The following is a 111,775-nucleotide window of genomic DNA, read 5'->3' as shown; positions in this document are numbered from 1 at the left end:
GCAACTTCATCATGGATTACCTGAAGACCCGCGCGCCGTTCTGGAAGAAGGAAGACACCGCCGACGGCCCGCGCTGGGTCGAAGGCCGCTGCAGCGATCAGGCCGCCGCCGAGCGCTGGAAGTAGGCAGCCGGCGCTACAGCAGCTGCAGGGTCAGGTAGATCTTCAGCACCGCGGGAACCAGGATCAGCACCGCTCCCGCGCCCATCAGGCGTACCCCCCATTCATGCTCGCGGCGTTCGAAGCCGATGCCGAGCAGCAGAAAACCCACGACCAGCAACAGCAACGTGGTGTGCACCAAATCCATGTGGCATCTCCGTTTGCAAAGGTCTTGCTTGCAGCCTAGCCGTTGGTCGCCTGAGTGCGCTGACCTGGATCAAGGCGTGGCCGATCAACGCGCGCTGTACGTGTGTTGACGGTGTGTACGAATAAGTCCAGGATGGACATATAAGTACAAGACGCGGCCCGCCATGATCACGTTGCCCCTGCATCCGCCCAGCCGTTCCGCCTTCCAGCCAGCTCTGGCTGTTCGTTTCTGCCATGCCCATTCCTCGCCCTCCGTACCCGTCCGCCGTGCACCGCCAGCGGACGTTCATTCGCACTCGGGAGTTGCACCATGAAGAAACTCGCACTGCTCGGTAGTCTCGCCCTCGGCCTGTTGGCTGCCACCCTGTCCTACGCTGACGAGCAGCCGCTGCGCATCGGCATCGAGGCAGCCTATCCGCCGTTCGCCTACAAGACCCCGAATGGCATCGAGGGCTTCGACTACGACATCGGCAACGCGCTGTGCGAGCAGATGCAGCGCAAGTGCCAGTGGGTCGAGCAGGAATACGACGGCCTGATTCCATCGCTGAAGGTGCGCAAGATCGACGCCGCGCTGTCGTCGATCACCATCACCGAGGAGCGCAAGCGCTCGGTGGACTTCACCCACAAGTACTACTTCACCCCGGGCCGCCTGGTGATGAAGCAGGGCGCGCAGCTCGACGAGCAGTTCAGCCAGCTGAAGGGCAAGAACATCGGTGTGCAGCGCGGCTCCACCGCCGACCGCTTCGCCAGCGAAGTGCTGGCCAAGGCCGGCGCGACCATCGTGCGCTACACCAGTCAGGACGAGATCTACCTGGACTTGATCGCCGGGCGCCTGGACGGCACCTTCGCCGACTCGATTCCGCTGCAATTCGGCTTCCTCGACACCCCGCGTGGCCAGGGCTTCGCCTTCGTCGGTCCGGAATTCAAGGACCCGCAGTACTTCGGCGAGGGTGCCGGCATCGCGGTGCGCAAGGGCAACGGCGAGCTGGTCAGCAGCCTCAACGCGGCGATCGACGCGATCCGCGCCAATGGCAAGTACCAGGCGATCCAGAGCAAGTACTTCAAGAACGACATCTACGGCGACTGACGGTCCCGCCCATGAAAAAGCCGCGCACTGCGCGGCTTTTTTATTGCCTTCGGCCCGGCGCTAGACCTCGGCCTTGAGCTCCTTGAGGTGCTTGTACACCGTGGCGCGGCCCATGTTCAGCACGTTGGCCACATAGTTGGCGGCACTCTTGCCCTTGAACGCACCCTCGGCGTGCAGCGCCAGAACCAGTTCGCGCTTGTGCTCGCGGGTCAGCAGGTTGAGGCCCAGCTGGCGCTGGCGCAGCCAGCTGTGCAGGAAGGTGTTGATGCGTTCCTGCCAGTCGTCGCGGAACAGTGCGTCGGGCTGGGGAATCAGCTTGCTGGAGGAGAGGAACAGGTCGAGGGCCTGCTTGGCGGTCTCGAACAGCGAGATGTTCAGGTTGATGCACAGCACCGCGACCGGCGTGCCCTGCGCGTTGCGCAGCACCGTGCTCATCGAGCGGATCTTCTGGCCGTCCCAGTTGAGCTTCTCGTAGGGGCCGATGTTGCGCTCGCTGACCTCCTCGCTGAGCAGGTCTTCCAGCGCCGCGTCGTCGCCGACCGCGCGCTTGGACAGGTTGTTGGCGATGTGATCGATCTTCTGCGTGCGCAGGTCGTGCAGCACCACCTCGGCATGCGGGAAGAACAGCGTGGCGATCGCGTCGGCGACGGCACGGAAGTTATCCAGGTCGGCGGCGGGGGATGGCTTCATCGGCAAGGCTCCAGACAACGGTGGCGCCCCGCGAATGGGGCGCAGCGAGTGTGCCGCATGACGGCCGCTGGCGTCATCCCAGGCGTGCGGGGGAGAGCAGCGCGGCGCTCAGGCCGAATGCGCTCAGGTGCTCGGGCAGCGGCTGGCGGCGGATCAGCGCGGCGCAGGCCTGGCCCATCGCCGCGGAGGTCTGGATGCCGTAGCCGCCTTGCCCGGCGACCCAGAAGAAGCCCTCGACCTGGGTGTCGTAGCCACCGACCAGGTCGCCGTCGGCGACGAACGAGCGCAGTCCGGCCCAGCTGTGCTGCGGGCGGCGGATGTGCAAGTGGGTGTGTTCCTCGATCTGGTAAATGCCGGTGGCGATGTCCAGTTCTTCGGGCTGCACGTCGTGCGGCGCCACCGGATCGGCGTTGGCCGGCGAGCCGAGCAGCAGGCCGGCGTCCGGCTTGAAGTAGAACGACTCGTCGAGGCTGACCACGCAGGGCCAGGCGTGACTGTCCACGCCGTCCGGCGCGGCGAAGGTGAAGGCCGCGCGGCGCTTGGGCTGCAGGCCGATCGGTGCGACCCCGGCGAGCGCGGCGAGCTGGTCGGCCCAGCCGCCGGCGGCGTTGATCAGCACCGGCGCGCAGTACAGCTGTTCGCCGCAGCGCACCTGCCAGCCATCGGCGGTCCTGGCGATGCTGAGCACCTCGCGGGCGCAGTGGATTTCCCCGCCGTGTTGGCGGATGCCGCGCAGGTAGCCCTGGTGCAGCGCATCGGTGTCGATGTCGGCGGCGCTGGGGTCGTACATCGCGCCGTGGATCAGCTCCTGGCGCAGCACCGGGACCAGGGCACAGGCTTCGGCGGCGTCGAGCAGGCGCATCTCCGGCACGCTGGCGCGGCCGCTGTCGAACTGGCGCTGCAGCTCCGCCGGATCACCGGCGAAGTCGACCACCAGCTCGCCGCGCGGGCTGAGCAGCTGGTGTTCGCTGAAGCTGGTCGGCGGCGTGTCGTAGAAGGCGCGGCTGGCGGCGGTCAGGGCGCGCACCTGCGGCGTGCCGTAGGCCACGGTGTACAGCGCGGCGGAGCGCCCGGTGGAGTGGTAGCCCGGCTGGCTCTCGCGCTCCACGGCGATGACCTTGCCGTGCGGGGCGAGGAAGTAGCCGGTGGAAGCGCCGGCAATGCCGGCGCCGATGATCAGGAAGTCTGCGTGCTGGATGCTCATGGCGCTCACTCACTGGTTCGCCTGGTGGAGCTGGTACAGGGCATGGGCCAGGGCCATGTCCTCCAGACCGAGGCCGATCGAGCGGAAGAACACCGGGCGCTGGTAGTCCGGTTTGGCTGCGCGGCCGCTGACCAGTTCCGGCAGGTCGCCGCGAATGGCGTCACGGCTCCAGCCCTGTTCGGCGGCGAACAGCATCTCGCCGGCCGAGCCGGGGGTGGTTGCTCGGTAGTCGCAGTAGACGTCCATGCCGGCCAGGCTGGCCGGCGGCACTTCATGGGCGCGCGGCGCGTTGGTGCTGATCGAGGTGACCAGCACGGCGCGGCCGAGGCTGAGTGGATCGAGCACCGGCTGGGCCGAGGAGGTGCACAGCAGGATCACCTCGGCGTCGGCCACCGCCTGCTCGAGGCTGGCGCTGAACGCCAGGCGCGGGTCGGCGGCGTGCCAGGCGTCGCGCTCGGCGGCGCCCAGGCTGGCCAGGCTCGGCGAATACAGCTGAATGCTCTGCCAGTCGCGCAGGCCGCGTACGTGCTGCAGGTGGGCGCGCGCCACCGCGCCGCTGCCGATGATCGCCAGGCGCTTGGCGCTGGCCGGCGCCAGTTCGTCGACCGCCAGCGCGGTGGTCGCCGCGGTGCGCGCGGTGGTCAGGCGGTGGGCGTCGCAGAGCAGCAGCGGCTGGCCACTGTCCATCGACATCAGCAGGGTCCAGGCGGTGACCAGCGCGCCTTGCGGACGCGGCAGGTAGGGCGAGGTCTTCACCCCGTAGACGCGCTCGGTGGCCAGCACGCCGAGGTAGTTGATGAAGTCGCCGCCGCCGGGGAACTCGACCAGCTGCTGCGCCGGCTGAACGGCCTGGCCGCTGGCCAGGGCCTGGAACATCTGACGCATTGCCGCCAGCACGTCGACCTGGGCGAGCAGGCGCTCGATCTCGGCGTGCTGGAGTACATAGGGAAGGGAGCTGGACATGGAGGCCTCCGGGGTGCGGGATAAACTAATTTGTCCATACTGGACTTTAAAGTTTATTCCGGCAACCCGCGGCGGCCGAGCTGTACGCGAATGACGCCTGGGTATAAGTGTCAGCGTTGCAAGGCCGGCAGGTAGCGCAGCAGGCTGTCCGGCAGCTGCTGGCGCAGGCGTTGGGTGAGCGCGTCGCGGCGTTTCTGGTAGGCCAGGCCGAGGCCGATCACCGCCAGGCCGATCAGGGTCAGCACGATGGGGAACAGCAGCGAGTCGCGGAACACCTCGTAGGACAGGTAGCCGAGGTAGCCGGCCACGCCGAGGGCGCCGAACACCATGAACACCGGGCGGCGCAGCGCCACCGCGCAACCCATCAGGCCGAGGTTGATCAGGCAGTACAGCGCCTTGCCCAGTTGGCTGCCGCTGTCCATCAGACTCAGCCCGCCCCAGAACGCCAGCAGCCCGGCCAGGTAGCCCCAGAAGGCGAAGTCGCGCTTGCTGCGGCCGTCGACCAGCAGGCTGACGAGCAGCAGCGCCAGGCCGAACCACAGCGACACCCAGCGCCGCGTGTCCCAGTTGAGGATGCCGCCGAACACCAGTTCGGTGAGGTCCATGGACATGAACCACAGCGCCACGGCGATCGGCATGACGATGAACGGGAACGGCAGCAGGCGCAGCACCAGCAGGCCGACCAGCACCGTCGCGGCCTCCATCGCCAGCCAGCCGCCGCGCACGTAGACGTAGTAGTCGTGGTAGTCGCTCTGCCCGTCGTCCAGCGGCCACAGGCCGGTCAGCCGTTGTGCGGCGAACACCGCCAGCGGCGTCAGGCTCACCGCCACCGCACCGAGCAGGCCGCCGGGAATCTGCTGACCGCGCTGCCACAGGCTGCGCCCGGCGAGCAGGAACAGGCCCATGTAGGCCAGCGCGATCACCAGCAGCGCGAAGTCGCCGATCTGCATCCACGCCTCGGTGAGCAGCCAACCGAGCGCCGCCATGATCAGCAGCGCGCCGAAGTAGTAGGCGATGTGGGCGAGCTGGAAGCTGGCGCGGGTTTCCGGTTGCTGGCGCAGGAACTCCAGCAGGCGCTGGTCCTGGCCGGGCTGCAGCACGCCGGCGCTGACCGCGCGGGCAAGGTCGTCGGCGTCGAGTTTGAACGTCATGGGGGATCTCCATTTCCCGGGTGAGCGTAGCAGGCGGCGGTGCGCTGGATTGCCGCCGCCACGGGGATACCGTACAGCTGGCGAACTTACCCCCCGTCATTCCCGCGCAGGCGAGAATCCAGGCGGTTCTGGCGCAAGGCCAGCCGGGCGGCGTCGGGTGAGCGGACACAAAAAAGGCGAAGCTCGCGCTTCGCCTTCTGTCCGCTGACGGTCGATCAGTGCTTGCGTGGCACCGATTTGAGCAGCTCGGCCGGCGGGTACTCGCAGTTGATCTTGCGACCCAGCAGCTCCTCGATCGGCGGTAGGGCGAAGGCATCGTCCTCGCCGGCGAAGCTGATCGAGGTGCCGCTGGCCCCGGCGCGGCCGGTGCGGCCGATGCGGTGCACGTAGTCGTCCGGCACTTCCGGCAGGGTGAAGTTGATCACGTGGCTGATGCCATCGATGTGGATGCCGCGCCCGGCCACGTCGGTGGCCACCAACACACGGATATGCCCGGCGCGGAAGCCTTCGAGGGTCTTGATGCGCTTGTGTTGCGGCACGTCGCCGGACATCTGCGCGGCGCTGACGCCATCCCGCACCAGACGCTCCTCGATGCGCCGCACTTCATCCTTGCGGTTGGCGAAGACCATCACGCGGGTCCAGTCGTTCTGCATGATCAGGTTGTACAGCAGCTTGTACTTGTCGCTGCCGGCCACCGCGTAGACGTGCTGTTCGACGGTCTCGCTGGCGACATTCTCCGGCTCGATCTCGACGATCGCCGGGTTGGTGGTCCACTGCTTGGCGAGGTTCATCACGTCGTCGGTGAAGGTCGCGGAGAACAGCAGGGTCTGCCGTTCGGACTTCGGCGGAGTCTGCCGGATGATCTGGCGGACCTGCGGGATGAAGCCCATGTCGAGCATGCGGTCGGCTTCGTCGAGGACCATCACCTCGACCATGTCCAGGTGCACTTCGCCGCGCTGGTTGAAGTCCAGCAGGCGGCCCGGGGTGGCCACCAGGATGTCGCAGAAGCGCGATTCGAGTTGCTTGAGCTGCTTGTCGAAGTCCATGCCTCCGACGAAGCTCATCACGTTGAGACCGGTGTACTTGGTCAGCGCCTGGGCGTCCTTGGCGATCTGTACCACCAGTTCGCGGGTCGGGGCGATCACCAGCGCGCGCGGCTCACCCATGTAGCGTTCCTGCGGCGGACGGGTCTGCAGCAGCTGGGTGATGATCGAGATGAGGAACGCGGCGGTCTTGCCGGTACCGGTCTGTGCCCGACCGATGGCGTCCTGGCCCTTGAGGGTAAAGCCCAGTACGCCGGCCTGGATCGGGGTGCAGTAGGGGAAACCGAGGTCCTGCAGCGCGTGCATCAGCTCGGGCGCCAGGGGGAAATCGTGGAAGCGGGACTTGCCTTCCTGCGGCTCGACCACGAAGTCTTCCAGCTTCCAGGTGCTCACCGGCGGCTTGGCCGGGCGCTCGCGGCGCGGTTTGTCGGTCTTCGGTTTGTCGGCGGGAGCCTTGTCGGCGCGCGGTTTGCTCTCCGCGTCGGCTTGCTCTGCACGCGGCTTGCTCGGGCGGGCAGGCTTGTCGGTTTTCGGCGCGGGGCTGCGGGTTTCGCGTGCAACGGCGGGCGCTTCACCCGGCGTCGTTGGCACGGACTCGTCGCCAGGGCCCTTGCCGAACATCTTCTTGAGTGCTTTGAGCACGGGAATCTCTTCAGGTTGGTTAAGGAATGAACGGGCGCCAGTGTAAAGCAAGATGCCAGTGCGGCGAAATGTTGCGCACCCCGCCGTGCGAGCGGGGTGCTGCGGCGCCCGCTCAGCGCTCCGGCAGATTGGCCAGCAGCAGGCGCTGGACGTTGCCGCCCATGATCGCGGCGATGTCCGTTTCGCTGAAGCCGGCTTGTTGCAGGCCTTCGGTCAGGCGCGCCAGGCCGGTGGTGTCGAACGGGGCGTGGATGGTGCCGTCGAAGTCCGAGCCCAGGGCGACGTGCTCGACGCCGATCTTGTCGGCGGTGTAGCGGATCGCCTTGACGATCGCCGCCACCGAGGTCTCGCACACCGCGGCGTCCCAGTAGCCGATGCCGATCACCCCGCCGGTCGCGGCGATGCGCTGGATGTGCCGGTCGCTGAGGTTGCGCGGTCCGGGGCAGGTGCCCTCGACGCCGGTGTGGGAGACCAGCAGCGGACGGGTGGCAACGCTCAGCACGTCGTCGATCAGCGCCTTGGAGGCGTGCGCCAGGTCGATGAGCATGCCTTTGGCTTCCAGACGGGCGACCACGCGGCGGCCGAACGGGGTCAGGCCGCCCTGTTCCAGGCCGTGGGCGGAGCCGCCGATCTCGTTGTCGAAGAAGTGGGTCAGCCCGGTGATGCGAAAGCCCGCGTCGTACAGGCGGTCGACATTCTCCAGGCGGCCTTCGAGCGGGTGCAGGCCTTCGGTGGCGAGCACCCCGGCCAGGCGCTGCGGGTCGCGCTGCCAGGCGCTGATGAATTCGGCGAGCTGCTGGCGGGTGTTGATCAGGGTCAGCTTTCCGTTGCTGGCGGCGGCCGCTTGGTGCAGGCGCTCGCTCTGGTACAGCGCGCGCTGCAGTAGGCTGTTCCAGGTCGCCGGCGGCCAGCGCTGGGCCATCACCAGCAGGGTGATGTTGTCGCTGTCGCTGCCGTTGTGGTCGTAGTTGAGGTTGCGCGGGGTCTTGGTGACGGTGGAAAACACCTGCAGGGCAACGCCGCCTTCGAGCAGGCGCGGCAGGTCGGTGTGGCCGAAGTCGTGACGCTTGAGCAGGTCGCGTTGCCAGAGCAGCGCATCGTCGTGCAGATCGGCGACGAACAGGCGTTTGTGCAGCTGTTGCGCCGGCTGGCCGACCGGGTAGGGCGGCGGCGTCTCGACGGTGTTCATCTGCCGATCGAGCAGCGACGGCAGGGTGAAGAACACGCCCAGGCCGATGACGACGAGCAGGGCGAGAATCAGCGGGAGCTTGCGCATGGCGACATCCATGTTGTTGTTATGCGCCGACTCTAACAGACCTGTTTGCGGCTTTTCCCCTGCAAGGTGGCATCAGGCGGTGAGCCCGCAGCGTTGGCGCAGCTGCGACTGTAGGATGGGTTGAGCGAAGCGATACCCATCGCCAGCGACGCGATGGGTATCGGCGCTGCGCGTCTCAACCCATCCTACGGGCTTGGTGCGGTCAGTAAGGATGAAAAATGTGATGGATGGCGAGCGAGGCGCAGCGAGACAAGAAGCCCGGAGCGCAGAAACCGCAATGAACTGTTGTTCATGAGGATTTCGAGCACCGCGCGACGCAGTATCGCTGTGGCGCAGCCGCTATCGGCACATTTTTAGCCGCAGAGGCAGTTACGGCCCCTTTGCTTGGCCTGATAGAGGGCGCGGTCGGCGCGGGCGATCAGGCTTTGCAGGCTGTCCTTGGGCTTGTTCTGCGACAGCCCGATGGACACGGTGACGCCGGGCAGGATGCCGACCGGCGAATAGAAGTTGGCGATCTGCTCGAGGCTCGCGCGCAGCCGTTCGCCGATGCTGCGCGCTTCTTCGGCGTCGATTTCCGGCAGCAGGATGACGAACTCCTCGCCGCCGTAGCGCACCAGGCTGTCCTTCGGTCGTAATTGGCTGCGCAGGGTGTGGGCGACCATGCACAGCGCGTAGTCGCCGGCCAGATGACCATGCTGGTCGTTGTAGGGTTTGAAGTGGTCGACGTCGAGCATCAGCATGCTCATCGGCTGGCCGTTGAAGGCGCAGCGGGTGTTCTCGCGCTCGAACACATGCTCCAGCCAGCGGCGGTTGAAGCTGCCGGTGAGGGTGTCGATGTTGGCGTTTTGCTCGCTGTCGAGAATGATCCGGTTGCCTTGGCGCACGCGCTCGCAGAGCAGCTCGAGGAGGTTCTGCAGAATCTGCGGCGACTGCGCGAGCAGCTTGACCAGCGATTCGCGGTGCAGGCGCAGCACGCTGCACGGCTGGGTGGCGACCACGTAGGCGGAAGGGAATTCGTTGTCGATGAAGCTGATCTCGCCGACGCATTCGCCGGGCTCGACGGTGCTCACCGGCTGGTTGTCCAGCGATCCGAGATAGACCTTGAGCTCGCCGGAGAGCAACAAGTAGAGATGCTGATTGCGATTGAACGGCGACAGCAACACCTCGTCGCTATCCAGCTCGCAGGCGCGGAACTCCTTGAGCAGCTGCACGAGGATGCTCGCCGCCACTTTGTCGAAGAGCCGCAAATGGCGTAACTGCTGCAGATCTTCCTGCCATTCCATGGTTTTCATGACGAAGGCGATCTCACGGGCCGGTGCGGGGTAGCCAGGGCATCACGAACACTCCCTGTCGTTGAGGCATACCAGTCCTGACAGTATTCGTGCGCGCGAGCGCCGGCAATCCTCTATCTGGATGAAACGCGACCAGCGGTCGCCGGATGGTCCCGAACAGTCGCATTGGCCGCGGCCGGCCCCGCGCCGGGCGTGGCCTGCAGCCTCAGTCGAGGGCGACCACTTCGCTGCGCACGGCGAAACCGGCCAGCTTGCGCTCGATTTGGGCCCGGCGTTCGGCGCTCAGGCCCGTCACCAGGATGCGCGCCAGCTGGCCATAGCGGTCGTCGGCGCCGACTTCGACGCGGATCGCCGGGTCGATGCCCGCCAGGTGCGCTTCGAAAGTGCGGCGGATGGCGTCGTGGCGCAGCGCCGGCTTGAAGGTCTTGCCGACCGCGGTGAGCGGGATGGCGTCGATGATCCACACTTCCTTGGGCACCGCCGGCGGCTCGCTGACGTGCGCTGCGGCGTGCGCGATCAGTTCCGCTTCGCTGACCGCGACGCCCGGCTTGAGCTGCACGTAGACCACCGGCAGCTCGCCGGCCTTCTCGTCGGGCTTGCCGACCGCCGCCGCCATGGCCACCGCCGGGTGCTTGTGCAGCGCTTCCTCGATCATCTGCGGGTCGATGTTGTGGCCGCCGCGAATGATCAGGTCCTTGCTGCGCCCGGTCAGCCAGATGTAGCCGTTGGCGTCCATGCGGCCGAGGTCGCCGGTGTTGAACCAGTCGCCGTCGACGAAGATGCCGGCGTTCTTGCTCGCTGGCAGGTAGCCGTTGAACACCGTGATGCCACGTAGCACCACGTTGCCGATCTCGTTGCGTGCGGCGTCGCGCAGGTAGCGCCCGGCGTCGTCGAGCACGGCGATCTTCACCTCGCAGTAGGGCATGCGGATGCCGATCGAGCCGGGGCGTCGCTCGCCGGCCGGCGGGTTGCCGCAGCTGCCGCACGTGCCCTCGGTGAGGCCGTAGCCTTCGATGATCTTCACCCCGGTCTTGGCCTCGAACTGGCGGATCAGCTCGACCGGCATCGGCGCGGCGCCGCACAGCGCGTAGCGCAGGCTGGACAGGTCGTGGCCGTCGCTCGGCACCTGGAGCAGGCCGGCATAGATGGTCGGCACGCCGCTGAAGAAGGTCACCCGGTAGCGCTCGATGAGCGTCCAGAAGTTATGGATCAGGTTGCTGTTGCGGTAGCCCTGTGGCGTGGCCAGCAGCACTTCGGCACCGACGAAGAACGGCGCCAGGCCGGTGACCATCACGCCGTTGACGTGGAACAGCGGCAGGCCGCAGAGGGTGATGTCGTGTTCGCTGAAGTTGATCGCGTAGGCGAGGATCATCGCCATCGCCACTTCGTTGCGGTGAGTGTGCGGGGCCAGCTTGGGCGTGCCGGTGGTGCCGCCGGTGTGGAAGTAGGAGGCGAGGTCGTCGGCCTGGATCACGCGGCCGCTTTCCAGGTGATCGGCCGGGCAGGCGGCGATCAACTCGTCGAAGTCCAGCACGCCGGCCGGCAGCGCGCCGCGTTGCGCCTTGAGCGCACTGCGCTGCGGCTCGGGCAGGTAGTTGGCCATATCCACCACGACCACTGCATTCAGCTCGGGCAATTGGCCGCGCAGGCTCTCCACCTTGTCCCACAGGTCGGTGCCGGGGAACGGCGCCAGGGTAACCAGCACCTTGGAATTCGAGGCGTGCACCAGCTCGGCGATGTGCTCGGCATCGAGCAGCGGGTTGATCGCGTTGACGATGCCGGCCGCCTCGCCACCCCACAGGGTGAAGTGGGTGTGCGGCAGGTTGGGCAGCAGGAACGACACCGCGTTGTCCGGGCGCACGCCGAGGCGGTGGAAGGCGTTGGCGGCCTGGGTGACCTTGGCGAACAGCTCGGCGTAGCTGAGCCGATACGGCGTCTCCTCGGCGGTGCCCTGCAGCAGGAAGGTCAGCGCGGTGGCGTCGGCGTGGCGTTCGGCACTGCGGCGCAGCAACTCGTAGGTGCTGGACGGCATGTCGCGGTCCTGCAGCGGGATGCGTTCGATCGATTCGGTGTCGCGCAGCGAACCGATGGCGGGCACGGCGGTCTGGTTCATGGTGAGCAATGGCCTTCTCTACGCTGGACTCAGCCCAGGTGGGTGACCAGCCAGGCGCAGATATCGCGCACTTGCTCGGGCAGCACCTCGTGGGCCATCGGGTAATCCTGCCAGGTAGCCGGGACACCCTGGGCGATCAGGCAGTCGTACGCGGCGCGGCCCATGGCGGGCGGCACGACGTCGTCGAATGTGCCATGCAAACAGTAAACCGGAAGTTGCTTTTTGTTGTCGGCGAAGGCCAGGTCGTCGCGGAACGTCGGTGCGTAGGTGGACAGCGCCAGTACCCCGCCGAGCGGGCCCTGCCAGCGCAGCAGCGCGGTGTGCAGCACCACCGCGCCGCCCTGCGAGAAGCCGGCGAGGAAGATGCGCTTCGGGTCGATGCCGCTGTCGCGCTCCGCCTCGATCAGGCCGATCACGCGCTGCGCCGAGTCCTCGAGCTGGGCCTGGTCGATTGCCCGCGCCGGGCTCATGGCGAGGATGTCGTACCAGCTCGGCATGGCGTAGCCGCCGTTAATGGTCACCGCGCGGGTCGGCGCCTGCGGCAGGACGAAGCGGGTGCTGTACAGGCGTTCCTGCAGGGCTTCGGCCACCGGCAGGAAATCGTAGCGATCGGCGCCCAGGCCGTGCAGCCAGATGACACACGCATCGGCGGGAAGTGTGGGCTGAAGTATCAAGGTGTCGCTCATGGCAGGCTCCAAGGCGGTGCGCTTGCCCTCGAATGGATCAGGGGCGGCGCAGGGCGGAGGTGGATACGTGAACAAGATGTCGCAAGGTTACAAGTTTGCCTATTGACCCGGGAAAAAGCGGGCTAAAGCACGTGGATGGTACGCCACTTGCTATTAACCCCGCGCCGCGCAGGCTGGCGTGCCGACACCGTAACAGGTGTCGCAGCAGGGCAGCACGTGCCGGTGCGGTACCGCTTTCCGCACGTTCGACCAATGGACGGAAGGCGTTTTTTGGCCTGCTGGCGCATCGCCAACTAGGCTTGATCTCAGGTCTGTACCCCGGTTGGCCCACAGGGTCGAGCGTGCCTCATGAGGGTGCGGCGGAAGGACCGAGTCTCCATAAAAAAACAGCAACTGGAGGTTGTGATAATGAAGATGGTGAAATCCACCCTGGCTGTACTGACCGCCGCAGCCGTGCTCGGCGTCAGCAGCTTCGCTCAGGCCGGTGCAACTCTCGACGCGGTAAAGAAGAAAGGTTTCGTGCAATGCGGTATCAGTGACGGCTTGCCGGGCTTTTCCTACGCCGACGGCAAGGGTAACTACCTGGGCATCGATGTGGATGTCTGCCGGGGCGTCGCGGCCGCTGTCTTCGGCGATGCCAACAAGGTCAAGTTCACCCCGCTGACCGCCAAGGAGCGTTTCACCGCGCTGCAGTCCGGTGAAGTCGACGTGCTCTCGCGCAACAGCACCTGGACCAGCTCGCGCGACGCGGCGATGGGCCTCAACTTCACCGGCGTGACCTACTACGACGGTCAGGGCTTCCTGGTGAACAAGAAGCTCGGCGTCTCCAGCGCCAAGGAACTCGACGGCGCTACCGTGTGCATCCAGGCCGGCACCACCACCGAGCTGAACCTCTCCGACTATTTCCGCGCCAACAGCCTGAAGTACACCCCGATCACCTACGACACCTCCGACGAAAGCGCCAAGTCGCTGGAAGCGGGCCGTTGCGACGTGCTGACCTCCGACCAGTCGCAGCTGTACGCGCAGCGCATCAAGCTGGCCAAGCCGGACGATTACGTGGTGCTGCCGGAAGTGATCTCCAAGGAACCGCTCGGCCCGGCCGTACGCCAGGGTGACGAGGAGTGGTTCGATATCGTGCGTTGGACCCTGTTCGCGATGGTCAATGCCGAGGAACTCGGCCTCGACTCGAAGAACGTGGAGAAAACCGCGAAAGACACCAAGAACCCGGATATCGCCCGCCTGCTCGGTGGCGAAGGTGATTTCGGCAAGGATCTGAAACTGCCGAAGGATTGGGCAGTACAGATCGTCAAGCAGGTCGGCAACTACGGCGAAATCTTCGACCGCAACATCGGCGCCGGTAGTGACCTGAAGATCCAGCGTGGCCTGAATGCCCTGTGGAACAAGGGTGGTCTGCAGTACGCACCGCCGGTGCGTTGACCCTCCCGCCTCGGCGCCGCGTACTGCGGCGCCGAGGTGCTTCCGACTCGTTGATCCGCACCCCGCACCAAGGGGGCGGATGCCAAGAGGGCTACTATGCAAACCACTGCTAATGTCCCGCGCCCACGTGGATCGGTCTGGACCGACCCCAAGGCGCGCGCCTGGCTATTCCAGATTATTGCCGTCGTCTGCGTAGTCGCATTCGGCTGGTTCCTGTTCCACAACACCCAGGTCAACCTGGAGAAGCGCGGCATTGTGTCCGGCTTCGATTTCCTTCAGCAGAGCGCCGGTTTCGGCATCTCCCAGCACCTGATCGACTACAGCGAGAGCGACACCTACGCCCGCGTGTTCGTCATCGGCTTGCTCAACACCCTGCTGGTGTCGGTGATCGGCATCATCCTGGCGACCATCATCGGCTTCATCCTCGGCGTCGCGCGGCTGTCGCCGAACTGGCTGATCCGCAAGCTGGCCACGGTGTACATCGAGGTGTTCCGCAACATCCCACCGTTGCTGCAGATCTTCTTCTGGTACTTCGCGGTGATGCTGACCATGCCCGGACCGCGGCAGAGCCTGAGCCTCGGCGACATGTTCTTCATCAACAACCGCGGCGTGTACATGCCCTCACCGACCCAGGCAGAGGGCCTGTGGGCGTTCCTCGCCGCGCTGCTGCTGGCGATCGTCGCGGTGGTGGTGATCTACCGCTGGGCCAAGGCGCGCCGCGAGGCCACCGGTGAACGCTTCCCGGTGCTGCTCAGCGCGCTGGCGCTGCTGTTCGGCCTGCCGCTGCTGAGCATCCTAGTGTTCGGCGCGCCGTTCCACTGGGAAGTGCCGCAGCTCACCGGCTTCAATTTCCGTGGCGGTTGGGTGGTGATTCCCGAACTGGTCGCGCTGATGCTGGCGCTGTCGATCTACACCGCGGCGTTCATCGGCGAAACCGTGCGGGCCGGCATTCAGGCGGTCAGCCACGGGCAGACCGAGGCGTCGCGCTCGCTGGGCATGCCGGACGGCAAGACCCTGCGTCTGGTGATTGTCCCGCAGGCGCTGCGGGTGATCATTCCGCCGCTCACCAGCCAGTACCTGAACCTGACCAAGAACTCCTCGCTGGCCGCCGGTATCGGCTACCCGGACATGGTCTCTCTGTTCGCCGGCACGGTGCTCAACCAGACCGGTCAGGCGATCGAAGTGATGGGCATCACCATGAGCGTGTACCTGGCCATCAGCATCAGCATTTCGCTGCTGATGAACTGGTACAACAAGCGCATTGCGCTGGTCGAGCGATAGGGAGAGGCGCATGACGACACATACTTTCAAACCCGACCTGCCGCCGCCGCGCAGCGTGTTCGGGCCCATGGCCTGGCTGCGCGACAACCTGTTCGCCAGCCCGCTGCACGTGGTGTTGACCCTGCTCGCGCTGTACCTGCTGTGGCTGATCGTGCCGCCGATCATCAACTGGGCGTTCCTGCAGGCCGACTGGACCGGCACCACGCGCGCCGACTGCACCGGCGAGGGCGCCTGCTGGGTGTTCGTCAAGGAACGCTTCGGCCAGTTCATGTACGGCTTCTACCCGGGTGAGCAGCGCTGGCGAGTCGACCTCACCGTGTGGCTGGCGATCCTCGGCGTGGCGCCGCTGTTCGTTCGGCAGATGCCGCACAAGGCCTGGTATGGCATCGGCTTCCTGGTGGTCTTCCCGCTGCTGGCGTTCTGGCTGCTGCACGGCGGCCTCGGCCTGGAAACCGTGCCGACCACCCGCTGGGGCGGCCTGATGCTCACCGTGGTGATCGCCTACGTGGGCATCACCGGCGCCTTGCCGCTGGGCATCCTGCTGGCACTCGGGCGGCGCTCGAACATGCCGGCGATCAAGGTCATCTGCGTCACTACCATCGAGTTCTGGCGCGGCGTGCCGCTGATCACCGTGCTGTTCATGTCCTCGGTGATGCTGCCGCTGTTCCTCCCCGAGGGCATGGGCCTCGACAAGCTGCTGCGCGCGCTGATCATGGTGATCCTCTTCGAGGCCGCCTACGTCGCCGAGGTGGTACGCGGCGGTCTGCAGGCGATTCCCAAGGGCCAGTACGAGGCGGCCGGCGCGCTTGGTCTCGGCTACTGGCGCGCCACCGGCCTGGTGATCCTGCCGCAGGCGCTGAAGCTGGTGATCCCGGGGATCGTCAACACCTTCATCGCGCTGTTCAAGGACACCAGCCTGGTGATCATCATCGGCCTGTTCGACCTGCTCAACAGCATCAAGCAAGCCACTACTGACCCGAAATGGCTGGGCATGTCCACCGAAGGCTACGTGTTCGCCGCCCTGGTCTACTGGATTTTCTGTTTCAGCATGTCCCGCTATTCGCAGCGCCTGGAGCGCCAGCTGAATACCGGCCACAAGCGCTAGGAGTTTCGCAATGACTGAAGTCCAAACCAACGCCAGCCACGAGCCGATCATCCAGATGCAAGGGGTGAACAAGTGGTACGGCCAGTTCCACGTGCTCAAGGACATCAACCTTAACGTCCGCCAGGGCGAACGCATCGTGCTGTGCGGGCCGTCCGGCTCCGGCAAGTCGACCACCATCCGCTGCATCAACCGCTTGGAAGAACACCAGCAGGGGCGCATCGTGGTCGACGGCACCGAGCTGACCAACGACCTCAAGCACATTGAAACCATCCGCCGCGAGGTCGGCATGGTGTTCCAGCACTTCAACCTGTTCCCGCACCTGACTGTGCTGCAGAACTGCACCCTGGCGCCGATGTGGGTGCGCAAGATGCCCAAGCGCAAGGCCGAGGAAATCGCCATGCACTACCTGGAGCGGGTGCGCATTCCCGAGCAGGCGCTGAAGTACCCGGGCCAGCTCTCCGGCGGCCAGCAGCAGCGCGTGGCGATTGCCCGGGCGCTGTGCATGAAGCCGAAGATCATGCTGTTCGACGAACCGACCTCGGCGCTCGACCCGGAGATGGTCAAGGAGGTGCTCGACACCATGATCGGCCTGGCGCAGAGCGGCATGACCATGCTCTGCGTGACCCACGAGATGGGCTTCGCGCGCACCGTGGCGGACCGGGTGATCTTCATGGACAAGGGCGAGATCGTCGAACAGAACGAACCCAACGCGTTTTTCGACAATCCACAGAACGAACGCACCAAGCTGTTCCTCGGCCAGATCCTGCACTGAGGAGCGAAGCGACCTTGTAGGAGCGGATTTATCCGCGCTTGGCGTTGCCGCTTGATCGCGAATGAATTCGCTCCTACTCAGGCGACCACGAGGGCGAGGCGCTCGACGCTGTTGCCGCTTTTTCAGTAGGGCGAGGGCAGGGTGAGGAAGGAATCCTCGCCCGCGTGTTTCTACCCACCGCCAACCAGGAGCCGCCGTGAGCGCCACCCTTACTCCGTTCAGCAAGGCCAAGGCCTGGAGCGTCCACGCGGTCACCGCCAGCGGGGTGATCCTCGCCCTGCTGGCGCTGCTCGCCGTGGTCGACAACCGCCCCGGCGATTGCCTGCTGTGGCTCGGTGCCGCGCTGCTGGTGGACGGGCTGGACGGCACCCTGGCGCGCAAGTTCGAGGTCAAGGAAGTGCTGCCGTATTTCGACGGCACGGTGCTCGACCTGGTCATCGACTACCTCACCTACGTGTTCATCCCGGCGATCTTCGTCTACCGCTTCGTACCGCTGCCGGACTACTGCGCGCTGCCGGCGGTGGGGCTGATACTGCTGTCGTCGCTGTTCTGCTTCTGCAACGTGCACATGAAGAGCCACGACTACTACTTCGTCGGCTTCCCGGCCGCCTGGAACGTGGTCGCGGTGTACCTCTACCTGCTGGATTTCTCGCCCTGGACCACGCTGCTCGGCATTGTCGTGCTGGCCGCGCTGACCCTCACCCGCATGAAGTTCCTCCACCCGTTCCGGGTGCGCCAGTTCATGCCGCTGAACATCGCCGTGACCGGGTTGTGGATGGTCTGCTGCGCCTGGCTGATCCTGATCTTCCCAGCGCGCCCGCCGCTATTGCTGGCGCTGTGGCTGATCACTTCCGCCTACTTCCTCGGTATCTGCCTGTGGCGCAGCGCGCGGGAATGGTTTGCCTGACGGCGTCACCCAAATTTCCCACTGCGCAGGCTAAACTCGCCGCCGACTCTCTTGCAGGAAGCTGCCGATGATCACCCTGTTCCAATTCCCGTCTTCGCTGAACGTGCCCAACCCCAGCCCGTTCTGCCTCAAGGTGGAAACCTTCCTGCGCCTCACCGGCCTCGACTATCAGGTCAAGACGCTGCGCAACCCCGGCAAGGGGCCGAAGGGCAAGCTGCCGTTCATCAAGCTCGACGACGAGGTGGTCGCCGACTCGGCGATCATCCTGCGCACCCTGCAGGAGCGCCTGGCGCTGGGTATCGACAATCACCTGGACGCTGCCGCACGCGGTCGCGCGCTGGCCATCACGCGGCTGTGCGACGAGCACCTGGCGCAGCTGATGGTGTATTTCCGCTGGATCGACGATGCCGGCTGGGCCGAGCTCAAGCCGGCGTTCTTCGCCAGCCTGCCGATGCCGCTGCGCGCGCTGGTGCCCAACCTGGTGCGCGGCAAGATCCGCAAGGCGCTGCTGGCCCAGGGCCTGGCGCGGCATTCCGGCGCGGAATTGCTGGCCTTCGCCCGCGAGGACCTGCAGGCGCTCAGCGACATGCTCGGCGCCGCGCCGTATTTCGGCGGCCTGCAGCCGTGCAGCGCGGATGCTTCCGCCTATGGCGTGCTGGCCAACCTGATCCACTGCAGCCTGAACAATCCGCTCAGCCAGCTGGCGCGCGAATACCCGGTGCTGGTCGCCTACTGCGAGCGCCTGCGCGACAAGTTCTGGGCATGAGCGAAAGCCTCGCCAAGCCCTGGTTCGTCTACCTGGTGCGCGCCGCCAACGGCGCGCTGTACTGCGGGATCAGCGACGACCCGGCGCGGCGCTTCGCCCAGCACCAGAGCGGCAAGGGCGCGCGCTTCTTCCATTCCAGCCCGGCGCAGGCGCTGGCCTACGTCGAGCCCTGTGCCGACAAGGGCGCCGCGCTGCGCCGCGAGCGGGCGATCAAGCAGCTCAACAAGGCGGCCAAGGAGCGTCTGGTGCTGGCCGGCATTCACGCCCTTGATACGCTGTCATCCGAGCAGGCGGCTACGCCGGGCTGACGCATCGGGCTAAGCTGGCGGTTCTTTCCCTTGCCTGCGAGCCCGTCATGCACGAGTTGATCCTGCACCACTATCCGACCTCGCCATTCGCCGAGAAGGCCCGCCTGCTGCTGGGCTTCAAACAGCTGTCCTGGCGCTCGGTGCACATTTCGCCGGTGATGCCCAAGCCCGACCTGATCGCCCTGACCGGCGGTTACCGCAAGACCCCAGTGCTGCAGATCGGCGCCGACATCTACTGCGACACCGCGCTGATCGCCCAGCGTCTGGAAGCCGAGAAGAACGTGCCGACGCTGTTCCCCGAAGGCCAGGAGTTCACCGTGACCAGCTTCGCCCAGTGGGCTGACAGCCTGGTGTTCCAGCATGCGGTGGCGCTGGTGTTCCAGCCCGAGTCGGCCAGCGTGCGCTTCGGTCGCCTGCCGCCGGCGATGGTCAAGGCGCTGCTCGACGACCGCGCACAGTTCTTCACCGGCGGCTCCGCGCGGCGCGTGCCGACCGAGCAGGCCAAGCACAACTGGCCGAGCCTGATGGCCCGTCTGGAGCAGCAACTGGCCCGCGAGGAGGGCGACTTCCTGTTCGGTGCGCCGTCGATCGCCGACTTCGCCCTGGCGCACTGCCTGTGGTTCCTCAAGGGTGGCCCGGTGACCGCGCCGCTGGTCGACGACTACCCGGCGGTGGCCGCCTGGCTGGGTCGCGTGCTGGGCTTCGGGCATGGCGCGGCGAGCGAGCTGTCCGCCGAGGAGGCAATCGCCATCGCCCGCGCGGCGACCCCGGCGGCATTGCCGGATGAAGCCTTTGTCGAGCCGAATGGCTTCCAGGTCGGCCAGCGTGTGCAGATCGCCGCCACCGACTACGGCGTCGACCCGGTCGTCGGCGAGCTGCTGTTCGCCGGGCGCGACGAGCTGATCCTGCGCCGCGAGGACGAGCGTGCCGGTACCGTGCACGTGCACTTCCCGCGCGTCGGTTTCAGCATTCAGTCTCTGTCGTAAGGGCGTCCTGCAGCGCCTTGTAGGCGGGCGCGCACTCCAGTTGCGGACCCGGTCGTCGCTCCGGCGGCAGGGTTTCCGCCAGCTCGCGGAAATGCTGCAGGCGCTCGTAGCACAGCGTCAGTTCGGCTTCGTCGCGGTTGTACCAGGCGTCCGGCGTGCCGCAGGCCGCGATGCGCAGGGTCAGCGTGCGCGGCGGGGCGAACACCAGGCTGACCCGTCGCGCGATGTCCTCCAGACCGCCCTCACGCAGCCGCGCGACCAGCAGCTCGGCATCCGGCAGGTAGCTCGGCGGCGGATCGTAGATGATCTGGATGCGCGGCCGACGCTGGATCGCGACGCGCCGGTTGTGGTGGCGAATCCAGTCCAGCGCGCGGCTCGCCTGCAGGAACTCCTGATCGCAGTACAACGCCCGCTCGACCGGCAGGCCGGTCACCCGCAGCACCCACTCCATGCGATCCGGATCGCTGCCGTAGGCCAGGCAGGCGATGTTGTAGAAGCGCTGTTCGTCGAGGGCGTGGGTGTCCCAGGCCGGCACCTGTTCGTTGGCCGGGCGCGGGCGCTGCCACTCCAGGCGCCAGTAGTCGACGATCGCCAGCAGGTCGGCATCCAGTTCGGCCTTGCGCTGCGGATCGCTGAGCAGGAACAGGATCATCATGCCGAGCTGGTCGGCGGCGTCTTCTTCGCGGCCAAGCAGTGGCAGGTTGAGCTCGGAGATGAGCATGTGGCCCATCTCGTGGAGCATGGTGAACTCGCTGTTGGCGACGATGAAGCGGGTGACGTCCGGCGACAGCCGTGACGGCGGAGGCGGCTCGGCGAGCAGCGGGGTGGCGAGCAGCAACAGTATGAGTAGCAGGGGGCGTGCCCGCCGGCGGGGCGGGAGGGGTGCGGCGGTCGCTACGGATGGTGCGAGGGCGGCCATGGAGGCCTCCTTGCAGTGCGCCGATCGGGACGGACCCCAATTAGGCTAGCAGGTCGGCCCCCGGCAATCCGGTGATCCGTCGGAAGCTGGCGCCGTCAGTCCTGGCGGCGCTTGAGCTGGTCCTTCAGCTGGGTCGGCAGCTGGCGGATGATCAGCATGTCACGCGCCTCGTCGTACTCGATCTTCGAGCCGAGCAGGTGCGCCTCGAAGCTGATCGACAGGCCTTCGGCACGCCCGGTGAAGCGGCGGAACTGGTTGAGGGTGCGCTTGTCCGCCGGAAATTCCGGGGCCATGCCGTAGTCCTTGTTGCGGATATGTTCGAAGAACGCGCGCGGGCGCTCCTCGTCGATCAGCCCGGACAGCTCGTCGAGGGTGATCGGCTCGCCCAGCTTGGCCTGACTGGTGGCGTAGTCGACCAGCGTCTCGGTCTTGGCGCGGGCCTGCTCCTCGGCCATGTCCTCGCTCTCGACGAAATCGCTGAACGCCTTGAGCAGGGTGCGCGTCTCGCTCGGCGCATCGACGCCTTCCTGGCAGCCGATGAAGTCGCGGAAGTACTCGGAGACCTTCTTGCCGTTCTTGCCCTTGATGAACGACACGTACTGTTTGGACTGCTTGTTGTTCTGCCACTCGCTGATGTTGATGCGCGCGGCGAGGTGCAGCTGGCCGAGGTCGAGGTGCTTGGCCGGGGTGACTTCCAGGCTGTCGCTGACGGCCACGCCTTCGCTGTGGTGCAGCAGCGCCACCGCCAGGTAGTCGGTCATGCCCTGCTGGTAGTGGGCCATCAGCACGTGGCCGCCGACCGACAGGTTGGACTCGTCCATCAGCTTCTGCAGGTGCTCCACGGCACGGCGGCTGAATGCGGTGAAGTCGAGGCCCTGATCGAGGTATTCCTTGAGCCAGCCGCTGAACGGAAACGCCCCGGACTCCTCGTGGAACAAGCCCCAGGCCTTGCCCTGCTTGGCGTTGTAGCTGTCGTTGAGGTCGGCCAGCAGGTTCTCGATGGCCGTCGATTCGGCCAGTTCGCTGTCGCGGGCGTGCAAGGTCGACGGCGAGCCGTCGGGCTTCTTGTCGATCAGGTGGACGATGCAATGACGAATCGGCATGGGCGTCTCGTTGGGCACGAAGGAAAGGCGTGCATGTTACTCGACCGGCGCGCTCGTCGCAGTCGTGCGTCGCTGATAGGCCTGCAGGCGTTCGATCATGTAGCGCAGGTGCATGTGCAGCTCGTACAGCTCACTGGAGTAGGACAGCGGCACCTCGACCCGCGCCAGTTCGTCCTCGAGCTGCTCGAGGCGGTTGATCTCGGCGTTCAGGTCACTGGGCAGCTTGCCCTGGTAGAGCTGCTGGTCGATCTCGCGCAGGTGCTTGTACCAGCGGTAGATGCGCGCGCGGATGCGCCACTGGTAGATCGGCCCGATCGCCTTGAACAGCGGGAACAGCAGGACCAGTAGGGGAATCGCCAGGATGATGTAGCGGTCGGCCAGCGAGGCGATGCGGAACGGCAGGTAGCGCTGCAGGATCGGCAGGCCCTTGTCGTAGTAGTAATCGGCTTCGGCCAGGGTGTGCAGTGAGCGCGGCGGGCGCGCCGGGTACTGGCCGGCCGGGTCGAGCAGACTGCCGTCTTTCAGCACGGTGCGCGCAGCTTCGAGGATCAGTGGGGTCAGCGAGGGGTGGAAGTCCTCGTTGGCGACCAGCGTGGCGGCCGGGCCGAGGGTGACGATGTCGCGGTTCGGCGTGTTGCGCGCCAGGTTGAGCATGCCTTCGCCGACGTCGACGCGGCTGAGGAACGGCAGGCGCGCCAGGTACGCCGCGGTGCGCCGCAGGCTGACCAGGCGCAGCCCCGGTTCATCGGCGAGGCGCTGGATCAGCGGGTTCTCCGCCGGGCCGACGAAGAAGCCGGCGTCCAGCTCGCCGGCGATCAGCGCATCGGCGGCGCGCCGCCCGCCGATCTGCTGCCAGCGCTCGGGGTAGTGCGCCACGTCGATGCGATTGGCCTCCAGCAGCGCTGCGGTCACCGCCTGGGTGCCGCTGTCTTCCGAGCCGACCGCCAGGCGCAGCTTCAGCAGGTCGGCGAGGCGCTCGAACTTGACCTTCTGGCGGACGAACAGCCATAGCGGCTCGCGGTACATCACGCCGAGGCCGGACAGGCTGTGGCGCGCCTCTTCGGCGAGGCTCAGCTCCTGGCCGCTCTGCACCAGGGCCAGCTGCACCTCGTCGTTGCCGAGCTTGGCCAGGTTGTCGCGCGAGCCCTGACTCTCGACCAGTTCGAGGGTGAAGCCGTGGGTCGCCAGCTCGGCCTGGAGGCGCTCGCCGAACGCGTGGTAACCGCCGCCGCTGGCGCCGGTGGCCAGCCGCGCGTGCATCGGCGGCGGCGGGGCGACGAAATAGAACAGCGCACCGACCAGCAGGGCCAGCACCGGCACTATCCACAGGTTGGCCAGCAGCATGATTTTCAGGTCACGGAGGAGGCGGCGCATGGGGCATCCTTGTCGGCAGGTTCGTCTGCAAGGATAGCCCTTGGCTTTTGCCGGGCGGGCAACCTGTGGCTAGGAGCGCTCCACCGCTTGCCGCGCCGTCGGTGCGCGCCACCAGTCGAGCAGCGCCAGCAGGGCGAGCAGCCCCAGCGCGTAGCCGGCGTCGCGGCCCAGGGCGAGCAGCACCAGGCCGCAGAGCAGCGTGCTGAGCGCCGCCAGCCAGCGCCACACACCACGCAGCAGCACCCAGCCGGCGGCCATGCTGAGCAGGTAGATGACCACGAAGTTGCCGTTGGCGTAGCGGATCAGGTGATCCACCGAAAGGTCGAGGAGGCTGGCCGCACCGGCGCACAGCGCGCAGCTGAGCACCACCAGCAGCAGCGCGCGGGCCGGCACGCCGTGGCGGTTGCGTCTGGCCAGCGGCGCCGGCAGCTTGCCCTCGTCGGCGAGGCTCCAGATCAGCCGGGCGAAACCCTGGATGTACACGTTCATCGAGGCGAAGCAGGCCAGGTAGCCGACCACCGCCACCAGCCAGCGCGCCCGCTCGCCGAGCAGCAAGCCGAACAGCTGGGGGATCGCCGTGGCGTCGCGCTGCGCATCGCCGTAGCTGGCGAAGGTCAGCAGGGCCACCGAGCAGGCCCAGTACACCAGGCCGGCGAGCAGTACGCCGAGCACCAGCGCCAGCGGGAAGTCGCGCTGCGGGCGCTTGAACTCCTCGCCGAGGTGGGTGAACGCCTCGATGCCGACGAAGCACCAGAACATCACCCCGAGCGCCGCCGGCAGCAGGTGCCAGGAGCCGCTGATGTCCGGCAGCAGCGGCTGGCTGGCGCGCGGCAGGTCGCCGGCCCACCAGATCAGCGCGATGCTGGCGACGATCGCCACGGCGATCAGCCCCTGCACCAGGCCGGAGGCGCGCGCCGGGCGCTGGCCGAGCAGCAGGATGGCGGCGAGGGTGGCCAGTTGAATAGCGAGGATGGCCGCACCGTTGAGATCGAACAGCGCGTGCCAGAAGCCGGTGGCGATGTTCAGCGCGGCGGGCAGGCCGACCGGCAGCACGGCGAGGAACAGGAAGGCGATCAGCCGCTCCATGCGCGCGCCGAACGCCCGGCCGATCAGGTGCGGTGCGCCGCCGGCATGCGGGAAGTGGCGGCCCAGCTGGGCGAAGGTGAAGGCTACCGGCAGCACCAGGCCGATGAGGATCAGCCAGGCCCACAGCGACACCGCGCCGGCGGCGGTGGCGGCCAGCGCCGGGACCACGAAGATGCCGGTGCCGAGCAGCGAGGTGCTGAGCAGGCCGATGCCCTGCAGCAGACCGAGTTCCTGATTCAGACGGCTCATGATGTATGCTCGTGGCTCTCTTCGAATCCCGCCATGGTAAGGCGGCCCGGCCCTGGCCGGCTGCCGTCGGATCGACGGCTTTGGCCGGCGAATTGGCGGAATTCATTCCAACCTTGCCGTGCCCGAGAGCCTCGTGTGGACAAATTCGATCGCCAAATCCTCGCCCTGCTGCGCGCCGATGCGCGCACGCCCGTCAGCCAGATCGCCCGCGAGGTCAACCTGTCGCGTTCGGCGGTGAGCGAGCGGGTGCGCCGCCTGGAGACCGACGGCGTGATCGAGGGCTACCACGCGCAGATCGCCGCGCCGCAGAACGGCGCGGTGAAGGCCTTCCTCGAACTGTTCTACAAGGACAGCCGCTGCGCCGACTACGTCGAGCGGATGCGCGCGTTCAGCGAGATCCGCCGCTGCTGCGGGATCAGCGGCGAGACCGACATGCTGGTCTACGTCGAGGCGCCGTCGATGGCGCGGCTCAGCGAAATCCGCGACGAGATCGAAAGCTACCCCGGCATGCAGCGGGTGAAGACTCACATGGTGGTGCAGGAGTGGTCGATGTGAGCCGTCCGCTGCGCCTGCTGCACACCTCGGACTGGCACCTCGGCCAGCATTTCATGGGCAAGACCCGCCAGGCCGAGCACCAGGCGTTTCTCGCCTGGCTGCTCGAGCAGGTGCGCGAGCACGAGGTCGACGCGGTGCTGGTCGCCGGCGACATCTTCGACACCGGTGCGCCGCCGATCTACGCCCGCGAGCTGTACAACCACTTCGTCGTCGAACTGTGGCAGAGCGGCGCCGAGCTGGTGGTGCTGGGTGGCAACCACGACTCAGTGGCGATGCTCGGCGAGAGCAAGACGCTACTCGCCGAACTGCACACCCGGGTGATTCCCGGCGTGCTCGCCGATCCCGAGGAGCAGCTGCTGGTGCTGCACCGCCGCGATGGCACACCCGGCGCGCTGCTCTGCGCGATTCCCTTCATCCGCCCGCGCGAGGTGCTGCAGAGCCAGGCCGGGCAGAGCGCGCAGGACAAGCAGCAATCGCTGCAGCAGGCGATCCAGCAGCACTACCAGCAGCTGTTCGCCCTGGCTGAAGCGCGCCGCGAGGCGCTCGGCGGCGGGTTGCCGATCGTCGCCACCGGCCACCTGACCACCGTCGGCGCCAGCGCCAGCGAGTCGGTACGCGAGATCTATGTCGGCAGCCTGGAGGCGTTTCCCACCAACGCCTTCCCGCCGGCCGCCTACATCGCCCTCGGGCATATCCACCGGCCGCAGCAGGTCGGCGGGCTGGAGCACATCCGCTACTGCGGCTCGCCGATCCCGCTGGCGTTCGACGAGGCGCGCCAGGACAAGCAGGTGCTGCTGGTCGAGCTGGACGCCGGCCTGCGCAGCGTCACTCCGCTGCTGGTGCCGCGCGCCCAGGCGCTGCTGTCGCTGCGCGGCACGCTGGCCGAGCTGCCGGCGCAACTCGCCGAGGCGGCGCAGCTCGGCACGCCGGAACAGCCGGCGTGGCTGGAAGTGCTGATCAGCAGCGACGACTACCTCAGCGACCTGCAGGCGCGCCTCAACGCGCTGTGCGAAGGCCTGCCAGTCGAGGTGTTGCGCATCCGGCGCGAGCGTGGCGGCGCGCAGCCCGGGCTGTTCGCCGAGGCGCGCGAGACGCTCGACGAGCTGCAGCCCGAAGAGGTGTTCGTCCAGCGCCTCGCCGCGGAGAGCCTCGACGAGCCGCAGCAGCGCCAGCTGCAGGGCCTGTACCGCGCGGTGCTCGCCGAGCTGCAGGAGGGTGACGCATGAAGATCCTCAGCCTGCGCCTGAAGAACCTCAACTCGCTGAAGGGCGAATGGAAGGTCGATTTCGCCGCCGAGCCGTTCGCCGGCAACGGCCTGTTCGCCATCACCGGGCCGACCGGTGCCGGCAAGACCACGCTGCTCGACGCCATCTGCCTGGCCCTGTATCACCGCACGCCACGGATGAGCACGCTGTCGCAGAGCAGCAACGAGCTGATGACCCGGCACACCGCCGAGTGCCTGGCCGAGGTCGAATTCGAGGTCAAGGGCGTCGCCTACCGCGCCTTCTGGAGCCAGCGCCGCGCCCGCGACAAGGCCGACGGCGCGTTGCAGGCGCCCAAGGTCGAGCTGGCGCGCGCCGACGGGACGATCCTCACCGACAAGATTCGCGAGAAGGAGAGCCTCACCGCGCAGCTCACCGGCCTGGATTTCGAGCGCTTCACCAAGTCCATGCTGCTCGCCCAGGGCGGTTTCGCCGCGTTCCTCGAGGCCAACGCCAACCAGCGCGCCGAGCTGCTCGAGGAGCTGACCGGCACAGAAATCTACGGGCAGATCTCCCAGCGGGTGTTTGAACGCACCCGCGAGGTGAAGGCCGCGCTCGACCAGCTGCGCGCCCGCGCCGAGGGCGTCGAGCTGCTCGGCGAGGAGCAGCGCACGGCGCTGCAGGACGAGGCCGCGCGGCTGGCGAGCGAGGAGGGCGGACTGCAGGGCCAGCTCGTCGCGGTCCAGGGCGAGCGCCAGTGGCTCACCGAGCTGGCCCGCGCCGACGCGCAGCAACGCGCCACCGCTGCCCGCGAGGCCGGGGCGCAGCAGGCGCTCGAGGCTGCCGCCAGCGATCTTCAGCGACTGGCCGCCAGCGAACCGGCGGCGCGTCTGCAACCGCTGCACCGCGCCTGGCGAGCGGCCGAGCAGGCGCTGCTCGAGACCCGCCAGGCGCTGATCGCCAGCGAGGCCGAGCAGGCCGAGGCGGCGCGCGCCACCGGTCGCGCCCTGTGGCAGGCCCGGCAGTTCAGTGCGCAGCACGCCGCGGCAAGGCAGGCGGCGCTGCAGGCGCTGCTCGAACAGTGCGAAGTGCTCGATGGGCAGCTCGCCGAGCAGGTCGGTCACGGCCAGCTGGGCGAGCGACTGAGTGGCTGGGAGAAGAGTTTCGCCGCGCGCAGCGCGTTGCAGGCGCAGATCGCCGCGGGCGAGACCCGCCAGCGCCAGGACGCCGAGCGCCTGCACGGCCTCGGCGCCGCGCAGGCGCAACGGCAGCAGGCCGTGCAGGCGGCCCAGGCGGCGCTGGCGCAGGTTCAGGCTGACGAGGTGGCGGCCCAGCAGGACTGGCAGAGCGCGCTGGCCGGGCGTGGCGAGGCCGACTGGCGGCAGGATTGGCAGCGCCTCAGCGAACACGGTCGGCGCCTCGAGCAACTGACCCAGCTGGATCAGCAGCAGGCGCGGCTGGGCGAACGCCAGGCCCAGCTGGACAGCGCGCGCGGCGAGCAGCAGGCCCGCCATGCCGAACGCCAGGCCGCGCTGCAGGTGCTGCGCGAGCGTTACCGCGAGGTCGCCCAGCAGGTCCGCGACAAGGAAACCCTGCTGGCCCAGGAGCAGCGCATTCAGGCGCTGGAACAGCAGCGCGCGCAGCTGCAGCCGGGCGAACCCTGTCCGCTGTGCGGCTCGGCGGAGCACCCGGCGGTCGCCGCCTACCAGGCGCTCGATGTCTCCGCGACGCAGCACGAGCTGCAGGCCAAGCGCGACGAACTGGAGTACCTGCGTGGCGCCGGCGAGGCCCTCAATCGCGAGGTCGCCGCCCTCGAGGAGCAGCTCAAGGGGCTGAGCGGGCAAGGCGAGGAGCTCGCCCGCCAGGCGGCCGAGCTGCTCGCCGCCCGCGACCGGCTGGGCCTGACGGTGGCGGACGTCGACGCCGAACGACAGCGCCAGGCGGCCGAGCTGGCCCAAGTGCAGCAGCGGCTGGAGGCGCTCGATGCGCTGAAGGCGCGGCTGGAATCTACCGGCAAGGCGCTGGCGCGCGCGCAGCAGGCCGAGGCCGAGGCGCGCACCCAGCAGGCGCTGGCAGAGAAGGATCGCCAGGCCGCGCAGCAGGCGCTGGACGAGGGCGTGCGCCGCCTGCAGGCGCTGCATGCGCAGCGCGAGCGAGACGAGGCGGCGCTGGCCGCCGAGCTGGCCGAGCTGGGCCATACGCTGCCGAGCGATGGGCCGGCCTGGCTGGCGGCACGCCAGACCGAGGCGCGCAGCTGGCAGCAGCTGCAGATCCAGCGCCGCGCGCTTGGCGAGCAGCAATCCGGTTTGCAGCACGGCGCCGACGCGGCGCAGCGGCTGGCCACCGAGTGGCTGCAACGCTGGCAAGCGAGCGCTGCGGCTGACGGAGCAATCGAGCCGGCCGCCGATCCGCAAGCCGCCCTGCGTGACGCCGAGGCGGCCCTGGCCGCCGGCCAGCGGCGCGGCGCCGAACTGCAGGGCACCCGCGACACCCTGGCGCAGCGTCTGCTCCAGCAGCAGAGCGCGCAGGACGAGGCGGCGCAGGCCTGGCAGGCGGCGCTGGTCAGCAGTCCGTTCAGCGACGAGCCAGCCTTCCTCGCCGCCTGCCTCGACGAGGCGCAGCGCAACGGCTTGCAGGCACTGAAGGAACATCTGCAGCAGGCGCTGACCGAGGCGCGCGCCCTGCGCAGCGCCGCCGAACAGGCGCTGGCTGGCCTGCGTACCGCGCCGCGCAGCAGCCGTGACGCAGAGGCTGTGGACGAACAGCTGCGCGCGCTTGCCGAGGCGTTGAAGAGCCTGACCCAGCGCCAAGGCGAGATTCGCGCGCAGCTGCACGGCGACGAGCAGCGTCGCCACAACCAGCAGGCGCTGTTCGCCGAGATCGAGCGGCAGAGCGGCGAGTACGACGGCTGGCAGCGCCTCAACAGCCTGATCGGCTCGGCCGATGGCGCCAAGTACCGCAAGTTCGCCCAGGGCCTGACCCTCGACCACCTGGTGCACCTGGCCAACCAGCAGCTGCACCGCCTGCACGGCCGCTACCAGCTGGCCCGGCGCGGCGGCGGCGAGCTGGAGTTGGAGGTGGTCGACACCTGGCAGGCTGACGTGGCCCGCGACTGCAAGACGCTGTCCGGCGGCGAGAGCTTCCTGGTCAGTTTGGCCCTGGCGCTGGCGCTGTCCGACCTGGTCAGCCACAAGACTAGCATCGACTCGCTGTTCCTCGACGAAGGCTTCGGCACGCTGGACGGCGAGACCCTGGAGGTGGCCCTCGACGCCCTCGACGCGCTGAACGCCAGCGGCAAGATGATCGGCGTGATCAGCCACGTCGAGGCCCTCAAGGAGCGCATTCCGGTGCAGCTCAAGGTGCACAAGGGCGTCGGCATGGGTTACAGCCGTCTGGATGCGCGCTTCGCGGTGAGCTAGGCGACGGCGCACAGCACCCGCGCGGCCATCGCCGCGCTTGCACAGCGCCGTGCCGGCAACCAAACTCCACGCCCCGACCACCGGCGCGCGCGACGCGCCGCCCAGAGCGCCGCCCGCGGCGCCGGAGACAGCCATGACCTCGAACAAACTCGGCGCCGCCGACGCCTGGAAGCAACACTGCGAGACCTATGGCCTCGATCCGCAGCAGCGCGAGGCCGCGCGCCTGGCCATCCTCAACAGCGGTGATGCGCAGAACTGCACGATCTACCGCCCCGACGAGAACGATCCGGACGCCGAAGAGACCGATATGGGCGACGCGGTGATCGTCCTCACCGGCCCGTTCGAGCCGCCGGCCGAGTGGGACGCCGCCGAGCGCGACGACTTCTACGCCGACATCGACCCGGCGCTGTTCCACACCGGCTACATCGAATGCGAGGCGGAGCCTGGCACCGCCGGCTTCTTCAGCGCCGAACCGGGCGACTACGTGGCGGTGATGCCCGGCAAGGGCAAGGTGGTGATGTACTACGTCTACGATTTCTACGAAGACGACGAAGGCCGCGACTGCGTACTGATCCGCGACGACGAGGCGGAGTGAGCGACGCCGCTCGGCGCGCCAGCTGAACCGGCGCGCCGCCGCCGAGTCGATCGTTGACGGCGGCGCGCCCGCTGGCGACCCGGCGTAGCCTTCAGCCCGGCATACCGGCGCCCGCGGCGGGATGCCCGCCAATCGGCTCAACGGAGGGTGTCGCATGTTGCTCGAAGGTTCCTGCCACTGCGGCGCGGTCAGCTTCAGCCTGACCAGCGCCCATCCTTATCCCTACCAGCGCTGCTACTGCTCGATCTGTCGCAAGACCCAGGGCGGCGGTGGCTATGCGATCAACCTCGGCGGCGACGCCAAGAGCCTGCGGGTGCGTGGGCGCAAGGACATCAGCGTCTACCACGCCAAGCTCAAGGAGCCCGGTGATCTGCGCGCGCACCGCAGCAGTGCCGAACGGCACTTCTGTCGGCTGTGCGGCAGCGCGCTTTGGCTGTTCAGCCCGGAGTGGCCGGAGCTGATCCACCCGTTCGCCTCGGCGATCGACACGCCGCTGCCGGTGCCGCCGGAGCACACCCACCTGCTGCTGGACTCCAAGGCAGCCTGGGTGGAAGTCACGGCGGGGCCGGACGATCTGCTGTTCGATGGCTATCCCGAGGAGTCCATCGCCGCCTGGCACGCGCGGCTCGGTCTGAACCGCTAGGCCGGCTGGCGCCAGCGCTGCGCCCATTGCCGCTGCGCGGCGACGTCGAGGAAGCTCCAGGCGACGAAGCGGCTCTGCTTCTGCCCCTGGGCCATGGCCACGGTGCGCACCTGGCGGGCGCCGGCCTTGCGCAGCGCCGTCTCGACGATCGGCAGGTTGCCGGCCTTGGACACCAGGGTGCTGAACCACAGCACCTGGCTGGCGAAACCGGCGCTTTCGGCGATCAGGCGTTGCAGGAACGCTGCTTCGCCGCCGGCGCACCACAGCTCGTTGCTCTGCCCGCCGAAGTTGAGCACCGGCAGCTTGCGCTTCGGATCGAGCTTGCCGAGGTTGCGCCATTTGCGCTGGCTGCCGCTGTGCGCCTCGGCGGCCGAGGCGTGGAACGGCGGGTTGCACAGGCTCAGCTCGAAGGTCTCGCCGGGCTGCAGCAGGCCCTGGAATACCTGGTTCGGCTGCGCCTGGCGGCGCAGGGCGATGGCCTTGTCCAGGCGGTTGGCCTGGACGATCGCCTGGGCCGAGGCCAGCGCGGTGGCGTCGATGTCCGAGCCGAGGAACTGCCAGGCGTATTCGCTGTGGCCGATCAGCGGGTAGATGCAGTTGGCGCCGGTGCCGACGTCCAGCGCGCGAATCCGCGCGCCGTGCGGCACCTGGCCGTCGTTCAGTTCGGCGAGCAGGTCGGCCAGGCCGTGCAGGTAGTCGGCGCGGCCGGGAATCGGCGGGCACAGGTAGCCGGGCGGAATGTCCCAGTGGGCGATGCCGTAGAAGCGCTTGAGCAGCGCGCGGTTGAACACCTTGACTGCCGCCGGGTCGGCGAAGTCGATGCTCTCCTTGCCGTACGGATTGACCACCACGAAGCGCGCCAGCTCCGGGCTGGCCTTGATCAGCTGCGGAAAGTCGTAGCGACCCTGGTGGCGGTTGCGCGGGTGCAGGGCGGCGGGTGGGCGGGGTTGCTTCATGGCGATGCGACGTTGGGAGCGGGCGGGCATTGTCCCATAGCGGCCGCTGGCGCGGCGAACCGGCTCGTCGCGACCGTGCCGCGTTCGATGCGGGCGTGCTTGGGTAGCAGCGAATTCATTCGCGATAACGCCGCCGCCGCGCTGGCGGTCGATCGCGAATGAATTCGCTCCTACGAGTCAGGGCGGGTTAGGGATGCAGCGGCAGCAGCCAGGGCACCAGCAGCGCGCTGACCACCATCACCAGCAGGGTGAACGGCACGCCAATCCGCACGAAGTCGCCGAAGCGGTACTGCCCGGGGCCGAGCACCAGGGTGTTGACCGGCGACGACACCGGGGTCATGAACGCCGACGAAGCGGCCAGGGCGACGATCATCGCGAAGGGGTAGGGCGAGGCGCCGAGTTGCTGGGCAGTGGCGATCGCCACCGGGGCCATCAGCACCGCCGTCGCGGTGTTGGAGATGAACAGGCCGATCAGTGCGGTGACGGCGAAAAGCCCGGCGAGGATCGCGCAGGGCCCAGCGCCGCCGAGCAGGCGCACCAGACCCTGCACTGCCAGGGCGATGCCGCCGGTCTTGTCGAGGGCCAGGGCGAACGGCAGCATACCGACGATCAGCAGCAGGCTCTGCCAGTGGATCGAGCGGTAGGCGCTGTCCATGTCGATGCAGCGCGTGGCGCCCATCAGCAGGCAGCCGATCAGCGCGGCCAGCACATTGGGCACCAGGCCGCTGACCATCAGCACCACCATCACCGCCAGGCTGAACAGCGCGAACGGCGCCTGGCTGGCGGCGGGGGCCACTTCGTCGATCTCCGCCGGCAGACTGAGCACCAGGAAGTTGCGCGCCTGCGCCTGCAGCAGGCGGATCGACTTCCAGGTGCCGATCACCAGCAGGGTGTCGCCCACGCGCAGCTTTTCCTCGAGCAGGTTGTCGCTCAGCGCCTGGTGGTCGCGGCGCAGGCCGATCACGCTGAGGTCGTGGCGGCTGCGGAATTCCTGGGCGATCAGGCTCTTGCCGAGCAGCGCCGAGTCGGGCGGGAGGATCACTTCGGCCATGCCGACTTCATGGGACTGGTCGAGGAAGTAGTCGCCGCGCAGCGGCAGCGACTCCAGGCCGGCCTCCTGGTAGAACCCGAGCAGACCGATGCCCGGCGCGAACAGATCGACCAGCAGCACGTCGCCTTCGTGCAGTTCGGTGGTCGCGTCGGGGCTGATCAGCTTGCGGCGGAAGTGCCGGTAGCGCTCAATCGCCACCACGTTGAGGCCTTGGGTCTGGCGCAGGTTGAGTTCGGCCAGGCTGCGACCGATCAGCGCCGAGCCGGGGTTGAGGCGCAGGCGCCGCTCGCGACCGGCCAGCTGGTAGTCGCGGATCAGGTCACGCAGGGTGCGCCGCGCGGCGTGGTCCGGGGTGTCGTGCTGCGCGGGGCCGAGCCAGCGGCGGGCGATCAGCATGTAGCCGATGCCGAGGACCAGGATCACCAGGCCGAACGGGGTGAAGCTGAAGAAGCCGAAGCCGCTCTGGCCGTGGCGCACCAGTTCGCTGTGCACCACCACGTTGGGCGCGGTGGCGACCAGGGTGAGCATGCCGCTGATCAGTCCGGCGAAACTCAGCGGCATCATCAGTCGGCGCGGCGACAGGTGCAGGCGGTTGGCGACGCTGAGCACCACCGGAATGAATATGGCGACAACGCCGGTGGAGCTCATCACCGAGCCGAGGCCGGCGACCACCAGCATCAGCAGCAGCAACAGGCGCGTTTCGCTGTTGCCGGCGCGCGCCACCAGCCAGTCGCCGAGGCGGTAGGCGATGCCGGTGCGCACCAGGCCGTCGCCGATGACGAACAGTGCGGCAAGGAGGATCACGTTGGCATCGCTGAAGCCGGCGAGCGCCTGCGAGACGTCGAGCACGCCGCTGAGCGGCAGGGCGACAATCACCAGCAGCGCCACCACATCCATGCGTGGCCGGTTGGCGACGAACAGCGCCACGGTGGTCAGCAGCAGGGCAAGCACCCAGAGCAGTTCGAGGTTCATGCGGCCTGGATTCTCCTGTGCCGGGCGCAGGAGAAGTCTAGTCAGGGGTAGCCGAGCAACGCCTTGATCTGCGGCAGGTGGGCGTCGATCCACTGCTTGTCGATGGCGCCCCAGTCGCGGATCAGGTAGTGACCGGCGTTGTTGCGCTCGCCGGCCTGCTGGGCGAACTGGCAGTCGATGTCCAGGTCGGCCAGCGCCGCCAGGGTGTCCTGCGCGGTGCGCCGCGGCATGCCGGTGGCGGCCATCAGTGCCGGCACGCTGGTCGCCGCGCCGCTGTCGATCAGCCAGGCGACGTAGAGGCGGCGGTAGAAGCTAGTTTTGGTCTTGCTGACGTCCATGGGCGAGTCCTTGCGGTTGGCCATCCGGGAGGTTGCTGTAGGAGCGAATTCATTCGCGATGGCGGCTGCCGATCGCGAACGAATTCGCCCCTACCTAAAAGAACGAGGCCCGCTCATTGGCGGGCCTCGGTTCGGTTACAGGCTGGCGATCTTCTCGCGCTGCTCGACCAGGTTGGTCAGCGCCTGCTCGGCTTCGGCCAGCTTGGCGCGCTCCTTGTCGAGCACCTCGGCCGGGGCCTTGGCGACGAAGCCTTCGTTGGCCAGCTTGCCGCCGACGCGCTTGACCTCGCCGTCCAGGCGTTGGATTTCCTTGTCCAGACGCGCCAGCTCGGCGGCCTTGTCAATCAGCCCGGCCATCGGCACCAGCACCTGCATGTCGCCGACCAGTGCGGTGGCCGACATCGGCGCTTCCTCGCCTTCGCCGAGCACGCGGATGGTCTCCAGCTTGGCCAGCTTCATCAGCAGCGGCTCGTTGTCGGCCAGGCGACGGTGGTCGGACGGCGAAGCGTTGTTGACGATGACGTCGATGCGCTTGGCCATGGAGATCTTCATCTCGCCACGGATCTGCCGCACGCCGAGCATCAGGGTCTTGACCCACTCGATGTCGTCTTCCGCGGCGGCGTCGATCTTCGCCTCGTCGGCCACCGGCCAGGGTTGCAGCATCAGGGTGTCGCCGGATTTGCCGGCCTGGCCCTTGATGCGCTGCCAGATTTCTTCGGTGATGAACGGCATGAACGGGTGGGCCAGGCGCAACGCCACTTCGAGCACGCGGATCAGCGTGCGGCGGGTGCCGCGCTGGCGCTCGATCGGCGCGTTCTCGTCCCACAGCACCGGCTTGACCAGCTCCAGGTACCAGGCGCAGTACTCGTCCCAGACGAACTCGTAGAGCGCCTGGGCGGCCAGGTCGAAGCGGAAGGCGTCGAGCTGGCGGGTGACTTCCTGCTCGGCGCGCTGCAGTTGGGAGATGATCCAGCGGTCCACCGAGGACAGCTCGACCGGCTCACCGTTGATCCCGGTGTCCTGGCCATCGGTGTTCTCGATGACGAAGTTGGCGGCGTTCCACAGCTTGTTGCAGAAGTTGCGGTAGCCCTCGACGCGGCCCATGTCGAACTTGATGTCGCGGCCGGTGGAGGCCAGCGAGCAGAAGGTGAAGCGCAGCGCGTCGGTACCGTAGCTGTTGATGCCCTCGGGGAATTCCGCCTTGGTCTGCTTGGCGATCTTCTCGGCGAGCTTGGGCTGCATCATGCCGCTAGTGCGTTTTTCCAGCAGTGCGTCGAGGGTGATGCCGTCGACGATGTCCAGCGGGTCGAGCACGTTGCCCTTGGACTTGGACATCTTCTGGCCCTGGCCGTCGCGCACCAGACCGTGGACGTAGACGGTCTTGAACGGAATCTGCTGGGTTAGGTGCAGCGACAGCATGATCATCCGGGCGACCCAGAAGAAGATGATGTCGAAGCCGGTGACCAGCACGTCGGTGGGGTGGAAGGTCTTCAGGAAATCGGTCTGTTCCGGCCAGCCGAGCGTGGAGAAGGTCCACAGCCCCGAGCTGAACCAGGTGTCGAGCACGTCGTCGTCCTGGCGCAGCGGCTGGCTGCCGAGGTTGTGCTTGGCGCGCACTTCCGCCTCGTCGCGGCCGACGTAGACGTTGCCGGCCTCGTCGTACCAGGCCGGGATGCGGTGGCCCCACCACAGCTGACGGCTGATGCACCAGTCCTGGATGTCGCGCATCCAGCTGAAGTACATGTTCTCGTACTGCTTGGGCACGAACTGGATGCTGCCGTCTTCCACGGCGGCGATGGCTTTCTCGGCCAGCGGCTTGGTGGAGACGTACCATTGGTCGGTCAGCCACGGTTCGATCACCGTGCCGGAGCGGTCGCCCTTCGGCACTTTCAGCGCGTGGTCGTCGATCTTCTCGAGCAGGCCGGCGGCCTCGAAGGCGGCGACGATCTGCTTGCGCGCGACGAAGCGGTCGAGACCGGCGTAGTCGGCCGGCAGGCTGCCGTCGACGGCATCGTTGACGCTGCCATCGAGGTTGAACACCTGAGCCTGGGCGAGCACCGCGGCATTCTTGTCGAAGATGTTGAGCAGCGGCAGGTTGTGGCGTTTGCCGACTTCATAGTCGTTGAAGTCGTGCGCCGGGGTGATCTTCACGCAACCGGTGCCGAACTCGGGGTCGCAGTACTCGTCGCCGATGATCGGGATACGGCGGCCCACCAGCGGCAGCTCGACGAAGGTGCCGATCAGCGCCTTGTAGCGTTCGTCGTCCGGATGCACGGCCACGGCGGCGTCGCCGAGCATAGTTTCCGGGCGAGTGGTGGCGACCACCAGGTAGTCCTTGCCGTCAGCAGTCTGGTGGCCGTCGGCCAGCGGGTAGCGCAGGTTCCACAGGTGGCCCTTCTCGTCGTGGTTTTCCACTTCGAGGTCGGAAATCGCCGTGTGCAGCTTGGTGTCCCAGTTGACCAGACGCTTGCCGCGGTAGATCAGGCCGTCCTCGTGCAGGCGTACGAAGGCTTCCTTGACCGCCTCGGAGAGGCCGTCGTCCATGGTGAAGCGCTCGCGCGACCAGTCCACCGAGGAGCCCAGGCGGCGGATCTGCCGGGTGATGGTGCCGCCCGACTCTTCCTTCCACTCCCAGACCTTGTCCAGGAACTTCTCGCGGCCGAGGTCGTGACGCGACAGGTTCTGCGCGCCGAGCTGACGCTCCACCACCATCTGCGTGGCGATCCCGGCGTGGTCGGTGCCCGGCTGCCAGAGGGTGTTGCGGCCCTGCATGCGGCGGAAACGGATCAGCGCATCCATGATCGCGTTGTTGAAGCCGTGGCCCATGTGCAGGCTGCCGGTGACGTTCGGCGGCGGCAGGGCGATGGTGTAGGACTCGCCGGAACCTTGCGGGGCGAAGTAGTTCTTGGACTCCCACTCGGAGTACCAACGGGATTCAATGGCGTGCGGCTGGTAGGTCTTGTCCATGGTGCGGCGGGACCGAAGGCTGATAACGGAAAGCCGGCGAGTATATCAAAGGAGCGGTGGGCAACGGGGATGTGGGGCGCGCGCCCGCGATCGAGCGGATACGCGGGCGGGGCAGGGGGGGTCAGCGCTTGCGCTGGCTGAGCAGGCGTTCCATGCGCGCCTCGAGGCGGCGCTTGAGTTCGGCTTCGATCTGCGGCACGAAATCGTCGATCACGTCCTGCAGCAGCAGTTGTGCGGCGGCGCGCAGTTCCTTGTCAAGGTGCAGCGGGTCGCGGCGTTCCAGCACCGGCGGCGCAGGGGCCGGCTCGAGCGGCAACGCGGGCTGCGTCGGCGCAGGCGTCACGGCCGGTGCTTCCGGAATGATCTCGGAAAGCAGCGGAATCGCGTCGCTGTCGATGGTCTCCGTCAGCAGCGGCGGCTCCAGCCCTTCCTCATCCAGCAGTTGGCGGATCGACTCGAGGTCGTCCAGCAGGTGAGTGGGCTTGATCGGGGGCTTGGGGGTATCCATGGCGGGCATTAAAGTTCGACACGCTTGGGATCATAGCCCCGCGTGCGATACAGGCGGAAATTCTCCCGGCAGGCGGTCAGCAGCGCCGGGGCTTGGTTGACGATCTCGATGACGCGGCCGAAATGGTCGAGAAACGGCGAGATGTTCGGTTGCAGGTTAATCAGCAGGCCCTGGCGGCTGGCCGGCTCGTCGTCCAGGCCGAGCACCACCGGCGCCTGTGGATCGCTGCCGTGGCGGTCGTGCGGCAAGAACGCATCGGCCTTGAAGCGCCACAGCATCTCGTCGAGTTCCTGCAGTTGCGCGTCGTCCTGGCCGCGCACGAATACCGGCATGCCCGCCCGCCAGCCCTTCAGCGCCAGCTGGCAGGCGGCGCGCAGGCGGTCGGCCGGGGCGGTGGAGGAGAGGACGTAGAACTCGATTCTGGGCATGGGGCTTCCGAGGTGCGCCAGGCGCGGCGGCGGATCGTTGCGCGATACCGGTCAGACCGGCAAATCGGCGAATCGATCCGCGCCGCCCGGCATCAGGCTTTACAGCGGTCGAGCAGGTACTGGGTGAGCAGCGGCACCGGACGACCGGTGGCGCCTTTGTCCTTGCCGCCGCTGATCCAGGCGGTGCCGGCGATGTCCAGGTGCGCCCAGTGGTAGCTCTTGGCGAAGCGCGACAGGAAGCAGCCGGCGGTGATGGTGCCGGCCTTCGGCCCGCCGATGTTGGCGATATCGGCGAACGGGCTGTCCAGCTGCTCCTGGTACTCGTCGAACAGCGGCAGCTGCCAGGCGCGGTCGTCGGCGTGCTCGCCGGCCTTGAGAATCTGCTTCACCAGGGCGTCGTTGTTTCCCATCAGCCCGGAGACGTTGCTGCCCAGGGCGACGATGCAGGCGCCGGTGAGGGTGGCGATGTCGATCACCGCCTGCGGCTTGAAGCGTTCGGCGTAGGTCAGGGTGTCGCACAGCACCAGACGGCCTTCGGCGTCGGTGTTGAGGATTTCCACGGTCTGCCCGCTCATGGTGGTGACGATGTCGCCCGGACGGGTGGCGCCGCCGCTCGGCATGTTCTCGGCGCAGGCCAGCAGGCACACCAGGTTGATCGGCAACTGCAGTTCGAGCACGGCGCGCAGGGTGCCGAGAACGCTGGCGGCGCCGCACATGTCGTACTTCATCTCATCCATGCCGAGGCCGGGCTTGAGGCTGATGCCGCCGGTGTCGAAGGTGATGCCCTTGCCGACCAGGGCGAAGGGTTTGTCGTCCTTGGCGCCGCCGTTGTACTGCAGCACGATCATGCGTGGCGGCTGGTCGCTGCCCTGGGCCACGGCGAGGAAGGCGCCGGCACCGAGGCTGGCGAGTTTCTTCTCGTCGAGGATCTCGACCTTGAGGTTCTTGTGCGCCTTGCCCAGCTCCTTGGCCTGTTCGGCGAGATAGCTCGGGTGGCAGATGTTCGGCGGCAGGTTGCCGAGGTCGCGGGTAAACGCCATGCCGGCGGCAATCGCCTGGGCGTGCAGGCTGCCGCGTTCGACGTCGGCCGCCTGGGGCTTGTCGACTAGCAGGGTGGCTTTCTTCAGCGCGCGCGGTTCGGCTTTCTGGCTCTTGAAGCGGTCGAACACATACTCGCCGTCGGCCAGGGTTTCCACCAGCAGACGCGCCTTGTCGTAGGCGTGGCGGCCTTTTACGGCCAGATCACCGAGTGCCAGCGCGGCATCGCCGCCGGCCAGGCCCTTGAGGGTGGCGAGCACGGCGGAAACCAATTTGCGGTACTGACGGTCGGATAGCTCGCCCTTGCCGCTGCCAACCAGCAGCACGCGTTCGGCCTTGAGGCCTGGCAGACTGTGCAGCAGCAGGGTCTGGCCGACCTTGCCGGCCAGGTCGCCGCGCTTCAGTACGGCGCTGATGGCGCCGCTGCTGGCGGCGTCCACGGCCTTGGCGAGGTCACCGAGCTTGCGCCCTTCGCCGACGGCGAGGACCAGCGTGGCGGTTTTGAGGGTTTCCGGGCGAGCGCTTTTGACAAGGAATTCCATGGCGTGTGTCCCCAAGACAACGAGTCGGTATTACGGGATAATGCCGGGCATTTTTCCGGTGGTCCGCCATGGGCGGGCCGGCAACAAGCGGCTAGTTTGAGCGTAGCCGCCCGAGCCTGACAACCCTGGAGCGTCTGGATTGATCGTCTTCCGTTATCTCTCCCGCGAGTTATTGCTTACCCTCAGTGCGGTCAGTGCCGTGCTGCTGGTAATCATCATGAGCGGGCGCTTCATCAAGTACCTGGCCCAGGCAGCGCAAGGCGCGCTTGATCCGGGCGTGCTGTTTATGATCATGGGCTTCCGGATTCCTGGCTTCCTGCAGCTGATCCTGCCGCTGGGTCTGTTCCTGGCGATCCTGCTCGCCTATGGCCGGCTCTATCTCGACAGCGAGATGACCGTGCTGTCGGCGACCGGCATGAGCCAGCAGCGCCTGCTCGCCTACACCCTCGGGCCGGCCACGTTGATCGCCCTGCTGGTCGCCTGGCTGAGCCTGGGTCTGGCGCCGCAGGGCGTCGCGCAGGTGGCGCGCATTCTCAATGAGCAGGATGCCCTGACCGAGTTCGATACCCTGGTGCCTGGGCGCTTCCAGTCGATGAAGGACGGCACGCGGGTTACCTACGTGCAGGAGCTGTCCAGCGATCGCGCCGAGTTGGGTGGCATCTTCATCTCCGACAAGCGCCTATCCAAGGATAGTGGCAAGGAGCGCGGCATCACCGTGCTGGTCGCCGAGAAGGGTCGCCAGGAAATCCAGGCCGATGGCAGTCGCTACCTGATTCTCGAGAACGGCTTCCGCTACGACGGCAATCCCGGCAAGGCCGACTACCGGGCGATCCAGTACGACACCTACGGCATGCTGCTGCAACGCCCGGAGGTGAGTACCGATATCGGTGAGCGCGAGGCGATTCCCACCCGCGAGCTGTGGGGCAGTGACGATCAGCGTCACGTTGCCGAGTTGCAGTGGCGCCTGTCGATCCCGCTGCTGGTGTTCGTGGTCACCCTGATGGCCGTGCCCCTGGCGCGAGTCAATCCGCGGCAGGGGCGCTTCCTCAAGCTGCTGCCGGCGATCCTCCTATACATGGCCTACCTGTCGTTGCTGATCGCCATGCGCGGCGCACTGGACAAGGGCAAGCTGCCGATCAGCGTCGGCTTGTGGTGGGTACATGGGATCTTCCTGATGATCGGCTTGCTGCTGATCTATTGGGAGCCGTTGCGTCTGAAATGGGCCAGCCGTCGTGCAGTTAGGGAGATGGCGCATGCCTAAGTTGGATCGCTACATCGGCACCAGTGTGTTCTTCGCCATCCTTGCCGTGCTCGGGGTGATCGTCAGCCTGGCGCTGCTGTTTGCCTTTATTGATGAGCTGGGCGACGTCGAGGGCGGTTACGGGCTGCTCGATGCCGCCTGGTATGTGCTGTTGACCGCGCCACGGCGGATCTACGACATGCTGCCGATGGCGGCGTTGATCGGGTGCCTGATCGGCCTGGGCAACCTCGCCAGCCACAGCGAGCTGACCATCATGCGCGCCGCCGGGGTGTCGGTGGGGCGCATCGTCTGGGCGGTGATGAAGCCCATGCTGGTGCTGATGCTGGTCGGCATTCTGATCGGCGAGTACGTGGCGCCGTGGAGCGAGAACCAGGCGCAGGCCAGTCGCTCGATGGCTCAGGGCGGTGGCGAGGCGCAGAGCGCCAAGCGCGGTCTCTGGCATCGTCAGGGCAACGAGTTCGTACACATCAACTCGGTGCAGCCCGGCGGTGTGCTGTACGGGGTGACCCGCTACCAGTTCGACGAGCAGCGCCATCTGCAGGCGTCGAGCTTCGCCAAGCGCGCGCAGTACGAAGGCCATTCCTGGCTGCTCAGTGAAGTGTCGACCACGCATTTCCGTGGCCGCAGCACCGAGGTGATCAACAGTCCGAGCGAGCGCTGGGACGTCGAGCTGAGCCCGCAGCTGCTCGGCACCGTGGTGCTGGAGCCTGACGCGCTGTCGGTGGCCGGGCTGTGGCGCTACATCCATTACCTGGCCGAGCAGGGGCTGAACAACGGTCGCTACTGGCTGGCGTTCTGGACCAAGCTGCTGCAGCCGCTGGTGACTGCGGCGCTGGTATTGATGGCAATTTCCTTCATCTTCGGTCCGCTGCGCTCGGTGACCCTCGGGCAGCGGGTGTTCACCGGGGTACTGGTCGGCTTCGTGTTCCGCATCGCGCAGGATCTGCTGGGGCCGTCCAGCCTAGTGTTCGGTTTCTCGCCGCTGCTGGCGGTGCTGATCCCTAGTGGCATCTGCGCCCTGGCCGGCGTGTGGATGTTGCGTCGCGCCGGTTGAGTTGAGCGCAACCACATAAAAAAAGCCGGCTTCGCGCCGGCCTTTTTGTTCACTTCTTATGGCTGTTCTTTGGCAGCTGCACGACGCAGCTGCCCGAATACATGTCGTGCCAGCTGCGCTTCTGTTTGTCCCACAGCGTCCACAGAAAACCCAGGCCAGCGGCGAGCCAGGAGATGATGGCGATCAGAAAGCGCAGCAGCGCCTGCCACAGGTCGATCGCCGTACCGTCGGCGTTCTGTACGCGGATCCCCCAGACCTGCATGCCGAGAGTCTGGCCGTTGTGCGTCCAGAACTTGGCGAAGAAGCCGAACAGGCTGAACAGCAGCAGGGTCGAGAGGATCGGGTCGTGGTTCAGTGCGCCGCTCTCCGCCAGTTCCTTGAGGCGTTCGCTGCCGTGGATGCTGCGCAGGATCACCTGCTGGTACAGCAGCGTCACCACCATCATCAGTGCGATGCACAGCAGAGAGTCATAGAAGATCGCGGCAAGGCGGCGCGGCAGGCCGGCGGCGGGGAAGTCGCCCTGGGGGCGGAGTTGATGGTGCTTGGCCATGGCGCTCAATCGAAGTGAAAAAATCGTGGGCGTAAAAAAGCCCCTGATGTCGCCATCAGAGGCTCTTCAGAACCGCAGTGCTTAGCCCAGGACTTGAACCTGGTCGGCCTGCATGCCCTTTTGACCTTGCACAGCAACGAAGGTGACCTTCTGGCCTTCTTTCAGGCTTTTGAAGCCGTTACCTTCGATGGCGCGGAAGTGCACGAACAGATCCGGACCGCTTTCTGGAGTGATGAAACCGTAACCTTTTTCGTCGTTAAACCACTTGACGGTGCCGTTCTGACGATTCGACATATCTTATTTCCTTGAAACTTAGAGTTGATGACAGCCTCTTCAGCGATTCGTTGGAGCGAAGAGGACTGGACTGGTTGCAGATATAAGAGACGTCGATCGGGATCGGGATGTAGCAAATCAAGTGATCTGCTGCACCAGGCCACGGTTCAAAGCGACCCATGCAAACACAGCTGCCGGCACTCTACGACAACTCCGAGAGAAAATACAACCCTCGAAAGATTCGTATTTAAAGGCGCTGCGAGCGGCGTTTTGAGGGGCTCGATATGGGTGCGGAAATGAAGCTTTGCGGTCGATGCCATGACGGCATGAAGTGATGCATGGTGCCCCGGGGGAGACTCGAACTCCCACTCCTTTCGAAAACGGATTTTGAATCCGCCGCGTCTACCGATTCCGCCACCGGGGCACAGTGGCGGCGGAGTATAGGGGTGTCGGAATGACCGGTCAATCGGCTCGCGTGGCTAAATTCGACGGCATCCGCTAAACTTCGCCGCCCTGCGAAACGACCTCCCATCATGCGTGTTGCCGATTTCCATTTCGAGCTGCCGGAGACGCTGATCGCGCGTCATCCACTGGCCAAACGGCGCTCCAGTCGACTGCTCACCCTGGACGGCGCGAGCGGCGCGCTCGCCCATCGTCACTTCACCGATCTGCTGGACTACCTGCGCCCCGGCGACCTGATGGTGTTCAACAATACCCGGGTCATTCCGGCGCGCCTGTTCGGTCAGAAGACTAGCGGCGGGCGCCTGGAAATTCTTGTCGAGCGCGTCCTGGATGGGCGTCGGGTGTTGGCGCATGTGCGGGCCAGCAAGGCGCCCAAGCCCGGTACCGAGATCCTCATCGATGGCGGTGGCGCTGCGCGCATGCTGGCGCGCCATGACGCGCTGTTCGAGCTGGGTTTTGACGAGGACGTGCTGGACCTGCTCGAGCGGGTCGGGCACATGCCGCTGCCACCGTACATTGATCGCCCTGACGACGCTGCGGACCGCGAACGCTATCAGACCGTGTACGCCGAGCGCGCCGGTGCGGTGGCGGCGCCGACGGCCGGGTTGCATTTCGATGAGGCGCTGTTGGCAGCGATTCGCGCCAAAGGCGTCGAACAGGCATTCGTCACTCTGCATGTCGGGGCGGGCACCTTCCAGCCGGTGCGCGTCGAGCGCATCGAGGATCACCACATGCACTGCGAATGGCTTGAGGTCGGCCAGGACGTGGTGGATGCGGTGGCGGCCTGTCGCGCGCGTGGCGGTCGAGTGATTGCGGTGGGCACCACCAGCGTGCGTTCGCTGGAAAGCGCTGCTCGTGATGGTCAGCTGAAGGTATTCAGTGGCGACACCGACATCTTTATCTACCCGGGGCGACCCTTCCATGTGGTCGATGCCCTGGTCACCAACTTCCACCTGCCGGAGTCCACGCTGCTGATGCTGGTCTCCGCCTTCGCCGGCTACCCGGAAACCATGGCGGCCTACGCGGCTGCGGTGGCAGAGGGCTACCGCTTTTTCAGTTACGGTGATGCAATGTTCATCACCCGCAACCCCGCGCCGCGCGGGCCAGAGGAGCGCCCATGAGTCGCACTTGTCGCATGTCTTTCGAACTGTTGGCCACCGACGGCAAGGCCCGTCGCGGCCGGCTGACGTTCCCGCGCGGCGTGGTCGAGACCCCGGCGTTCATGCCGGTCGGCACCTACGGTACGGTGAAGGGCATGTTGCCGCGTGATGTCGAGGCGATTGGCGCGCAGATCATTCTCGGCAATACCTTCCACCTGTGGCTGCGCCCGGGTACCGAGGTGATCAAGCGTCTCGGTGACCTGCACGACTTCATGCAGTGGCAGGGGCCGATCCTCACCGACTCTGGCGGCTTCCAGGTGTTCAGTCTCGGCGCGCTGCGCAAGATCAAGGAAGAGGGCGTGTACTTCGCCTCGCCGGTCGACGGCAGCAAGGTGTTCATGGGGCCGGAGGAGTCGATGCAGGTGCAGCGCGATCTCGGCTCGGACATCGTAATGATCTTCGACGAGTGCACGCCGTACCCGGCGGATGAGGAGGTGGCGCGCATCTCGATGGAGCGTTCGCTGCGCTGGGCCAAGCGCTCGAAGGATGCGCACGGCGACAACACGGCCGCCTTGTTCGGCATCGTCCAGGGCGGCATGCACGAAGAGCTGCGCCTGCGCTCACTAGCCGGTCTGGATGAAATCGGTTTCGACGGGCTGGCCATCGGCGGCCTGTCGGTGGGCGAGCCGAAGGAAGAAATGATCCGCGTGCTCGACTTCCTGCCGCCACATATGCCGACCGACAAACCGCGCTACCTGATGGGCGTCGGCAAGCCGGAAGACCTGGTCGAGGGTGTGCGTCGCGGGGTGGATATGTTCGATTGCGTGATGCCGACGCGCAACGCACGCAACGGCCATCTGTTCGTCGACACCGGCGTGCTGAAGATTCGCAATGCCGTGCATCGTCACGACGATTCGCCGCTCGAGGCGAGCTGCGATTGTTACACCTGTAAACACTTCTCTCGGGCCTATCTGCACCACCTGGACAAGTGCGGTGAAATGCTCAGCAGCATGTTGAATACCACCCACAATTTGCGCCATTACCAGCGCCTGATGGCTGGTTTGCGCGAGGCAATTCAACAGGGTACATTGGCCGCCTTTGTCGATGCCTTCTACGCCCGGCGCGGCCTGCCAACGCCGCCGCTGAACTGATTAAACGCATTAATTCCCCCAGACCTTTTGACAGGAGTCTTTATGAGCTTTCTGATCCCCGCCGCTTTTGCGGATGCTGCTGCTCCGGCTGCAGCTGGTCCTGCCGGTAGCGGCTTCGAGTGGATTTTCCTGGTCGGTTTCCTGGTGATCTTCTATCTGATGATCTGGCGCCCGCAGGCCAAGCGCGCCAAGGAGCACAAGAACCTGCTCGGCGGCCTGCAGAAGGGTGACGAGGTGGTGACTTCCGGTGGTATCGCCGGCAAGGTCAGCAAGGTCAGCGACGACTTCGTGGTGATCGAAGTGTCCGACACCGTCGAGCTGAAGATTCAGAAGGGCGCCATTGCCGCGACTCTGCCGAAAGGCACGCTGAAAGCCATCTGATCCATACATTATTAAAAACTGACGGGGCGCTTTAAGCGCCCCGCGTCATAAGCGGGCGGCGTGATGCTGAACAAGTACCCTTTGTGGAAATACCTGCTGATCGTGGTTGTACTGGCGGTCGGCCTTATCTATTCCGCACCTAACCTTTATCCCGATGATCCGGCCATTCAGGTCAGTGGTGCCAGCTCGGCGCTGCGTATCGAACAGGCCGATCTGGAGCGCATGGGTAAGGCGCTCAGCGATGCTGGCATCGAGGTCAAGGCAAGCAGCGTGACCGCAGACGGCAAGAGCGGTCTGGTGCGTCTGGTCAAGCAGGCTGATCAGCTGCCGGCCAAGGATGTCGCGCGCAAGGCGTTGGGTGACGATTACGTCGTGGCGCTGAACCTCGCGCCGACCACGCCGAAATGGCTGCGCAACCTGGCGGCGACACCGATGAAGCTCGGTCTCGACCTGTCCGGCGGTGTGCACTTCCTGCTCGAAGTCGATATCGAGAAGGCCGTCGGCGCGCGTATGAAGGTCTACGAAAGCGAAGTGAAGGGCCTGCTGCGCAAAGAGCGTGTGCGCTACCGCAGCCTGCCGCAGGCCAACGACGCCATTCAGCTCGGCTTCGCCGACGAAGAGTCACTGGGTCAGGCGAAGAGCCTGATCAGCAAGGACTTTCGCGACTTCCAGATCACCACGGTCGAGCGCAATGGCATGCAGGTACTGCGTCTGGAAATGACGCCGACCAAGCTGGCCGAGATCCGCGAGTACTCGATCAAGCAGAACCTGACCACGGTGCGCAACCGGGTCAACGAGCTCGGCGTGGCCGAGCCGCTGGTGCAGCGTCAGGGCGCCAACCGGATCGTCGTCGAACTGCCGGGCGTGCAGGACACCGCGGAAGCCAAGCGCATTCTCGGCAAGACCGCCAACCTCGAGTTCCGTCTCGCCGCCGAAGCCGATGCCTCGAAGGCCTCGACCGAGTCCTTCGAGTTCCGCGAGCCGCATCGTCCGCCAGTGCCGCTGGAGCGCAGCCTGATCATCACCGGTGATCAGGTCACAGACGCGCAGGCGAGCTTCGATGAGAACGGTCGTCCGCAGGTCAACATCCGCCTCGACGGTCACGGCGGCGAGCTGATGAACCGCGCCACCCGCAACAACGTCGGGCGCAGCATGGCGGTGATCTTCATCGAGCAGAAACCGCTGACCCGTTACGTCAAGCAGACGGTCGACGGCGTCGAGAAGGAAGTGGCGATCCAGACCTTTAAGGAAGAAAAGAAAATCATCAGCCTGGCGACCATCCAGTCGCCGCTCGGCAGCCAGTTCCGCATCACCGGCCTGAACGGCCAGGGTGAATCCTCCGAGCTGGCGCTGCTGCTGCGCGCCGGTGGTCTGGCGGCGCCGATGTACTTCGCCGAAGAGCGCACCATTGGTCCGAGCCTGGGTGCCGACAACATTACCAAGGGTGTCGATGCCTCGCTCTGGGGCATGCTGATGGTCTCGCTGTTCATGATGGCCATCTACCGCATCTTCGGTCTGCTGGCCACCGTGGCGCTGGCGGTGAACATGGTGCTGCTGGTCGCGCTGATGTCGCTGCTGGGTGCGACGCTGACCCTGCCGGGTATCGCCGGTATCGTGCTGACCATGGGTATGGCGGTCGACGCCAACGTGCTGATCTTCTCGCGGATCCGCGAAGAGCTCGCCAATGGCATGTCGGTGCAGCGTGCCATGCATGAAGGCTTCGATCGTGCCTTCAGCGCGATTCTCGATGCCAACCTGACGACGCTGCTGGTCGGCGGCATCCTGTACGCCATGGGCACCGGCCCGGTGAAGGGCTTCGCCGTGACCATGTCGCTGGGTATCTTCACCTCGATGTTCACGGCCATTCTGGTGACTCGTGCGATGGTCAATTTGATCTTCGGCGGGCGTGACTTCAAGAAGCTGTGGATCTAAGGGCCAGCCATGAAACTCAATACCATCAACTTTATGGGCGTGCGCAATGTTGCGTTCGCCGTCACGCTGTTCCTGACCCTGCTGGCGGTTTTCAGCCTGTTCACCAAGGGCCTCAACTTCGGCCTGGACTTCACCGGCGGTACGCTGATCGAGCTCACCTATGAGCGTCCGGCCGATCTTGGCGAGGTGCGCGAGCAGCTGAACAAGGCCGGTTACAACGAGGCGATCGTGCAGAGCTTCGGCGCCACGACCGATCTGTTGGTGCGTATGCCGGGTGATGATCCGAAGCTGGGTAACGAGGTTGCCGATGCGCTGCGCAAGGGGGCCTCGGACAATGCGGTCACCGTCAAGCGGGTCGAGTTCGTAGGTCCGCAGGTCGGCGAGGAGCTGCGCGATCAGGGCGGCCTGGGCATGCTGCTGGCGCTCGGTGGCATCCTGATTTACGTGGCCTTCCGCTTCCAGTGGAAGTTCGCGGTGGGGGCGATCGTCTCGCTGATTCACGACGTGATCGTGGCAGTCGGCATCCTTTCCTACTTCCAGGTCTCCTTCGACCTGACTGTGCTGGCGGCAGTGCTGGCGATCATCGGCTATTCGCTGAACGACACCATCGTGGTGTTCGACCGCGTGCGGGAAAACTTCCGCGTGCTGCGTAAAGCCAGTCTGATCGACAACATCAACATTTCCACCACGCAGACCCTGCTGCGCACCATGGCGACGTCGATCTCCACCTTGCTGGCGATCGTGGCGCTGCTGCTGTTCGGTGGCGACAACCTATTCGGTTTCGCCATCACTCTGTTTGTCGGTGTATTGGCGGGTACCTACTCTTCGATCTACATCGCCAACGTGGTGCTGATCTGGCTGAACCTGTCCACTGAGGACCTGATTCCGCCGGCGGCGGCGACCGAGGTCGACGAGCGCCCGTAACCGGGATTCGCGACTGTGAAAACGGTCGCGATTTCACCAGGCGGCTGGCGGGTGGTTGAACTTGGTCGGTGCGGGTCTGTCCAAGGCTAGGAGTACGGTGCTGATGCGCCGAAGTGAAGCCAGGAGGTCCACGTGAACAAGTCAATGCTCGTAGGTGCGGTGCTGGGTGCGGTGGGTGTTACCGCAGGCGGTGCTGTGGCCACTTACAGTCTGGTCGGTGGTGGCGGCCCCGAGTACGCGGAAGTGCTGGCCGTCCAGCCGGTGAAAGAAACCATCAAGACCCCGCGTGAAGTGTGCAAGGACGTGGCGGTGACTCGTCAGCGTCCGGTGCAGGATCAGCACCAGATCGCCGGTACCGTGCTGGGTGCGGTAGCGGGTGGTTTGCTGGGTAATCAGGTCGGCGGCGGCACCGGCAAGAAGATTGCCACCGTGGCCGGTGCGGTCGGTGGTGGTTACGCTGGGAACAAGGTGCAGGAAGGTATGCAGAATCGCGATACCTACACCACCACCGAAACCCGTTGCCATACCGTGACCGACGCCAGCGACAAGGTGGTCGGCTACGACGTGAAGTATCAGCTGGATGGCAAGATCAGCCAGGTGCGTATGGATCACGATCCGGGTCGGCAGATTCCCGTCAGCAAGGATGGCCAGTTGGTATTGGTTCAGCAGCAAGCTGGTCAGACGGCGCAGTAGAAGCAACGCATAAAAAAACGCCCCAATGGGGCGTTTTTTTATGCTCGAAGCTGCTGTTAGCGCTTCATCGACGGCGCCAGGTGCGGCTGAATGGCGGTCAGTACCGCCTTGAAGCACTTGGTGTTGCCGGCCACGATCTGGCCCTTGTCGAGGAAGTCGTGGCCGCCGGTGAAGTCGCTGACCAAGCCGCCAGCCTCCTGGATCAGCAGGGCGCCCGCGGCCATATCCCACTCGGACAGGCCGAACTCCCAGAACGCATCGAAACGACCGGCTGCGACATAGGCGAGATCGAGGCTGGCGGCGCCGGCACGGCGAACGCCGGCGGTCTGACCGACCAGGCTGCGGAACATGCCCAGGTAGTTGTCGAGGTGGTCCATCTGGTCGTCGCGGAACGGGAAGCCGGTACCGATCAGTGCGCCGTCCAGGCTCTTGCGGGCGCTGACGCGCAGGCGGCGGCCATTCAGGGCGGCGCCGCGGCCGCGACTGGCGGTGAATTCTTCCTGGCGTACCGGATCGAGTACCACGGCATGCTCGAGGCGACCGCGGTATTTGCAGGCAATGCTCACGGCAAAGTGTGGTACGCCGCGGATGAAGTTGGTGGTGCCATCCAGCGGGTCGATGATCCACAGGTAGTCGGCGCCTTCACCGCTACCTTCGATCAGACCGCCTTCCTCGCCGAGGAAGCCATGGGTGGGGTAGGCCTTGCGCAGCGCGTTGATGATGGTCTGCTCGGCGGCGCGGTCGACTTCGGTGACGTAATCCTTGGCATCTTTCTCGCTGACCGAGAGGGCATCCAAGCGTTCGATGGAGCGGAAGATCAGTTCTGCGGCGCTGCGGGCTGCGCGCAGCGCGATATTCAGCATTGGCTGCATGGAATTTTCACCGGAGTCGTTAAAGAAAGCCGAGCATTCTAACAGAAAAGCCCAGGGTAAGAAGCGCCGCCTGTGCGCTGCGTGGCTTTCGCGTCGGCGCTTCTGTAAGCTTTACGGCCTTTCATTCTCGACAGGTGCTCGCGTTGCTCCAGAACATTCGCGTGGTCCTGGTCAATACCAGTCATCCCGGCAACATCGGCGCTGCGGCGCGCGCGATGAAGAACATGGGCCTCAACGAGCTGGTGCTGGTCGATCCGCAGGACTTTCCCAGTCCGGAAGCCAGTGCTCGCGCATCTGGCGCCGATGACATCCTTGCCGCGGCGCAAGTGGTGGGGACTCTGGAGGAGGCCTTGGTCGGCTGTGCCTTGGTGATGGGTACCAGTGCGCGGGAGCGCCACATTCCCTGGCCGCTACTCAATCCGCGCGAATGTGCCGAGCAGGCCGTCGAGCAAGTGGCTCGCGGTGCGCGCGTGGCTCTGGTGTTCGGCCGTGAATATGCCGGCTTGACCAACGAAGAGCTGCAGCGTTGTCGCTATCACGTGCACATTCCGGCGGATCCGGCGTTCAGCTCGTTGAACCTTGCGGCTGCGGTGCAGGTGCTGACCTACGAGGCGCGGATGGCCTGGCTGGCTGCGCAAGATCTGCCAACCCATCTGGAGAAAACCGAGGGCAAGGCGGAAGAGGTTGAAGAGGTAACGGCAGACGAGCTGGAATTGTTCTATGTCCACCTTGAGAGCACCTTGATAGAAATCGGTTTTCTCGATCCGGAGCGCCCGCGCTTTCTGATGTCGCGTCTGCGCCGGCTGTATGGTCGCAGTGGCGTCAGCCGCCAGGAGATGAATATTCTTCGTGGCATTCTGACGGAGACCCAGGCGGTCGCTCGTGGGTTGCCCCATAAGAGGAGGAGTAAGTGATGTTCGAGCGTGTACGGGAAGACATCCAGAGCGTGTTTCATCGCGATCCGGCTGCGCGCAACGCGTTCGAGGTGCTGACCTGCTACCCGGGCCTGCATGCGGTCTGGTTGCATCGTCTTGCGCATGCCTTGTGGGGTGCAGGCTGGAAGTGGCTGGCGCGTCTGGTGTCGAATTTCGGGCGCTGGTTGACCGGTATCGAGATTCACCCGGGGGCGAAGATCGGTCGCCGTTTCTTCATCGACCACGGCATGGGTATCGTCATCGGTGAGACCGCCGAGATCGGCAACGACGTGACCCTCTATCAGGGCGTGACCCTCGGGGGCACCAGCTGGAACAAGGGCAAGCGCCACCCGACCCTCGAAGACGGGGTGGTGGTCGGTGCTGGCGCCAAGGTGCTCGGGCCGTTCAGTGTGGGGGCGGGCGCCAAGGTCGGCTCCAACGCAGTGGTGACCAAAGAGGTGCCGCCGGGTGCGACGGTGGTCGGTATTCCCGGGCGGATCATCGTCAAGTCTGACGACGAGCGGGAAGCCAAGCGCCAGGCCATCGCTGAGAAGTTCGGCTTCGATGCCTACGGCGTCGGTCAGGACATGCCCGACCCGGTGGCGCGGGCGATTGGTCAGTTGCTCGACCATCTGCAGGCGGTCGACGATCGCCTCGAGGGTATGTGCTCGGCGCTCAAAGCGCTGGGTAGCGACTACTGCGCCAAGGAGCTTCCCGCGCTGCGCGACGAAGACTTTGCCGACGTGAAGGAGGCTGGCGACAAGCCAGCCGCCTGATGCGCAGCGGCGCGCAGTCTGCTATGCTGCGCGCCCTTCTTGCGCTCAATCCCGAGTGTTTTGATAGGTCTTATAGTTGACTTAAATACTCGGGAAATAGGATACTTGCGGTATATCCGCGATCTTCTGGTAACACACCATGCGATTGACCACCAAGGGCCGGTACGCTGTGACCGCTATGCTCGACCTGGCGCTGCACGCCCAGGGCGGCCCGGTGTCTCTGGCTGATATCTCCGAGCGTCAGGGCATTTCTCTGTCTTATCTCGAGCAGCTATTCGCCAAGCTGCGCCGCGGCAACCTGGTTTCCAGTGTGCGCGGCCCAGGTGGTGGCTACCAGCTGTCGCGCGACATGCGCGGAATCCAGGTGGCGCAGGTCATCGATGCGGTCAATGAATCCGTGGATGCCACGCGCTGCCAGGGTATGGGTGATTGCCATGCCGGCGACACCTGTCTGACCCACCATTTGTGGTGCGATCTCAGTCAGCAAATTCATGAGTTTTTGAGTGGTATCAGCCTGGGTGATCTCGTGGACCGCCGTGAGGTTCAAGAAGTTGCCCGGCGTCAGGATCAGCATCGCTGTAATGGGCGCACGCTGCACCTGGACAAGATTGAAGCGTCCGCCGTCGATTGAGCGGTTGCCCGCCTGATAGGAGAGTTGCAATGAGACTGCCGATTTACCTCGATTATTCCGCGACGACGCCGGTCGATCCGCGCGTGGCGCAGAAGATGAGCGAATGCTTGCTGGTGGACGGCAACTTCGGTAACCCGGCGTCGCGTTCCCATGTGTTCGGCTGGAAGGCCGAGGAGTCGGTGGAGAATGCCCGTCGTCAGGTGGCTGAGCTGGTCAATGCAGACCCGCGCGAGATCGTTTGGACCTCCGGGGCCACCGAGTCCGACAACCTGGCCATCAAGGGCGTCGCGCACTTCTACGGCACCAAGGGCAAGCACATCATCACCTCGAAGATCGAGCACAAGGCGGTGCTGGATACCTGCCGCCAGCTAGAGCGCGAAGGCTTCGAAGTGACCTACCTCGAGCCAGGCGAAGACGGCCTGATCCTGCCGTCGATGGTCGAGGCGGCGCTGCGCGACGACACCATTCTGGTGTCGATCATGCACGTCAATAACGAGATCGGCACGGTCAACGACATCGCCGCCATTGGTGAGCTGACCCGTTCGCGTGGCGTTCTGTTCCATGTGGATGCGGCGCAGTCGACCGGTAAGGTCGCCATCGATCTGGAGGCGCTGAAGGTCGACCTGATGTCCTTCTCCGCGCACAAGACCTACGGTCCAAAAGGCATCGGTGCGCTGTATGTACGCCGCAAGCCACGCGTGCGTCTGGAGGCTCTGATTCACGGCGGTGGTCATGAGCGTGGCATGCGTTCCGGCACCCTGGCGACCCACCAGATCGTCGGCATGGGCGAAGCGTTCCGTATCGCCAAGGAAGAGATGGTCCAGGAAAACCAGCGCATCCTGGCGCTGCGCGACCGCTTCTTCGCGCAGGTAGATGGCATGGAAGAGCTGTACATCAACGGCAGCATGACCGCCCGCGTACCGCACAACCTGAACCTGAGCTTCAACTATGTCGAGGGCGAGTCGCTGATCATGGCGCTCAAGGACCTCGCCGTTTCCTCCGGTTCGGCGTGTACCTCGGCGTCGCTGGAGCCTTCCTATGTATTGCGCGCCCTCGGGCGCAACGACGAGCTGGCGCACAGCTCGATCCGCTTCACCTTCGGGCGCTTCACCACCGAAGAGGAAGTCGATTACGCCGCCAGCAAAGTGGCTGACGCGGTGAACAAGCTGCGCGAGCTGTCGCCGCTGTGGGACATGTTCAAAGAGGGTGTCGACCTGACCAAGGTCGAATGGCAGGCGCACTGAATAAGTAGTCGCCTTCAAGAGCGGCACCTGATGAGAGAGGAATTGCACCATGGCTTACAGTGAAAAGGTCATCGACCACTACGAAAACCCGCGCAACGTCGGCAAGCTCGACGCCGAAGACCCGGACGTCGGTACCGGCATGGTCGGCGCGCCGGCCTGCGGCGACGTGATGCGCTTGCAGATCAAGGTCAACGAGCAGGGCGTGATCGAAGACGCCAAGTTCAAGACCTACGGCTGTGGTTCGGCGATCGCTTCCAGCTCCCTCGCCACCGAGTGGATGAAGGGCAAGACCCTCGACGAGGCGGAAACTATCAAGAACACTCAGCTCGCCGAAGAGCTGGCGTTGCCGCCGGTGAAGATCCACTGCTCGGTGCTCGCCGAGGACGCCATCAAGGCGGCCGTGCGCGACTACAAGCAGAAGAAAGGTCTGCTCTGATCCTTTGTCGTTCTTAAAGGAGTCGTTATGGCGATTACCATGACCGAAGCCGCCGCCCGTCACGTGCAGCGTTCCCTTGAGGGGCGTGGCAAGGGCGAGGGCATCCGCCTGGGTGTGCGCACCACGGGCTGCTCGGGCCTGGCCTATGTGCTCGAGTTCGTTGACGAAACTGCGGCCGAAGATCTGGTGTTCGAGAGCCACGGGGTGAAGGTGATCATCGATCCGAAAAGCCTCACCTACCTGGACGGCACCGAACTCGACTTCGCTCGTGAAGGCCTCAACGAGGGCTTCAAGTTCAACAACCCCAACGTGCGCGGCGAGTGTGGCTGCGGCGAGAGCTTCAACGTCTGAGGCCAGTGTGGGTAGTCCCTGTCATTTCGCTTTGTTCGAGCTGCAACCCGGTTTTCGTCTGGATCTCCAGCAGCTCGCGGTGCGTTATCGCGAGCTGGCCAAGGCCGTGCATCCCGACCGTTTCGCCGATGCGTCGGAGCGCGAGCAGCGCCTGGCGCTGGAGCAGTCGGCACGCCTCAATGAGGCGTATCAGACGCTGAAGAGTGCGCCGCGGCGCGCCCTGTACCTGCTAGCCATTCGGGGCCGCGAGCTGCCGCTGGAAGCCACGGTGCAGGATCCGGAGTTCCTGTTGCAGCAGATGCACTGGCGCGAGGAGCTCGAGGATCTGCAGGACAGTGCCGACCTCGAGGGTGTTGCCGCATTCAAGCGACGCCTGAAGAGTGCTCAGGAAGCGCTCGATGAGGGCTTCGCCGCCTGCTGGGATGAGCCGGCGCGTCGCGAAGAGGCCGAGCGCCTGGTGCGGCGCATGCAGTTCCTCGACAAGCTGGTCCACGAAGTGCGCGCTCTCGAAGAGCGCCTCGACGATTAACCGCCGCGCAGCCGCTGCTGCGCGCCTGACATTTAGAACATCATGGCCCTATTGCAGATCGCCGAGCCCGGCCAAAGTCCCCAGCCCCACCAGCGTCGTCTGGCCGTCGGTATCGACCTGGGCACCACCAACTCGCTGGTCGCCGCGGTGCGCAGCGGCCTCTCCGAGCCGCTGGCGGATGCCCAGGGTCAGGTGATCCTGCCCTCGGCAGTGCGTTACCACGCCGATTGGATCGAAGTCGGGCAGGCCGCCAAGGCCGCTGCCGCCATCGATCCGTTCAACACCGTGCTGTCGGTCAAGCGCTTCATGGGTCGCGGTCTGGAAGATGTCAAGCAACTCGGCGAGCAGCTGCCCTATCACTTCGTCGGCGGCGAGTCGCACATGCCGTTCATCGACACCGTGCAGGGCGCCAAGAGCCCGGTCGAGGTGTCGGCCGAGATTCTCAAGGCGCTGCGCGAGCGCGCCGAGGCGACCCTCGGTGGCGAGCTGGTCGGGGCGGTGATCACCGTGCCGGCCTATTTCGACGATGCGCAGCGCCAGGCGACCAAGGATGCCGCGCGCCTGGCCGGCCTCAATGTGCTGCGCCTGCTCAATGAGCCAACCGCCGCCGCGGTGGCCTATGGCCTCGATCAGCAAGCCGAAGGCGTGGTGGCGATCTACGATCTGGGCGGCGGTACCTTCGATATTTCCATCCTGCGCCTCAGTCGTGGGGTGTTCGAAGTGCTGGCCACCGGTGGCGACAGCGCCCTGGGTGGTGATGATTTCGATCATGCCATTGCCGGCTGGATCGTCGCGCAAGCGGGGTTGTCCACCGACCTCGATCCGGCCACTCAACGCAGCTTGCTGCAGGCTGCCTGCGCTGCCAAGGAGGCCTTGACCAGCGCTGAGGTCGTGGCCGTCGCCCACGCCGGCTGGCAGGGTGAGCTGAGCCGTGCGACCTTCGAAGCGCTGATCGAACCGATGGTGGCGCGCAGCCTCAAGGCCTGTCGTCGTGCGGTGCGCGATGCTGGTATCGAGCTGGAGGAGGTCGAGGCGGTCGTGATGGTAGGCGGTTCCACTCGGGTGCCGCGTGTTCGCGCGGCGGTCGGTGGGTTGTTCGGTCGTCAGCCGCTGACCGATATCGATCCCGATCAGGTGGTCGCCATCGGTGCGGCGATCCAGGCCGATACTCTGGCCGGCAACAAGCGCGAAGCCGGCGACGAGCTGCTGCTGCTCGACGTGATTCCGTTGTCGCTGGGGCTGGAGACCATGGGTGGTTTGATGGAGAAGGTTATCCCGCGCAACACCACCATTCCGGTGGCGCGTGCGCAGGACTTCACCACCTACAAAGACGGCCAGACCGCGATGATGATTCACGTCCTGCAGGGCGAGCGCGAGCTGGTCAGTGACTGCCGCTCGCTGGCGCGCTTCGAGCTGCGCGGCATTCCACCGATGGTGGCTGGCTCGGCGAAGATCCGCGTGACCTTCCAGGTCGATGCCGACGGTCTGCTTGGCGTGGCGGCGCGCGAGCTCGGCTCGGGCGTCGAGGCGAGCATTCAGGTCAAGCCGTCCTACGGTCTGACCGATGGCGAGATCGCGCGCATGCTGCAGGACTCCTTCCAGCACGCCAGCGGCGACAAGGTCGCCCGGGTCCTGCGCGAGCAGCAGGTCGATGCCGAGCGCCTGCTCGAGGCGGTGCAATCGGCGCTGGACGCCGACGGCGAGCGCCTGCTCAGCGACGATGAGCGTATCGCCATCCTTGCCTGCATGGATGAGCTGCGGGCCCTGGCGGCCGGCAGTGATGTCCACGCCATCGAATTGCAGGTCAAGCGCCTGACCCAGATTACCGACGCCTTTGCTGCGCGCCGGATGGACGCCACCGTCAAGGCGGCGCTGTCCGGGCGTCGACTCAACGAACTCGAGGAATAACCGAAGATGCCGCAGATCATTATTCTGCCCCATGCCGAGCACTGCCCTGAGGGGGCGGTGATCGAGGCGCAAGCCGGCGAAACCGTTCTGGATGCCGCGTTGCGCAGTGGCATCGACATCGAGCACGCCTGCGAGAAGTCCTGTGCCTGCACCACCTGCCACGTGGTGATTCGCGAGGGGTTCAATTCGCTGGAGGCGTCCGACGAGCTGGAAGACGACATGCTCGACAAGGCCTGGGGCTTGGAGGCCAACTCGCGGCTGTCCTGCCAGGCAGTGGTCGCGCAGGCGGACCTGGTGGTCGAGATCCCCAAATACACCATCAACCAGGTGTCCGAAGGGCACTGATCGCGAACTGGGCGGAGCTGAATCATGAGCCTGAAATGGACCGACGTGCTGGATATCGCCATCGAACTGGCGGATACCAAGGCGGATGTCGACCCGCGCTACGTCAATTTTGTCGACCTGCACGCCTGGGTGCTGGCCCTGCCGGACTTCGCCGATGACCCGCAGCGCGGCGGCGAGAAGGTCCTCGAGGCTATCCAGGCGGCCTGGATCGAAGAAGCCCAGTAACCCTGGCGGCGCCGGCTGGCGCGACCCTACGCTTTTAACCGTAACCCGCGTATAATTCGCGGGTTTAATTTTTCGCTTTAATCCTCGTTTCTGGAGTTTTCCCATGGCTGTTCAACGCACTTTCTCCATCATCAAGCCGGATGCCGTCGCTAAAAACGTTATCGGCGAGATCACCACCCGTTTCGAAAAAGCCGGCCTGCGCGTTGTCGCTTCGAAAATGGTCCAGCTGTCCGAGCGCGAAGCCGCTGGTTTCTACGCTGAGCACAGCGAGCGTGGCTTCTTCAAGGACCTGGTCGCGTTCATGACCTCTGGTCCGGTCATCGTTCAGGTGCTGGAAGGCGAAGACGCCGTCCTGAAAAACCGCGAGCTGATGGGCGCCACCAACCCGAAAGAAGCCGCTGCCGGCACCATCCGTGCTGACTTCGCCGTTTCCATCGACGAAAACGCCGTCCACGGTTCCGACTCCGAGGCCTCCGCGGCTCGCGAAATCGCCTACTTCTTCGCTGCCACCGAGGTGTGCGCGCGCATTCGCTGAGGCGAATTCGCGGGGATGAAGCCATGACTGCAACGACCGGCAAAACCAATCTCTTGGGCCTGACCCAAGCGCAAATGGAAACCTTCTTCGAGTCCATCGGGGAGAAGCGTTTCCGTGCCGGTCAGTTGATGAAGTGGATTCACCATTTTGGCGTCGATGATTTCGACGCCATGAGCAATGTCGGCAAGGCCTTGCGCGAAAAGCTCAAGGCCTGTGCCGAGATTCGCGGTCCGGAAGTCGTCAGCCAGGACATCTCCAGCGATGGCACCCGCAAATGGGTGGTGCGCGTGGCGTCCGGTAGCTGTGTCGAGACCGTGTACATCCCGCAGAACGGTCGTGGCACCCTGTGTGTCTCATCGCAAGCCGGCTGCGCGCTGGATTGCAGCTTCTGCTCGACCGGCAAACAAGGCTTCAATAGCGACCTGACCAGCGCCGAGATCATCGGCCAGGTGTGGATCGCCAACAAATCTTTCGGCACCGTCCCGGCCAAGGCCGACCGCGCCATCACCAACGTGGTGATGATGGGGATGGGCGAGCCGCTGCTGAACTTCGATAACGTCGTCGCGGCCATGACGCTGATGATGGATGACCTTGGCTATGGCATTTCCAAGCGCAAGGTGACGCTCTCTACCTCCGGCGTGGCGCCGATGATCGACAAGCTCGGCGAGGTCACCGATGTGGCCCTGGCCCTGTCGTTGCACGCACCGAATGACGAGCTGCGCAACCAACTGGTGCCGATCAACAAGAAGTACCCGTTGGCCGTGGTGCTCGACGCCTGCCATCGCTACATCGCACGGCTCGGCGACAAGCGTTTTCTCACCGTTGAGTACACGCTGCTCAAGGACGTTAACGATCAACCCGAGCATGCTGAGCAGCTGACCGTTTTGCTCAAGAATTTCCCTTGCAAAATCAACCTGATCCCTTTTAATCCCTTCCCTCACTCGGGATATGAGCGACCGAGCAACAACGCCATCCGCCGCTTCCAGGATCTGCTGCATCATGCCGGCTTCAACGTCACCGTGCGCACTACCCGCGGCGATGACATCGATGCCGCCTGTGGTCAGCTGGTCGGTCAGGTGGCGGACCGCACGCGACGGAGCGAGCGCTATATCGCGGTGCGTCAGTTGAATGCCGAGGCGGATGCGCCGGGCACCGCCGCGACTCGAACCTGAAGAGAGGATGTTCATGAGCTTTCGCCCCGCGCTGTTTCTGTTGCTGTTCAGTGTGTTGGCCGGCTGCGTGAGCAGCGGCAGTTCCGATCCGATGAAGACCGACAAGGGGCGTGATGCCGCGCGAGATGCCTACATTCAGCTGGGCATCGGCTACCTGCAGCAGGGCGCTACCGAGCGCGCCAAGGTGCCGCTGAAGAAGGCCCTGGAGCTGGACCCCTCGAGTGGTAACGCCAACGTCGCCCTGGCCCTGGTGTTCCAGGCCGAGATGGAGCCCGAGCTGGCGGATCAGCACTTTCGCAAGGCGCTGGCGCAGAACAGCAAGGACCCGCGCTACCTGAACAACTACGGCAGCTTCCTCTTTGAGCAGGGTCGCTATCAGGACGCCTACGAACGTTACCAGCAGGCGGCCCAGGACAACCTCTACCCCGAGCGTTCGCGGGTCTTCGAAAACCTCGGGCTGACCGCACTCAAGCTGAACGACAAGGCTCAGGCGCAGAAGTACTTCGAGCGCGCCGTGCGTCTCAACAAGCGCCAGCCGCGAGCGCTGCTGGCCCTGGCGCAGATGTCCTTCGACCAGAAGCACTACGTGCCTGCGCGCCATTACTACGACCAGTTCAGCCAGGTCAGTGAGCAGAATGCCGAAAGCCTGCTGCTCGGCGCGCGCCTGGCCACCGTCTTCGAGGATCGCGACAAGGCGGCCAGCCTCGGCCTGCAACTCAAGCGACTCTATCCCGGTACGCCGGAATACAAGCAATACCTGTCGGAGCAATGATGAAAGCGGCGCATCCCGAATCTGTAGCCACGATCCGCAGCAACCCGGGCGAGACCCTGCGCAAGGCGCGCGAAGCCAAGGGCTGGAATCCCGCCGAAGTGGCGGCGCAGCTCAACCTCACCTCGCAGCGCCTGGGTCAGCTCGAGGCCGGTGATTTCGACAAGCTGCCCGGGCACACCTTCGCTCGCGGCTACCTGCGTACCTACGCCAAGCTGCTGGGCCTGGATGCCGATGCGGTGGTCCAGGAGTTCGACCAGTACACCGGAACCGATGCCACCGGCAGTGCGGTGCATGGCCTGGCGCATATCGAGCAGCCGGTGCGCCTGTCGCAGAGCGTGCTGCGTCTGGTCAGTTTCGCCCTACTGGTCGGTCTGGCCGGTGTCGGCTTCCTCTGGTGGCAGGATCAGGGCGGTGAGCGCCTCAGTGAATCCGTCGGAGTGAACATGGAGCACGTCGAGGTGGAAAGCGCCGACGGCACCACGCAGATCCATCCGCTCGACGAGCCGGAAGATCAGGCGGTCATTGAGGCGCAGGAAGAAAGTCAGGCGCCGCTGGCCGAAGTGTCCCCGGAAGTCGCCGCTCAGCCGGAAGGCGAGGGCGCCGTAGCCTCGGCACCGGCCTCTGGCAGCGTGCTGGCACCCGAAAGTGCGGCGCCGGCCGCGCCCGTGGCCAGCGCGCCGGCTCCAGCCGCCGTGCCCGCACCTACTGCACCGGCCGCGAATGCCGTGGCTCCTGTTGTCCCGCCTGCCGCGGCGGTGGCAGCGGCTCCGGCTGCCGCTCCGTCGGTGAACGCACCGGTGGTGGCTGCCGCCGGCGAAGGCGTGGTGCGCCTCGAGTTCAGCGCCGACTGCTGGATTCAGATCACCGACGCCACCGGCAAGGTGCTGGTCAGCGGGCTGAAGCGCTCGGGCAACAGCATCGAGCTGGCCGGCAAGGCGCCGCTGGAGCTGCGCCTCGGCTTCGCCCGTGGCGCTCAGGTCAGCTACAACGGCCAGCCGGTGGACGTGAAACCTTTCGTCAGTGGCGAGACCGCCCGCCTGAAATTGGGGCAATAAGTCATGCACGGTGAATCACCCATCAAACGCCGCCTGTCGCGCAAAATCTGGGTCGGCTCGGTCGCCGTGGGTGGCGATGCACCCATCGCGGTGCAGAGCATGACCAACACCGATACCTGCGATGTGGCCGCCACCGTGGCGCAGATTCGCCGCCTGGAAGAAGCCGGCTGCGACATCGTGCGGGTCTCGGTGCCGGACATGGACGCTGCCGAGGCCTTCGGCAAGATCAAGCAGCAGGTGCAGGTGCCACTGGTGGCGGACATCCACTTCGACTACCAGATCGCCCTGCGGGTCGCCGAGCTGGGCGTCGATTGCCTGCGCATCAACCCGGGCAACATCGGCCGCGAAGACCGTGTCCGTGCGGTGGTCGAGGCGGCCCGCGACAAGGGCATCCCGATCCGCATCGGCGTCAACGCCGGCTCGCTGGAGAAGGACCTGCAGAAGAAATACGGCGAGCCGACCCCTGCAGCGCTGGTGGAGTCCGCGCTGCGCCATGTCGAGCATCTGGACCGCCTGAACTTCCCCGATTTCAAGGTCAGCGTGAAGGCCTCCGACGTGTTCATGGCCGTGGAAGCCTACCGCCTGCTGGCCAAGCAGATCGAACAGCCGCTGCACTTGGGCATCACCGAAGCCGGTGGCCTGCGTTCGGGCACGGTGAAGTCCGCCGTCGGCCTCGGCATGCTGCTCGCCGAAGGGATCGGCGACACCATCCGTATCTCGCTGGCGGCCGATCCGGTGGAGGAGGTCAAGGTCGGTTACGACATCCTCAAGTCGCTGCACCTGCGCTCGCGCGGCATCAACTTCATTGCCTGCCCGAGCTGCTCGCGGCAGAACTTCGACGTGGTGAAGACCATGAACGAGCTGGAAGGCCGTCTCGAGGACCTGCTGGTCCCGCTGGACGTCGCCGTGATCGGCTGCGTGGTCAACGGCCCGGGCGAAGCGAAAGAGGCGCATATCGGCCTCACCGGCGGCACGCCGAACAACCTGATCTACATCGACGGCAAGCCGGCGCAGAAACTGACCAACGACAATCTGGTGGACGAGCTGGAACGCCTGATCCGCGAGAAAGCAGCCGAAAAGGCTGCCGCCGATGCGGCACTGATTGCCCGCGGCTGAGCATTTTTAAGGATTTCTTGTGAGCAAGTCTTTGCAAGCCATTCGTGGCATGAACGACATCCTGCCGGAGCAGAGCCCGCTCTGGCGCTATTTCGAAGGCACCGTGGCGAGCCTGCTCGACGGCTACGGTTACCGGCAGATTCGCATGCCGATGGTCGAAGTCACCGAGCTGTTCAAGCGCTCGATCGGCGAAGTCACTGACATTGTCGAGAAGGAGATGTACACCTTCGACGACCGTAACGGCGACTCCCTGACGCTGCGCCCGGAAGGCACCGCGAGCTGCGTGCGTGCCGTGCTCGAGCATGGCCTGTCGAACAACGGCCAGGTGCAGAAACTCTGGTACATCGGCCCGATGTTCCGTTACGAGCGTCCGCAGAAGGGGCGCTACCGGCAGTTCCACCAGATCGGCGTGGAAGTCTTCAACCTGGCCGGTCCGGACATCGATGCCGAGCTGATCGCCCTGACCTGGCGCCTGTGGCAGCAGCTCGGTTTGCGCGACGCGGTGACCCTGGAACTCAACAGCCTGGGTACCACCGAGGCGCGGGCGCGCTACCGCGATGCGCTGGTCGACTACCTGTCGGCGCGCCGCGAGCAGCTCGATGAAGACAGCCAGCGCCGTCTCGGCAGCAATCCGCTGCGCATTCTCGACAGCAAGGTGCCGCAGACGCAGGCGCTGCTGGTCGACGCGCCGAAACTCGGCGACTACCTCGACGATGAGTCGCGCGAGCACTTTGACGGCCTCAAGGCGCGTCTGGATGCCTTGGGTATCCGCTACGTGGTCAATCCCAAGCTGGTACGCGGCCTCGATTACTACAGCAAGACGGTGTTCGAGTGGGTCACCGACAAGCTCGGCGCGCAGGGCACGGTGTGTGCCGGTGGGCGCTACGACGGGCTGGTCGAGCAGATGGGCGGCAAGCCCACTACCGGCGTCGGCTTCGCCATGGGCATCGAGCGGCTGATCCTGCTGCTCGAGACCCTGGAGCTGGTCCCGGCAGAAATTTCCCGCCAGGTCGATGTGTACCTCTGTGCACTGGGTGAGGCGGCCGAGCTGGAAGGCCTGCGTCTCGCCGAGCGTCTGCGCGACCAACAGCCGAGCTTGCGCCTGCAGGTCAACGCCGGCGGTGGCAACTTCAAGACGCAATTGAAGAAGGCCGACAAGAACGGTGCGTTGTTCGCCCTGGTTTTGGGTGAAGACGAGTTGGCCCGGCAAGTGATAGGTTTCAAACCCCTGCGTGGGCAGGGGGAACAACAAGAGATCGCCTGGGCGGCCCTGTCCGAGCATCTGGCGACCCGCCTGTAACAGGCGAGGCATGACTGAAAGGAGTATTGGGGTGTCGCATACCGAAGATGAACAGCTGGCGATGATCCAGGACTGGTGGCAGCGCAATGGTAAGCCGCTGCTGACCGGTGGTGCCTTGGCGCTGGTAGCGGTGTTCGGCTGGCAGTCCTGGCAGAAGTACCAGACCAATCAGGCCCAGGGGGCCTCGATTGTCTACCAGCAACTGCTGGAAACCATCTTCACCCCATCCGGCCAGCCCGATGCGGCGAAAGTCAGTGAACTGGCAGGCAAGCTGAACAGCGAATACGCCGGCAGCGAGTACGCGCAGTACGGCCGCCTGTTCGTCGCCAAGGTCGCGGTCGATACCGGCAAGCTCGACGATGCGGTCAGCGAGCTGCAGGCGGTGGTGGCCAAGCCAGCCGATGACACCGTCGGCGAGTTGGCGCGCCAGCGCCTGGCCCGTGTGCTGTCGGCTCAGGGCAAGGTCGAGGAAGGCCTCAATCTGCTCGACGGCGAAGGCGCTGCGGCATTTGCCGCCAGCCGTGCCGAGCTGCGTGGCGACCTGCTGGTCAAGCTTGGCCGTGGCGCCGATGCCCGTGCCGCCTACGAAAAAGCCAAAGCTGCGCTGTCCGACGACGCGGCGGTCGGCGCTCTGCAAATGAAGCTCGATGACCTGGCCAAAGGGGATGCGTAACGTGATGCGCTGGAAATATGCGGCACTGCTGGCTCTTACCGCCCTCGCGGCGGGTTGCAGCAGCACGAGCAAGAAGGAACTGCCACCGGCCGAGCTCCCGGATTTCACCGAAGAGGTCCAGCTGGAAACTCAGTGGAGCCGTTCGATTGGTGACGGTCAGGGCGACACCTACAACATGCTGGTGCCGGCGGTCGACGGCGACAGTATCTTCGCCGCCGACGTCAACGGTGAAGTCAAGGCGATGAACCGCCTGACCGGCGACGTGCTGTGGGACAAGGATCTCGAGGTCGACGTCTCCGGTGCAGTCGGCGCCGGCGAAGGCCTGGTGCTGGTCGGCACCCTGCGTGGTGAAGTGATTGCCCTCGATGCCGCATCCGGCGACGAGAAATGGCGCGCCCGAGTGACCAGCGAAGTGCTGGCACCGCCGGTCAGCAATGGCGACGTGGTCATCGTGCAGACCCAGGACGACCGCGTCATCGCCTTGGAAGCGTCCACCGGCCAGCAGCGCTGGGTGTTCGACAACACCCCGGCGGTGCTGACCCTGCGCGGCACCGGCGCGCCGCTGGTGACCAGCCGCCTGGCAATCGCCGGCCTGTCCACCGGCAAGGTCATCGCCCTGGATACCCAGCGCGGTCTGCCGGTGTGGGAGCAGCGCGTGGCCGTGCCGCAAGGCCGTTCCGAGCTGGACCGCATCGTCGACATCGACGGCGGCCTGCACCTGTCCGGCAACACCATCTACGTCACCACCTACCAGGGCCGCGTCGCCGGTCTGGACCTCGACAGCGGGCGCATCCTCTGGCAGCGCGAAGCGTCGAGCTACGTCGGCGTCGATGAAGGCCTGGGTAACGTCTTCGTCAGCGAAGCCAGCGGCACCGTCGAAAGCATCGACGAGCGCTCGTCCTCGGCACTGTGGAGCAACGACGCCCTGGCCCGTCGCCAGCTGTCGGCACCGACGGTGTTCTCCAGCTACGTGGCGGTCGGTGATCTGGAAGGCTATCTGCACCTGCTGAGCCAGGTGGACGGTCGCTTCGTGGCGCGCGAGCGCATCGACAGCGACGGCCTGCGTGCCCGTCCGCTGGTGGTGGGCGACTGGCTGTATGCGTACGGCAACGGCGGCAAGCTGGTCGCACTGACCATCCGCTAAGCTGAGTTCTATGTGTCCGGCCGCTGCCGTTCCACGGCAGCGGCCGTTGTGTTTTCTGAAATCGTCTGGAGGAGCCTCATGGTTCCGGTAATCGCCCTGGTGGGCCGTCCCAATGTGGGCAAGTCAACGCTGTTCAATCGGCTGACCAAGACCCGTAATGCCATCGTCGCCGAATATGCCGGTCTGACCCGTGACCGTCAGTACGGCGAGGCCACCTGGCAGGGCCGCACCTACATCGTCATCGACACCGGCGGTATTTCCGGCGACGAAGAGGGCATCGACGCGAAGATGGCCGAGCAGTCGCTGCAGGCCATCGAAGAAGCGGACGCCGTGCTGTTCATGGTCGATGCGCGCGCCGGCCTGACCGCCGCCGACCAGATGATTGGCGAGCACCTGCGCAAGCGCAACAAGCGCAGCTTCCTGGTCGCCAACAAGGTCGACACCGTCGATCCAGATATCGCCCGCGCGGAATTCAGCCCGATGGGCCTCGGCGACGCCTTCCCGATCGCCGCCGCACATGGTCGCGGCATCAACGCCCTGCTCGAAGCCTCGCTGGGGATCTTCCCCAAGGACGACGCGGAAGTCGAAGGCGAGGGTGACGAGGCGGGCGGCGAAGCCGTGGCCGAGGGCGAGGAAGCCAAGCGCATCCCCGGCCCGAGCGAGAAGGACGGCATCAAGATCGCCATCATCGGCCGGCCCAACGTCGGCAAGTCGACCCTGGTCAACCGCATGCTCGGCGAGGAGCGGGTGATCGTCTATGACCAGGCCGGCACTACCCGGGACAGCATCTACATCCCGTTCGAGCGCAACGAGGAAAAGTACACGCTGATCGACACCGCCGGCGTGCGTCGCCGCGGCAAGATCTTCGAGGCGGTGGAAAAGTTCTCGGTGGTGAAAACCCTGCAGGCGATCCAGGACGCCAACGTGGTGGTGTTCGTCATGGACGCCCGCGAAGGTGTGGTCGAGCATGACCTCAACCTGCTTGGCTTCGTGCTGGAAACCGGTCGTGCGCTGGTCATCGCCCTGAACAAGTGGGACGGCATGGAGCAGGGCGAGAAGGACTATGTGAAGACCGAGCTGGAGCGGCGGCTGATGTTCGTCGACTTCGCCGACATCCACTTCATCTCCGCACTGCACGGCACTGGTGTTGGCCATCTGTACAAGTCGGTGCAGGAGTCGTTCCGTTCGGCGGTGACCCGCTGGCCGACCAGCCGCCTAACCAAGATTCTCGAGGACGCGGTGCAGGAGCACCAGCCGCCGCTGGTCAACGGTCGCCGCATCAAGCTGCGCTACGCCCACCTCGGTGGTGCCAACCCGCCGCTGATCGTGATCCACGGCAACCAGGTCGAAGCGGTGCCGCGTTCTTACTCGCGGTACCTGGAGAACACCTTCCGCCGTGTGCTGAAGCTGGTCGGTACGCCGATCCGCATCGAGTACAAGGGCGGCGAGAACCCCTACGAGGGCAAGAAGAACACCCTCACCGATCGCCAGGTGAACAAGAAGCGCCGGCTGATGAGTCACCACAAGAAGGCCGAGAAGAAGCGTCGCGACAAGAAACGCTGATTGCCGCGCTGAGTGGGGAGAAAGGCGCAGAGGCATAAGCTTCTGCGCCTTTTTCATATGCGCGGCGACTGCCCGGCCCGCCGCCTATCGGCTATCCTCGCCGCTCGCGTCAGTCAGCAGGAGCGCCGTATGCTCGCCAGCAAGTTGCCGAAGGTCGGCACTACCATCTTTACCCGCATGTCCCAGCTCGCCGCGGAAACCGGCGCGCTCAACCTGTCCCAGGGATTCCCCGACTTCGACAGCCCGGCGCCGCTGCGCGAGGCCGTTGCCCGGCATATCGCTGCCGGCCACAACCAGTACGCGCCGATGAGCGGTTTGCCGGCACTGCGTCAGCAGGTGGCCGCGAAGGTCCTGGCCTTGTACGGCCGTGCCGCCGATGCCGACAGCGAAGTGACCATCGTGCCGGGCGCCACCGAGGCGATCTTCTGCGCGGTGCAGGCGCTGATTCATCCCGGCGACGAGGCCATCGTTCTTGACCCGTGCTACGACAGCTACGAGCCCTCCGTGGAGCTGGCGGGCGGGCGCTGCGTGCACGTGCCGCTGGCGCTGCCGGATTTCGCCGTCGACTGGCAGCGCCTCGCCGACGCCATCACCCCGCGCACCCGGCTGATCTTCATCAACTCGCCGCATAATCCCAGTGGTGCCTTGCTGTCGCGCGCGGATCTCGACCGCCTGGCCGCGCTGATCCGCGATCGTGACATCCACCTGATCAGCGACGAGGTCTACGAGCACCTGGTGTTCGACGGCGTGCAGCACGCCAGCGTGCTGGCCCATGACGAGCTGTATCAGCGCGCGTTCGTGGTCAGCTCGTTCGGCAAGACCTACCACGTCACCGGCTGGAAGACCGGCTACGTGGTGGCGCCGCCGGCGCTCACCGCGGAGCTGCGCAAGATCCACCAGTACGTGACCTTCTGCGGGGTGACGCCGCTGCAGTGCGCGCTGGCCGACTTCATGGTCGAGCATCCCGAGCACATTACCCAGCTGCCAGGCTTCTACCAGGCCAAGCGTGACCTGTTCTGCGACCTGCTGGTTGGTTCGCGCTTCCGCTTCACCCGCGCGGCCGGCACCTACTTCCAGCTGGTCGATTACTCGGCGATCCGCCCGGACCTCGACGACGTGGCGATGGCCGAGTGGCTGACCCGCGAGCATGGCGTGGCGGCGATTCCGGTGTCAGTCTTCTATCAGGACGCGCCGCAGGACCTGCGCTTGGTGCGCTTCTGCTTCGCCAAGCGCGAGGACACCCTGCGCCAGGCGGCCGAGAAGCTCTGTGCGGTGTAAGGACGCGTAGCGTGGGCAATGAACTTCACCCGACGATGAGTGAGTCGAGATGAGCGATAAACCCGACCTCGAGCTGGCGCTGGTGCAGACCACCCTAGCCTGGCACGACCCCGCCGCCAACCAGGCGCATTTCCAGGCCCTGCTCGAACAGGCTCGCGGCGCCGACCTGATCGTCCTGCCGGAGATGTTCACCACCGGCTTCTCCATGGATTCGGCGGCCCTCGCCGAGCCGGAGGAGGGGCCGAGCTACGCCTGGCTGCGCGAACAGGCGCGGCGTCTCGGTGCCGTGGTGGCCGGCAGCGTGATCATCCAGGCCGCCGACGGCAGCCACCGCAACCGCCTGCTGTGGGCGCGGCCGGACGGCGAGATGCTGCATTACGACAAGCGCCACCTGTTTCGCATGGCCGGCGAGCACAAGCACTACACGCCCGGCGAGCGCCAGGTACTCCTTGAGGTCAACGGCTGGCGCGTGCGGCCGCTGGTCTGCTATGACCTGCGCTTTCCGGTCTGGAGTCGCGACCCGCACGACACCGATCTGTTGCTCTACACCGCCAACTGGCCGGCCGCGCGGCGCCACCACTGGAACCGCCTGCTGCCGGCAAGGGCGATCGAGAACCTCTGCTACGTGGCGGCGGTGAACCGGGTCGGCAGCGATGGCAAGGGCCATCCCTACAGTGGCGACAGCCAGGTGCTGGATTTCCAGGGCGAGACGTTGCTCAACGCAGGGGCGGGCGACGGGGTGTTCCGCGTGCGCCTCGCGGCGGCAGCGCTGTCGGCGTACCGTGAGCGTTTTCCGGCGCATCTGGATGCCGACGGCTTCGAACTGAAACCCTAGGCTTTGCGAGCAGCGCTCGCGCTTACAAACGAAAACGCCGGGCAGTGCCCGGCGTTCTCGTTTTCAGTGACAGGTTACGCGGCTTGTGCGGCGGCCTGGCTGATGGCGCGGTTGAGGGCGCTGAACAGGGCGCGGAAACTCGCCGTGGTCAGGTTCTCGTCGATGCCGATGCCGTGCAGGGCACGACCGCCATTGACGCGCAGCTCGATGTAGGCAGCCGCCTTGGCAGTGGTGCCGGAGCCGATGGCGTGTTCGGAGTAGTCCATGATCTCGACTTTTTCCGGCAGGCTGGCCACCAGGGCTTCCAGCGGGCCATTGCCGATACCGCGCCAGTGCTGGGTTTCACCGCGCACGCTGACTTCGATGTCGACCGCGCTGGTGCCGTTCTCTTCCTGCAGGCGATGGCCTTTAAGGGCGTAGGGGGCGGTGGCCTTGAGGTACTCGTTCTCCAGCAGGCTGTAGATCTGCTTGGCGGTCATTTCCAGGCCGAGGCGATCGGTCTCGCCCTGCACCACCTGGCTGAACTCGATCTGCGTGCGGCGCGGCAGGCTGATGCCGTATTCCTGCTCGAGCAGGAAGGTGATGCCGCCCTTGCCGGACTGGCTGTTGACGCGGATCACCGCCTCGTAGCTGCGACCGATGTCGGCCGGGTCGATCGGCAGGTACGGCACTTCCCAGACCGCGCCGTCCTTCTGCTGGGCGAAGCCCTTGCGGATCGCGTCCTGGTGCGAGCCGGAGAAGGCGGTGTGCACCAGATCGCCGACGTACGGGTGGCGCGGATGCACTGGCAGCTGGTTGCACTCTTCGACGACCTTGCGCACGCCGTCGATGTCGGAGAAGTCCAGACCCGGATGCAGGCCCTGGGTGTACATGTTCAGTGCCAGGGTCACCAGGTCGACGTTGCCAGTGCGCTCGCCGTTGCCGAACAGGCAGCCTTCGACGCGGTCGGCGCCGGCCATCAGGCCCAGTTCGGTGGCGGCCACGCCGGTGCCGCGGTCGTTGTGGGTGTGCAGGCTGATGACCACGCTGTCGCGACGGCTGATATGGCGACCGAACCATTCGATCTGGTCGGCGTAGATGTTCGGCGTGGCGACTTCCACGGTGGCCGGCAGGTTGAGAATGACCTTCTTCTGCGGGGTCGGCTGCCAGACATTCAGCACCGCATCGCAGACGTGCACGGCGAATTCCAGCTCGGTGGAGGTGAAGATCTCCGGCGAATACTGGAAGGTCCAGTCGGTATCCGGCTGCTGTGCGGCAAGCTTCTTGATCAGCTTGGCGGCATTCACCGCAATATCCACCACGCCCTGCTTGTCCTGGTTGAAGACGATGCGGCGGAACGACGGCGCGGTGGCGTTGTAGACGTGCACGATGGCTTTCTTCGCGCCCTTCAGCGATTCGAAGGTGCGGGTGATAAGGTCGTCACGTGCCTGGGTCAGCACTTGGATGGTGACGTCATCCGGAATGTGATTGCCCTCGATCAGCTCGCGGACGAAGTTGAAATCGGTGTCCGAAGCGGACGGGAACGCCACTTCGATTTCCTTCAGGCCGACTTTCACCAAGGTCTTGAAGAAGCGCATCTTCTTCTCGGCATCCATCGGCTCGATCAGCGACTGGTTGCCGTCGCGCAGGTCGGAGCTGCACCAGATCGGCACTTCGGTGATGGTCTTCGACGGCCAGGTGCGGTCCGGCAAGTTGATGGCAGGGAAGGCGCGGTACTTGGTCGAAGGCTCGTTCAACATGCTCATGAGGGGAATCCTTAATCTACGTGCGTGGCGATTGGTCAGCGGCGTTGGCGTTCAGCCACGCAGTCGTGGGCTGACCAATTTCAGGCAAGTGTGTTGGCGCAGAAGAAATGCGATAGGCGAGATGTGCATGGTCCAACCCTATTCATCCGGGCTGAACATGGCAAGCATTGAGATAAAATTGGTGATTTCTAGCGCCTTATGGATAAAGGCGCGAGATGGTTGCGGGATCTACGGCTTTATGTGCGGGAAATTGTTGCGCTAGGCGAGTGGTTTTTAAGGCTTTCTTACCGCGGGCTACGGCTCGAACGCACCAATAAAGATCGTCGGATCGACCCGCGCATCGTTGAGGCTGATGTTCCAGTGCATGTGCGGTCCGGTGGCGCGGCCGGTGGCGCCGACCCGGCCGAGCACGGCGCCGCGCGGCAGTTGCTGGCCGAGGCGCACTTCTACCTTGGACAGGTGGCAGAACATGCTGATGAAGCCCTGGCCGTGGTCGAGGAACACCGTGCGGCCATTGAAGAAGTAGTCGCCGATGAGGATCACCTTGCCCGCCGCCGGCGCCTTCACCGGGGTGCCGGCCGGTACCGCGAAATCGAGGCCGGCGTGCGGGTTGCGTTCCTCGCCGTTGAAGAAGCGGCGCACGCCGAAGCGGCTGGACAGCGGGCCGTTGACCGGCTTGTCGAGCAGCAGGTTGCTCGGCGTGCCAACGCTGAAGCTGCGGTAGGCGCGTGTCTGCTCGGCCAGTTCGCGCTCGATGCGCGCCAGGTTGGCCGGGCTCGGGTTGACCTGTTGCTTGTTCTTCAGGGTGATGCGTTGTTCGGCGTAGCGCTTGCTGCCGACCGTGAAGACGAACTGGCGACCGGCCGCGTCGAGCGTCTGACGGCCAGGCTTGAGCGTCAACGGCAGGCCGACCACGGCGATCCAGCGACGGCCGTCCTCCTTCACCACCAGCACCGGCTTGCCCTGAAAGCGTGCCTGTGGCGCCGCGCCCGCGTCGCCCAGGTCGATCACCGCGCCGCCGCCCGGCACCGGCTTGTTCAGCAGGCGGCTGAGAAAGCCCTCGGCATGGGCGGGGAGGGCGAGGCACAGCAGTAGGGTGAGGAGCAGGCGCATCGTGGGGTTAGTCCAGCAGTGACAGGGTCACCGGGGTCAGGTGGTTGTCTTCCACGCGCACGGTCAGTTCGCCTTCACCGAGGCGGGCGCTGAGCTTCTGCCCGGGTTGGGTCTGTGCGGCGCGGCGGATCGCCTGGCCGCGTTCGTCGAGGAGAATGCTGTAGCCGCGGCCGAGCGTGGCCAGCGGGCTGACCACATGCAGGGTCTGGGCGAGGCCTTCCAAACGCTGCCGCTGCTGGCGCAACTGCAGGCGCGCGGCGCGCGGCAAGCGCTCAGCGAGGCTGTCGAGGCGCTGGCGCAACAGGCTGAGCAAGCGTCCGGGGTGCTGCGCGGTAAGGCGCGCGTCGAGGCGGCCGAGTTGGTCGTGGCGTGCACTCAGGCGTTGCTGGAAGGCGCGGCGCAGGCGCAGGTCGAGGTCGTCGAGGCGCTGCGCGTGCTGGCGCAGGCGTTCGCCGGGGTGGCGCAGGCGTCGCGTGGTGCCGTCCAGGCGCAGGCGCGCGCGGGCCAGCTGGTCGCGCATGCGCAGCAGCAGGCGGCGACGCAGGCTGTCCAGGCGCAGCTGCAAGTCGCTGCTGTCGGGCGCCAGCAGTTCGGCGGCGGCGGAGGGCGTCGGCGCGCGGACGTCGGCGACGAAATCGCTGATCGACACATCGGTCTCGTGGCCGACGGCGCTGGCGATCGGTGTCTGGCAGGCGGCCACGGCACGCGCCACGGCTTCCTCGTTGAAGCACCAGAGGTCCTCCAGCGAGCCGCCGCCGCGCGCCAGGATCAGCGCGTCGAAGCCGCCACGATCGGCCAGTTGCAGAGCGCGGACGATCTGCGCGGTGGCGTCGCGGCCCTGCACGGCCGTGGGGATCAGGGTCAGGCGCACCTGCGGCGCACGGCGGCGGAACACGCTGATGATGTCGCGGATCACCGCGCCACTCGGCGAGCTGACGATGCCGATGCGCTGCGGATGGGGCGGCAGCGGGCGTTTGCGTTCGCTGGCGAATAGCCCTTCGCCGGTGAGTTTTTCCTTCAGCGCTTCGAAGGCCAGGCGCAGTGCGCCGTCACCGGCCGGCTCGACGTTGTCGAGGATTAGCTGGTAGTCGCCGCGCCCCTCGAACAGCGAGACCTTGCCGCGCACGCGCACCGCCAGGCCGTCTTTCAGGGCCTGGCGCACGCGTGTGGCGTGCTGGCGGAACAGCGCGCAGCGGACCTGCGCCTGGGCATCCTTGAGGGTGAAGTAGACGTGCCCGGAGGCGGGGCGCGCCAGATTGGAGATCTCGCCTTCCACCCAGACCTGGGCAAACACGTCCTCCAGCAGCAGGCGCGCGCGGCCGTTCAGCTGGCTGACGCTAAGCACATCGCGGTCGAGCCCAAGACGGGCGAACGGGTCGTTGTGCATGCTCAGCCTGCCGGTCATTCCCAGCCGTAGTGGGCGTCGAACAGCTCGCTGGTTTCCACGCTGGCGATTTCGGCGCGGGCTTGCAGCCAGTCGGCGATTGCCTTGCGGTCTTCGTCGCTCGGCGAGCTGTAGCGCTTGTCGGCTACCAGGGTGCCGTCCAGCCATTCCGGATCGAAACCACCGATGAAGCACAGCTGGCGGGCTTCGACGACGTCGATGTAGGCGTCAAGGAAGTCGTCCAGGGCCTGCTCGTCGAGCGCGTTCTTGAAGGTCGCCTTGAGTTCGAAGGCGTACTCCTGGAATTCGCCGAGGTAGAGCTTCTTGCGCAGGCGAGGCTTCATGCGGCGCAGGCGTTCTTCGCTGACGTTGGGGGTGCTCATGGGGCGTCTCCGGGAAGGGGCGGCAGGGTCTGCCGGGGCCCGCCATTATTCCCGCCGGGCGCGCCGGCCGCCATCGCTTTGCGCTGCCGCGCGAATAATGGCCCTGCTCGTTGAGCGCGAGGGGGTGGCTGGGTATAATGCCGCGCTTCTTATTTTCCCGCACGGGAGCCCCGCCATGCTGCGTATCAGCCAAGAAGCTCTGACTTTCGACGATGTCCTCCTTATTCCTGGTTATTCCAACGTTCTGCCCAAGGACGTCAGTCTCAAAACCCAGCTGACTCGTGGCATCACCCTGAACCTCCCGCTGGTCTCCGCGGCGATGGATACCGTGACCGAAGCCCGCCTGGCGATCGCCATGGCCCAGGAAGGCGGCATCGGCATCATCCACAAGAACATGACCATCGAGCAGCAGGCTGCCGAGGTGCGCAAGGTCAAGAAGTTCGAGGCCGGCGTGGTCAAGGACCCGATCACCATCGATGCCGACGCGTCGGTGCGCGACCTGTTCGAATTGACCCGTCAGCACAACATCTCCGGCGTGCCGGTGCTGTTCGAGGGCGACCTGGTCGGTATCGTCACCTCCCGTGACATCCGCTTCGAAAACCGCCTGGACGCCCGCGTCCGCGACGTGATGACGCCGAAAGAGCGTCTGGTCACGGTCAATGAAGGCGCTGACAAGAACACCGTGCGCGAGCTGCTGCACAAGCACCGCATCGAGCGCGTACTGATCGTCGACGAAGCCTTCGCCCTCAAGGGCATGATGACCGTCAACGACATCGAGAAAGCCAAGGCCTACCCGCTGGCCAGCAAGGACGACCAGGGTCGCCTGCGCGTCGGTGCGGCCGTCGGCACCGGCGCCGATACCGGCGAGCGGGTCACCGCGCTGGTCGCCGCCGGGGTTGACGTGATCATCGTCGATACCGCCCACGGCCACTCGCAGGGCGTCATCGACCGCGTGCGCTGGGTCAAGCAGAACTTCCCGGAAGTGCAGGTGATCGGCGGCAACATCGCCACCGGCGACGCCGCCCGCGCGTTGGTCGAAGCCGGCGCCGACGGCGTCAAGGTCGGTATCGGCCCGGGCTCGATCTGCACCACGCGGATCGTCGCCGGCGTCGGCGTGCCGCAGATTTCCGCAGTCTCCAACGTCGCCGCCGCGCTGGCCGGCACCGACGTGCCGCTGATCGCCGACGGTGGCATCCGCTTCTCCGGCGACCTGGCCAAGGCCGTTGCCGCCGGAGCCTATGCGGTGATGATCGGCTCGATGCTGGCCGGTACCGAAGAGGCGCCGGGCGAGGTCGAGCTGTTCCAGGGCCGTTCGTACAAGGCCTACCGTGGGATGGGTTCGCTCGGTGCAATGGCCCAGGCGCAAGGCTCGTCCGATCGCTACTTCCAGGATTCCTCGGCCGGTGCCGAGAAACTGGTCCCGGAAGGCATCGAAGGCCGCGTGCCGTACAAGGGCGCGATGAGCGCCATCGTCCACCAGCTGATGGGCGGTCTGCGCGCATCGATGGGCTACACCGGCTGCGCCACCATCGACGAAATGCGCAGCAAGCCGGAGTTCGTGCGCATCACCGGTGCCGGCATGGCCGAGTCCCATGTGCATGACGTGCAGATCACCAAGGAAGCGCCGAACTATCGCGTCGGTTGATTCCAGAACGCAGTAATGAAGACACGGGGCTGTTTGATTCAGCCCCGCGTCATTTGTGAATTCCGCTACGAGAGACGGTCATGGCCCATCCAGACATTCACGCCCACCGCATCCTGATCCTCGACTTCGGTTCCCAGTACACCCAGCTGATCGCCCGCCGCGTGCGCGAGATCGGGGTGTACTGCGAGCTGCACCCGTTCGACATGAGCGACGAGGATATCCGTGCCTTCGCCCCGCGCGGCATCATCCTCGCCGGTGGCCCGGAGTCGGTGCATGAGGCCAACAGCCCGCGCGCGCCGCAGGCGGTGTTCGACCTCGGCGTGCCGTTGTTCGGTATCTGCTACGGCATGCAGACCATGTCCGAGCAGCTCGGTGGCAAGGTCGAAGGCTCGAGCCTGCGTGAATTCGGCTACGCGCGCGTCGACGTGGTCGGCAAGTCGCGTCTGCTCGACGGTATCGAGGACCATGTCGACGCCGATGGCGTGCTTGGCCTCGATGTATGGATGAGCCACGGTGACAAGGTCACTACCCTGGCCCCAGGCTTCCATATCCTCGCCAGCACCCCGAGCTGCCCGATCGCCGCGATGGCCGACGATGCACGTGGCTACTACGGCGTGCAGTTCCACCCGGAAGTCACCCACACCAAGCAGGGTGGGCGCATCCTGTCGCGCTTCATCCTCGATATCTGTGGCTGCGAAGCGTTGTGGACGCCGTCGAACATCGTCGAAGACGCCATCGCCCAGGTGCGCGCCCAGGTCGGTAGCGACAACGTGCTGCTCGGTCTGTCCGGCGGCGTCGATTCCTCGGTGGTCGCCGCGCTGCTGCACCGTGCGATTGGCGACCAGCTGACCTGCGTGTTCGTCGACAACGGCCTGCTGCGCCATCGTGAAGGCGATCAGGTAATGGCCATGTTCGCCGAGAACATGGGCGTCAAGGTGATCCGCGCCGACGCCGAAGCGCAGTTCCTCGGCAACCTCGAAGGCGAGGCGGACCCGGAGAAGAAGCGCAAGATCATCGGCCGCACCTTTATCGACGTGTTCGACGCCGAAGCCAGCAAGCTGCACAACATCAAGTTCCTCGCCCAGGGCACCATCTACCCGGACGTGATCGAGTCGGCCGGCGCCAAGAGCGGCAAGGCCCACGTGATCAAGTCGCACCACAACGTTGGCGGCCTGCCGGAAGAGATGAACCTGCAACTGGTCGAGCCGCTGCGTGAGCTGTTCAAGGACGAGGTGCGCAAGCTCGGTCTGGAGCTCGGCCTGCCCTACGACATGGTCTACCGCCACCCGTTCCCGGGCCCGGGCCTGGGCGTGCGCATCCTCGGCGAAGTGAAGAAGGAGTACGCCGACCTGCTGCGCCGTGCCGACCATATCTTCATCGAAGAGCTGCGCAAGGCCGACTGGTACCACAAGGTCAGCCAGGCTTTCGTGGTGTTCCAGCCGGTGAAGTCGGTTGGTGTGGTCGGTGACGGTCGCCGCTACGCCTGGGTCGTCGCCCTGCGTGCGGTGGAAACCATCGACTTCATGACTGCGCGCTGGGCGCACCTGCCCTACGAGCTGCTGGAAGTGGTCAGCGGGCGGATCATCAACGAGATCGAAGGCATCTCGCGCGTCACCTACGACGTGTCGAGCAAACCGCCGGCGACCATCGAGTGGGAATGATCTGAGCGACAAGGGCAGCCACGGCTGCCCTTGTCGTTTATCGGGCGGGTGCGGCGTTCTGTCGGCTCGCCTGGATTGGCGTTAAGTGAGAAGATCTCTCATCTCTGCTGACTCATCCTCGGAACAGAATATGGCGTTTACCCGCAGGCAAGTGCTCGGCGGCCTGGTTGGCCTCGGTGTGGTCGGCTTGGGCGCCGGTGGCGTGCGCTACTGGCTGGGGCGCAGCAGCGCGGCCAGCCATGACTACGAACTGATCGCCGCACCGTTCGACCTGGAGCTGGTGCCCGGGCATATCACCCCGGCCTGGGGCTACAACGGCCAGGCGCCGGGCGTCGAGTTGCGCTCACGGCAGGGTGATTGGCTGCGCGTGCGCTTCATCAACAAGCTCAGCGAACCGACCACCATCCACTGGCACGGCATCCGCCTGCCACTGGAAATGGACGGTGTGCCCTATGTGTCACAGCTGCCGGTGCTGCCCGGCGAATACTTCGACTATGTGTTCAAGACCGAGGATGCCGGCAGCTTCTGGTATCACCCGCACCAGTCCAGCAGCACGCAGCTCGGCCGCGGCCTGGTCGGCCCGCTGGTGGTCGAGGAGCGCGAGCCGAGCGGTTTCCGCCATGAGCGCTCGCTGAGCCTGAAGACCTGGCATGTCGACGCCCAAGGCGCCTTCACCGATTTCAGCGTGCCGCGCGAGGCGGCGCGCGAGGGCACCCGCGGGCGGTTGACCACGATCAACGCCCAGCCTACACCGACCCTTGAATTGCCGGCCGGGCAGGTGGTGCGTCTGCGCCTGTTCAACCTCGACAACACAGTGACCTACCGCCTCAACCTGCCTGGCGGCGACGTGCGCATCTACGCGCTGGACGGCCACCCGGTCGAGCCGCGGCCGCTCGGCAAGGAATACTGGCTGGGTCCGGGCATGCGCATCTGCCTGGCAATCAAAGTGCCGGCGGCCGGCCAGGAGCTGTCGCTGCGCAATGGCCCGGTGCGTCTCGCCACGCTGAAGAGCGTCGCCTCCAGCGAGCCGGCGGGTGACTGGCCGGCCGCGTTGCCGGCCAACCCGGTGGCCGAGCCCGACTTGAGCATCGCCGAGACCCTGAGCTTTCGCTTCGAGTGGGCGGCGATGCTGGTCGACAACGTCGAGCAGGGCGGCCACTACAAGTACTGGCAGATCAATGGCCAGGCCTGGGACATCAACGACAAGAGCTGCGCCGACCGGCCGATCGCCACGCTGAAGAAGAACGGCCACTACATCTTCGAGCTGCGCAACATGGCGCAGTACCAGCACCCGATCCATTTGCACGGCATGGCATTCAAGGTGCTCAGCTCGGATCGCAAGGCGATCATTCCGTACTTCACCGACACCTACCTGCTGGGCAAGAACGAAACCGCGCGCATCGCCCTGGTGGCGGATAATCCCGGGGTGTGGATGTTCCACTGCCACGTCATCGACCACATGGAAACCGGCCTGATGGCCGCGATCGCGGTCGTATGATGCGTTGTAGACGCATTGGGGCGAAGCCAGCCGCCCCGGGCATTTTTCACTGAGTAGCCGCAATGAGCAGAATCCAGATCATCGACCGCAGCCAGGACGAGCGCTTCATGCGCGAGGCGCTGGAGCTGGCCCGCGAAGGCGCGGCACTCGGCGAAGTGCCGGTGGGTGCGGTGCTGGTGCAGGGCGGGCAGATCGTCGGGCGCGGCTTCAACTGCCCGATCTCGCGGCGCGACCCCAGTGCGCATGCCGAGATGGTCGCGATTCGCGCGGCGGCAGCCAGTCTGGACAACTACCGGCTGCCCGGCAGCACCCTCTACGTCACCCTGGAACCGTGCAGCATGTGCGCCGGGCTGATCGTGCATGCGCGGGTGCAGCGCGTGGTGTACGGCACCACCGAGCCGAAGGCTGGGGTGGCGGTCAGTCGCGGGCAGTTCTTCGAGCAGGCCTTCCTCAATCATCGTGTGCTGATCGAGGGTGGGCTGCTGGCGGAGGAGTGCGGGACGATGCTCAGCGCCTTCTTCAAGGCGCGTCGCGCTTAGTGCGATAGGACCCCGCGCTTACAGCTGCGGCGCGTCTTCGTCGGTCGGCTTGCGCTTGTTGATGCCCGGCACATGCAGGCCGCTCTCGGCGATCTGCCCGCCTTCCAGCTGCGGCTGGGTCACCCAGGTGAGGATGTCGTAGTAGCGGCGGATGTTCTGCACGAAGTGCACGGTCTCGCCGCCGCGCGCATAGCCGTACTTGGTCTTGCTGTACCACTGCTTCTGCGACAGACGCGGCAGCATCTTCTTCACGTCGAGCCACTTGTTCGGGTCCAGCCCTTCGGCTTGCGCCAGCTTGCGCGCGTCGCCGAGGTGGGCGATGCCGATGTTGTAGGCGGCCAGGGCGAACCAGGTGCGGTCCGGGTCCTTGAGGTCCGGCGAGAGGCCTTCCTTGATCTGCGCGAAGTACTTGCTGCCGCCGAAGATGCTTTGCTTGGCGTCCAGACGGTTGGCCACGCCCATCGCCCGCGCCGTGCCCTCGGTGAGCATCATCAGCCCGCGCACGCCGGTCTTCGAGGTGGCCTCGGGCTGCCACAGCGACTCCTGGTAGCCCACAGCGGCGAGCAGACGCCAGTCGGTCTGGGCCTCCTGGGCGGCGGTGCGGAAGTGTTTCTCGTAGCGCGGCAGGCGCTGCTGCAGGTGCTTGGCGAAGGTGTAGGCGCCGACATAGCCGAGCACGTCGACGTGGCCGTAATAGCGGTCCTTCAGGCGTTGCAGGGTGCCGTTCTGCTTGGCGCGGGCGAGGAACTCGTTGACCGCCTCAAGCAGGCTCTTGTCTTCGCCGGGGCCCAGCGCCCAGCTCAGGCTGCTGGCGTCGCCGAAGTCGAACGCCACTCGCACGTTGGGGAAGTACACCTGGTTCATCGCCAGTTCATTGGAGTCGACCAAGGTCAGGTCGATCTGGTTCTCGTCGACCATGCGCAGCAGGTCGACCACCTCGACGGCGTCGGATTCCTCGAACTTCAGCGCCGGCACCTGCTTCTGCAGCTCGCGCAGCTGCTCGGCGTGGCTGCTGCCCTTGAGCACCATGATGCGCTGGCCGATCAGGTCCTCGGGGCGGGTCGGGCGGCGCTGGCCGTTGCGGTAGATGACCTGCGGGGTGACTTCCAGGTACGACGCGGAGAAGCGCGCCTGCTGGCGGCGGTCGTGACTGGCGACCAGCCCGGCGGCGGCCAGCTCCGGGCCATCCGGCTGATTCAGGCGGGTGAACAGGTCGTCGAGGTTGTCGGCGGTTTCGATGCGCAGCTCGACCCCCCGGTCTTCGGCGAAGCGCTTGACCAGTTCGTATTCGAAGCCGGTTTCGCCGTTGCGATCCTGGAAGTAGGTGGCCGGGCTGTTGCGGGTGACGACACGTAGCACCCCCTCCTTCTGTATGCGTTCCAGGCTGGTGGTTTCATCCACGCAGGCTGAGAACAGCAGAAGGATTCCGAGTGACAGCAGCCAGCGCATGCAGCGCTGGCGGAACACGGTCTGTGCGAGCATCAGGGCAGTATACGCAATGGATGGGGGGCGCCATATCTCGACAGCTTGCGCCTTCTCTGATAGCGCCGCTGCGCGGTGACGGCCGTCGCGGGTGCCTTGGAGGTCGCTTTGAGCTAGAATACGCGGCCTTCAAAACCCCCTTCTCCGAGGCTGTCCCGAAGATGTTGATCCTGCGCGGCGCTCCCGCCCTTTCCGCCTTCCGCCACGGCAAACTGCTCGAGCAACTGACCCGGAAAGTCAGCACCGTCCGTGGTGTGTATGCCGAGTTTGCCCACTTCGCCGAGGTCACTGGCGTCCTCACCGGCGAAGAGCAAAGCGTGCTGGCGCGTCTGCTCGAGTACGGCCCGAGCGTGGCGGTGCAGGAGCCGAGCGGCCGACTGTTCCTCGTGGTGCCGCGTTCCGGCACGATTTCGCCGTGGTCGAGCAAGGCCACCGACATCGCCAACAACTGCGGTCTGGCCAAGATCGAGCGCATCGAGCGCGGCATCGCCTACTACGTCAGTGGCGAATTCGATGACACGCAGGCCGCGCTGATCGCGCAGACCCTGCACGACCGCATGACCCAGCAGGTGCTGACCGCCCAGGAGCAGGCCGCCGGCCTGTTCAGTCATGCGCAGCCCAAGCCGCTGGCAGTGGTCGACGTGCTCGGTGGCGGCCGTGCCGCGCTGGCGCAGGCCAACCTCGAACTGGGTCTGGCGCTGGCCGACGACGAGATCGATTACCTGGTGAAGAGCTTCGCGGACCTCGGGCGCAACCCGCACGACGTCGAGCTGATGATGTTCGCCCAGGCCAACTCCGAGCACTGCCGGCACAAGATCTTCAACGCGACCTGGGACATCGACGGTCAGTCCCAGGACAAGTCGCTGTTCGGCATGATCAAGAACACCTATGAAATGCACCGCGAAGGTGTGTTGTCCGCTTACAAGGACAACGCCGCGGTGATGGTCGGCTCGGTCGCCGGGCGCTTCTACCCGAATCCGCAGACCCGCCAGTACGGCGCGGTCGCCGAGCCGGTGCACATCCTGATGAAGGTGGAAACCCACAATCACCCAACCGCCATCGCCCCGTTCCCCGGCGCCTCGACCGGCTCCGGCGGCGAAATCCGCGACGAGGGTGCCACCGGCCGCGGCGCCAAGCCGAAGGCGGGGCTGACCGGCTTCACCGTCTCCAACCTGAACATCCCGGGCTTCGAACAGCCGTGGGAGAAGCCCTACGGCAAGCCCGAGCGCATCGTCACCGCGCTGGACATCATGGTCGAGGGCCCGCTGGGCGGCGCCGCGTTCAACAACGAGTTCGGCCGGCCCAACCTGAACGGCTACTTCCGCACCTTCGAGCAGGCGATCAGCACGCCGCGTGGCGAGGAAGTGCGCGGCTACCACAAGCCGATCATGCTCGCCGGCGGCCTCGGCAACATCCGTGAAGACCATGTACAGAAGGGCGAAATCTCGGTCGGCGCCAAGCTGATCGTGCTCGGCGGCCCGGCCATGCTGATCGGCCTGGGCGGCGGCGCGGCTTCGTCGATGGCCACCGGCGCCAGCGCGGCCGACCTCGACTTCGCCTCGGTGCAGCGCGAAAACCCGGAAATGGAACGCCGCTGCCAGGAGGTCATCGACCGCTGCTGGCAGATGGGCGCGAACAACCCGATCAAGTTCATCCACGACGTCGGCGCCGGTGGCATCTCCAACGCGCTGCCCGAACTGATCAACGACGGCGGCCGCGGCGGGCGCTTCGAGCTGCGCGCGGTGCCCAACGACGAGCCGGGCATGAGCCCGCTGGAAATCTGGTGCAACGAGTCGCAGGAACGCTACGTGCTGTCGGTCGATGTCGCCGATTTCGACACCTTCAAGGCGATCTGCGAGCGCGAGCGTTGCCCGTTCGCGGTGGTCGGTGAGGCCACCGAAGAGCGCCACCTGACCGTCGCCGACAGCCATTTCGGCAACCAGCCGGTGGACATGCCGCTCGAAGTGCTGCTCGGCAAGCCGCCGCGCATGCACCGCTCGGTGCAGCGCGAAGCGGAGCTGGGCGACGATTTCAACGCCGCCGACATCGCCCTTGACGATGCCGTCACGCGCGTCCTGCGTCACCCGGCGGTGGCCAGCAAGAGCTTCCTGATCACCATCGGCGACCGCACCATCACCGGTCTGGTGGCTCGCGACCAGATGGTCGGCCCGTGGCAGGTGCCGGTGGCTGACTGCGCGGTGACCGCCGCTAGCTTCGACGTGTACACCGGTGAAGCCATGGCGATGGGCGAGCGCACCCCGCTGGCCCTGCTCGACGCCCCGGCCTCCGGGCGCATGGCGGTCGGCGAGACCGTCACCAACCTGGCTGCAGCGAGCATCGCGCAGATTTCTGACATCAAGCTGTCCGCCAACTGGATGGCCGCAGCCGGCCACCCAGGCGAGGACGCGCGTCTGTACGACACGGTCAAGGCGGTCGGCATGGAGCTGTGCCCGGCGCTGGGCATCACCATCCCGGTCGGCAAGGACTCGATGTCGATGAAGACCCGCTGGCAGGACGAGGGCGGCGAGAAGAGTGTGACCTCGCCACTGTCGCTGGTGGTTTCCGGCTTCGCGCCGGTCACCGACGTGCGCAAGAGCCTGACCCCGCAGCTGCGCACCGACAAAGGTGAAACCGACCTGATCCTCATCGACCTCGGTCGCGGGCAGAACCGCCTGGGTGGTTCGATTCTCGCGCAGACCTACGGTCAGCTCGGTCGCCAGGTGCCGGACGTCGATGACGCCGAGGACCTCAAGGCGTTCTTCGCGGTGATCCAGGGCCTGAATGCCGACGGTCACCTGCTGGCTTATCACGACCGCTCCGACGGCGGTCTGCTGACCACCGTCCTGGAAATGGCCTTCGCCGGCCACTGCGGTCTGGACCTCAACCTCGACGGCCTGGCCGACGCCGCCGGCGAGCTGGCCGGCGTGCTGTTCAACGAGGAGCTGGGCGCGGTGATCCAGGTCCAGCAGGGCGCGACCCCGGAAGTGCTGGCGCAGTTCAGCGGCGCCGGTCTGGATGACTGCGTGGCGGTGATCGGCCGTCCGGTGAATGGTCCGGAAGTCGCAATCCACTTCAATGGCGAGCCGGTGTTCACTGGCCAACGCCGCCTGCTGCAGCGTCAGTGGAGCGAAACCAGCTACCAGATCCAGCGCCTGCGCGACAACGTCGACTGCGCCGATCAGGAGTTCGACGTGCTGCTCGACGAGGACAACCCGGGCCTCAGCGTGAAACTCGCCTTCGACGTCAACGACGACATCAGCGCGCCGTTCATCAAGAAGAACGTGCGCCCGCAAGTGGCGGTGCTGCGCGAGCAGGGCGTCAACGGCCAGGTGGAAATGGCCGCGGCGTTCGATCGCGCCGGTTTCGCGGCGATCGATGTGCACATGAGCGACGTGCTCGCCGGGCGCGTCGACCTGGCCGACTTCAAGGGCCTGGTCGCCTGCGGCGGCTTCTCCTACGGCGATGTACTGGGTGCCGGTGAAGGCTGGGCCAAGTCGGTGCTGTTCAACAGCCGCGCGCGGGATGCCTTCCAGGGCTTCTTCGAGCGCCGCGACAGCTTCGCCCTTGGGGTGTGCAACGGTTGCCAGATGATGTCCAACCTGCACGAGCTGATCCCCGGCAGCGAGTTCTGGCCGCACTTCGTACGCAACCGCTCCGAGCAGTTCGAGGCGCGCGTGGCGATGGTGCAGATCCAGGAGTCGGCGTCGATCTTCCTGCAGGGCATGGCCGGCACCCGGATGCCGATCGCCATCGCCCACGGTGAAGGGCATGCCGAGTTCGAAAGCGAAGAAGCGCTGCTCGAAGCGGACCTCTCCGGTTGCGTGTCGATGCGTTTTATCGACAACTACGGCAAGGTCACCGAGGCCTACCCGGCCAACCCCAACGGCTCGCCGCGCGGGATCACCGGCCTGACCACCCGTGATGGTCGGGTGACCATCATGATGCCGCACCCCGAGCGGGTGTTCCGCGCCGTGCAGAACTCCTGGCGACCGGAGCAGTGGCAGGAAGATGGCGGCTGGCTGCGCATGTTCCGCAATGCACGCGTCTGGGTCGACTGAGTGCCTGGCGTCCGCCAGCGTCGGTAAACGGAGAGGGGAAGTCGGCGACGGCTTCCCCTCTTGTCATTCGGGGATCAGGAGCGGGTGATGGTCGAGCAGGGGCGAGCGGTGGTGCTACCGGAGGTGCGCCTGGTGCAGCCGGGTGACGTGCTGCGCCTGTGCCGTTGCGGCCGCTCGGCTCAGCGCCCGGACTGCCCGGCAGACTGTGCGCAGGCGCTGCAGCTGACCATTCGCCGCGAGCAGCGGCTGCTGCTGTGCCGCTGCGGGCGTTCCGCGCAGTTGCCCTATTGCGATGGCAGCCATGCGCCGCCCGCGTCGGGTTGGCGGGCGAAATGGCGACGCTTCTGGCTGGGGCAATAGACAGCAGCTCTTTTATTCCAAATGCCTCTATTGGCTGAGCAAACAGGGCGGTACTTTTTCAGTCCAACTCCGCAGGTTGTGAACCTCTCGGTGGTGAGTAAAGGCACATTGCCATTATTCTATGCCGGCCTGCTTGGCGAGTAGGCGTTACTCGTTCCTTGTTGCGGAGAACTCGATGTACAAGCTGTGCTTCTATGTGCCGGAAACCCACCTGGAAGTGGTGAAGACCGCGATTTTCGCGGTCGGCGGTGGACGAATCGGCAATTACGACAGCTGCTGCTGGCAGGTGTTGGGACAGGGACAGTTTCGCCCGTTGCAGGGCAGTCAGCCGTATCTGGGGCAGGCCGGGCAGGTCGAGCAGGTGGCCGAGTGGCGGGTCGAGTTGGTGGTCGCCGACGAGCTGATCCACGATGCGGTCAAGGCGCTGCGCAAGGCGCATCCCTACGAGACACCGGCCTTCGATGTCTGGCGGTTGTCGGACCTGCTGTTCTGACGACAATAAAAAAGGCGCCCAACGGCGCCTTTTTTGTTGCCCGCAGGTTACGGGCGAATCTCGATCAGCGTGCCGTCTTTGACCAGGCTCCAGATTTCCTGCATGTCGGCGTTCTTCATGGCGATGCAGCCCTCGGTCCAGTCCAGGCTGCTGAAGTACCACTCGGGGTACTCGGCATCGATCGGGGTGCCGTGGATCATGATCATGCCGCCAGGCGGAAAGCCGCCGTTGCGGGCTTTGTGCTGGTCACGGATGTTGGGGTAGGAGATGTGCATGGCCAGGTTGTACTTGTCGCTGGTCTTGCGCCAGTCGATCCAGTAGAAACCCTCGGGGGTGCGGCTGTCGCCCTCGCGCTGCTTGGCGCCACGCGGCTGTTTGCCGAGCGACACCTTGTAGCTCTTCAGCACGGCGCCTTTGCCCATCAGGTGCAGTTTGCGTTCCGACTTGATCACCAACACCTTGTCGACGGACTGACCATTCAGGGTCGGGGTAGCGTTCGCGTGAGTGAAGGCGGCAAAGGACAAACACAGTACGGCTAGCAACCAACGCATCGCTACAACTTCCCCGGATATTCGATGGACCGCCAGGCGGTCAGATTTTCTTGTCGTGTTTATAGTGCGCGCGCAACGCCTCGAGCGGTTCGTTGCGCACGGGGTAGGTCTGCGCTACCCGGTCGGCGAAGTAGCATTCTAAGGTACGGCCGACAGTCGGAAAAGCCAGCTCGGACCAAGGGATGTCGGCCTCGCGGAAGAGGCGCACCTCCAGGCTCTCCTCGCCGGCGGCAAAATCCAGATCGGCCAGACGGGCGCGGAAGAACACATAGACCTGGCTGATGTGCGGCAGGTCGAACAGCGTGTAGAGGTCCATGTCGCAGACCCGCGCCCGCGCCTCCTCGAGGGTTTCGCGGGCAGCCGCCTCGAGCATAGTTTCGCTGTTCTCCATGAACCCGGCCGGCAGCGTCCAGTATCCGCGGCGCGGCTCGATGGCGCGGCGGCAGAGCAGCACCTGGTCCTCCCACACGGCCAGACAGCCGGCGACGATGCGCGGGTTCTTGTAGTGCACGGTCTGGCACTGGGTGCAGACGTAGCGCAGGCGGTTGTCGCCGCTGGGGATGTGCTGGCTGATCGCACCGCCGCACAGGCTGCAGAATTTCATGCCGGGTCCTCTTCCGTAGTGGCCCATCTTGGCGCGTCGACGCCTGGCCTCGCAAGGTGCGCGGCGTCGCGAATTGGCTCGCTGAATACTGCGACCAAGGGGCGCAGGGCTTGGGTGGCCCGCTTTTTTCATGCCATGATGCCGGGCAGAAGAAAAGGCAGAGAATGTTCATGCTCGATGAACTGGTCCAACGTGTGCGCGATTACCGGCCACGCGTCCTGGAAGGCGACCAGGCGTTTCCCGAGGCGGCCGTACTGGTGCCCATTACCCGCAGCGACGAACCGGAGTTGGTGCTCACCCTGCGCGCCAGTGGTTTGTCCACCCACGGCGGCGAAGTGGCCTTCCCGGGCGGTCGTCGCGACCCGGAAGACCGCGATCTGATCCACACCGCGCTACGTGAGGCGCAGGAAGAAGTCGGCCTGCCACCGGGGCTGGTCGAAGTGATCGCGCCGCTCAGTCCGCTGGTCTCGCGCTACGGCATCAAGGTCACGCCAATTGTCGGCATCGTCCCCGATTTCGTTGAGTATCAACCCAATGATGACGAGATCGCCGCGGTATTCTCGGTGCCCCTGGCGTTCTTTCGCGAGGACCCGCGCGAAGTCACCCACCGCATCGACGATCACGGTACGCACTGGTACGTGCCGAGCTATCGCTACGGCGAGTTCCGCATCTGGGGGCTGACCGCGATCATGATCGTCGAGCTGGTCAACCTGCTCTACGACGCCGATATCCGCCTGGATCAGCCGCCCGCGTCGTTTATCAAACTGGGCTGAAACAGACCTGTACACCGATTAGCCTGAGGAACCTGCAATGAAATACCGCCTGGGCGATGCCCGAGTCGATGCTCATCCGGACTGCTGGATCGCCCCGAATGCCGCGGTGATCGGCAAGGTCAAGCTGGAGGCCGGCGCCAGCGTGTGGTTCGGCGCCACCCTGCGTGGCGACGTCGAGCAGATCACCATCGGTGAGAACAGCAACGTGCAAGATGGAACGGTGATGCACGCCGACGCCGGCTTCCCCACGGTAATCGGCAAGGGCGTGACCATCGGCCACAACACCATGCTGCATGGCTGCAGCGTCGGCGATTACAGCCTGATCGGCATCAACGCGGTGGTGCTCAACGGCGCCAAGATCGGCAAGTACTGCATCATCGGCGCCAATTCGCTGATCCCCGAAGGCAAGGAAATTCCCGACGGTTCGCTGGTGATGGGTTCGCCGGGCAAGGTGGTGCGCGAGCTCAGCGAGCCGCAGAAGAAGATGCTCGAGGCCAGCGCCGCGCACTACGTGCACAACGCCCAGCGCTTCGCCCGCGAGCTGGTGGTGCAGGACGACTGATGGAGCGCGAACGACCGGTCGCCTCGCCCTGCGTGTCGATCTGCGCCTTGGACGAGGATGACATCTGCACTGGCTGCCAGCGCAGCGTCGCCGAGATCACGCGCTGGGGGCGGATGGACAACCAGGAACGTCGCGAGGTGCTCAAGCGCTGCCACGAGCGCGCTAAGGCCAAGGGCCTGCTGCACTGATTTATTGCCTATGACTGGCGCCGCTGCGGCGCCGTTTTCGTTTTTGTGGCGAGTCGCTCGCCCGGTTTGTCGAGGAAACAGCATGTCCCGTATCGGAACCCCTTTGTCGCCGACCGCGACCCGCGTCCTTCTGTGTGGCTCGGGCGAGCTGGGCAAGGAAGTTGTCATCGAACTGCAGCGCCTGGGCGTTGAAGTGATCGCGGTGGATCGCTATGCCGATGCGCCGGCCATGCAGGTGGCGCACCGCAGTCACGTGGTCAATATGCTCGACGGCGCCGCCTTGCGTGCAGTGATCGAGCTGGAGCAGCCGCACTACATCGTCCCGGAAATCGAGGCGATCGCCACCGCCACGCTGGTCGAACTGGAGGCCGAGGGCTTCACTGTGATCCCCACCGCGCGTGCCGCGCAGCTGACCATGAACCGCGAGGGCATTCGCCGCCTGGCCGCCGAAGAGCTGGAGCTGCCGACCTCGCCGTACCATTTCGCCGACTCCGTCGAGGAGTACCGCTGCGCGGTGGATGACCTCGGCTTCCCCTGCGTGGTCAAGCCGATCATGAGCTCGTCCGGCAAGGGCCAGAGTCTGCTGCGCGGTCCGGACGATGTGCAGAAGGCCTGGGATTACGCCCAGGAAGGCGGCCGCGCCGGCAAGGGGCGGGTGATCGTCGAGGGCTTCATCGACTTCGACTATGAAATCACTCTGCTCACCGTGCGCCACGCCGGTGGCACCACCTTCTGCGCACCGGTCGGCCACCGTCAGGAGAAGGGCGATTACCAGGAGTCCTGGCAGCCGCAGGCGATGAGCCCGCGCGCGCTGGTCGAGTCCGAGCGCATCGCCCAGGCGGTCACAGAGGCGCTCGGCGGGCGTGGTCTGTTCGGCGTCGAGCTGTTCATCAAGGGCGACCAGGTTTGGTTCAGCGAGGTTTCGCCGCGCCCGCACGACACCGGACTGGTCACCCTGATCTCCCAGGACCTGTCGGAATTTGCCCTGCACGCGCGGGCGATTCTCGGTCTGCCGATCCCGGTGATTCGCCAGCTCGGCCCGTCGGCCTCGGCGGTGATTCTGGTCGACGGCCACTCGCAGCAGACCGCTTTCGCCAACCTCGGTGCCGCACTGAGCGAGCCGGACACCGCGCTGCGCCTGTTCGGCAAGCCGGAAGTGGCCGGGCAGCGGCGCATGGGCGTGACCCTGGCGCGTGATGCATCGATCGAGCTGGCGCGCGCCAAGGCACTGCGCGCCGCGCAGGCGGTCGACGTCGAGCTGTGAGTCGCTGGCGCGGCTTGGCCTGGTGGTCGGCGCTGCTGACTCTGCTGCCGATCCTCCTGCCGCTGGCGCTACGCACCCGGCGTAATGCCCTGCGCTTGGCGTCAGCCGCCGGGGCGGAGCAGGGCATGGTCGCCAGCGCCGAGGCAGGGGCGCCGCTGAAGCTGCTGCTGTTGGGGGAGTCGACGGTCGCCGGCGTCGGTGCCGCCTGTCTCGATCAGGCCCTGGCTGGTCAGCTGGCCACTGCGCTGAGTGCGCGTCTGCAACGCGGCGTGCACTGGCAGGCTCTCGGCGAAAACGGCATCACCGCCGGGCAGGCGTGTCAGCGACTGTTGCCGCAGGCCGCGCTGGACGCCGATCTGGTGGTGCTGGTGTTCGGCGTCAACGACACCACCCACTTCACCTCGCTGAAGGCCTGGCGCACCGCGTTAGGTCAGTTGATCGCGCATTTCCAGGCGCACGGTGCGCAAGTGGTGTGCACGGCGGTGCCGCCGCTGGAGCATTTCCATGCCTTGCCCTGGCTGCTGCGCCAGTTGTTCGGCTGGCGCGCGCGGTTGATGGACGCGCAGCTGCGCGCGCTCGCCAGCGAGCGAGGCGCGGCGTACTGCGGGGCGGAGATCCGCATGCAGCGGGAATTCCTCGCGGTGGATGGCTATCACCCGTCGGCGCTGGGTTACCGCACCTGGGGCGAGAGCCTGGCCGAATTGCTCGGCCAGGCCCGCTGAAGCTCAGTGCACGCGGCTGAGGTCGCGGTCGCGAGTCTCTTTCAGGCACAGCACAGCCAGCAGGCTGATCAGCGCGGCGACCGACACGTAGCCGCCGACATAGCCGAGGCCGCCGATGGTCACCAGCTTCTGGGCGAAGAACGGCGCTGCCGAGGCGCCGACGATGCCGCCCAGGTTGTAGGCCGCTGAGGCGCCGGTGTAGCGCACCTGGGTGGGGAACAGCTCCGGCAGCAGGGCGCCCATCGGCGCGAAAGTGAAACCCATGAGGAACAGCTCGACGGCCAGGAACAGCGTCACCGCGACGCTGGAGCCCTGGGTCAGCAGCGGCTGCATGGCGAAGCCGGAGAGGATTGCCAGCGCGCAGCCGAGCAGCAGCACAGGTTTACGCCCGAAGCGGTCGCTGAGCCAGGCCGACAGCGGTGTCGCCAGGGCCATGAACAGCACGGCGAAGCACAGCATGCCGAGGAAGCTCTCGCGGCTGTAGCCGAGGCTGGTCACGCCGTAGCTCAGGGAAAACACTGTGGAGATGTAGAACAGCGCGTAGCACACCACCATGGCCAGTGCGCCGAGCAGCATCGGCCGCCAGTGCTGGCTGAGCGTCTCGACCAGCGGCAGCTTGACCCGTTCCTGGCGGGCGACCGCGTTGGCGAACACCGGCGATTCCTCGAGCTTCAGGCGCACATACAGGCCGACGATCACCAGCACGGCGCTGAGCAGGAACGGAATGCGCCAGCCCCAGGCGCGGAACTGCTGGTCGTCGAGCAGCATGGCCAGGCTGAGGAACAGTCCATTGGCGGCGAGGAAGCCGATCGACGGGCCGAGTTGCGGGAACATGCCGAACCAGGCGCGTTTGCCCGGCGGCGCATTCTCGGTGGCGAGCAGTGCGGCGCCGCCCCATTCACCGCCCAGGCCGAGGCCCTGGCCAAAGCGCAGCAGGCACAGCAACAGTGGCGCCCAGAAACCGATGCTGTCGTAGCCGGGCAGCACGCCGATCAGGGTGGTGGAGACGCCCATCAGCAGCAGCGAGGCGACCAGCGTCGACTTGCGGCCGATGCGGTCACCGAAATGACCGAACAGCGCGGAGCCGAGCGGGCGGGCGAGAAAGGCGATGCCGAAGGTGATGAACGCCGAGAGCATCTGCGCGGTGCTCGAGCCCTGCGGAAAGAACACCGGGCCGATCACCAAGGCGGCGGCCGTGGCGTAGACGTAGAAATCGTAGAACTCGATGGCGGTACCGATGAAGCTGGCGGTGGCCACGCGGGCCGGCGAGTTGCCGGTCGGTGTGTCGAGCTCGGTGGGCAGAGTGGTGGTGCTGGTCATGCGGGCATCCCGGGCAGGCGCTCGACGCGCTGGCGTGAGCATGGAGGAGGGCGGGCGCGGGAATGGCTGGCGGTGCATGCGTACTGCGGGCGCGGCGGGTGGCGGGGCGCGCAGTTTCCCTGGCGCCGGCGCGGGTAGCGCGGGCGGACGGCGGGGAGGCTGGGTAAGCGCGGTCGATTATAGGGAGCGGCGGAAGCGCCGGGCAACCGGCTTGGGTGGCGGCTCGAGCCTAGCGCTGGCCGCGCGCGGCGTCGGCGCGCCAGGCGCGCACGCGCACCACGCGATTGTCACGAGTGGCCAGGGTTTCCAGGCGATACGGGCCGATCTTCAGGCACACGCAGGTGTCCGGAATCTGCTCCAGGGCCTCGGTGATCAGGCCGTTGAGGGTCTTCGGCCCGTCGCAGGGGAGCTGCCAGCCGAGCGCGCGGTTGAGTTCGCGCAAGTGCAGCGAGCCGTCGAGGCTATAGCGGCCGTCGTCCTCGGGCTGGATCGCCGGGTTGGGACCGATCTCGTCGAGGTTGCCGAACTCCCCGATCAGTTCGCGGAAGATGTCTTCCAGGCTGACCAGGCCCAGCACGTCGCCGTACTCGTCGACGACGATGGCGATGCGCCGCTGTTCCTTCTGAAAATTGAGCAGCTGGGTCAGCAGTGGCGTGCTTTCCGGGACGAAATAGGCTTCCTTGCTGGCCGCCAACAGCGCGGCGCCATCCAGGTCGGCGCGGCCGATTAGCTGGGCGATCTGCCGCACGTGCAGCAGGCCTTCGATGTGGTTGATGTCGCCGCGGTACAGCGGCAGGCGAGTGTGAGCCGAGGCGCGCAGCTGGCTGACGATCTGCTCCGGCGCGGCGCCGATGTCGATGCCCTGGATTTCGCTGCGCGGCAGCATGATCGACTTGATGCGCATCTGTTGCAGGGCGTCGAGCAGCGAGGGCGGCAGTTCGTGGTGGGCTTGTGGCGCCTCGCCGGAGGCCTGGCGCGGTAGGCGTCGGCGGCTCAGCGACCAGACCGCTAGCGCGGCGGCGAGGGCGAGCAACAGGCCAAGCAGCAGACCACTGCCGAAGGTGCTCATATATGCAGGATGAATTCGCGCACCAGCTTGCTGCCGAAGTAGGCCAGCATCAGCAGGCAAAAGCCGGCCAGGGTCCAGCGGATCGCCTTGTGGCCGCGCCAGCCGCGCTGATGGCGACCCCACAGCAGCACGGCGAAGATCACCCAGGCCACGCAGGCGAGCAGGGTCTTGTGCACCAGGTGCTGGGCGAACAGGTCGTCGAGGAACAGCCAGCCGGAAATCAGCGACAGCGACAGCAGCAGCCAGCCGGCCCAGAGGAAGCCGAACAGCAGGCTTTCCATGGTCTGCAGTGGTGGGAAGTTCTTGATCAGCCCGGACGGGTGCTTGTGTTTGAGCTGATGGTCCTGGAGCAGCAGAAGCAGCGATTGGAACATGGCAATCGTCAGCATGCCGTAGGCGAGGATCGACAGCAGGATGTGGGCGAGGATGCCGGGTTGCTCATTGATCCCCTGGACCGTGCCCTCCGGGGCAAACTGGCCGAGCAACACGGTCAGGCAGCCGAGCGGGAAGAGCAGCAGCAGCAGGTTCTCCACCGGGATGCGGGTGGCGGCCAGCAGGGTCAGGGCGATCACCGCCGCGGCAATCAGGCTGGCGGCGTTGAAGAAGTCGAGTACCAGTCCGCTCGGGGTGATCAGCTGCAACAGCAGGCCGCCAGTGTGGGCCAGCAGCGCCAGGATGCCGAGGGCGAGGAGAAGGCGCCGATCCGGCGTCTGGCGGGCGCTCAGGCGCAGGGCCTGGTAAGCGGTGGCGATCGCGTATAGCGCGGCGGCGGCGAGGCTGGGCAACAGAGGCTGCATAAATCCTTGTAATACGAGGCCCGAAAGGCGTTGAGTTTGGCATACAAAGGTCTTTTCACGAAAGACCGCAGCCTGTGTCGGTGCCCGAGACACTTCGCTATAATCCGCCGCCTGCTGCAAGCTCAAGCCCTGCTCGCCAGAGCCCGAAAGGAACGCGCATGTTTGAAAATCTCACCGATCGCCTCTCGCACACGCTGCGTACCGTCACCGGCAAGGCCAAGCTGACCGAAGACAATATCAAGGACACCTTGCGCGAAGTGCGCATGGCCTTGCTCGAGGCCGACGTCGCCCTGCCGGTGGTCAAGGACTTCGTCAACAACGTGAAGGAGCGCGCGGTCGGCACCGAGGTGTCGAAGAGCCTGACGCCAGGGCAGGCGTTCGTGAAGATCGTGCGCGCCGAGCTGGAATCGCTGATGGGCGCGGCCAACGAGGATCTGGCGCTGAATGCCGCGCCGCCTGCGGTGGTGCTGATGGCCGGTCTGCAGGGCGCGGGCAAGACCACCACGGTCGGCAAGCTGGCGCGCTTCCTCAAGGAGCGCCGCAAGAAGAGCGTACTGGTGGTCTCGGCGGACATCTACCGTCCGGCGGCGATCAAGCAGTTGGAAACCCTGGCCAGCGACATCGGCGTGACCTTCTTCCCGTCGGACAGCAGCCAGCAGCCGGTGGCGATCGCCGAAGCGGCGATCCGCGAAGCCAAGCTCAAATTCATTGATGTGGTGCTGCTCGATACCGCCGGTCGCCTGCACGTCGACGCCGACATGATGGCCGAGATCCAGGCCCTGCACGCCGCGGTCAAGCCGGTCGAAACGCTGTTCGTGGTCGATGCGATGACCGGTCAGGACGCTGCCAACACCGCCAAGGCGTTCGGCGACGCGTTGCCACTGACTGGCGTGGTGCTGACCAAGGTCGACGGCGATGCCCGCGGCGGTGCCGCCCTGTCGGTGCGCCACATCACCGGCAAACCGATCAAGTTCATCGGGATGGGCGAAAAGAGCGACGCGCTCGAGCCGTTCCACCCTGACCGTATCGCCTCGCGCATCCTCGGCATGGGCGACGTGCTCAGCCTGATCGAGCAGGCCGAGCAGACCCTTGACCGCGAAAAGGCCGAGAAACTCACCAAGAAGCTGAAGAAGGGCAAGGGCTTCGATCTCGAAGACTTCCGCGACCAGTTGCAGCAGATGAAGAACATGGGCGGCCTCGGCGGTCTGATGGACAAGCTGCCACAGCTCGGCGGCGTCAACCTGGCGCAGATGGGCAATGCCCAGGGCGCGGCGGAGAAGCAGTTCAAGCAGATGGAGGCGATCATTAATTCAATGACTCCCGCTGAACGCCGCGATCCGGACCTCATCAGCGGCTCGCGCAAGCGCCGTATTGCCCTCGGTTCCGGCACTCAGGTGCAGGACATCGGTCGGCTGATCAAGCAGCACAAGCAAATGCAGAAGATGATGAAGAAGTTCACCGCCAAGGGTGGCATGGCCAAGATGATGCGCGGCATGGGCGGGATGTTCCCCGGTGGCATGCCCAAGCTGTGAGGCCCGCCCTGGCTGCTGTGGAAAAATTGATTTGCAATCGGCGGGATACCCCTTAGAATATGCGGCCTTTCGGGCCCCGTGTCCGGCATGATTGACCAGATTTGCTAGTACCGACTACAGGAACGATGTTCACATGGTAACTATCCGTCTTGCTCGCGGCGGCTCTAAAAAGCGCCCGTTCTACCACCTGACCGTGACCAACAGCCGCAATGCGCGCGATGGTCGCTTCGTTGAGCGCATCGGTTTCTTCAACCCGGTTGCTGCCGGTGGTGAAGTGCGCCTGTCCGTTGACCAAGAGCGCGCCAGCTACTGGCTCGGCCAGGGCGCTCAGCCGTCCGAGCGCGTTGCTCAGCTGCTCAAGGAAGCTGCCAAGGCTGCTGCCTGAGCCCTATGAGCGCGACGCCAGCCCCGGCCGATGACCTGATTGTCATCGGCAAGATTGGTTCGGTGCACGGCGTCCGTGGCGAGGTGAAGGTGTATTCCTTTACCGACCCGATCGACAACCTGCTGGACTACCCCCACTGGACGCTGCGGCGTGACGGTGAGGTCCGCACGGTTGAGCTGGTCCGGGGGCGTCTGCAGGGCAAGGTCCTGGTGGCCAAGCTCAAGGGTCTCGATGACCGCGAGGAAGCACGTGCTTTCGGCGGTTTCGAAATCTGCATCGCTCGTGCGCTGTTGCCGCAACTGGCCGAAGGCGAGTACTACTGGTATCAGCTGGAAGGACTCAAGGTCATCGACCCGCTCGGGCAACTGCTCGGCCGTATCGATCACCTGCTCGAGACCGGTTCGAACGATGTCATGGTGGTCAAACCCTGCGTCGGCAGTCTGGATGATCGCGAGCGCTTGCTGCCCTATACGGACCAGTGCGTGCTGCAGATCGACCTGGCCGCTGGCGAAATGCGGGTGGAGTGGGATGCGGACTTCTGAACCCCGGGTCAGTGCGAAACATGGCTAACCTGCGTGTCGAAGTCATTACCCTGTTCCCCGAGATGTTCGCCGCGATCAGCGACTACGGCATTACCAGTCGCGCGGTGAAGCAGGGACTGCTGCAGCTGACGTGCTGGAACCCGCGCAGCTACACCACGGATCGTCATCACACGGTCGACGACCGGCCGTTCGGCGGCGGTCCCGGCATGGTGATGAAGATCAAGCCGCTCGAGGATGCGCTGCTGGATGCCAAGCAAGCGATCGAGGGGCCGGCGAAGGTGATTTACCTGTCGCCGCAGGGCCGCCCGCTGACACAGTCGGCGGTCCGAGAACTGGCGAGCGAGGAGGCGTTGATCCTCATCGCCGGGCGATATGAAGGCATCGACGAGCGCTTCATTGAAGCGCATGTCGATGAGGAATGGTCGATCGGTGACTATGTTCTGTCCGGTGGCGAGCTGCCGGCCATGGTGCTGATCGATGCGGTGACGCGTTTGCTGCCCGGTGCATTGGGGCATGTGAATTCTGCCGAGGAGGACTCGTTTACCGACGGCCTGCTCGACTGCCCGCACTACACCCGACCTGAGGTGTATGCGGGGCGACGTGTTCCTGAGGTGCTGCTTGGCGGCAATCACGAACACATCCGGCGTTGGCGTTTGCAGCAGTCCGTGGGACGGACCTACGAACGCCGTGCTGATCTTCTGGATAGCCGCTCGCTTTCTGGAGAAGAACAAGCGCTGTTGGCGGAATACCTCCGCCAGCGGGACGATAGTTAACGTATCGATGGCTGGCCTGACGGCTGGTCTTAGGAGCATAGCGATGACCAACAAAATCATTCAGCAACTCGAAGCTGAACAGATGACCAAAGAGATTCCGGCGTTCGCCCCGGGCGACACCGTAATCGTGCAAGTCAAAGTGAAGGAAGGCGACCGTCAGCGTCTGCAGGCCTTCGAAGGCGTGGTTATCGGCAAGCGCAACCGCGGTCTGAACAGCGCGTTCACCGTGCGTAAGATCTCCAACGGTGTAGGCGTCGAGCGTACCTTCCAGACCTACTCCCCGCTGGTTGACAGCATCAGCGTCAAGCGCCGCGGCGACGTGCGCAAGGCCAAGCTGTACTACCTCCGCGACCTGTCCGGCAAGGCAGCGCGCATCAAGGAAAAACTGGTCTAAGCCAGTCGTTCCAGAAAAAGCAGCCTCCGGGCTGCTTTTTTCGTTCTGGGGGCAAGACGGGATTGGCCTGGCGACAGCCAGATAAAAAAGGGCGCCTGCGGGCGCCCTTTTTGGATCGCGGCGCTCAGGGGCGCAGGCTGATCTTCAGCGACGCCTGCGACAGGTCGATATTGTTCAGCGCCAGGCTGCCGAAGCTCTGCTGGCTGGGCGCGCCGGCGACGCGGATGTTGTCGAAGCGCAGTTCGCCGATCGAGCTGGGCAGGCGCACGTTCACCGAGCCGTCAGCGTTGATCTGCGGCAGTGCCGCATGGGTGTCGTAGCGCACATCTGTCAGCGTGGTTTCCGCCTCCAGGCTGTCCAGCACCGGCATCACCAGTTTGGCGAGCTGCTTCACGGTGGCCACCCCGTCGCCGTTTTCGGCCTGCAGGAACAGACCCTGCAGCGCATCGTCGAGGCCCTGGGCGTTGATGCTGCTCATCTCGCGATCGCTCAGCGGCTTCAGTCCGCGCGGGGTTTCCTGGCGGGTCGCGCTGCTGCTCGGTTGCATGCGCTGGATGTCCGCGCTGGCCAGCTGGAACGGGCTGAGCAGGGCGGCGACCAGCGTCGCGGCCAAGCGCAGGTTGTTCTGCTTCTTCAGCGCCCGGCTCAACTGCCGCGAGTTCAGCAGACCCTGTTCGAGGAGAATTTCGCCGAGCCGCTTGCCGCTGGTTATTTGCAGGCCGATGGCAGCGTCCAGCTGGACGCGGTCGATCAAGCCTTTGTTGAGAAGAATCTGGCCAAGACGGGAGTTCTGATGGCTGGGCATGGAAAGGTCCGCGGCGCGAGTTGGTGGCTATGTGCAATCATGTGGCGCCGCGCCGCGGAAGTCACCCGACCAAAGATAGGGTGACGACGGCTGGCGGCGCCGAAGCCGAGCTACGGCGACGGGTGGTCGGCGTCCGGGCCCTTGTCGATCACCGCCACCAGCACCCAGCCCGGCTGCGGCTGCTGGTCGAATTCCGGTGTCACCACGTGCACCCAGCCTTCGGCGTTGCGGGCGAACAGCAGGCAGGCGCGTTCACCATGCAGGGCTTGGTAGTCGCTCCAGCCGAAACCCGGGGTCAAGGTGGTGGTGTACAGCTCGGCGCCCTGGCTCAGGCGGCTGGCGAGCTGCCCGTAGGTCAGTGGCTGGCTGCCGAGCAACTGGCCGCGGTGCTGGCCACTGGCGCGGTGCTTGTCACTGAGGCTGCGTTCGAGGCTGCTGGCCAGGCTGAACAAGCGGCGATGGCCAAAGTCGTGGCGAAAGCGCATGCAGGCCAAGGCGTTGAGTTCGCCCGCCGGTGACAAGGCGAGCAGGCGGCCGAGGCCGACCAGGTCGAGGTGGGCGTCGGCGTGCTGCGAGGCCGGATTACCGAAGTAGGTGGGCAGGTTCTCCATGCGCGCGGCACTGACGTTCTCCCAGCTGGAATCGGTGAGCAGGACTCGGCAGCCGAGCTGTTGCAGGGCGCTGGCCAGCTCGCGGGCAGGGCGGTGCGCGCCGACGATGAGAAAGCCGTTCGGCGCCGGTTCGGCGACCTTCAGCAGGCGCGCCAGCGGCCGCGCGGTGGCGCTTTGCAGCAGCACGGTGCCGATGATCACGGCGAAGGTCAGTGGCACCAGCAGTGCCGCGTCGGCATGCCCCGATTCACTCAGGCGCATGGCGAAGATCGCCGACACTGCGGCGGCGACAATCCCGCGTGGCGCGACCCAGGACAGCAGCAGGCGCTCGCGCCAGCCGAGGCTCGAGCCGTAAGTCGAGAGCGCCACGCACAGCGGCCGGGCGACGAACTGGATGACCAGTAGCAGCAACAGCACCTGCGGCCCCAGCGCCAGCAGCGCCTGCAGGTCGAGGCGCGCGGCGAGCAGGATGAACAGGCCGGAGATCAGCAGCACGCTGAGGTTCTCCTTGAAGTGCAGGATCGGCTGCACATCGACGCCCTGCATGTTGGCCAGGCGCATGCCCATCACCGTCACCGCGAGCAACCCTGATTCGTGCACGCTGAGATTGGCGGCGATGAATACGCCAAGCACCGCGGCGAGGGCGGCCAGGTTGTGCAGGTATTCCGGCAGCCAGTGGCGGCGCAGGACCTGGCCGAACAGCCAGCCGCCGGCCAGGCCGAACAGGCTGCCGCAGAGAATCACCGCGGCGAAGATGCGCAGGCTGAGCAGCAGCCCGCTGGCCTCGTCGCTGGCGACGATGTAGCTGAACACCACCACCGCGAACAGCGCGCCGATCGGGTCGATGACGATGCCTTCCCAGCGCAGGATGTTGGCGATCGAGGCCTTGGGGCGCACCACGCGGAGCATCGGCACAATCACGGTGGGGCCGGTGACCAGGGTCAGCGCGCCGAACAGCACCGCCATCGGCCAGCGAAAATCGAGCAGGTAGTGGGTAGTGACCGCGATCACCGCGCCGGTGGCGAGTGCGCCGAGGGTCACCATGCGCCGCACCACGCTGCCGATCTCGTGCCATTCGCTGAAGCGCAGGGTCAGGCTGCCCTCGAACAGGATCAGGGCGACGGACAGCGAGACCAGTGGAAACAGCAGCTGGCCGAACAGCGCTTGAGGATCGAGCCAGCCGAGAATCGGGCCGGCGAGAATGCCGCTGAGCAGGAGAAACAGAATCGCCGGGAGCCGCAGGCGCCAGGCCAGCCATTGGCAGGCCAACGCCACGCCGCCGATGCCGCCGACGGCGAGCAAAATCTGTTCTTCGTTCATCTTGCGTCCTTGTGCGAACGCCTGGCCCTACGTGGCCAGGCTATGAAAGACTAGCGGTGCCTCGTCCATAGATACAGCCCCGCCATGCCCGCCCTGGATCACCCCCTGATCGACCGTTTCCTTGACAATCTGTGGCTGGAGAAAGGCCTGTCCGAGCACACCCGTTCGGCTTATCGCAGCGACCTTGCGCACTTCAATGGCTGGCTGCAGGGGCGAGGCCTGGAGCTGGCGGCGGTCGGTCGCGACGCGATCCTCGATCACCTCGCCTGGCGCCTCGGCGCGGGCTATGTGGCGCGCTCCACCGCACGCTTTCTTTCCGGGCTGCGCGGCTTCTACCGCTTCCTGCTCAGCGAGGGGCTGATCAGCAACGATCCGACCCTGCAGGTCGAGCTGCCGCACATCGGCCGGCCGCTGCCGAAATCGCTCAGCGAGGCGGATGTCGAGGCCTTGCTGGCCGCCCCCGAGCTGGAAGACCCGATCGGGCTGCGCGACCGCGCCATGCTCGAGGTGCTCTACGCCTGCGGCCTGCGGGTCAGCGAACTGATCGCGCTGACGTTCGAGCAGGTCAACCTGCGCCAGGGCGTGCTCAAGGTGTTCGGCAAGGGCCGCAAGGAGCGCCTGGTGCCGCTCGGCGAAGAAGCCATCGTGTGGATCGAGCGTTACGTGCGCGAGGCGCGGCCGCTGCTGCTCGCCGGCAAGCCGAGCGATGTGTTGTTTCCCAGTCAGCGCGGCGAGCAGATGACCCGGCAGACCTTCTGGCACCGGATCAAGCACCAGGCCGCGGTTGCCGGCATCGGCAAGTCGCTGTCGCCGCACACTCTGCGACATGCTTTCGCCACCCACCTGCTCAATCACGGCGCCGACCTGCGCACCGTGCAGATGCTCCTCGGCCACAGCGATCTGTCGACCACGCAGATCTACACCCACATCGCCAAGGCGCGCCTGCAGGAGCTGCATGCGCGGCATCATCCGCGCGGTTGATGACCAGTGGTCGCCGACCTGCTGTCGTCGGCCCGCCGGGCCTTCTGTGGTAGTCTTCGTCCATCCGCAACACCCACCCGTCGCTCGACAGGAGTACCCATGCGCGTGACCCGAATTCTCGCTGCCGCCGCCTTCGGCCTGGCCAGCACCGTGACCCTTGCCGCTGACCCGGACCAGGCGATTCGCAGCACCCTGAAAACCCTGCAACCCGACCTGCCGATCGAAGCCATCGCGGAAAGCCCGATGAGCGGCATCTACCAGGTCCACCTCAAGGGCGGGCGTCAGCTGTACGCCAGCGCCGACGGCCAGTACCTGATGCAGGGCTACCTCTACCAGTTCAAGGATGGCCAGGCGGTCAACCTCACCGAGCAGGCGGAAAGCAAAGGCATCGCCAAGGAAATCAACGCGATTCCGACTTCCGAGATGGTGGTCTTCGCGCCGAAGGAGCCGAAGGCGCACATCACCGTGTTCACCGATACCGACTGCGGCTACTGCCAGAAGCTGCACAGCGAAGTGGCCGAGCTCAACCGTCGTGGCATCGAAGTGCGCTACGTGGCGTTCCCGCGTCAGGGCATCGACAGCCACGGCTACAACACCCTGGTCAGCGTGTGGTGCGCGAAGGACCGTCAGGCGGCGATGAACATGGCCAAGTCGCGCGAAGAACTGCCGGCGGCCAAGTGCGACAACCCGGTGGCCAAGCAGTACGCGCTGGGCCAGACCATCGGTGTGCAGGGCACCCCGGCGATCGTGCTCGGCAATGGCCAGATGATTCCTGGCTACCAGCCGGCGCCGCAACTCGCCAAACTGGCGCTTGAGGCCAAGTAATTCGCGGCTTGCAGCCGATTGACTAATAGGGAGCCGCTTCGTAAGGTGCGGCTCCTTCAGAATTCACGGCCGGGCATCGCTCGGCCGTTTTACGCAGTGCAGATGGGGAGTCGAGTGTGAAACCGGTCAAAGTTGGCATCTGTGGGCTGGGTACCGTCGGTGGCGGTACCTTCAACGTGCTCAAGCGCAACGCCGAGGAAATCGCGCGGCGTGCCGGGCGTGGCATCGAAGTGGCGCAGATTGCCCTGCGTTCGCAGAACCCGCAGTGCGACATTACCGGCACCCCGATTACCAACGATGTCTTCGCGGTGGCCAGCAACCCGGACATCGATGTGGTCATCGAGCTGATCGGCGGCTACACCATTGCCCGTGACCTGGTGCTGCAAGCTATCGACAACGGCAAGCACGTGGTCACCGCCAACAAGGCGCTGATCGCCGTGCACGGCAACGAAATCTTCGCCAAGGCGCGCGAGAAGGGCGTCATCGTTGCCTTCGAAGCCGCCGTGGCTGGTGGCATCCCGGTGATCAAGGCGATCCGCGAGGGTCTGGCCGGCAACCGCATCAACTGGCTGGCCGGCATCATCAACGGTACTGGCAACTTCATCTTGAGCGAAATGCGCGAGAAAGGCCGTGCCTTCGACGACGTGCTCAAGGAAGCCCAGGCACTCGGCTACGCCGAAGCCGATCCGACCTTCGACGTCGAGGGTATCGACGCTGCGCACAAGCTGACCATCCTCGCCTCGATCGCCTTCGGCATTCCGCTGCAGTTCGACAAGGCCTACACCGAAGGCATCAGCAAACTGACCAGTGCCGACGTCAACTACGCCGAAGCGCTGGGCTACCGCATCAAGCACCTCGGCGTAGCGCGGCGCACCGACGCCGGCATCGAGCTGCGTGTGCACCCGACGCTGATCCCCGCCGACCGCCTGATCGCCAACGTCAACGGCGTGATGAACGCGGTAATGGTCAATGGCGATGCTGCCGGATCGACGCTGTTCTACGGCGCTGGCGCCGGCATGGAGCCGACCGCCTCGTCGGTGGTTGCCGACCTGGTCGACGTGGTCCGTGCACTGACCACCGACCCGGAAAACCGCGTGCCGCACCTGGCGTTCCAGCCGGACGCGCTGTCCGATCACCCGATCCTCGCCATCGAGGCCTGCGAGAGCGCCTATTACCTGCGCATCCAGGCCAAGGATCACCCGGGCGTGCTGGCCCAGGTGGCGAGCATTCTCTCCGAGCGCGGGATCAACATCGAGTCGATCATGCAGAAGGAAGCCGAGGAGCACGATGGCCTGGTGCCGATGATCCTGGTCACCCATCGCGTGCGCGAGGCGCAGATCAACGAAGCGATCAGCGCCCTGGAAGCACTCAACGACGTGGTCGGCAGTGTCGTCCGTCTCCGCGTCGAGCAACTGGTCTGAGGTAGAAAGTCATGCGTTATATCAGTACCCGCGGCCAGGCCCCGGCGCTCAATTTCGAAGACGTGCTGCTGGCCGGCCTGGCCAGCGACGGCGGCCTGTATGTGCCGGAAAACCTGCCACGCTTCACCGTCGAGGAGATCGCCTCCTGGGCCGGCCTGCCGTACCACGAGCTGGCCTTCCGGGTGATGCGTCCGTTCGTCGCCGGCAGCATCGCCGATGCCGATTTCAAGAAGATTCTCGAAGAGACCTACGGGGTGTTCGCCCACAACGCCGTGGCGCCGCTGCGCCAGCTGAACGGCAACGAGTGGGTGCTCGAGCTGTTCCACGGCCCGACCCTGGCGTTCAAGGACTTCGCCCTGCAACTGCTCGGCCGCCTGCTCGACCATGTGCTGAGCAAGCGCAACGAGCGCGTGGTGATCATGGGCGCCACCTCCGGTGACACCGGCTCGGCGGCCATCGAAGGCTGCAAGGCCTGCGAGCATGTGGACATTTTCATCATGCACCCGCACAACCGGGTGTCCGAAGTGCAGCGCCGGCAGATGACCACCATCCTCGGCGAGAACATCCACAACATCGCCATCGAAGGCAACTTCGACGACTGCCAGGAGATGGTCAAGGCCAGCTTCGCCGACCAGAGCTTCCTCAAGGGCACCCGGCTGGTGGCGGTCAACTCGATCAACTGGGCGCGGATCATGGCCCAGATCGTCTACTACTTCCACGCCGCGCTGCAGCTCGGCGGTCCGGCGCGTTCGGTGGCCTTCTCGGTGCCAACCGGCAACTTCGGCGACATTTTCGCCGGTTACTTGGCGCGCAACATGGGCCTGCCGATCAGCCAGCTGATCGTCGCCACCAACCGCAACGACATCCTGCACCGCTTCATGAGCGGCAATCAGTACGTCAAGGACACCCTGCACCCGACCCTGTCGCCGTCGATGGACATCATGGTTTCGTCCAACTTCGAGCGCCTGCTGTTCGACCTGCACGGCCGCAACGGCGCGGCGATTGCCGAGCTGATGGACACCTTCAAGCAGGGTGGCGGTTTCAGCGTCGAAGAAGAGCGCTGGACCGAGGCGCGCAAGCTGTTCGACTCGCTGGCGGTGAACGACGAGGAAACCTGCGAGACCATCGCCGAGGTGTACCAGGAGTGCGGTGAGCTGCTCGACCCGCACACCGCGATCGGCGTGCGCGCCGCGCGCGAGTGCCGGCGCAGCCTGGCCATCCCGATGGTCACCCTGGGCACCGCGCACCCGGTCAAGTTCCCCGAGGCGGTGGAGAAGGCCGGTGTCGGCCAGGCCCCGCAACTGCCGCCGCACCTAGCTGACCTGTTCCAGCGCGACGAGCGCTGCACCGTGCTGGCCAACGACCTGAAGACCGTACAGGGCTTCGTCAGCGCCCACGGCAACCGCGGCAAGCCGCTATAAGGCGGGCGATGCGACGAGAAAGGCCGGCAGCGATGCCGGCCTTTTTCATTTCCGCGATCCGAGGATCACGCAGGCACTCTTGTCGAAGCCGCCGACGTAGGGGTTGCCCCAACCCATCACGCAGCCGATGCGCTGGTTGCGCTGGCGCTCCCAGGACTCCACCGGGTACTGGCGATGCCAGGCTTCGTACAGCTGGCGACTCTGCTTGGACAGGCGCAGCTGGTAGTGCTGGCTCATGTACAGGTAGGTGCGCGCAATCATCCCGCGCACCTGCTTGCGCGGCATCGCCAGCTTGGCCTTGAAGTCCACCACCACCGGGCAGGCGCCGTACTGACTGGGCGCCTGTGGCAGCCAGCCGTAGGCGAAGTTACCGCGATCGCCGTTGATCTCGCCGATGCCCGGGACCAGGTTGTGCAGGTCGGCCTCGGCGCGCTGGTAGACCTTGTCGTGGCGCGTGCAGTTCTTGCGTCCACCCTGTTGCCAGCACTGGCGCTGATGGCCGATCTGCCAGGCCGGCACGATGTGCTCCCACTCGATGCGCGCGGCGCGCTGGGCGTTCTTGCGCGGTACGTAGCCACAGCTGCCGAGGTCGACACGATTGCCCTGGTATTTGCAGCCGCAGTAGAACTCCACCGATTGCCGGCTATACAGCTTCCAGCCGATCTTTTTGGCTTCGCTGAAGGTGCGTGGCGGTTGGGCGAGGGCGCTGCTGGCGCAGAGCAGGAGCAGGACGGCGAGGGTACGGCTGACGCGCATGCGGAGAGGTCCAAAAGCGCCGCATCATAGCGAGATAGAGCGCTTTGCCAAGACTGGCAAGGTGCTGGCCAGCGGTGGCCAAGGGCCGTCTTGGCGGCCTCAGGGCTGGATGCCGTGACGCTTCAGCAACTGCGCCAGCTCGCCGGTGGCCTTGAGTTCGCCGATCGCCTGGTTGATCTGCGGCAGCAGGTGCACCGCCGGCGAGCGGCGCGACAGGCCCAGGTGGTAGCTGCTTTCCAGATACGGGCGCGCGGCGTGCACGATGTGGCCCTTGAATGCCGGCTGCTGGTTCAGCTCCTGGGCGGTCAGGTCGATGGCCAGGAAGGCGTCGACACGGCCGAGGAGGGCCATCTGGAACAGCTGCTGCACCGACACCACCTCGACCACCTGCAGCGGCAGCTCGCGGCGCGCACGGTCGAACTCCTCGCCGTAGTTGTGGCCGATGACGATGCCGATCAGCAGCCCCTGCAGGTCGCGCCATTCGCTGAACTCGATGGGTAGCGGCCGTTCGACGTTGTAGTAGAGGTAGCCGCGCTTGCTCAGCACCGGCTCGGAGAACACCAGGAAGCCGGCGCGCTCCTCGTTGCTGCTGATCAGCGTCACGCCGTCCTTTTCGCCACGCTGCAGCTTCTGCATCAGGCGTTGCTGCGGCAGCAACTCGAGGTCGGTGCTGCGCTCGAGGCGTTGGCCGATCAGCTGGAGCAGCTCGTAGGACAGGCCCTTGCTGGCCATGCCGTGGGCTTCCTGGGTAAATGGCGGCCAGTTGGCTTCCTCGGCGAAGTGCAGCGGGGCATCGGCGGGCATCTCCGCCGGCAGCTCGAGGCTGCCGCACAGGCTGAGGTAGAGCAGGGCGGCCAGCGGCAGCGAGGTCAGTTTATGCATCGGCAATCCGTTCCGAGTGGCGAGATTCAGAGCGCGCCGGCGGCGCGCAGGTCGGCGATGTCCGCGGCGCTGTAGCCGAGGGCGGCGAGCACCTCGGCGTTGTGCTCACCCAGCCCCGGGCCGATCCACTCGCTGCTGCCGGGCGTCGCCGACAGTTTGGGAACGATGCCGGGCATCTTGAACGGCCGGCCATCCGGCAGCTTGGCGGAGAGGAACATCTCGCGGGCGAGGAATTGCGGGTCGCTGAACATGTCCTCGGTGGAGTAGATGCGGCTGGCCGGCACTTCGGCGTTGCCGAGCACCTCGAGCACCTGGGCCAGCGGCAAGGCGCGCGCCCAGCGGTCGATCACCCCGTACAGCTCATCGCGGCGCGCGTCGCGGCCGTCGTTGCCGGCCAGCTGCGGATCATCGGCCAGGTCGTGGCGGCCGATCGCCTGCATGAAGCGCTTGAAGATCGCGTCACCGTTGGCGGCGATCTGCACATGCTTGCCGTCGGCGGTGGTGTGCACCGACGACGGCGTGATGCCGGGCATGATGTTGCCGGTGCGCTCGCGGATGAAACCGAACACGTCGAACTCCGGGACCATGCTTTCCATCATCGCGAAGATTGCCTCGTACAGCGCCACGTCGACCACCTGGCCCTGGCCGCCGTTGACCTCGCGGTGCCGCAGCGCCATCAGCGCGCCGATCACCCCCCACAGCGCGGCGATCGAGTCGCCGATGGAAATCCCCGTGCGCACCGGCGGACGGTCCTCGAAACCGGTGATGTAGCGCAGCCCGCCCATCGATTCACCGACCGCGCCGAAGCCCGGCTGGTCCTTCATCGGTCCGCTCTGGCCGAAGCCGGACAGGCGCACCATCACCAGCTTGGGGTTCAGCGCATGCAGCACGTCCCAGCCGAGGCCGAGCTTTTCCAGCACGCCGGGGCGGAAGTTCTCGATCAGCACGTCGGCCTCGGCGAGCAGCTTCTTCAGCACCTCGCGGCCGCGTTCGTGCTTGAGGTTGAGGGTCAGCGACTTTTTGTTGCGCGCCTGCACGAACCACCACAGCGAGGTGCCCTCGTAGAGCTTGCGCCACTTGCGCAACGGGTCGCCGCCATCGGGTGATTCGACCTTGATCACATCGGCGCCGAACTCGGCGCAAATGCGCGCGGCGAAGGGGCCGGCGATCAAGGTGCCGAGCTCGATCACTTTCAGCCCGGCGAGGGGTTTGGCGCTGTCCATCGGTCATTCCATGCGGCAGGGGAGTGTCACGACTCTAGCGCGCGGCCGACGACGAGAACAGCACGGCGCACGAACTGGCTGGCTGGCGAAGACGCGGCATGCCACGTAGAGTGAAGTCATCTGCCCGACGCCAGTCGTTCTGCCTTGACCATGCCCAAGCGCACCGCTGTCTCCCGTTGCATCGCCGCCCCCTCGGCCCGGGGGCTGTCATGCAACTGAACGTTCAGACCCTGGTGGTCATGGATATCTACACCCTGCTGCTGGTCGGCGTGCTGATGCTGCACGCCTGGACCCGCGGCCGCCGCGAGGCGACCCTCGGCTACCTGGCAGCGGCGCTGCTGATCGGCACGCTCGGCACGGTACTCGGCAGCCTGCGCGGCCTGGGCATCGACGTGGTGCCGCTGGTGCTCGGCAACGTGCTGCTGCATTTGAGCGCAGCGCTCACCTGGACCGCGCTGCGGGTGTTCACCGGCCGGCGCATCCATTGGCCGGGCGTGGTCGCCGGCATGGTGGTCTGGCTGCTGCTGTGCCTGCTGCCACCGTTCTACGAGTCGCTGGCGCTACGCGTGCTGGTCGGCTCGCTGACCATGGCGGCGTACGCCGTGCTCGGCGCATTCGAGCTGTGGCGCAGCCGGGCGCAGCTGGAAGTGGACTATCGGCCGGCGCTGGTGCTGCTGCTGTTCCATGGCGGGTTCTATTCGGTGCGTGCGGTGTTCGACCGCGGCATGCCGTTCGATACGATCAACCAGGACAACGCGTTCTTCGCCGTGCTGGTGCTGGAGACCCTGCTGTACGCCATCGGCATCGCCTTCGTCTGCCTGGCGATGGTCAAGGAGCGCGCCGAGCTGAGCTACAAGCGCGCCTCGCTGCGCGATCCGCTGACCGGCATCGGCAACCGCCGCGCGTTCATCGATTCCGCCGAACAGATGCTGGTCGGCTGCGCGCGCCTGCAGCGCCCGGCGGTGCTGCTGCTCTGTGACCTCGACTACTTCAAGCGCCTCAACGACAGCTTCGGCCACGCGGTGGGCGATCAGGCGCTCGCCGCGTTCAGCCAGATCCTCAGCAGCCGCACCCGCCAGAACGACGTCTGCGCGCGGATCGGCGGCGAGGAATTCGCCTGCCTGCTCACCGACGCCGACCACGGCGTGGCGCTGGTGCTCGCCGAGCGGGTGCGCCGCGAGTTCGCCGAGCTGCCGTTCGTCGCCGGCGCGCAGCTCAGCGTGAGCATCGGCATCGCCGATGCCTACCAGGCCGACTTCGAGCTGACCCGCCTGCTGTCGCTGGCCGATCAGGCGCTGTACGCGGCCAAGGCGGCGGGGCGCAACCGGGTCGAGGTCTACCGCGCGACCTCCTGAGCATTGCGGCGGGCTGTGGGCGATCAATTCGGGGTAGACTGGCGCCCCTTCCGCATCGTCAAAGAAGCCTGCCCATGGCCCTGCAAGCCACGCCTTATAAAGTCGAAATCAACCTCACCGATATGGACCGCAGCGTCTACGAGACCCTGCGCTTCACCGTGGCCAAGCACCCCTCGGAAACCGAAGAACGCCTGGCCGTACGCCTGATCGCCTATGTGCTGTGGTACGGCGAGCAGCTGAGCTTCGGCCGCGGCCTGTCGGACGTCGACGAGCCGGCGCTGTGGGAAAAAAGCCTCGATGACCGCGTGCTGCACTGGATCGAAGTCGGCCAGCCGGACGCCGATCGCATCACCTGGTGCTCGCGCCGCACCGAACGCTTCAGCCTGGTGGCCTACGGCAGCCTGCGCGTGTGGCAGACCAAGGTGCTCGACAGCGTGCGCCAGCTGAAGAACATCAACGTGGTGGCGGTTGACCAGGACGCCCTCGAGCACCTGGCCGTCGACCTGCCGCGCTCGATCAACTGGAGTGTGATGATCAGCGACGGCGTGTTGTTCGTCACCGACGAGCGCGGCCAGCACGAGATTCCGCTGGAGTGGCTGCACGGCGAGCGCTGAGCGCCCGTCAGCTGAGCTTCGCCACGCCACCCGCTACCGAATTCGACGAAAGAACCCGCATGCGCATCGAGTCCCGCCCGCTACCCGCTCAACTGCCCGATCTCGGCAACCTGCCGCCCCTGCTGACCCGCCTGTACGCCGCGCGCGGCGTGCAGTCCGCCGCCGAACTGGACAAGGGCCTGGCGCGGCTGATCCCGTATCAGCAGCTGAAGGGCATCGAGGCGGCGGTCGATCTGCTGGTCACGGCGCTGCAGCAGCGCCAGCGCATCCTCATCGTTGGCGACTTCGATGCCGACGGCGCCACCGCCAGCTCGGTCGGCGTGCTCGGCCTGCGCATGCTCGGCGCGGCGGCGGTCGACTACCTGGTGCCGAACCGTTTCGAGTACGGCTACGGCCTGACCCCGGAGATCGTCGCGGTGGCGCTGGGTCGCCAGCCCGACCTGCTGATCACCGTCGACAACGGCATCTCCAGCGTCGACGGCGTGGCGGCGGCCAAGGCGGCCGGGCTGCAGGTACTGGTCACCGACCACCACCTGCCCGGTCCGGAACTGCCGGCGGCGGACGCCATCGTGAATCCCAACCAGCCCGGTTGCGACTTCCCGAGCAAGGCGCTGGCCGGTGTCGGGGTGATCTTCTACGTGCTGCTGGCGCTGCGTGCGCGGTTGCGTGAGCTCGGCTGGTTCGCCAGCGGGCGCGCCGCCGAGCCGCGTCCGGCCGAACCGAACCTCGGCGAGCTGCTCGACCTGGTGGCGCTGGGCAGCGTCGCCGACGTGGTGCCGCTCGACGCCAACAACCGCATCCTCGTTCACCAGGGCCTGGCGCGCATCCGCGCCGGCCGCGCACGCCCCGGCCTGCGGGCGATCCTCGAAGTGGCCGGCAAGCAGCACGGGCGCATCACCTCCACCGACCTCGGTTTCATCCTCGGCCCGCGCCTCAACGCGGCCGGGCGCCTGGACGACATGAGCCTGGGCATCGAATGCCTGCTCTGCGATGACGAGCCGCTGGCCCGCGACATGGCGGTGCAGCTCGACCAGCTCAACCAGGACCGCAAGGCCATCGAGCAGGGCATGCAGCGTGAGGCGCTGGCCCAGCTCAAGGACCTGCCGGTGGAAGACCTGCCGTTCGGCCTGTGCCTGTTCGAGGCGGATTGGCACCAGGGGGTGATCGGCATCCTCGCCTCGCGCCTCAAGGAGCGCTACCACCGCCCGGCGATCGCCTTCGCCGACGCCGGTGACGGACTGCTCAAGGGCTCGGCGCGCTCGGTGCCGGGCCTGCACATCCGCGACGCGCTGGATGCGGTGGCGGCCAAGCACCCGGGGCTGATCAGCAAGTTCGGCGGCCACGCCATGGCCGCCGGGTTGTCGCTGCCCCAGGAGCATTTCGGCGCGTTCGCCGCGGCGTTCGACAGCGAAGTGCGCCGCCAGCTCAGCGAGGACGACCTGACCGGGCGGCTGCTCTCCGACGGCGCGCTGGCGGCGGAGGAGTTCCACCTGCCGCTGGCCAAGGAGCTGCGCAACGCCGGGCCGTGGGGTCAGCACTTCCCTGAACCGCTGTTCCACGGCGTGTTCCAGCTGGTGCAGCAGCGCATCGTCGGTGAGCGCCACCTCAAGGTGGTGCTGAAGAGCGAGTGCGGGGCGGTGCAGCTGGACGGCATCGCCTTCGGCGTCGACCGCGAACTGTGGCCGAACCCCACCGTGCGCTGGGTCGAGCTGGCCTACAAGCTCGACGTCAACGAGTTCCGCGGCCAGGAATCGGTGCAACTGCTGATTGCCCATATCGCCCCGCGTTAAGGCGGAAATCCCCGCTGCGCCCCGACCGGTCGGCTGGCTACCTTCGTGGCTAGCCGACAACAACAAGAAGGGCTGCACCATGCACGAGTCGACCATCCGTCCCGCCACCACCGTGCTGTTGCTGCGCCCCGGCGCGGACCCGGCGACGCCACTGGAAGTGTTCATGGTGGTGCGCAACCACCAGATCGACTCGTTCTCCGGCGCCTTGGTGTTTCCCGGCGGCAAGCTCGAGACCGCCGATGCGGCGCCCGGTTTGCGCGACCGCTGCACGCTGGCCGAGGCGCTCGGCGACGACGAACTGACCTTCCGCATCGCCGGCATCCGCGAGGCCTTCGAGGAGTGCGGCGTGCTGCTCGCCCGCCGGCGCGGCGAGACCGAGCTGCTGAGTGCCGCGCAGCTGGGGCCGATCGAGGCGCGCTGGCGCGCCCGGCTGAACGCCAACACGGCCGGCATCGCCGAGCTGGTGGAAGCCGAGGACCTGCTGTTGGCGGTCGACTGCCTGGTGCCGTTCGCCCACTGG

The 111,775-nt window shown here is 65.9% G+C and carries 108 protein-coding genes and 1 tRNA gene (2 of these 109 cut by a window edge); 69 read left to right on the top strand and 40 right to left on the bottom strand.

Going from position 1 to position 111,775, the window contains the following annotated elements; translation table 11 throughout:
* A protein-coding gene (gene moaE, locus JQX08_RS04845; protein ID WP_204915113.1) for a molybdopterin synthase catalytic subunit MoaE crosses the window boundary here: on the top strand, positions 1 to 125 show its 3' end. 325 nt of this gene lie to the left of the window's left edge; 125 of the gene's 450 nt are visible here — the last part of the coding sequence; its start codon lies beyond the left edge, outside the window; its stop codon occupies positions 123 to 125.
* A 10-nt stretch (positions 126 to 135) separates the two neighbouring features.
* On the opposite strand, the gene JQX08_RS04840 is transcribed toward moaE, so the two are convergent.
* Positions 136 to 306: a hypothetical protein gene (locus JQX08_RS04840; RefSeq protein WP_204915112.1), complete on the bottom strand. Its 171-nt coding sequence runs from the start codon at positions 304 to 306 to the stop codon at positions 136 to 138.
* A gap of 309 nt (positions 307 to 615) precedes the next feature.
* On the opposite strand from JQX08_RS04840, the gene JQX08_RS04835 reads away from it, so the two are divergent.
* On the top strand, positions 616 to 1,392 hold the full coding sequence (locus tag JQX08_RS04835) for an ABC transporter substrate-binding protein (RefSeq protein WP_204915111.1): 777 nt from the start codon (positions 616 to 618) through the stop codon (positions 1,390 to 1,392).
* A 60-nt stretch (positions 1,393 to 1,452) separates the two neighbouring features.
* On the opposite strand, the gene JQX08_RS04830 is transcribed toward JQX08_RS04835, so the two are convergent.
* The 9 genes from JQX08_RS04830 to JQX08_RS04790 form a co-directional block, all read right to left on the bottom strand.
* On the bottom strand, positions 1,453 to 2,082 hold the full coding sequence (locus tag JQX08_RS04830) for a helix-turn-helix transcriptional regulator (RefSeq protein ID WP_204915110.1): 630 nt from the start codon (positions 2,080 to 2,082) through the stop codon (positions 1,453 to 1,455).
* Positions 2,083 to 2,155: 73 nt separating this feature from the next.
* Entirely contained in the window at positions 2,156 to 3,280 is a 1,125-nt protein-coding gene (locus JQX08_RS04825; RefSeq protein WP_204915336.1) for an FAD-dependent oxidoreductase, read from the bottom strand.
* 15 nt (positions 3,281 to 3,295) lie between these two features.
* The gene (locus JQX08_RS04820) at positions 3,296 to 4,249 is read right to left on the bottom strand and encodes an ornithine cyclodeaminase family protein (RefSeq protein WP_204915109.1); all 954 of its coding nucleotides are present in this window, start codon (positions 4,247 to 4,249) and stop codon (positions 3,296 to 3,298) included.
* Positions 4,250 to 4,359: 110 nt separating this feature from the next.
* Entirely contained in the window at positions 4,360 to 5,400 is a 1,041-nt protein-coding gene (locus JQX08_RS04815; RefSeq protein WP_204915108.1) for a DUF2157 domain-containing protein, read from the bottom strand.
* Positions 5,401 to 5,615: 215 nt separating this feature from the next.
* Positions 5,616 to 7,085: an ATP-dependent RNA helicase RhlB gene (gene rhlB, locus JQX08_RS04810; RefSeq protein WP_204915107.1), complete on the bottom strand. Its 1,470-nt coding sequence runs from the start codon at positions 7,083 to 7,085 to the stop codon at positions 5,616 to 5,618.
* A gap of 112 nt (positions 7,086 to 7,197) precedes the next feature.
* Complete coding sequence (locus JQX08_RS04805) at positions 7,198 to 8,361, bottom strand: dipeptidase (RefSeq protein ID WP_204915106.1); 1,164 nt, start codon at positions 8,359 to 8,361, stop codon at positions 7,198 to 7,200.
* A gap of 353 nt (positions 8,362 to 8,714) precedes the next feature.
* The gene (locus JQX08_RS04800; RefSeq protein WP_204915105.1) at positions 8,715 to 9,653 is read right to left on the bottom strand and encodes a GGDEF domain-containing protein; all 939 of its coding nucleotides are present in this window, start codon (positions 9,651 to 9,653) and stop codon (positions 8,715 to 8,717) included.
* A gap of 205 nt (positions 9,654 to 9,858) precedes the next feature.
* Positions 9,859 to 11,766: an acyl-CoA synthetase gene (locus JQX08_RS04795; protein WP_204915104.1), complete on the bottom strand. Its 1,908-nt coding sequence runs from the start codon at positions 11,764 to 11,766 to the stop codon at positions 9,859 to 9,861.
* Positions 11,767 to 11,795: 29 nt separating this feature from the next.
* Positions 11,796 to 12,452: an alpha/beta hydrolase gene (locus tag JQX08_RS04790; RefSeq protein WP_204915103.1), complete on the bottom strand. Its 657-nt coding sequence runs from the start codon at positions 12,450 to 12,452 to the stop codon at positions 11,796 to 11,798.
* 408 nt (positions 12,453 to 12,860) lie between these two features.
* Here JQX08_RS04790 and JQX08_RS04785 point away from each other — a divergent pair, with 408 nt between their 5' ends.
* The 8 genes from JQX08_RS04785 to JQX08_RS04750 all read left to right on the top strand — a co-directional run bounded on the left by JQX08_RS04785 (position 12,861) and on the right by JQX08_RS04750 (position 20,014).
* Positions 12,861 to 13,889, top strand: a complete 1,029-nt coding sequence (locus tag JQX08_RS04785; RefSeq protein ID WP_204915102.1) for an amino acid ABC transporter substrate-binding protein — start codon at positions 12,861 to 12,863, stop codon at positions 13,887 to 13,889.
* Positions 13,890 to 13,985: 96 nt separating this feature from the next.
* Positions 13,986 to 15,170, top strand: coding sequence for an amino acid ABC transporter permease (locus JQX08_RS04780; RefSeq protein WP_204915101.1), 1,185 nt, complete (start codon positions 13,986 to 13,988; stop codon positions 15,168 to 15,170).
* Between the two features lie 10 nt (positions 15,171 to 15,180).
* A complete protein-coding gene (locus JQX08_RS04775; RefSeq protein WP_204915100.1) occupies positions 15,181 to 16,275 on the top strand; it encodes an amino acid ABC transporter permease in 1,095 nt (364 codons plus the stop codon).
* A gap of 10 nt (positions 16,276 to 16,285) precedes the next feature.
* Entirely contained in the window at positions 16,286 to 17,047 is a 762-nt protein-coding gene (locus tag JQX08_RS04770; RefSeq protein WP_204915099.1) for an amino acid ABC transporter ATP-binding protein, read from the top strand.
* A gap of 196 nt (positions 17,048 to 17,243) precedes the next feature.
* Entirely contained in the window at positions 17,244 to 17,954 is a 711-nt protein-coding gene (gene pcsA, locus JQX08_RS04765) for a phosphatidylcholine synthase (protein ID WP_204915098.1), read from the top strand.
* A gap of 67 nt (positions 17,955 to 18,021) precedes the next feature.
* Entirely contained in the window at positions 18,022 to 18,720 is a 699-nt protein-coding gene (locus JQX08_RS04760) for a glutathione S-transferase family protein (RefSeq protein ID WP_204915097.1), read from the top strand.
* A complete protein-coding gene (locus tag JQX08_RS04755) occupies positions 18,717 to 19,028 on the top strand; it encodes a GIY-YIG nuclease family protein (RefSeq protein WP_204915096.1) in 312 nt (103 codons plus the stop codon). The genes JQX08_RS04760 and JQX08_RS04755 overlap by 4 nt, the downstream gene beginning before the upstream one ends.
* Before the next feature lie 47 nt (positions 19,029 to 19,075).
* The gene (locus tag JQX08_RS04750; RefSeq protein WP_204915095.1) at positions 19,076 to 20,014 is read left to right on the top strand and encodes a glutathione S-transferase family protein; all 939 of its coding nucleotides are present in this window, start codon (positions 19,076 to 19,078) and stop codon (positions 20,012 to 20,014) included.
* On the opposite strand, the gene JQX08_RS04745 is transcribed toward JQX08_RS04750, so the two are convergent.
* The 4 genes from JQX08_RS04745 to yjeH all read right to left on the bottom strand — a co-directional run bounded on the left by JQX08_RS04745 (position 19,992) and on the right by yjeH (position 24,745).
* Positions 19,992 to 20,933, bottom strand: coding sequence for a DUF4344 domain-containing metallopeptidase (locus JQX08_RS04745; protein ID WP_204915094.1), 942 nt, complete (start codon positions 20,931 to 20,933; stop codon positions 19,992 to 19,994). The two genes, JQX08_RS04750 and JQX08_RS04745, sit on opposite strands and share 23 nt — an antisense overlap.
* A 95-nt stretch (positions 20,934 to 21,028) precedes the next feature.
* Positions 21,029 to 22,036, bottom strand: a complete 1,008-nt coding sequence (yejK, locus tag JQX08_RS04740; protein WP_204915093.1) for a nucleoid-associated protein YejK — start codon at positions 22,034 to 22,036, stop codon at positions 21,029 to 21,031.
* Positions 22,037 to 22,072: 36 nt separating this feature from the next.
* Positions 22,073 to 23,410 carry a TAXI family TRAP transporter solute-binding subunit gene (locus tag JQX08_RS04735; RefSeq protein WP_204915092.1) on the bottom strand — a complete coding sequence of 446 codons (1,338 nt, stop codon included), beginning with the start codon at positions 23,408 to 23,410 and terminating at the stop codon, positions 22,073 to 22,075.
* 69 nt (positions 23,411 to 23,479) lie between these two features.
* Positions 23,480 to 24,745, bottom strand: coding sequence for an L-methionine/branched-chain amino acid transporter (gene yjeH / locus JQX08_RS04730; protein WP_204915091.1), 1,266 nt, complete (start codon positions 24,743 to 24,745; stop codon positions 23,480 to 23,482).
* Positions 24,746 to 24,880: 135 nt separating this feature from the next.
* Here yjeH and JQX08_RS04725 point away from each other — a divergent pair, with 135 nt between their 5' ends.
* The 5 genes from JQX08_RS04725 to JQX08_RS04705 all read left to right on the top strand — a co-directional run bounded on the left by JQX08_RS04725 (position 24,881) and on the right by JQX08_RS04705 (position 31,159).
* The gene (locus tag JQX08_RS04725) at positions 24,881 to 25,300 is read left to right on the top strand and encodes an AsnC family transcriptional regulator (protein ID WP_204915090.1); all 420 of its coding nucleotides are present in this window, start codon (positions 24,881 to 24,883) and stop codon (positions 25,298 to 25,300) included.
* 8 nt (positions 25,301 to 25,308) lie between these two features.
* Positions 25,309 to 26,526: an exonuclease subunit SbcD gene (gene sbcD / locus JQX08_RS04720; RefSeq protein ID WP_204915335.1), complete on the top strand. Its 1,218-nt coding sequence runs from the start codon at positions 25,309 to 25,311 to the stop codon at positions 26,524 to 26,526.
* Positions 26,523 to 29,921: an exonuclease subunit SbcC gene (sbcC, locus tag JQX08_RS04715; protein ID WP_204915089.1), complete on the top strand. Its 3,399-nt coding sequence runs from the start codon at positions 26,523 to 26,525 to the stop codon at positions 29,919 to 29,921. Before sbcD ends, sbcC begins: the two co-directional genes overlap by 4 nt.
* Before the next feature lie 133 nt (positions 29,922 to 30,054).
* Positions 30,055 to 30,516 carry a hypothetical protein gene (locus JQX08_RS04710; RefSeq protein ID WP_239481959.1) on the top strand — a complete coding sequence of 154 codons (462 nt, stop codon included), beginning with the start codon at positions 30,055 to 30,057 and terminating at the stop codon, positions 30,514 to 30,516.
* A 154-nt stretch (positions 30,517 to 30,670) separates the two neighbouring features.
* On the top strand, positions 30,671 to 31,159 hold the full coding sequence (locus JQX08_RS04705) for a GFA family protein (protein ID WP_204915088.1): 489 nt from the start codon (positions 30,671 to 30,673) through the stop codon (positions 31,157 to 31,159).
* On the opposite strand, the gene rlmF is transcribed toward JQX08_RS04705, so the two are convergent.
* From rlmF to JQX08_RS04670, 7 genes are all read right to left on the bottom strand, one after another.
* Positions 31,156 to 32,115: a 23S rRNA (adenine(1618)-N(6))-methyltransferase RlmF gene (rlmF, locus tag JQX08_RS04700; protein ID WP_430472499.1), complete on the bottom strand. Its 960-nt coding sequence runs from the start codon at positions 32,113 to 32,115 to the stop codon at positions 31,156 to 31,158. The two genes, JQX08_RS04705 and rlmF, sit on opposite strands and share 4 nt — an antisense overlap.
* A gap of 187 nt (positions 32,116 to 32,302) precedes the next feature.
* Positions 32,303 to 34,138 (bottom strand): SLC13 family permease, encoded by a 1,836-nt coding sequence (locus JQX08_RS04695; protein WP_204915086.1) that lies wholly within the window; start codon positions 34,136 to 34,138, stop codon positions 32,303 to 32,305.
* A 41-nt stretch (positions 34,139 to 34,179) separates the two neighbouring features.
* A complete protein-coding gene (locus tag JQX08_RS04690; RefSeq protein WP_204915085.1) occupies positions 34,180 to 34,476 on the bottom strand; it encodes a winged helix-turn-helix domain-containing protein in 297 nt (98 codons plus the stop codon).
* 135 nt (positions 34,477 to 34,611) lie between these two features.
* Positions 34,612 to 37,443: a valine--tRNA ligase gene (locus tag JQX08_RS04685; RefSeq protein WP_204915084.1), complete on the bottom strand. Its 2,832-nt coding sequence runs from the start codon at positions 37,441 to 37,443 to the stop codon at positions 34,612 to 34,614.
* A gap of 121 nt (positions 37,444 to 37,564) precedes the next feature.
* Positions 37,565 to 37,951 (bottom strand): DNA polymerase III subunit chi, encoded by a 387-nt coding sequence (locus tag JQX08_RS04680; protein WP_204915083.1) that lies wholly within the window; start codon positions 37,949 to 37,951, stop codon positions 37,565 to 37,567.
* A gap of 8 nt (positions 37,952 to 37,959) precedes the next feature.
* A complete protein-coding gene (locus JQX08_RS04675) occupies positions 37,960 to 38,379 on the bottom strand; it encodes a DNA polymerase III subunit chi (protein WP_204915082.1) in 420 nt (139 codons plus the stop codon).
* A 92-nt stretch (positions 38,380 to 38,471) separates the two neighbouring features.
* Complete coding sequence (locus JQX08_RS04670) at positions 38,472 to 39,959, bottom strand: leucyl aminopeptidase (protein ID WP_204915081.1); 1,488 nt, start codon at positions 39,957 to 39,959, stop codon at positions 38,472 to 38,474.
* 139 nt (positions 39,960 to 40,098) lie between these two features.
* Between JQX08_RS04670 and lptF the strand changes: the two genes are divergently transcribed.
* Positions 40,099 to 41,220, top strand: coding sequence for an LPS export ABC transporter permease LptF (gene lptF, locus JQX08_RS04665; RefSeq protein WP_204915080.1), 1,122 nt, complete (start codon positions 40,099 to 40,101; stop codon positions 41,218 to 41,220).
* Positions 41,213 to 42,274 (top strand): LPS export ABC transporter permease LptG, encoded by a 1,062-nt coding sequence (gene lptG, locus JQX08_RS04660; protein WP_204915079.1) that lies wholly within the window; start codon positions 41,213 to 41,215, stop codon positions 42,272 to 42,274. Before lptF ends, lptG begins: the two co-directional genes overlap by 8 nt.
* Before the next feature lie 49 nt (positions 42,275 to 42,323).
* Here lptG and JQX08_RS04655 read toward each other — a convergent pair whose 3' ends face one another.
* From JQX08_RS04655 to JQX08_RS04645, 3 genes are all read right to left on the bottom strand, one after another.
* Positions 42,324 to 42,824, bottom strand: a complete 501-nt coding sequence (locus JQX08_RS04655) for an RDD family protein (RefSeq protein WP_204915078.1) — start codon at positions 42,822 to 42,824, stop codon at positions 42,324 to 42,326.
* Positions 42,825 to 42,905: 81 nt separating this feature from the next.
* A complete protein-coding gene (locus tag JQX08_RS04650) occupies positions 42,906 to 43,118 on the bottom strand; it encodes a cold-shock protein (RefSeq protein WP_204915077.1) in 213 nt (70 codons plus the stop codon).
* Between the two features lie 318 nt (positions 43,119 to 43,436).
* Positions 43,437 to 43,521 (bottom strand) — tRNA-Leu (locus JQX08_RS04645).
* A gap of 109 nt (positions 43,522 to 43,630) precedes the next feature.
* On the opposite strand from JQX08_RS04645, the gene queA reads away from it, so the two are divergent.
* The 6 genes from queA (at position 43,631) to JQX08_RS04615 (ending at position 49,740) form a co-directional block, all read left to right on the top strand.
* Positions 43,631 to 44,680 carry a tRNA preQ1(34) S-adenosylmethionine ribosyltransferase-isomerase QueA gene (gene queA / locus JQX08_RS04640; RefSeq protein ID WP_204915076.1) on the top strand — a complete coding sequence of 350 codons (1,050 nt, stop codon included), beginning with the start codon at positions 43,631 to 43,633 and terminating at the stop codon, positions 44,678 to 44,680.
* Between the two features lie 14 nt (positions 44,681 to 44,694).
* Positions 44,695 to 45,810 (top strand): tRNA guanosine(34) transglycosylase Tgt, encoded by a 1,116-nt coding sequence (gene tgt, locus JQX08_RS04635; RefSeq protein ID WP_204915333.1) that lies wholly within the window; start codon positions 44,695 to 44,697, stop codon positions 45,808 to 45,810.
* A 42-nt stretch (positions 45,811 to 45,852) separates the two neighbouring features.
* The gene (yajC, locus tag JQX08_RS04630; RefSeq protein ID WP_204915075.1) at positions 45,853 to 46,191 is read left to right on the top strand and encodes a preprotein translocase subunit YajC; all 339 of its coding nucleotides are present in this window, start codon (positions 45,853 to 45,855) and stop codon (positions 46,189 to 46,191) included.
* Between the two features lie 63 nt (positions 46,192 to 46,254).
* A complete protein-coding gene (gene secD, locus JQX08_RS04625; protein ID WP_204915074.1) occupies positions 46,255 to 48,123 on the top strand; it encodes a protein translocase subunit SecD in 1,869 nt (622 codons plus the stop codon).
* Positions 48,124 to 48,132: 9 nt separating this feature from the next.
* Entirely contained in the window at positions 48,133 to 49,047 is a 915-nt protein-coding gene (gene secF, locus JQX08_RS04620) for a protein translocase subunit SecF (protein WP_204915073.1), read from the top strand.
* A 132-nt stretch (positions 49,048 to 49,179) separates the two neighbouring features.
* Positions 49,180 to 49,740, top strand: coding sequence for a glycine zipper 2TM domain-containing protein (locus tag JQX08_RS04615; RefSeq protein ID WP_204915072.1), 561 nt, complete (start codon positions 49,180 to 49,182; stop codon positions 49,738 to 49,740).
* A gap of 56 nt (positions 49,741 to 49,796) precedes the next feature.
* Here the strand turns inward: JQX08_RS04615 and suhB are convergent, their stop codons facing one another.
* On the bottom strand, positions 49,797 to 50,612 hold the full coding sequence (gene suhB / locus JQX08_RS04610) for a type III secretion system regulator SuhB (RefSeq protein WP_204915071.1): 816 nt from the start codon (positions 50,610 to 50,612) through the stop codon (positions 49,797 to 49,799).
* Positions 50,613 to 50,755: 143 nt separating this feature from the next.
* Here suhB and trmJ point away from each other — a divergent pair, with 143 nt between their 5' ends.
* The 21 genes from trmJ (at position 50,756) to JQX08_RS04505 (ending at position 69,414) form a co-directional block, all read left to right on the top strand.
* Positions 50,756 to 51,526, top strand: a complete 771-nt coding sequence (trmJ, locus tag JQX08_RS04605) for a tRNA (cytosine(32)/uridine(32)-2'-O)-methyltransferase TrmJ (RefSeq protein ID WP_204915070.1) — start codon at positions 50,756 to 50,758, stop codon at positions 51,524 to 51,526.
* Complete coding sequence (cysE, locus tag JQX08_RS04600) at positions 51,526 to 52,302, top strand: serine O-acetyltransferase (RefSeq protein WP_204915069.1); 777 nt, start codon at positions 51,526 to 51,528, stop codon at positions 52,300 to 52,302. The genes trmJ and cysE overlap by 1 nt, the downstream gene beginning before the upstream one ends.
* A 139-nt stretch (positions 52,303 to 52,441) precedes the next feature.
* The gene (gene iscR, locus JQX08_RS04595) at positions 52,442 to 52,933 is read left to right on the top strand and encodes a Fe-S cluster assembly transcriptional regulator IscR (protein WP_204915068.1); all 492 of its coding nucleotides are present in this window, start codon (positions 52,442 to 52,444) and stop codon (positions 52,931 to 52,933) included.
* A gap of 29 nt (positions 52,934 to 52,962) precedes the next feature.
* Complete coding sequence (locus JQX08_RS04590) at positions 52,963 to 54,177, top strand: IscS subfamily cysteine desulfurase (RefSeq protein ID WP_204915067.1); 1,215 nt, start codon at positions 52,963 to 52,965, stop codon at positions 54,175 to 54,177.
* A 49-nt stretch (positions 54,178 to 54,226) separates the two neighbouring features.
* On the top strand, positions 54,227 to 54,613 hold the full coding sequence (iscU, locus tag JQX08_RS04585; RefSeq protein ID WP_160082280.1) for a Fe-S cluster assembly scaffold IscU: 387 nt from the start codon (positions 54,227 to 54,229) through the stop codon (positions 54,611 to 54,613).
* A gap of 27 nt (positions 54,614 to 54,640) precedes the next feature.
* Positions 54,641 to 54,964, top strand: coding sequence for an iron-sulfur cluster assembly protein IscA (gene iscA, locus JQX08_RS04580; protein WP_204915066.1), 324 nt, complete (start codon positions 54,641 to 54,643; stop codon positions 54,962 to 54,964).
* Positions 54,965 to 54,971: 7 nt separating this feature from the next.
* Positions 54,972 to 55,493, top strand: a complete 522-nt coding sequence (hscB, locus tag JQX08_RS04575; RefSeq protein WP_204915065.1) for a co-chaperone HscB — start codon at positions 54,972 to 54,974, stop codon at positions 55,491 to 55,493.
* A 42-nt stretch (positions 55,494 to 55,535) separates the two neighbouring features.
* Positions 55,536 to 57,401 (top strand): Fe-S protein assembly chaperone HscA, encoded by a 1,866-nt coding sequence (gene hscA / locus JQX08_RS04570; protein ID WP_204915064.1) that lies wholly within the window; start codon positions 55,536 to 55,538, stop codon positions 57,399 to 57,401.
* A 6-nt stretch (positions 57,402 to 57,407) separates the two neighbouring features.
* Positions 57,408 to 57,746 carry an ISC system 2Fe-2S type ferredoxin gene (gene fdx, locus JQX08_RS04565; RefSeq protein ID WP_204915063.1) on the top strand — a complete coding sequence of 113 codons (339 nt, stop codon included), beginning with the start codon at positions 57,408 to 57,410 and terminating at the stop codon, positions 57,744 to 57,746.
* 24 nt (positions 57,747 to 57,770) lie between these two features.
* On the top strand, positions 57,771 to 57,971 hold the full coding sequence (gene iscX / locus JQX08_RS04560) for a Fe-S cluster assembly protein IscX (protein ID WP_204915062.1): 201 nt from the start codon (positions 57,771 to 57,773) through the stop codon (positions 57,969 to 57,971).
* A gap of 103 nt (positions 57,972 to 58,074) precedes the next feature.
* Positions 58,075 to 58,506, top strand: a complete 432-nt coding sequence (gene ndk, locus JQX08_RS04555) for a nucleoside-diphosphate kinase (RefSeq protein WP_090442892.1) — start codon at positions 58,075 to 58,077, stop codon at positions 58,504 to 58,506.
* 23 nt (positions 58,507 to 58,529) lie between these two features.
* Positions 58,530 to 59,678, top strand: a complete 1,149-nt coding sequence (gene rlmN, locus JQX08_RS04550) for a dual-specificity RNA methyltransferase RlmN (RefSeq protein ID WP_204915061.1) — start codon at positions 58,530 to 58,532, stop codon at positions 59,676 to 59,678.
* A 13-nt stretch (positions 59,679 to 59,691) separates the two neighbouring features.
* On the top strand, positions 59,692 to 60,450 hold the full coding sequence (gene pilW, locus JQX08_RS04545) for a type IV pilus biogenesis/stability protein PilW (protein WP_204915060.1): 759 nt from the start codon (positions 59,692 to 59,694) through the stop codon (positions 60,448 to 60,450).
* Positions 60,450 to 61,505 (top strand): RodZ domain-containing protein, encoded by a 1,056-nt coding sequence (locus tag JQX08_RS04540; RefSeq protein ID WP_204915059.1) that lies wholly within the window; start codon positions 60,450 to 60,452, stop codon positions 61,503 to 61,505. Before pilW ends, JQX08_RS04540 begins: the two co-directional genes overlap by 1 nt.
* A gap of 3 nt (positions 61,506 to 61,508) precedes the next feature.
* Entirely contained in the window at positions 61,509 to 62,621 is a 1,113-nt protein-coding gene (ispG, locus tag JQX08_RS04535) for a flavodoxin-dependent (E)-4-hydroxy-3-methylbut-2-enyl-diphosphate synthase (protein ID WP_204915058.1), read from the top strand.
* A 19-nt stretch (positions 62,622 to 62,640) separates the two neighbouring features.
* On the top strand, positions 62,641 to 63,921 hold the full coding sequence (gene hisS, locus JQX08_RS04530; protein ID WP_204915057.1) for a histidine--tRNA ligase: 1,281 nt from the start codon (positions 62,641 to 62,643) through the stop codon (positions 63,919 to 63,921).
* Between the two features lie 31 nt (positions 63,922 to 63,952).
* Positions 63,953 to 64,594, top strand: coding sequence for a YfgM family protein (locus tag JQX08_RS04525; RefSeq protein WP_346727576.1), 642 nt, complete (start codon positions 63,953 to 63,955; stop codon positions 64,592 to 64,594).
* Positions 64,587 to 65,738, top strand: a complete 1,152-nt coding sequence (bamB, locus tag JQX08_RS04520) for an outer membrane protein assembly factor BamB (protein WP_204915332.1) — start codon at positions 64,587 to 64,589, stop codon at positions 65,736 to 65,738. Before JQX08_RS04525 ends, bamB begins: the two co-directional genes overlap by 8 nt.
* A gap of 78 nt (positions 65,739 to 65,816) precedes the next feature.
* A complete protein-coding gene (gene der, locus JQX08_RS04515; protein WP_204915055.1) occupies positions 65,817 to 67,301 on the top strand; it encodes a ribosome biogenesis GTPase Der in 1,485 nt (494 codons plus the stop codon).
* 129 nt (positions 67,302 to 67,430) lie between these two features.
* Positions 67,431 to 68,579: a pyridoxal phosphate-dependent aminotransferase gene (locus tag JQX08_RS04510; protein ID WP_204915054.1), complete on the top strand. Its 1,149-nt coding sequence runs from the start codon at positions 67,431 to 67,433 to the stop codon at positions 68,577 to 68,579.
* 49 nt (positions 68,580 to 68,628) lie between these two features.
* A complete protein-coding gene (locus JQX08_RS04505; RefSeq protein ID WP_204915053.1) occupies positions 68,629 to 69,414 on the top strand; it encodes an amidohydrolase in 786 nt (261 codons plus the stop codon).
* A gap of 74 nt (positions 69,415 to 69,488) precedes the next feature.
* On the opposite strand, the gene leuA is transcribed toward JQX08_RS04505, so the two are convergent.
* The 4 genes from leuA to JQX08_RS04485 all read right to left on the bottom strand — a co-directional run bounded on the left by leuA (position 69,489) and on the right by JQX08_RS04485 (position 74,039).
* Positions 69,489 to 71,159, bottom strand: coding sequence for a 2-isopropylmalate synthase (gene leuA, locus JQX08_RS04500; protein ID WP_204915052.1), 1,671 nt, complete (start codon positions 71,157 to 71,159; stop codon positions 69,489 to 69,491).
* 294 nt (positions 71,160 to 71,453) lie between these two features.
* Positions 71,454 to 72,272 (bottom strand): M23 family metallopeptidase, encoded by an 819-nt coding sequence (locus tag JQX08_RS04495; RefSeq protein WP_204915051.1) that lies wholly within the window; start codon positions 72,270 to 72,272, stop codon positions 71,454 to 71,456.
* A 7-nt stretch (positions 72,273 to 72,279) separates the two neighbouring features.
* Complete coding sequence (gene xseA / locus JQX08_RS04490; RefSeq protein ID WP_204915050.1) at positions 72,280 to 73,659, bottom strand: exodeoxyribonuclease VII large subunit; 1,380 nt, start codon at positions 73,657 to 73,659, stop codon at positions 72,280 to 72,282.
* Positions 73,660 to 73,673: 14 nt separating this feature from the next.
* Positions 73,674 to 74,039: a YggL 50S ribosome-binding family protein gene (locus tag JQX08_RS04485; protein WP_204915049.1), complete on the bottom strand. Its 366-nt coding sequence runs from the start codon at positions 74,037 to 74,039 to the stop codon at positions 73,674 to 73,676.
* A gap of 175 nt (positions 74,040 to 74,214) precedes the next feature.
* Here JQX08_RS04485 and guaB point away from each other — a divergent pair, with 175 nt between their 5' ends.
* From guaB to tadA, 4 genes are all read left to right on the top strand, one after another.
* On the top strand, positions 74,215 to 75,684 hold the full coding sequence (gene guaB / locus JQX08_RS04480) for an IMP dehydrogenase (protein WP_204915048.1): 1,470 nt from the start codon (positions 74,215 to 74,217) through the stop codon (positions 75,682 to 75,684).
* 80 nt (positions 75,685 to 75,764) lie between these two features.
* Positions 75,765 to 77,345 carry a glutamine-hydrolyzing GMP synthase gene (gene guaA / locus JQX08_RS04475; RefSeq protein WP_204915047.1) on the top strand — a complete coding sequence of 527 codons (1,581 nt, stop codon included), beginning with the start codon at positions 75,765 to 75,767 and terminating at the stop codon, positions 77,343 to 77,345.
* Positions 77,346 to 77,475: 130 nt separating this feature from the next.
* On the top strand, positions 77,476 to 78,843 hold the full coding sequence (locus JQX08_RS04470) for a multicopper oxidase family protein (RefSeq protein WP_204915046.1): 1,368 nt from the start codon (positions 77,476 to 77,478) through the stop codon (positions 78,841 to 78,843).
* Positions 78,844 to 78,905: 62 nt separating this feature from the next.
* On the top strand, positions 78,906 to 79,382 hold the full coding sequence (gene tadA / locus JQX08_RS04465) for a tRNA adenosine(34) deaminase TadA (RefSeq protein ID WP_204915045.1): 477 nt from the start codon (positions 78,906 to 78,908) through the stop codon (positions 79,380 to 79,382).
* 18 nt (positions 79,383 to 79,400) lie between these two features.
* Here the strand turns inward: tadA and mltF are convergent, their stop codons facing one another.
* Complete coding sequence (gene mltF / locus JQX08_RS04460) at positions 79,401 to 80,864, bottom strand: membrane-bound lytic murein transglycosylase MltF (RefSeq protein WP_204915044.1); 1,464 nt, start codon at positions 80,862 to 80,864, stop codon at positions 79,401 to 79,403.
* 161 nt (positions 80,865 to 81,025) lie between these two features.
* On the opposite strand from mltF, the gene purL reads away from it, so the two are divergent.
* From purL to JQX08_RS04445, 3 genes are all read left to right on the top strand, one after another.
* A complete protein-coding gene (gene purL, locus JQX08_RS04455) occupies positions 81,026 to 84,922 on the top strand; it encodes a phosphoribosylformylglycinamidine synthase (RefSeq protein ID WP_204915043.1) in 3,897 nt (1,298 codons plus the stop codon).
* 87 nt (positions 84,923 to 85,009) lie between these two features.
* Complete coding sequence (locus JQX08_RS04450; RefSeq protein ID WP_204915331.1) at positions 85,010 to 85,282, top strand: CDGSH iron-sulfur domain-containing protein; 273 nt, start codon at positions 85,010 to 85,012, stop codon at positions 85,280 to 85,282.
* Between the two features lie 175 nt (positions 85,283 to 85,457).
* Entirely contained in the window at positions 85,458 to 85,775 is a 318-nt protein-coding gene (locus tag JQX08_RS04445; RefSeq protein ID WP_204915042.1) for a YqfO family protein, read from the top strand.
* 47 nt (positions 85,776 to 85,822) lie between these two features.
* Here the strand turns inward: JQX08_RS04445 and JQX08_RS04440 are convergent, their stop codons facing one another.
* Together JQX08_RS04440 and JQX08_RS04435 are read right to left on the bottom strand one after the other, a co-directional pair.
* Positions 85,823 to 86,326 (bottom strand): L,D-transpeptidase family protein, encoded by a 504-nt coding sequence (locus JQX08_RS04440; protein WP_204915041.1) that lies wholly within the window; start codon positions 86,324 to 86,326, stop codon positions 85,823 to 85,825.
* Between the two features lie 40 nt (positions 86,327 to 86,366).
* Positions 86,367 to 86,930, bottom strand: a complete 564-nt coding sequence (locus JQX08_RS04435) for an NUDIX hydrolase (protein WP_204915040.1) — start codon at positions 86,928 to 86,930, stop codon at positions 86,367 to 86,369.
* 170 nt (positions 86,931 to 87,100) lie between these two features.
* Between JQX08_RS04435 and JQX08_RS04430 the strand changes: the two genes are divergently transcribed.
* The 5 genes from JQX08_RS04430 (at position 87,101) to JQX08_RS04410 (ending at position 90,439) form a co-directional block, all read left to right on the top strand.
* The gene (locus tag JQX08_RS04430; protein WP_204915039.1) at positions 87,101 to 87,703 is read left to right on the top strand and encodes a CoA pyrophosphatase; all 603 of its coding nucleotides are present in this window, start codon (positions 87,101 to 87,103) and stop codon (positions 87,701 to 87,703) included.
* A gap of 37 nt (positions 87,704 to 87,740) precedes the next feature.
* Positions 87,741 to 88,265 carry a gamma carbonic anhydrase family protein gene (locus JQX08_RS04425; RefSeq protein ID WP_204915038.1) on the top strand — a complete coding sequence of 175 codons (525 nt, stop codon included), beginning with the start codon at positions 87,741 to 87,743 and terminating at the stop codon, positions 88,263 to 88,265.
* Positions 88,265 to 88,453, top strand: a complete 189-nt coding sequence (locus JQX08_RS04420) for a DUF1289 domain-containing protein (protein WP_204915037.1) — start codon at positions 88,265 to 88,267, stop codon at positions 88,451 to 88,453. The genes JQX08_RS04425 and JQX08_RS04420 overlap by 1 nt, the downstream gene beginning before the upstream one ends.
* A gap of 82 nt (positions 88,454 to 88,535) precedes the next feature.
* Complete coding sequence (gene purT, locus JQX08_RS04415; RefSeq protein ID WP_204915036.1) at positions 88,536 to 89,717, top strand: formate-dependent phosphoribosylglycinamide formyltransferase; 1,182 nt, start codon at positions 88,536 to 88,538, stop codon at positions 89,715 to 89,717.
* The gene (locus JQX08_RS04410; protein WP_204915035.1) at positions 89,714 to 90,439 is read left to right on the top strand and encodes a GDSL-type esterase/lipase family protein; all 726 of its coding nucleotides are present in this window, start codon (positions 89,714 to 89,716) and stop codon (positions 90,437 to 90,439) included. Before purT ends, JQX08_RS04410 begins: the two co-directional genes overlap by 4 nt.
* Before the next feature lie 3 nt (positions 90,440 to 90,442).
* Here the strand turns inward: JQX08_RS04410 and JQX08_RS04405 are convergent, their stop codons facing one another.
* The 3 genes from JQX08_RS04405 to JQX08_RS04395 form a co-directional block, all read right to left on the bottom strand.
* Positions 90,443 to 91,759, bottom strand: a complete 1,317-nt coding sequence (locus JQX08_RS04405) for an MFS transporter (RefSeq protein WP_204915034.1) — start codon at positions 91,757 to 91,759, stop codon at positions 90,443 to 90,445.
* A gap of 229 nt (positions 91,760 to 91,988) precedes the next feature.
* Positions 91,989 to 92,828, bottom strand: a complete 840-nt coding sequence (locus tag JQX08_RS04400; RefSeq protein ID WP_204915033.1) for a transporter associated domain-containing protein — start codon at positions 92,826 to 92,828, stop codon at positions 91,989 to 91,991.
* Positions 92,825 to 93,625 carry a cytochrome C assembly family protein gene (locus JQX08_RS04395; RefSeq protein WP_204915032.1) on the bottom strand — a complete coding sequence of 267 codons (801 nt, stop codon included), beginning with the start codon at positions 93,623 to 93,625 and terminating at the stop codon, positions 92,825 to 92,827. The genes JQX08_RS04400 and JQX08_RS04395 overlap by 4 nt, the downstream gene beginning before the upstream one ends.
* A gap of 158 nt (positions 93,626 to 93,783) precedes the next feature.
* Here JQX08_RS04395 and ffh point away from each other — a divergent pair, with 158 nt between their 5' ends.
* The 5 genes from ffh to rplS all read left to right on the top strand — a co-directional run bounded on the left by ffh (position 93,784) and on the right by rplS (position 97,251).
* Positions 93,784 to 95,157: a signal recognition particle protein gene (gene ffh, locus JQX08_RS04390; RefSeq protein ID WP_204915031.1), complete on the top strand. Its 1,374-nt coding sequence runs from the start codon at positions 93,784 to 93,786 to the stop codon at positions 95,155 to 95,157.
* A 133-nt stretch (positions 95,158 to 95,290) separates the two neighbouring features.
* Positions 95,291 to 95,542, top strand: coding sequence for a 30S ribosomal protein S16 (rpsP, locus tag JQX08_RS04385; protein WP_204915030.1), 252 nt, complete (start codon positions 95,291 to 95,293; stop codon positions 95,540 to 95,542).
* A 5-nt stretch (positions 95,543 to 95,547) separates the two neighbouring features.
* Positions 95,548 to 96,084, top strand: a complete 537-nt coding sequence (gene rimM / locus JQX08_RS04380) for a ribosome maturation factor RimM (RefSeq protein WP_204915029.1) — start codon at positions 95,548 to 95,550, stop codon at positions 96,082 to 96,084.
* 20 nt (positions 96,085 to 96,104) lie between these two features.
* Positions 96,105 to 96,857 (top strand): tRNA (guanosine(37)-N1)-methyltransferase TrmD, encoded by a 753-nt coding sequence (trmD, locus tag JQX08_RS04375; RefSeq protein WP_204915028.1) that lies wholly within the window; start codon positions 96,105 to 96,107, stop codon positions 96,855 to 96,857.
* 43 nt (positions 96,858 to 96,900) lie between these two features.
* A complete protein-coding gene (gene rplS / locus JQX08_RS04370) occupies positions 96,901 to 97,251 on the top strand; it encodes a 50S ribosomal protein L19 (RefSeq protein WP_204915027.1) in 351 nt (116 codons plus the stop codon).
* A gap of 124 nt (positions 97,252 to 97,375) precedes the next feature.
* Here the strand turns inward: rplS and JQX08_RS04365 are convergent, their stop codons facing one another.
* Positions 97,376 to 98,056: a cyclic di-GMP-binding domain-containing protein, MshE-related gene (locus JQX08_RS04365; protein WP_204915025.1), complete on the bottom strand. Its 681-nt coding sequence runs from the start codon at positions 98,054 to 98,056 to the stop codon at positions 97,376 to 97,378.
* Positions 98,057 to 98,166: 110 nt separating this feature from the next.
* Positions 98,167 to 99,987 (bottom strand): cation:proton antiporter, encoded by a 1,821-nt coding sequence (locus tag JQX08_RS04360; RefSeq protein WP_204915023.1) that lies wholly within the window; start codon positions 99,985 to 99,987, stop codon positions 98,167 to 98,169.
* An 84-nt stretch (positions 99,988 to 100,071) separates the two neighbouring features.
* Between JQX08_RS04360 and xerD the strand changes: the two genes are divergently transcribed.
* The 4 genes from xerD to thrC all read left to right on the top strand — a co-directional run bounded on the left by xerD (position 100,072) and on the right by thrC (position 104,635).
* Positions 100,072 to 100,968 carry a site-specific tyrosine recombinase XerD gene (gene xerD, locus JQX08_RS04355; protein WP_204915021.1) on the top strand — a complete coding sequence of 299 codons (897 nt, stop codon included), beginning with the start codon at positions 100,072 to 100,074 and terminating at the stop codon, positions 100,966 to 100,968.
* A gap of 99 nt (positions 100,969 to 101,067) precedes the next feature.
* A complete protein-coding gene (locus JQX08_RS04350; RefSeq protein ID WP_204915019.1) occupies positions 101,068 to 101,793 on the top strand; it encodes a thioredoxin fold domain-containing protein in 726 nt (241 codons plus the stop codon).
* Between the two features lie 116 nt (positions 101,794 to 101,909).
* Entirely contained in the window at positions 101,910 to 103,214 is a 1,305-nt protein-coding gene (locus JQX08_RS04345) for a homoserine dehydrogenase (protein ID WP_204915017.1), read from the top strand.
* Between the two features lie 11 nt (positions 103,215 to 103,225).
* Positions 103,226 to 104,635, top strand: coding sequence for a threonine synthase (thrC, locus tag JQX08_RS04340; RefSeq protein ID WP_204915015.1), 1,410 nt, complete (start codon positions 103,226 to 103,228; stop codon positions 104,633 to 104,635).
* A 45-nt stretch (positions 104,636 to 104,680) separates the two neighbouring features.
* Here thrC and JQX08_RS04335 read toward each other — a convergent pair whose 3' ends face one another.
* The 3 genes from JQX08_RS04335 to JQX08_RS04325 form a co-directional block, all read right to left on the bottom strand.
* Entirely contained in the window at positions 104,681 to 105,391 is a 711-nt protein-coding gene (locus tag JQX08_RS04335) for an endonuclease (RefSeq protein ID WP_204915013.1), read from the bottom strand.
* A gap of 99 nt (positions 105,392 to 105,490) precedes the next feature.
* The gene (locus JQX08_RS04330; protein WP_204915010.1) at positions 105,491 to 106,273 is read right to left on the bottom strand and encodes a substrate-binding periplasmic protein; all 783 of its coding nucleotides are present in this window, start codon (positions 106,271 to 106,273) and stop codon (positions 105,491 to 105,493) included.
* A gap of 26 nt (positions 106,274 to 106,299) precedes the next feature.
* Positions 106,300 to 107,496: a CaiB/BaiF CoA transferase family protein gene (locus JQX08_RS04325; protein ID WP_204915007.1), complete on the bottom strand. Its 1,197-nt coding sequence runs from the start codon at positions 107,494 to 107,496 to the stop codon at positions 106,300 to 106,302.
* Positions 107,497 to 107,705: 209 nt separating this feature from the next.
* On the opposite strand from JQX08_RS04325, the gene JQX08_RS04320 reads away from it, so the two are divergent.
* From JQX08_RS04320 to JQX08_RS04305, 4 genes are all read left to right on the top strand, one after another.
* Entirely contained in the window at positions 107,706 to 108,851 is a 1,146-nt protein-coding gene (locus JQX08_RS04320) for a GGDEF domain-containing protein (protein ID WP_204915005.1), read from the top strand.
* A gap of 74 nt (positions 108,852 to 108,925) precedes the next feature.
* On the top strand, positions 108,926 to 109,465 hold the full coding sequence (locus JQX08_RS04315) for a YaeQ family protein (protein ID WP_204915003.1): 540 nt from the start codon (positions 108,926 to 108,928) through the stop codon (positions 109,463 to 109,465).
* 59 nt (positions 109,466 to 109,524) lie between these two features.
* Positions 109,525 to 111,255, top strand: coding sequence for a single-stranded-DNA-specific exonuclease RecJ (recJ, locus tag JQX08_RS04310; protein ID WP_204915001.1), 1,731 nt, complete (start codon positions 109,525 to 109,527; stop codon positions 111,253 to 111,255).
* Positions 111,256 to 111,334: 79 nt separating this feature from the next.
* A protein-coding gene (locus JQX08_RS04305) for an NUDIX hydrolase (RefSeq protein ID WP_204914999.1) crosses the window boundary here: on the top strand, positions 111,335 to 111,775 show its 5' portion. Its footprint extends 351 nt past the window's final position; the window shows 441 of its 792 coding nt (coding positions 1–441); its start codon is at positions 111,335 to 111,337; the stop codon falls past the right edge of the window.

The sequence above is a fragment of the Zestomonas insulae genome, from assembly GCF_016901015.1.
GTDB classification, from domain to species: Bacteria; Pseudomonadota; Gammaproteobacteria; order Pseudomonadales; family Pseudomonadaceae; genus Aquipseudomonas; species Aquipseudomonas insulae.
Note: the sequence above shows the minus strand (reverse complement) of the source record. Positions and strands in the feature narration are given on the sequence as shown.

Coding starts and splice junctions, on each gene's coding strand:
- JQX08_RS04705 (WP_204915088.1), top strand. CDS start 30,671: ATGTTGCTCGAAGGTTCCTGCCACTGCGGCGCGGTCAGCTTCAGCCTG.
- JQX08_RS04435 (WP_204915040.1), bottom strand. CDS start 86,930: ATGAAATTCTGCAGCCTGTGCGGCGGTGCGATCAGCCAGCACATCCCC.
- ispG (WP_204915058.1), top strand. CDS start 61,509: ATGCACGGTGAATCACCCATCAAACGCCGCCTGTCGCGCAAAATCTGG.
- rlmF (WP_430472499.1), bottom strand. CDS start 32,115: ATGAAGCAACCCCGCCCACCCGCCGCCCTGCACCCGCGCAACCGCCAC.
- queA (WP_204915076.1), top strand. CDS start 43,631: ATGCGTGTTGCCGATTTCCATTTCGAGCTGCCGGAGACGCTGATCGCG.
- rpsP (WP_204915030.1), top strand. CDS start 95,291: ATGGTAACTATCCGTCTTGCTCGCGGCGGCTCTAAAAAGCGCCCGTTC.
- JQX08_RS04445 (WP_204915042.1), top strand. CDS start 85,458: ATGTACAAGCTGTGCTTCTATGTGCCGGAAACCCACCTGGAAGTGGTG.
- JQX08_RS04450 (WP_204915331.1), top strand. CDS start 85,010: ATGGTCGAGCAGGGGCGAGCGGTGGTGCTACCGGAGGTGCGCCTGGTG.
- JQX08_RS04485 (WP_204915049.1), bottom strand. CDS start 74,039: ATGAGCACCCCCAACGTCAGCGAAGAACGCCTGCGCCGCATGAAGCCT.
- JQX08_RS04790 (WP_204915103.1), bottom strand. CDS start 12,452: ATGAGCGACACCTTGATACTTCAGCCCACACTTCCCGCCGATGCGTGT.
- thrC (WP_204915015.1), top strand. CDS start 103,226: ATGCGTTATATCAGTACCCGCGGCCAGGCCCCGGCGCTCAATTTCGAA.
- pilW (WP_204915060.1), top strand. CDS start 59,692: ATGAGCTTTCGCCCCGCGCTGTTTCTGTTGCTGTTCAGTGTGTTGGCC.
- JQX08_RS04795 (WP_204915104.1), bottom strand. CDS start 11,766: ATGAACCAGACCGCCGTGCCCGCCATCGGTTCGCTGCGCGACACCGAA.
- purL (WP_204915043.1), top strand. CDS start 81,026: ATGTTGATCCTGCGCGGCGCTCCCGCCCTTTCCGCCTTCCGCCACGGC.
- mltF (WP_204915044.1), bottom strand. CDS start 80,864: ATGCTCGCACAGACCGTGTTCCGCCAGCGCTGCATGCGCTGGCTGCTG.
- ndk (WP_090442892.1), top strand. CDS start 58,075: ATGGCTGTTCAACGCACTTTCTCCATCATCAAGCCGGATGCCGTCGCT.
- tgt (WP_204915333.1), top strand. CDS start 44,695: ATGTCTTTCGAACTGTTGGCCACCGACGGCAAGGCCCGTCGCGGCCGG.
- JQX08_RS04835 (WP_204915111.1), top strand. CDS start 616: ATGAAGAAACTCGCACTGCTCGGTAGTCTCGCCCTCGGCCTGTTGGCT.
- JQX08_RS04405 (WP_204915034.1), bottom strand. CDS start 91,759: ATGACCAGCACCACCACTCTGCCCACCGAGCTCGACACACCGACCGGC.
- JQX08_RS04830 (WP_204915110.1), bottom strand. CDS start 2,082: ATGAAGCCATCCCCCGCCGCCGACCTGGATAACTTCCGTGCCGTCGCC.
- xseA (WP_204915050.1), bottom strand. CDS start 73,659: ATGCACAACGACCCGTTCGCCCGTCTTGGGCTCGACCGCGATGTGCTT.
- JQX08_RS04540 (WP_204915059.1), top strand. CDS start 60,450: ATGAAAGCGGCGCATCCCGAATCTGTAGCCACGATCCGCAGCAACCCG.
- JQX08_RS04650 (WP_204915077.1), bottom strand. CDS start 43,118: ATGTCGAATCGTCAGAACGGCACCGTCAAGTGGTTTAACGACGAAAAA.
- JQX08_RS04840 (WP_204915112.1), bottom strand. CDS start 306: ATGGATTTGGTGCACACCACGTTGCTGTTGCTGGTCGTGGGTTTTCTG.
- JQX08_RS04750 (WP_204915095.1), top strand. CDS start 19,076: ATGCACGAGTTGATCCTGCACCACTATCCGACCTCGCCATTCGCCGAG.
- JQX08_RS04820 (WP_204915109.1), bottom strand. CDS start 4,249: ATGTCCAGCTCCCTTCCCTATGTACTCCAGCACGCCGAGATCGAGCGC.
- JQX08_RS04350 (WP_204915019.1), top strand. CDS start 101,068: ATGCGCGTGACCCGAATTCTCGCTGCCGCCGCCTTCGGCCTGGCCAGC.
- trmD (WP_204915028.1), top strand. CDS start 96,105: ATGGCTAACCTGCGTGTCGAAGTCATTACCCTGTTCCCCGAGATGTTC.
- JQX08_RS04505 (WP_204915053.1), top strand. CDS start 68,629: ATGAGCGATAAACCCGACCTCGAGCTGGCGCTGGTGCAGACCACCCTA.
- JQX08_RS04395 (WP_204915032.1), bottom strand. CDS start 93,625: ATGCAGCCTCTGTTGCCCAGCCTCGCCGCCGCCGCGCTATACGCGATC.
- JQX08_RS04745 (WP_204915094.1), bottom strand. CDS start 20,933: ATGGCCGCCCTCGCACCATCCGTAGCGACCGCCGCACCCCTCCCGCCC.
- guaA (WP_204915047.1), top strand. CDS start 75,765: ATGGCCCATCCAGACATTCACGCCCACCGCATCCTGATCCTCGACTTC.
- iscU (WP_160082280.1), top strand. CDS start 54,227: ATGGCTTACAGTGAAAAGGTCATCGACCACTACGAAAACCCGCGCAAC.
- guaB (WP_204915048.1), top strand. CDS start 74,215: ATGCTGCGTATCAGCCAAGAAGCTCTGACTTTCGACGATGTCCTCCTT.
- iscA (WP_204915066.1), top strand. CDS start 54,641: ATGGCGATTACCATGACCGAAGCCGCCGCCCGTCACGTGCAGCGTTCC.
- JQX08_RS04470 (WP_204915046.1), top strand. CDS start 77,476: ATGGCGTTTACCCGCAGGCAAGTGCTCGGCGGCCTGGTTGGCCTCGGT.
- yejK (WP_204915093.1), bottom strand. CDS start 22,036: ATGCCGATTCGTCATTGCATCGTCCACCTGATCGACAAGAAGCCCGAC.
- JQX08_RS04670 (WP_204915081.1), bottom strand. CDS start 39,959: ATGGAATTCCTTGTCAAAAGCGCTCGCCCGGAAACCCTCAAAACCGCC.
- sbcC (WP_204915089.1), top strand. CDS start 26,523: ATGAAGATCCTCAGCCTGCGCCTGAAGAACCTCAACTCGCTGAAGGGC.
- purT (WP_204915036.1), top strand. CDS start 88,536: ATGTCCCGTATCGGAACCCCTTTGTCGCCGACCGCGACCCGCGTCCTT.
- leuA (WP_204915052.1), bottom strand. CDS start 71,159: ATGAGCATGTTGAACGAGCCTTCGACCAAGTACCGCGCCTTCCCTGCC.
- JQX08_RS04735 (WP_204915092.1), bottom strand. CDS start 23,410: ATGCGCCGCCTCCTCCGTGACCTGAAAATCATGCTGCTGGCCAACCTG.
- yajC (WP_204915075.1), top strand. CDS start 45,853: ATGAGCTTTCTGATCCCCGCCGCTTTTGCGGATGCTGCTGCTCCGGCT.
- rimM (WP_204915029.1), top strand. CDS start 95,548: ATGAGCGCGACGCCAGCCCCGGCCGATGACCTGATTGTCATCGGCAAG.
- suhB (WP_204915071.1), bottom strand. CDS start 50,612: ATGCAGCCAATGCTGAATATCGCGCTGCGCGCAGCCCGCAGCGCCGCA.
- recJ (WP_204915001.1), top strand. CDS start 109,525: ATGCGCATCGAGTCCCGCCCGCTACCCGCTCAACTGCCCGATCTCGGC.
- JQX08_RS04680 (WP_204915083.1), bottom strand. CDS start 37,951: ATGGATACCCCCAAGCCCCCGATCAAGCCCACTCACCTGCTGGACGAC.
- JQX08_RS04495 (WP_204915051.1), bottom strand. CDS start 72,272: ATGCGCCTGCTCCTCACCCTACTGCTGTGCCTCGCCCTCCCCGCCCAT.
- JQX08_RS04675 (WP_204915082.1), bottom strand. CDS start 38,379: ATGCCCAGAATCGAGTTCTACGTCCTCTCCTCCACCGCCCCGGCCGAC.
- rlmN (WP_204915061.1), top strand. CDS start 58,530: ATGACTGCAACGACCGGCAAAACCAATCTCTTGGGCCTGACCCAAGCG.
- yjeH (WP_204915091.1), bottom strand. CDS start 24,745: ATGAGCCGTCTGAATCAGGAACTCGGTCTGCTGCAGGGCATCGGCCTG.
- JQX08_RS04770 (WP_204915099.1), top strand. CDS start 16,286: ATGACTGAAGTCCAAACCAACGCCAGCCACGAGCCGATCATCCAGATG.
- JQX08_RS04590 (WP_204915067.1), top strand. CDS start 52,963: ATGAGACTGCCGATTTACCTCGATTATTCCGCGACGACGCCGGTCGAT.
- hscA (WP_204915064.1), top strand. CDS start 55,536: ATGGCCCTATTGCAGATCGCCGAGCCCGGCCAAAGTCCCCAGCCCCAC.
- lptG (WP_204915079.1), top strand. CDS start 41,213: ATGCCTAAGTTGGATCGCTACATCGGCACCAGTGTGTTCTTCGCCATC.
- xerD (WP_204915021.1), top strand. CDS start 100,072: ATGCCCGCCCTGGATCACCCCCTGATCGACCGTTTCCTTGACAATCTG.
- JQX08_RS04690 (WP_204915085.1), bottom strand. CDS start 34,476: ATGGACGTCAGCAAGACCAAAACTAGCTTCTACCGCCGCCTCTACGTC.
- JQX08_RS04815 (WP_204915108.1), bottom strand. CDS start 5,400: ATGACGTTCAAACTCGACGCCGACGACCTTGCCCGCGCGGTCAGCGCC.
- JQX08_RS04315 (WP_204915003.1), top strand. CDS start 108,926: ATGGCCCTGCAAGCCACGCCTTATAAAGTCGAAATCAACCTCACCGAT.
- JQX08_RS04755 (WP_204915096.1), top strand. CDS start 18,717: ATGAGCGAAAGCCTCGCCAAGCCCTGGTTCGTCTACCTGGTGCGCGCC.
- JQX08_RS04760 (WP_204915097.1), top strand. CDS start 18,022: ATGATCACCCTGTTCCAATTCCCGTCTTCGCTGAACGTGCCCAACCCC.
- tadA (WP_204915045.1), top strand. CDS start 78,906: ATGAGCAGAATCCAGATCATCGACCGCAGCCAGGACGAGCGCTTCATG.
- iscX (WP_204915062.1), top strand. CDS start 57,771: ATGAGCCTGAAATGGACCGACGTGCTGGATATCGCCATCGAACTGGCG.
- JQX08_RS04655 (WP_204915078.1), bottom strand. CDS start 42,824: ATGGCCAAGCACCATCAACTCCGCCCCCAGGGCGACTTCCCCGCCGCC.
- JQX08_RS04360 (WP_204915023.1), bottom strand. CDS start 99,987: ATGAACGAAGAACAGATTTTGCTCGCCGTCGGCGGCATCGGCGGCGTG.
- secD (WP_204915074.1), top strand. CDS start 46,255: ATGCTGAACAAGTACCCTTTGTGGAAATACCTGCTGATCGTGGTTGTA.
- JQX08_RS04365 (WP_204915025.1), bottom strand. CDS start 98,056: ATGCCCAGCCATCAGAACTCCCGTCTTGGCCAGATTCTTCTCAACAAA.
- fdx (WP_204915063.1), top strand. CDS start 57,408: ATGCCGCAGATCATTATTCTGCCCCATGCCGAGCACTGCCCTGAGGGG.
- JQX08_RS04695 (WP_204915086.1), bottom strand. CDS start 34,138: ATGAACCTCGAACTGCTCTGGGTGCTTGCCCTGCTGCTGACCACCGTG.
- JQX08_RS04785 (WP_204915102.1), top strand. CDS start 12,861: ATGAAGATGGTGAAATCCACCCTGGCTGTACTGACCGCCGCAGCCGTG.
- rplS (WP_204915027.1), top strand. CDS start 96,901: ATGACCAACAAAATCATTCAGCAACTCGAAGCTGAACAGATGACCAAA.
- JQX08_RS04800 (WP_204915105.1), bottom strand. CDS start 9,653: ATGAAAACCATGGAATGGCAGGAAGATCTGCAGCAGTTACGCCATTTG.
- JQX08_RS04440 (WP_204915041.1), bottom strand. CDS start 86,326: ATGCGTTGGTTGCTAGCCGTACTGTGTTTGTCCTTTGCCGCCTTCACT.
- JQX08_RS04805 (WP_204915106.1), bottom strand. CDS start 8,361: ATGCGCAAGCTCCCGCTGATTCTCGCCCTGCTCGTCGTCATCGGCCTG.
- JQX08_RS04400 (WP_204915033.1), bottom strand. CDS start 92,828: ATGAGCACCTTCGGCAGTGGTCTGCTGCTTGGCCTGTTGCTCGCCCTC.
- JQX08_RS04775 (WP_204915100.1), top strand. CDS start 15,181: ATGACGACACATACTTTCAAACCCGACCTGCCGCCGCCGCGCAGCGTG.
- JQX08_RS04685 (WP_204915084.1), bottom strand. CDS start 37,443: ATGGACAAGACCTACCAGCCGCACGCCATTGAATCCCGTTGGTACTCC.
- JQX08_RS04420 (WP_204915037.1), top strand. CDS start 88,265: ATGGAGCGCGAACGACCGGTCGCCTCGCCCTGCGTGTCGATCTGCGCC.
- JQX08_RS04325 (WP_204915007.1), bottom strand. CDS start 107,496: ATGGACAGCGCCAAACCCCTCGCCGGGCTGAAAGTGATCGAGCTCGGC.
- JQX08_RS04330 (WP_204915010.1), bottom strand. CDS start 106,273: ATGCATAAACTGACCTCGCTGCCGCTGGCCGCCCTGCTCTACCTCAGC.
- JQX08_RS04335 (WP_204915013.1), bottom strand. CDS start 105,391: ATGCGCGTCAGCCGTACCCTCGCCGTCCTGCTCCTGCTCTGCGCCAGC.
- JQX08_RS04780 (WP_204915101.1), top strand. CDS start 13,986: ATGCAAACCACTGCTAATGTCCCGCGCCCACGTGGATCGGTCTGGACC.
- JQX08_RS04430 (WP_204915039.1), top strand. CDS start 87,101: ATGCTCGATGAACTGGTCCAACGTGTGCGCGATTACCGGCCACGCGTC.
- der (WP_204915055.1), top strand. CDS start 65,817: ATGGTTCCGGTAATCGCCCTGGTGGGCCGTCCCAATGTGGGCAAGTCA.
- bamB (WP_204915332.1), top strand. CDS start 64,587: ATGCGTAACGTGATGCGCTGGAAATATGCGGCACTGCTGGCTCTTACC.
- cysE (WP_204915069.1), top strand. CDS start 51,526: ATGTTCGAGCGTGTACGGGAAGACATCCAGAGCGTGTTTCATCGCGAT.
- secF (WP_204915073.1), top strand. CDS start 48,133: ATGAAACTCAATACCATCAACTTTATGGGCGTGCGCAATGTTGCGTTC.
- JQX08_RS04320 (WP_204915005.1), top strand. CDS start 107,706: ATGCAACTGAACGTTCAGACCCTGGTGGTCATGGATATCTACACCCTG.
- JQX08_RS04510 (WP_204915054.1), top strand. CDS start 67,431: ATGCTCGCCAGCAAGTTGCCGAAGGTCGGCACTACCATCTTTACCCGC.
- JQX08_RS04710 (WP_239481959.1), top strand. CDS start 30,055: ATGACCTCGAACAAACTCGGCGCCGCCGACGCCTGGAAGCAACACTGC.
- ffh (WP_204915031.1), top strand. CDS start 93,784: ATGTTTGAAAATCTCACCGATCGCCTCTCGCACACGCTGCGTACCGTC.
- JQX08_RS04425 (WP_204915038.1), top strand. CDS start 87,741: ATGAAATACCGCCTGGGCGATGCCCGAGTCGATGCTCATCCGGACTGC.
- iscR (WP_204915068.1), top strand. CDS start 52,442: ATGCGATTGACCACCAAGGGCCGGTACGCTGTGACCGCTATGCTCGAC.